Below are 115,343 nucleotides of genomic sequence, written 5' to 3'. Positions count from 1 at the left end.
TAGGATTTAGACCACAAATTCCATTATTTTATCTATTTTAACACGATAACTTGTCCTCGCGGCAGCTTTACATCATCAAACACCTCACATTAACCCCTATAATGTAAGTTTATATTCCAAACCTTCCTTAAATGCCTATGAACTAAGGCTTGCAAGTGTAAGTATCACGTTTGACTGTACAGTTCCCGATTCGGTATGATAGTTATAGAAAGCTACACGTAGGAAAGAAGGTGAATCGATGCGTAACGGATCGATAAACGCGCAACGCCTTTACCGGATAGGAGAGCTGTCCGCATTGGCCGGAATTAGCCCTCGTACCATTGATTACTACACGGGCTTGGGCTTATTGGCTCCAGCCAAGAGATCTACGGGAAATTACCGTTTATATGACGATGAAACTTTAGCGCGCATTCGCCGTATTGAACAATTGAAGGCGCAGAAATTTTCTTTGGAAGAAATTCGCGAACAATTTTCTTCATTAAATCGGGTGGTAACGGACGAAGCCGTAACCCGCAAACTCTCCGACCTGCAGACTCACCTAGCTCAGTTGGAACGAGAAGTGAAGGAATTGGCCCCGGTCCTGGAGCAATTGAAGCCGCAACAGGCTAAGCGACTCTTCAGAGCAATCACACCGCAAACCGCAGCTTGCGTAGAAGCCCTTCTTCTTCTTTTGGGGAAGAGTAACTTTATGTAACTCGGTTTAAGACATTCCACCTTAATGGAGGGAACCCCATATGTTGTTTTTTCACCCGATGGACTTTCTGATCATCATCGCGTTTATTGTATCTCTATGGGCCCAGTTTCGGGTTAAAAGCACGTTTAACCGCTGGTCCGAGGTAAAAAGCGCAAGCGGACTAACCGGTTATGATGCCGCAAGACGAATGTTGGACCGAAACGGATTACAAGACGTTCCCATTGAACCCGTTCCCGGAAGGCTTTCCGATCATTACGATCCCATTCATCGCGTCGTTCGCTTATCCGAGCCCGTGTATTACGAGAACTCGATCTCGGCGATCTCGGTTGCTTGCCATGAGGTAGGCCACGCGATTCAGCATCAGAATTCTTATCCGATGCTCGTGATTCGCCACCGGATGTTCCCGGTTGTAAGGCTCTCTTCCGGCATAGCGCCATTCCTTCTCATTGCCGGATTTTTGCTGGATTCGCTAAACCTGATCGGGTTTGGCATTATCTTCTTTGCAGCGGCCGTTGCATTCCAGCTTGTAACGCTGCCAGTCGAGTTTAACGCCAGTTCGCGCGCGCGCGACCTGATGATATCCGAAGGCTTCATCACGCGCGACGAAGAACGAGGAGTCGCCAAAGTATTAAACGCGGCCGCATTGACTTACGTAGCCGCTGCGCTGATCGCCCTGCTTGAGTTGCTGAAGTACATCATGATCTTCACAAGTAACAGGGAATAATATAGAAAATAAATAAAGGGTTGAGCTAGGTTCACAAGAACCGCTCAACCCTTTATTACGATCAGTCACAACGTCTTATAATGATTCTTGAAGAAATCGAGCAGGAACGCATGAAACATCTGCACGACCAGCGGCAACTTTTCTCCCGAACGGCGAATGAGCCCAATCGTGCGGGTCACGTGCGGCTCGCTTATTTTAACGACTGCCGGCATCATCGAGCTTGTCTCGTACATCGCCATCTCGGGAAGCAAGCTTACGCCCATGCCTGCCGCTACGAGGCCGCGTATCGTGCCTGATTCCTCCCCCTCGAATCCGATGCGCGGCGTGAAGCCTGCTTCCTTGCAAGCATCCCATACGATCGGGCGCAAAGAATAGCCGGAGCTGAACAGAACGAACGTCTCGTCCTTCAAGTCGATCAATTTGATCGAATCCTCCAAAGCAAGGCGATGCGTATCGGGCAATATTGCGAATAGCTCCTCCGTAAGCACGACTTCTCCCGTAACTTGATCGCTCTTCTCCGGATAAGGGGAGATGAAGGCAAGATCCACCTCTGCGTCCACGACATCGCGTATCAAGGAAGGGTACATCCCTTGCCGAAATTTAAATTTGACGTTGGGATGAAGCTTTCGGAATGCGGCGACAACTTGTGGAACAAGATGTATTCCTAAGCTATGCGGGAAACCAAGGCGAATCTCGCCGACCTCCGGATCAAGAAATTCATGAATTTCCATGACCGCGCGATCCAAGTCGCTCAGCAACGCTTCCGCCCGGCGCAGGAACAGTTGCCCGACAGGCGTTAATTGAACGTTGCGCCCGCGTTGCATGAACAGGCGTATCCCTAGTTCTTCCTCGAGCCTGTGGATTTGCCTGCTCACCGCGGATTGAGCCACATGGAGCTCCTCTGCGGCTTTCGTTACATGCTGTAGACGCGCGACCTGCACGAAATATTGCAATTGTCTGAGTTCCAATGTAGTGTCCCCTTCCACGCCCATCCGCTTGTGCCAAAGATTGGACAAGGGTATTCGATAACGATTATAATGATTACGGTAAACCTTATCAATGAAGGAGGAATTTTCATGTCTCAAGAACGTTCAGCTACTCTTAAAGGCAATCCCATTACACTGGTCGGTCCCGTGTTAAAAGCCGGAGATACCGCTCCTGATTTCACTCTAAACAAAAACTTGCTTGAGACTTCCTCTTTGCAGGATTTCGCAGGCAAAGTCAAACTTATCAGTGTTGTTCCTTCCATCGACACTGGCGTTTGCGACGCTCAAACTCGCCGCTTCAATGAAGAAGCTTCCAAACTAGGCGATAACGTCGTTATCATCACCGTAAGCGCGGACTTACCGTTCGCTCAAGCTCGTTGGTGTGCGGCTGCCGGAGTGGACCGCGTGTTCCTGTTGTCGGATTACAAAGAAAACAGCTTCGGCAAATCCTATGGCGTTCTGATCAAAGAAATTCAATTAGATATGAGATCTATCTTCGTCGTTGATACCAACGATAAGATCACGTACGTTGAAGTGCTCAAAGAAATGACTGAACATCCGGATTACGAAGCAGCGGTCGCGGCTGTCAAGAGCCTGTTGTAAGCCTTTGCTTACCTTAAGTAAATACAACAAAAGCGAGGTTAGGCCAACCGCCTTCCTCGCTTTTCTATTGCTTGCGGTAGTGCTATCTAAGTTTTGTATGAGGACAATTTACGATCCAGTACGCCGTAGATTTCCTGAATGATTCGATAGTTCGCGCCCAGATCGCCAAGCGATCCGCGTGAAGCGGAATAAATGTCGACAGCCGTGTTACCCGGGCTTGTACCAACCACTTGAATCGTAATATCCATGGTACGGCCTGACATCGTCTTCTTCTCCATTACGATCTCTCCGACAGTCTGAACCTCATGAAGAACCTTGTAGCCCTTCATTTTCTTGAGAATGGAACTGACCTCTTCCCAAGCACGATCCTTCGAAAGCCGATAATAATGAGACTTAAGCTTAGGATCTTTCGCTTTGTCGCTCGTATGTTCATGGCTGCGGATTAATCCAATCAGCAATCGCTTCAATGCTCTCTCTCCCTCCGGGTACCCTTGGCGCTACATTCTATCTTACCACGCCTCACCCGGGGATTAAAGTCCAAGGATAGAAAAAACCCGCCATTGCCGTCCGACGTGCATGTTTCTGAACCTGCTTTGGCAGGTGGGTGCCCGCAGCACAGCTTTTGACTTCCCTTTTCGGGGGCATGTCAGCCACTCGGCAATCTAGGGCTCCCTGGAAACAAACATTGGTTCAAAACAATAAAGCGTCGTAACGTACATGGCAGGAGTATTTTCATTATAAGCAGGTGGATAAGAAAAGTAAAATGACTAGCCTTGAGATTATTGCTTCTGTTCATCTTCGGAGTCTAATTCGGCGGATTTCTCCGTTTCGGCTTCTTCCTTTAACAGCATCATCTTCTGGATGACCATATTAAAGTTATAGAAGGTATAGACCGCAATAATGCTACCGAAGAAAAAAGGAATCAGAAACGTAAACCTCGTACTTATGAATAACACCGCTGCCGCTCCAATGGCCATAATCATAGAACGAATCGGACGACCAATTGTAAGAATAAGCGCATTCTTAAGCAATTGAATCGTTTTCATATGAAAATGCGACAAAAGAGAGAAGAAATGCAACAAGGAAATAAGCAGCAGGAACATCAATGCGATAAACAGGTACGCGATCAATTGGAATCCATCCATCTGCCTGAGATAGACCTGGAAATCAATGATTAATATCGCGAACAAGAGCGCATAGAAAAGCCCGCCAATCATCGCCTGCACGTAATTCTGCTTATAGTTACGGAAAAAAGTTTTTAGGAGGGGAACGTCGGTATCTCCTAGAACCCATTTCCGGGCGACCGAGAACATAGCCGAGGTCGCCGGAAACAAGGTAAAAGGGGCAACAATCGCAAGCGGTATAACAATCGCCTTCAATTGCTCCGTGTCTTTAGCTCCAAGAAAACTAATAACCAGTAACCAAAAAGGAAACGATGTGAGAAGCCACAATACATTCGTAACTGACAACCTCATAATCCATTCGGATAGCCGATAAAAGCCACCCATCATGCCCCGCATTTCCATGGGGATTCCTCCCTGATGACGTCCGTCAGTTAGTTACCGGTTTAGATTTTAACGAAATCTTCGTTCTGGGAACGAGTGCCGCGGAAATCGTCGCGACGTTCTGGACGCGGTCCGCGATTCGCATCGCGATAACTGCTGTCATCCCGGCTAGTGCTTGTGCGGTTGGCGCCACTGTAAGGCTTGCGTTGCCCGCCGGTATAGCTGGATCCGCCGCGAGAATCACTGCGTCCTTGGCCGCCTTGACGCCATGCGCCTTGGCCGCCGCCGCTGCTACCGCCGTAACGACGACCGCCGCTACCGCCGTAACCGCCGCCGGAGCCGCCGCGATTGCCTTCGAATTTCCGTTTCTTACCGCGAACGGGATCCTCAGGAGTCAGCTCAATGTTTACGTCCTTCTTGTCGCCGGTCAATAATTTCATCGCCGCCGCAAGCAATTGAACGGAATCATATTGCTCCAGAAGCTGCATAGCAACCCATTTGAAAGGATTTACCTCTTCTTCGGAACGAACGGTATCCATGATACGCTCGGCCATGATCTTCTGCTTGCCTTCCATCGCTTCGGACAGAGTCGGCAGGATTTTCTTGGATATCCGATGACGAGTAACTTTCTCGATGAAATGCAAATGATCGATTTCACGGGCAGTCACGAACGACCAAGATGTCCCTTCTTTACCCGCACGGCCTGTACGACCGATCCGATGAACATAGCTTTCCGGATCTTGCGGTAAATCGAAGTTGATAACATGGGTTACGCCGGAGACATCGAGACCGCGGGCCGCTACATCCGTAGCTACCAAGATGTCGATGCTGCCGTCGCGGAACTTCCGCATAACGGTGTCCCGTTGGTTCTGGGAAAGATCGCCATGCAATCCGTCGCAGGCATATCCGCGTTTCATAAGAGCTTCAGATAATTCTGCTACGCGACGCTTGGTACGACCGAAGATGATAGCCAATTCTGGCGGTTCCATGTCAAGCAGTCGGCATAGGCCGTCAAATTTCATACGCTCTTGAATTTCCACGTAATATTGCTCGATTAGCGGCGCGCTGAGCAGCTTCGACTCGACTTTGACATGCTCAGGATTGCGCAAGAACTGTTGCGCAAGCTTCTGGATGTTCGCCGGCATAGTCGCGGAGAACAACAAGGTTTGGCGCTCTTCCGGAACGAGCTTCAGTATGGATTGAATATCGTCCATAAATCCCATGTCCAGCATTTCATCCGCTTCGTCCAATACGACCGAACGAACATCGTCAAGGCGAATGGTTTTACGGTTAATGTGGTCTAACAAACGACCCGGTGTTCCGATAATGATCTGCGGCTTCCGCTTCAAGGAGCGGATCTGACGTGAGATGTCTTGACCGCCATATATAGCCAAGGAACGAAGTCCCTTGAAACGTCCAAGCTTCTCGATTTCTTCTGACACCTGAATCGCGAGTTCGCGAGTCGGGGCCATGATCAGGGCAACGATGCGATCTTCCGATGCTGCAATCTTGCTGATTAGCGGTATACCGAATGCTGCAGTTTTACCTGTACCTGTCTGGGCCTGCCCGATCATATCTCTGCCGGCAATGGCAACGGGAATGGCTTTCGCTTGGATTGGGGTCGCCTCTTCAAATCCCATCTCCGATATGGCTTGAAGAACGTCCGACTCCAAACCAAACTCTGCAAATGTGCTCAAACTTTTTCAATCTCCTTCTGTGTTGGGCCTTCAACTTACGGCTTCCAAAAAAATGATCAGTTCATTATAGCACAAACCTACACGTAAACTCCAGTGGCAGGAAAAGGGTACCAGTTTTGCATGATCGTCTTCTCCTGGGGGAACCTATATACAATTTGGTTCGTCGAGCTTACGAAGGAGTGCTATCATGAAAAGAATTGCCATAATTGGCCCCGTATTTTTGATGATCATCAGTGCCGCCGCTGTCGGTTTCGGCTTCCAATTGCTTCTTATTCCGGAAAAACTGCTGAGCAGCGGGGTTTCCGGAGTCGCCATGGTCATTGGGTACCTAAGCGGGTGGAATATCGGCTGGTTGTATTTTGCCCTGAATGTCCCGATTTTGCTCTGGGGTTATCGTATTTTAGGGAAACGATTTATTGGGCTCAGCATTTTAACCGTCATATTCACGGCATTATTCCTGCAAATCGTACCCGAGATCAAGCTTACGGACGACCGTCTCTTGGCATCTGTATTCGGCGGCGTGCTTGTAGGGCTAGGATCATCCGTTGCGCTGCGTTATGGAGGCTCATCAGGTGGCTTTGACATCATCGCTTCCATTATATCACGTTACAGAGATATACCCATCGGTCTGTTCACTGTTCTTCTTAATACTTTAGTCGTAGCCGCCTTAGGATTTCTGGAGAACGATTGGAATGCCGCCCTCTATTCTATGCTGTCGATCTACTTAACGGGAAAGGTAATTGATGCCGTCCATACCCCTCACCATAAATTAACCGCGTTTATCGTGACTAATCATACGCAAGAGCTTACTTCCAGGCTGCTCAAGCTTCCGCGAGGGGTTACGATTATTAAAACCCGCGGTGCTTTCACCAGCGAAGAACGCGATATGTTAATGACGGTAGCCACCCGTTATGAGCTAGCCGAGCTGCGCAAAATGATTACCGAGGTCGACTCCAAAGCGTTCGTAAACGTGGTGCAGACGATAGATGTTATAGGTGAATTCCGAAGACGTTAAAATATTTAAGGTTGTCCTGACTTTTTTCCACAAAATACTACAAAATACCTGTGTCTACTCCCCTCCATCTCGTTTATAATCTTGTTACAGAGCTGATGGGGAGAGAGAACAAATGAATATTTTATTAACGTTAATCCTGCTTTTAAACACGGCAGTCGGCGGGCCGCAATCCAACGAAAACTCACTGGGAAAACTATGGAACACCGTCAAGACCGCCTCGCAAGAACACCCAGAAAAACCCGGCTCAGGGAGCAATCAAACTGAAGTCGCGGGTGATCCCCAGCCCGATGCTCCGATCGTCAAAGGAATTTATGTAACAGCTTACAGCGCCGGCGGAGAAAGAATGGCCAAACTGCTGAATTTGCTGGACAAAACAGAGCTTAACGCCATGGTCATCGACGTTAAGGACGATCTTGGAAATATCACTTACAAAACGGATAACCCCACCCTCCAGAAGCTTGGAAGCCCGCAACCTTATATCAAAGACATCCATAAGCTGATGTCTACTTTGAAGGAACACGAGATCTATCCGATCGCCAGGGTTGTCGTCTTCAAGGACAGCGTCCTCGCCAAGAAGCATCCGGGATATTCCTTCGTGCAGAAGGACGGAACGATATGGCAGAACAAGAATAAGGATAAATTCGTAAATCCCTATCGCAAAGAAGTTTGGGATTATAACGTCGAAGTCGCCAAAGAGGCAGCTAAGCTTGGTTTTAAGGAAATTCAGTTCGACTACGTGAGGTTCCCCGAAGGATTCGAGAAGAAAGCGGATGGCTTAAAGTTCACTAAAAACGAGCTAAGCCGAGTAGATATCGTGGAAGGGTTCGTAGCTTACGCGAAAAAAGAATTAGAACCGCTGGGAGTAAGGGTTTCCGTTGATATTTTCGGATACGCTGCTTCCGTGCCAGCTGCGGAAGGGATTGGTCAAGATTTCGTCAAAATCTCCAACGCGGTTCACGTCATTAGTCCGATGATCTACCCAAGCCATTACAGCACGGGATGGTTCAAGCAGAAGGACCCGGACAAAGCCCCTTACGCCACGATAAAGGGTGCCATGGTCGATACGCACAAGAAGCTGGACCCTCTTGGAAAGAATAAACCGATCATCCGTCCCTGGATACAGGATTTCACGGCAAGCTGGCTCGGCAGCGGCCATTACGCGAAATACGGAGCCAAGGAAGTGCAAGCGCAGATTAAAGCATTGAACGATAGCGGAGTTCAAGAGTACTTGCTTTGGAACGCAGGCAACAAGTATACGGAAGGCGTTAAATTTTAAGCAATTATAAATTAATTCTACGAAAAAAGAGGCTTCTCAAAAGCGAAAACTTTCGAGAAGCTTTTTTCTTTTAAATCGATTGAGGTAAACCAATGAAAAAAGAGCCCCTCCCTTTGGTAAAAGGGTCGAGCAACCATCTAAAAATCACAAATAGAGGTTCTTTGTACATTCAATATATTTTGGACCAACTGTACATGAAGATTGGAAAACTGCGCAAACAAGAAGTATAGCTAACACGCCAAAACGGCACGGCGTGCCGTTAAGATCGTAGAAGCCTGCATCTACAGGAAGCATAACGGCACGCCGTGCCAAATTCTGCCGCTACGCGGTCGGTTGCCCGCCACTTGCGCGGGCTTAACGGCAGATTCTGCCGTTACGCCAACCTTTGCCCGTCACTCGCGCAGGCTTAACGGCAAAATCTGCCGCTACGCCAACCTTTGCCCGTCACTTGCGCAAGCTTAACGGCAAATTCTGCCGTTACACGATTAGTAGCCCGCCACTTGCACGGGCTTAACGGCAAAATCTGCCGTTACGCGGTCAGTTGCCCGCCACTTGCGCGGGCTTAACGGCAAAATCTGCCGTTACGCGGTCAGTTGTCCGCCACTCGCGCATGCTTAACGGCAAATTCTGGCACGCCGTGCCGTTAAGATCAGAGAAACCTGCGCCTTCTGGCCTTATAACGGCACGGCGTGCCGTTAAGATCGGTGAAACCTGCTCCTTCGGGTCGCATAATGGCACGTCGTGCCGTTAAGATCGATGAATCCTGTGCCTTCGGGTCGCATAGCGGCACGGCGTGCCACGGCGTGCCGTTATGGATTGTGTCCGTTACTGAATATCAATAAATCGGGGCTACACCTAAGGTCAAAAACACCTTTTGGCGCAGCCCCCTTTTCTTTTGAAATCCTCCAGTCTAACGTTTCCCTTGGAAATAAGGTTCCCCGAGCGCTCCCGGAGCCTTAGAGCGGCCTACTGCGCCGACAAGCACCAAGATCGTGAGCACGTAAGGCAACATGTAGATAAATTCAGATGGAACGTTAGCTGCGAATTCGAACAGCTGCAATACGTTATTGATCGACTGCGCGAAACCAAAGAACAAGGCAGCGCCTAACGCGCCGAGCGGGTTCCACTTACCGAAGATGACTGCCGCGAGCGCAATGAAGCCTTGCCCCGATATCGTATTATGCGAGAACGTTCCCGTCGTCGTCATAGCGATGGTTGCACCGCCTAGCCCGGCTAATACTCCGCTTAGAAGAACAGCCGTATAACGCATTCTAAGCACTTTAATTCCGACTGTGTCCGCTGCGCTTGGATGCTCGCCAACCGAGCGCAGACGAAGACCGAACGCCGTCTTGTACAGCCCGTAATAAATAACTCCGACCAGTATTAAAGCGAGATAAGTTGTCGGATACGCATTGAATATTCCTTCTCCGATAATAGGAATATCGGACAATATCGGAATCTTCACCTTATGGAATACCTCGTCCACGAGCGAAGTTTCTCCCGACCCTTCAAACAGCAGCTTGACCAAGTAGAGAGTCGAACCTGCCGCGATAAAGTTAATGACGATTCCGCTGACGACCTGGTCGGCCCGGAAGCTGATGGTCGCAACCGCATGGATAAGAGCAAACAGTACCCCGAACAATGCGCCCGCAAGCAATCCCACCCAAGGCGACCAGGCACCGTAACCTGCTTCTTGTGCATGGAATGCCGAGACGGCGGCGGCGAACGCTCCAGCAATCATTAGACCTTCCAGTCCAATGTTAACTACCCCGGAACGTTCGGATATAATCCCTCCGAGAGCCGCCAAGATAAGCGCCGTCGAGAATACGAAGGCGGTGTTTAGCATATTCCCCAGTGTTGCCACATCCATCTAAATCACCTCTCCCTTGCGTTTTTTCCCGAATACCCGCTTGATGGTCCAGCGAATAATGCCCGGAGCTGCAACGAAGAAAATGACGGAGCCGATCACGATGCGGATAATTTCCGGAGGAACGTCCGCTCCGAAGCTCATTCCTGCAGCCCCGTAAGATAGCGTTCCGAATAAGATCGCCCCCAGCAATACGCCAACCGGAGTGTTACCTCCGAGCAAGGCTACCGCTATTCCATCGAATCCGTGTCCCGTAGGGCTCGCCGTTACGGCTTGGTTGAGGAATACGCCCAAAACTTGGAAAACTCCGGCTAAACCCGCAAGCGTACCGGAGATGAACATCGCCTTAACCACGCCACGATTGACGTTGATCCCGGCATACTTCGCCGCATCGGGGTTATGCCCGACGACCCGAAGCTCATACCCTTGCTTCGTTTTCCATAAGAATACATAAAAGAAAATTACCGCTAGCAGCGCGAAGAACATCCCCCAATGAATCCTGGCGTCATCGAGCGTGCGGGACAACCAGCCGATCGTTACGTCGGCGGAGGGGTCAACCATGTAAGAACGACCCTTGCCCGGCTCCAGAAGATAATCATTAACGATGTAGTTGGCCAAATGAAGCGCAATCCAGTTCAACATGATCGTGGTGATAACTTCATTAACGCCTCTGGCTGCCTTGAGATATCCTGCGATCATTCCCCAGCATCCGCCGAATAACGCTCCAACGATAACAGCAAGCGGAGCATGGATATACCAAGGGAGGTGTAAGGACACGCCGATGATCGTCGCCCCGGTCATACCCATGATATACTGGCCTTCTGCGCCGATGTTGAACAGTCCCGTACGGAATGCGAATGCCACCGACAATCCCGTGAATACGAGGGGAGTAATGGCTGTCAAAGTTTCACCGAAATCATAAGGATTTCCGAATACTTTATCGAGCAAAGAACGATAAGCCAATAACGGATCATATCCTCCGATCAGCATGATGACCGCGCCGACCAACAAACCAAGCACGATAGCGATGAACGGAACAACCGCAGAATCCTTGGTGAAAGCCTTAATCAGTTTGTTCAATGTTCAGGCCTCCCTGCGGTTGTTTGTAGTCCGTCATCATCAAACCAAGCTCTTGGTCGTTCGTCTCGGAAGGCTTCACATCGCCTACGATTCTTCCTTCGTAGATAACAACGATACGATCTGAAAGCTGAAGGATTTCTTCAAGCTCATAAGAAACCAACAATACGGCTTTACCCGAATTACGCTGCTCTACGAGCCTCTTATGAATGAATTCGATAGCTCCGACATCTAATCCCCGAGTCGGCTGCGCAGCGATGAGTATATCGGGATTCTTGTCTATTTCCCTCGCGATGATCGCCTTTTGCTGGTTACCTCCAGACAATGCCCGGGCTTCCGTCATGATCGTCGGAGTTCTTACGTCGAATTCCTTCACCAGTCGTTCCGCATGTTTATCGATCGCATCGTAGTCCATAAATCCGTTCTTATTGAACTGCGGTTGGTAGTAAGTTTCTAATACCATGTTCTCACGAACGGGAAAATCAAGGACTAGCCCATGTTTATGGCGATCCTCCGGAATGAGGGAAATGCCCGCTTCGGAAATATTCCTAGCCGTCTCTCCCGCTATTTCCACTTGATTCACCTTGATCGATCCGCCCGAAACGGGACGCAATCCGGTCAAGGCCTCGATCAGCTCGCTTTGACCATTTCCTTCCACGCCCGCAATCCCCAGGATCTCGCCTCGTTTCAGCACGAAAGAAGTTTCGTTAAGCGCATTCAAGCCTTGGCGGCCTTTCACGACCAGTCGGTCGACTTCTAATACAGGTTCGCCGAGCACGGCGTCCTTTTTATTCAGCTTAAGCGATACTTCGCGACCGACCATCTTCTCCGCCAATTGATTCGGATTCGTTCCGGACACCGGCAAGCTATCGATAATCTTACCGCGGCGGATAATCGTGACCATGTCGGCTATCGCCATTATTTCCTTAAGTTTGTGTGTGATTAGGATAATCGATTTGCCTTGATTAACCAGGTTGCGCATAATAATCAACAATTCGCTTATTTCTTGCGGAGTCAATACCGCCGTCGGTTCATCGAAAATCAAGATGTCCGCTCCGCGATATAACGTTTTAAGGATTTCGACGCGTTGCTGCATGCCCACCGATATTTCATCAATCTTAGCATAGGGATCCACGTTTAAGCCGTATTGCTTGGACAGATTTCCTACCGTTTCATAAGCCGTCTTCTTGTCCACGGCAAGCCCCATCCATTTCTTGGGCTCGCTTCCAAGAATAATGTTCTCCGTTACGGTAAAAGGGTGCACCAGCTTGAAATGCTGATGCACCATCCCGATACCGAGTTTGATCGCTTTGTTAGGACCGTCGATGACGACCTGCTGCTCATTGACGAAGATTTCCCCTTCTTCCGGCTGATACAGTCCGAACAAAATGTTCATCAGCGTCGATTTGCCAGCGCCATTCTCGCCGAGAAGGGCGTGAATCTCGCCCTTGCTCAGCTTGAAGTTGGCGTTGTCATTAGCGACGATGCCGGGGAAACGCTTCGTAATATTCCGCATTTCTACGACTGTTCTCGCCTGTTCCATAAGAGCACCCTTTGTTGGTTATTAATTACTGTGCAGTAGGTACCGTGATTTCGCCGCTAATGATTTTAGCTTTGTATTCTTCCACTTTGTCCAAGATTTCTTTCGATACGTTCTTCGAGGAAGTCTCAGGCAATCCGACAGCATTGTCTTTCAAGCCAAGAGTCGTAATTACGCCTGCAGGGAATTTACCGTCGATCATATCTTTGGATACGCGGTATACCGCTTCGTCAACGCGTTTCAACATGGAAGTCAATGTTACGTCATCGCCGAACTCAAGAGATTGGTCTTTATCTACGCCGATAACCCATACTTTTTTGCCTGCTTTAAGACGTTCTTTTGCTTCGTTGAATACGCCGTTACCCGTTCCGCCAGCCGCGTGGAAAATGATGTCCGCGCCATCGTTGTAGATGGAAGCCGCAGCCGCTTTACCCAGATCTGCTTTATCGAAAGCGCCGGTGTAGTTCTTAATAACTTCTGCATTAGGGTTAACCGCTTTAACGCCCGCTTCGAATCCAAGCTCGAAACGTTTGATAACGGGGATGTCGATGCCGCCTACGAATCCGATTTTGTTCGTTTTCGTAGTCAATCCCGCCACTACGCCTACGAGGAAAGATCCTTCGTTCTCCGCGAACGTTATGGAAGCTACATTCGGAGCATCAACAACGTTGTCGATGATCGCTAGCTTAGCGTCAGGGTTTTTCGTTGCTGCATCTTTAACCGCGTCGCCCATCAAGAAGCCGATCCCCCACGTGAGGTTGTATTGGTCGCGAACGAATTGGTTGATGTTCGTCAGGTAGTTCGCGGCTTCTTTGCTTTCCAGGTACTTTATGCTCGCGCCGGTATCTTTCTCCAGCTTCTGAAGACCTTCCCATGCGCTTTGGTTAAAGGATTTATCGTTTACTCCGCCTACGTCGGTAACCATCGAGAATTTCATGTCTTTACCGCTCGTATCGCCAGTTGCAGCAGGGCTTTCGGTTGCAGTAGCCGTTGGGCTTGCAATCGGGCTAGCCGCTCCCTCGTTGTCGTTCTTGGCTCCGCAAGCCGTCAAGGCTAACGATGCGACTAGCATGAGCCCCGTGAAGATCTTCGTCGTTTTTTTCATTTCTTTTTTCTCTCCTTCTGAATGATGTTATATGGATGTCTTGCATAAAACCAATGGGTTAGGTGTCGTAACGACAAATCATTTACAACCTTGCGACGATTTCCTTAACGAGAGAGATAAACATCGGCTTGGTTCGGTTAGCTACCGCTATGACTTGCTCATGGCTTAACGGCTCCAAATGTTCGCCGATCGCCATATCCGTCACGCAAGAAATTCCGATTACTTTCATCGCCATATGACTGGCAACGATAACTTCGGGAACGGTGGACATCCCCACCGCATCGCCGCCTAGCTTGCGCAGCATCGTCAATTCCGCTGGCGTCATATACGTAGGTCCGGTAATTCCGGCGTATACGCCCTGCTGGATCTTGATGCCAAGCGTTTGAGCAACTTCCCGGACGAGTTCGAGCAATTCTGGTGTGTACGCTCTGCTCATGTCCGGAAATCTCGGCCCCAATGCAGGCTCGTTAGCCCCGATGAGCGGATTGGCTCCCGTCATGTTCAGATGATCCCGGATTATCATAAGATCGCCGGGTTTGAACTCGGGATTCATGCCTCCGCATGCATTGGTAACGATGATCTGTTCCACTCCGAGCGCCTTCATTACTCGCACCGGGAACGTGACCTCCTGCATGGAGTAGCCTTCATAATAATGAAACCGCCCTTGCATAGCGATGACTACTTTGTTATGTAGTCGGCCCGTTACGAGCTGCCCCGCATGCCCTTCGACCGTCGAAACCGGAAAATGCGGGATCGTTTCGTAAGGAATTCGGACAGCATCTTGAATGTCGTCAGCGAGTTCGCCTAAACCGGAGCCTAATATGAGTCCGATTTGCGGTTGAACGGAAATCCGTGACTGAATATAGGTTTTCGCCTCTTCCATTCGGTGAAGCAACTGGCCCATTTCAATTCACCCCCCTTAAAAAGTATACCCCGATTTTACCAATTGCCCGTCCAACGAGAATCTCTATTTTACTTCTCCAACTAGCAGCGGAGGCGGAGTTACCGATTGAGCTTGAATCCGAATGGATTCATAGATCTTGGTTATGACCTGATCAACATCTTCGCTATTGGCGTGAATCGTCGCTAGCGACTCGCCGACTAGGATCGGGTCACCGATTTTCTTATGAAGCACGATGCCGACGGCCAGATCGATCGCGGATTCCTTAGTCGCTCGTCCAGCGCCAAGCAGCATCGCAGCAAGACCCATGTTCTCAGCCGCAATCGCGGCTACGAATCCCGCAACCTTCGCGGGAACCTCGAAGTGATACCGGGCCGACGGAAGCCTCTCGGGGTGATCGACTACGGACGCATCGCCGCCTTGCGCGGCCAAAAAAGTCTTGAATTTATCCAGAGCTTGACCATTCGCGATGGCTTGTTCCAACTTTAAGCGAGCATCTTCCTTGCTCGACGCAACACCGGAAAGAACGGCCATGTGGCTTCCTAACGTCAAGCATAATTCCGTCAAATCCTCCGGTCCGACGCCGCGCAGCGTATCGATCGCTTCCTTAACCTCCAAGGCGTTGCCGATCGCATTACCTAACGGTTGGCTCATGTCGGAAAGTACGGCAACCGTACGTCGACCTACGCGATTACCGATATCTACCATGCAAGCGGCTAGTTCTTCCGCTTCCGACATTTCTTTCATGAAGGCTCCGTCGCCTGTCTTCACATCAAGCACGATCGCATCCGCTCCGGAAGCGATCTTCTTGCTCATAATGGAACTGGCTATCAGGGGAATGGAATTAACCGTTCCCGTAACGTCCCGAAGACCGTAAAGCTTCTTATCGGCCGGAGTCAGGTTGTCGCTTTGCCCGATTACCGCCAATCCGTTCAGGTTTACGAGATCTAGGAACTTCTGATTATCGATCTCGACATGGAAACCGGGAACCGATTCGAGCTTATCGATCGTGCCTCCCGTATGCCCTAATCCCCGACCCGACATCTTGGCTACCGGAACTCCGATCGAAGCTACGAGGGGCGCTAGCACGAGCGTCGTCGTATCTCCCACGCCGCCGGTGCTGTGCTTGTCCACTTTGACGCCGGAGATTTCGGACAAATCGATCGTCTCGCCGGAATGGACCATAGCCATGGTCAGATTCGCTCTCTCGGTAGACGTCATCCCCCGAAAGAAAATGGCCATCGCCATCGCCGACATCTGATAATCGGGAATCGACCCGTCCGTATACCCGGCGATGAGGCTATTGATCTCTTGCTCCGTCAACTCGCCGCCATCTCGTTTTTTCGTAATTAAATCAACCGTTCTCATCGCTTGCATTCCTCCTGGCTATCACGCTGGCCATATTACCTTGGGTTCTCTAATACCCTTGTCCGACTCCGCCCGTAACGATCGCGATAGAAGAGCTTGCTCCCAGCCTTGTTGCGCCTGCCTGGATCAATTTGAGTGCAATATCGAGATCGCGAACGCCGCCGGACGCCTTAATTCCCATGTCCGGACCTACCACGTGACGAATGAGGGCGACATCCTCGACGGTTGCCCCGCCTGTTCCGAAGCCGGTAGAGGTTTTAACGAAGTCGGCGCCCGCTTCCTTGCACAGTAGGGCAGCCTGCTTCTTCTCCTCGTCCGTCAAGTAACAGGTTTCGATGATGACTTTCACCGCCGCTTTGCCCCTGCATGCCGCAACGACCGCTTCAATGTCTCGCTTCACCGCATCCGTGTGCCCTGATTTCAATTCTCCGATGTTCAACACCATGTCGATCTCGGTAGCTCCTGCTTGAATGGCATCCGTAGCCTCTGCAGCCTTGTTCTCTGTTCTGCTCGCTCCGAGAGGAAATCCGATAACGGTCGTTAAGCCAACGCTGCTCCCCTTTAGTTCTTTGGAAGCCAGAGGAACCCAGTATGGATTTACGCATACCGTCGCGAATCCATATTGCTTCGCTTCCGAGCATATCCGAATAATTTCCGCCTCTGTGCTTACAGCGCTTAACAAAGTGTGATCGATCATTCCTGCGATTTGTTCTGCCTTCATCGTTGTCATTTCTCCCGTGAGTCCAATTTGGTTAGCAAAGCTTTGGCTGTGATCTGGTCGGTAACCAACGTATTTCCGTACTTCCCTCTTAACGCCCCGTAAATGGCATTGACCTTCGAGGGACCTCCGGCGACTAGAATAGAGTGCTCTTTGGTTCGTAAATCCGCAAGTTCGATTCCGACCGTACGCTCATCTAAGCTGGGTAAACAAATTACGCCGTTGCTATCGTAATATCTGGAGCAGATGTCTCCAACGGCTTTTGTTTTAATGATCTCAAGCTCGTCTTCGCGAAAATAATTCGAATTGATGAGCACGGAATCCGGCGTCGGAGAGCCTGCCGTGAAAACGGCGATGTTCGCGCTTTTCCCCATATCCATTACCCTGCGGATATGGCGATCGGTAAGCATCGATTGCTTCACGAGAATATGATCTACAATTGCCGGCAAATACATGAAATACGGCGTAACATTAAATGATTTACCGAACAAGTGGACGATCTCCGAGGGGGAAATCCGCACGTCCGCATCGCTCACGCCTCCGTTCAATTGCACGACGAAGGAATTGACCAAGGACTTAGCCTTCAATTGAAGGGCGACCTGATACATGGTCGAGCCCCATGAAGCACCGATCGTGTCCCCGTCCTTGGCCAGTTCGTTGAGGTAAGATGCTGCTGCCTGCCCAATATATCTCTTCACGACATTTTCTTCGTAAGTAGGCGTAAAAGCGACAACGACATTCTTGAGTTGAAATCGTTCCCTCAGCATATTTCGCAGAACTTCGACGTCTTCCGTCGGATCTTTAATCTCGATCGTAACGATCCCTTCGGCCTTGGCCTGCTGCAACAACCTTGATACCGTGGGCCTGGATACGCCTAACGCATCCGCGATCTCGTTCTGGCTATAATCCAATTGATAATACAACTTAGCCGCTTCGATCACTTTTTTAATTTTGTCGTTATCCAACAAAAGTCACACCATTCAAACTGCTTATTTTTGAAATTATGTTCAGGGAGTCTGAAATTATGTTCTATCTACCGCTATTATAATGGATAATAGGATTCCGCGCTAGGGCAAATTACATACAAAAGCTGACGTTGTTAGTTCAACGTCAGCTTTATTGACACAATTCACGCCCTGAGCTTGCCTGATAGTTCCATGAAGGTATCCAGGACTCTTTCCACCCGAGCTTTAACGGCAGTTTGCACCGGCTCACCGTTCTCGTCGAAGCGTCTTTGATCGCCGCCTGCGGAAATCCACTCCGGGCAGTTGATCCCATGAACGTTGCGAATAATGACCTGCAAATGCTGCAGCGAGCTAACGCCCACGGCCCCGCCGGCCGAGCTGATGCCTAGTACCATTTTCCCACTGAAGTGATCGCCGTCCAAATAATCCAGAGCATTCTTCAAGACGCCCGACACGCTGCCATGATATTCGGGCGTTGCGAGTACGATCGCATCCGCTTCCGCTACAAGTCCCGCGAGTTGAGTCGCCGATTCCGGCCGGGCCTCTTGATCGGGATCATAGAAGGGCAGAGGCTGCGCATAAAGATCCCAGAGTTGGACTGCATGCCCTCTGGCTTGCAATCTCGCCGACACAAAACGCGACATCTTCGTGCTCGTGGAGCCGCGGCGGTTACTTCCCGCAATAATAACGATCTTCATAGCGTTTCCCACCTCTTCCCATAACTTTATATACATATTAGTCACTTTTCGATTACGTAAGCGGAGCCTTTATTGGCTCGACGTTTCTCGATCAAGACAATCTCGCGAATAAAGGGCGGAATTATGAAATGCTTGTTTATGTGAACCTCTGCCTCGTGCATAACCTCTTCGTCGGAATCCCCCATGACGATCAAAACAACTTCTTTATCTTCTAATTGAACTTCCAGTTTGTATAAATACAATTTATTTCATCTCCCCGTTAGATCGATAATAAAGGGACTGGGCAGGCACGACCGGTCGGTCTTCCTGCACAGTCCCTTCCTTTATTGGGATAATCTTAATGCAAGATTATAAAGATCCAAATTAAATGATTTCTTGGTCGTTACCACTTTCTCGATATCGGTAGCTACGAATTCGCCCTTCATAATTCCAATGCCTTTGCCCGAATCGCCTTCTTGCAGGCGCTGTACGGCATAATCGGCTAGTTGGCTCGCCAGAATCCGGTCATTATGCGTAGGCGAACCCCCGCGCTGAATATGCCCAAGCACGGTTACGCGCGGTTCGATGCCGCTATGCTCCGTAATGTTCCTGGCCACATCTTCCCCGGAGCATACGCCCTCGGCCACGACAACGATCCCGTGCCGTTTGCCCTTTTGGAAGTTGTCCTTCATTCGATGCGAAATATCCTTGATGTCGAAAGGGACCTCCGGAACGATAATCGCTTCGGCGCCGCTTGCCAATCCCGCGTATAGAGCAATATCCCCGCAATGCCGGCCCATGACTTCCACGACGGAAGATCTCTCATGGGAGGTCATCGTATCGCGCAGCTTATTGATAGCATCTACAACGATGCTCACCGCCGTATCGAATCCGATCGTAAAGTCGGTAAACGGAATGTCGTTATCGATCGTGCCAGGCAACCCCATCGTCTTGATCCCAAGCTTGCTCAGCTTGTTGGCTCCTTGATAGGAACCATCGCCGCCGATGACGACTAGACCGTCTATGCCATGCTCGCGCAAAACGTCCGCCCCGCGCTGCTGGCCTTCGGCCGTCATGAACTCCTTGCAACGGGCAGTCTGCAGAATCGTTCCGCCGCGTTGAATAATATCGCCTACGCTGCGCAAATCCATCGGCCTGAGGTCTTGATTCAGCAAGCCTTGGTAACCGCGCTGCACGCCGTATACTTCAAGTCCGCGATATAACGCGCTTCTAACGACGGCTCGTACCGCCGCGTTCATGCCTTGCGAATCCCCACCGCTTGTCAGTACCGCTATTTTTTTTACTGCGCTCATTTCCGAATTCCTCCTATAATCAATGCTCTTACATGGCCTTCCTTATCCAATGGCTATTGAGCCAGAAAAACACCCTTGTCCATGGACTTCCCTTCATCAGAAGCTTAGCGGTCTTCCGCACTTCAATCTGATCCCGAACCTTCGGATCCGATAGATATAGCGCCACTAGACCCTCTACGATCATCCGATGAAAGTGTCCGAACGGAAGCTCGTCTGCCGATTGCCTAGCTGCTTGAACCATTAGCTCCATCCGGCCGTTCAGAATTCGCTGATCTTCGTAATAGCGGCAAAAGTTCAAATCACCGCCGATTTCATCTTCTGCTTGATCTATCAAGTAGTCGAGCAGAATATGTAATCCGCATATGGATGGAAAATAATGATTTCTTATTTCATCGGCTTGATCAGCTTCTAAAGTTGGATCGCTTGCTGCCAAGAACAACATGAACACTCCGAGCGTCGAACCCGCGGCTGCCGCGAATTCATTCCATTTCAATTGCGGATATCGTGAGGCATGCTTCCCCCACCAATTCAATAGCTCAGGTTCTCGCTGCGAATGGGAGATATGCTTGTACACCTGCAAATCTCCATATAATTGCACAAGCTCCATCACATGCTTCTGTACATGGCGATAAGCGGGCAGTTGCGCGATCGAGTCCCTGCACTGCGCCACAAGGGCGGCGAGGTAACCCCCGTCATCCTGTTCTTCTCTCAAAGCGTAATAATTTAATACCTGCGCCTCCGGTGTGACTGCGTCGAGCATGCTTTGGTGCAGCAGGCGAAAATCTCCCGGATCCAAGGAAGTGCTGCGATCGCACAGATTGTCCAAGTAATCGCTAATCGTCTGAAGAGCCACGATCAGCGGAATCAAGATATGCCGTTGCTCCAGATTGGCAGCCGCATACACCCCTCCGCCTTCGCAATGAAACTGCTTCGCGTTCATGCTGTCCAGCGCTTGCTTGCGCAGCTCCGGGTCCGGTATGCCGTTTGCCCGAATTCTCCATCGGCCCAGTTCCGCGCGGACCTCCGGTAAAATATATTTATACACTCTTCTCATCAGCGTAATCGGTCCTCGAGGGGACCGGCCCGCCAACAGCGTTCGGCTTTTCATTTCAATTGGCCTCCGGTTCGCTCTATCCGACGTGCATTTTGGAATTATCTTCCAAGTCTTGTTGGGTACGAAACCAAATATTCAGGTCGTTGATTCGGCTGGCAAGATCCGCGATATCGCCGTTTATGCGACAGGACTCGGCGAAATCGTCTTCCTCGAAAAGTTGCTGCTGTCGGATCCTGATCTTAGCTTCAAAGCGCATGATTTGATCGGGGATACTCCCACGGATCATTTCCCATTTCGCAAGTATTGCGGTCCGATGTACAAGACTCAGTTCATTCCAATCGCTATCCAGGCATGGAATTGCAATTCCGTGCCGCTCGCTATATTCGAACTGGCTATCCAGCCACCCGGATTTCACCCGCATGTTCTCCACCCTACTCGCTCCTAGAACCTTTAAGAAAGCATTATCCTCTAATTTATCATTTCGAACCGGTGAAATCCAGCATTATTGTCTGAATCGTTGTCCGAAATCGTTCCCCGAATATCGTCGATTATCTGTTATAATGATAGCTATCTGGGTGGACGGGGTAAGTTATCACGCATCTAAGGAGATCACGATGTCAAAAGAAATCGAGCCGGTCTCGCTGAGACGGCTTTTCCTATTTTTCATTCCCATGGGCATCTCCGTACTGCTCATTAATCTGTCTCACGTTATTATTAACGGTACTTTGGCAAGATCGAGCAACCCCGAGATTATTCTGGCGGGCTACGCTTTGGCGATGAGTTTGCTTGTCGTGACGGAGAGACCGTCCGTTCTGTTCAGGCAAACCTGTTCCGCGCTCGTGAGAGACAGGATTTCTTTCCGTGCCGTTAGGAAGGTCAGCTTCTTTGTGTTCGGAGCTGCCTTGGCATTCGGCGGATTGGTCGCTTACACTCCGTTCGGGCATTGGATTTTCGGAGGCGCTTACGGGGCGGATCCCATTGTCGAAAGGGAAGCGGTGCATGCCTATTATGCTCTGATGTTCTTATCCGTTTTCTCCGGAATCCGTTGCTTATATCAAGGAGTCATTATATACAAGATGAGGACGCGATGGCTGACGATCGCGATGATCTTCCGGCTGGCCGGAATGTTCTTCCTATCGCAGTATTTCCTTCGCGTGGGCGTCGATAGCGCGCTGCAAGGAACGATAATATTCGTCTTCGGGATGATCATCGAAGCCTCTATTAGCTGGTGGGAATCCAGCAGGCTGCTAAAGGAAATGCCGGAGAAGGAAGAAAATTGCGATATTACGATGCCGAAACAGGTAATGGCATTCTATAATCCGCTGCTCTATTCTTCCCTAATCGTCGTATGGCTGCTACCGATCTTGAACGCGTTGTTAGGAACCACGGAGAGAGGAACGTTAGCCGTAGCCTCGTTCGCGGTAGCCGGCAGCTTAATGAATCTCATTCTCGGCTTCTTTACTTATTTTCATCAAATTGCGTTGTTGTTCGTAAAGTCTCATCCGGCTCTCGTTCGCCAATTCACGTTAACGCTGGGATTTATTCCGCCGTTGCTGATGTTGATAATGGCATTCACTCCTATAGGCTCTTGGATGTTCTCCCACATTCTCGGAGTCAAAGACGACTTATTGGATGCCTGCATTCATGCCTTGCGGGGATTTTTTCCGTTCGTGCTCGTATTTCCTTGGCTAGATACGTTAAACGGAATCGTGATGGCAAACGGCGAGACCAAGCTTATGTTCGGATCGCAGCTGGCTAACGCCATCATAACCGCTTTGTCGATCATCGTTCTCGTATTGATTCTGCCCGGTTGGAACGGCGTACTCGGTTCCCTGGCGCAATCGGGCGGAGTAATCGCCGAATTGGTATTTCTAGCCTATCTTTTCCGTCGCGCTCATCGTTCTGCTAAATAACTGATATTTGCTTTAAGAACAGGAGATTTCACCTCATGGAAAAAACGCATTCATTGCGAGGCCAGTTAACCGTGTTGCGTACGATGCAATTCTCGAATTACGCAACCATGGTATTGCTCATCTCCTATTTCCCGCTATATTTCGAAAGCCTCGGCTATACGAAGCTTCAGATAGGAGCTATCTATTCCGTCGGTCCCTTATTATCGATCGTATCGAATTTGGCCGTAGGGATCCTAAGCGACCGCACGAAAAACCTGCGCCGGATTCTCACCCTGCTCTATACCGTCCAAATCCTTGCGCTGGCTTTATTGTTACCGCAGAAGGAATTCGGGATCATGGCGGCCATCATGGCGTTGTTCTACCTATTCCAAACGCCCATCAACTCCATGCTCGATAGCGTGTCCCTGCTCGCGGCGGATCAGATGAACCGAACCTTCCCTGCCATCCGAGTGTTCGGTTCGCTCGGATATGCGCTTAGCGCGGTTGCCTTCGGTTACTTGCTTAAAATTTACGGCTCCGACCTGACCATCATTCTCGCCCTTTCCGTGATAGGAGTATCGATGATCTTCTCCTTTTTCATTGGAGACTTCCAGGCGACATTGAAAAAATTCGAATTCGGCGGGTTATGGGGACTTCTTCGCAAGCGAGAGACCGTTGCTTTTTTCGCGCTGATCATGATCGTCTCTGTCGCGCATCGGATGAACGAGGGTTTTCTCTCCATTGCGATGAGAGATCTCGGGGCCAACGACTCCATCATCGGTTATGCCTCGCTAGCTTCGGCGGTCAGTGAGATCCCGATGTTCTTCTTCCTTGCCAAATACGGACATCGGTACCGAGAGCTGCCTCTTCTGGCTGTGGCAAGCTTCCTCTATGTCATTCGATTGAGTCTGCTTAGCTACGCGAGTGGACCCTGGATGATGGTCGCGGTGCAAACTATGCATAGCATTACCTTCGCCATCTTCTACATTACGGCGTTGCGCTGCCTACAGGCTCTGATCCCCGATGAGTACCGTTCCTCCGGTCAAGCCGTATTCGCCGTCGTATGGTCAGGCTTGGCTGGATTAATCGCGGGTACTCTCGGAGGATGGCTGTACGATGCCTTTGGGCTTGGCTATGTATTCCGGACCGGCGCAATCTTCGCTTTAATAGGCGCGATCGGATTCCTGGTAGTGCATGTGCGTCGCGGCAATGCTTAATAAACAAAAAAAAGGCTGTATAGGGTCAATTACAATCCCTATACAGCCTTTTTTTAGCCGGTCTCTGCCTGCGGCTCCCAGTTCGATTCTTCCGTCCGAGTAACGGTTACCCTGGATATTCGCAAATGATCCGTCTCTTCTATCGTGAACCTGAACCCGTCTTCGGATACGACATACTGATTTTTCTTCGGCGGATTCTCGATCTGAGAGTAAATCCATCCGCCGATCGTATCGTAATCGTCCGTCGATATATCCAATCCGAAAAAGCTGTTTACTTCTTCGATCAGCATCATCCCGTTAATCGAATACGTGTTCTCGTCGCGCTTCTCCACGTCGGGACGTTCTTCATCGAACTCATCCTGAATTTCTCCGACGATTTCTTCCATGATATCTTCCAGCGTAACCAATCCTGAAGTTCCGCCGTATTCGTCGATGAGAATCGCGATTTGCGATTTGCGTTTCTGCATGAGTTTGAGCAACGTGCTGATCGGCATGCTTTCCGGCACGGTCGTCATCGGACGCATGAGTTCCCGGATATCGTGAATCGAATTGTCCGAAGCTTTCAACAAGTCCTTGATATGAACGAAGCCAATGATATTATCCTTATCCTTCTCGCAAACCGGATATCTCGTATGCATCTCGCGGAGCGCTATGCTCTTGTTCTCCTCGAACGACATATTGCCGTAGAGGCAGCTCATCTCCGTGCGGGGAATCATGATTTCGCGCGCGTTCGTCTCCGCGAATTCGAAAATATTATCCATAAGCGTCAATTCCGTCTTATCGATTAGCCCGCTCTTATGGCTCTCTTTCACTAATATCCGTATTTCCTCCTCCGTATGGGCCGAGGAAGAGACTTCCGAAGTATCGATTCCGAATGGCTTAAGCAATAATCCTGCGATGCCGTTAAGAATCCAGATAAACGGACTCATCACTTTACGGAAAAAGATCAGCGGGGTAGCCGTCCATAGCGTCACCATTTCGGCTTTGCGAATGGCCACCGATTTCGGTGCCAATTCACCGAGAATGATATGAAGCGCCGTGATAAATGAAAAGCCAATGATGAAAGATAAAGGATGTACCAGCTTGTCGTTCAAATTCATGGCTTCGAACAGGGGCTCGAGCATCCTCGCAATCGCCGGCTCGCCTATCCATCCAAGTCCAAGCGACGTAAGCGTGATTCCAAGCTGACAGGCCGACAAAAATGCATCCAGATGCTCCATCAAATGGGAAGCAACTTTCGCTTTCTTGTGTCCTTCTTGCACCAATGTATCAATTCTTGATCCGCGCGCTTTAACCATGGCAAACTCTGCCGCAACGAAAAAACCATTAAGAAACACCAGAGCAAAAATCAAGACCAAGTCCACGCTTAATGGAAAGGGGTCACCGTCCAAATAATCCCTATCCTCACCAGTAGGAGAGGACAGGTACACCTCCTTTATATATGGAAAAATAGCAATAATAAATAAATTGATAAAGATGCATAGCTTTTCTATAGCTTAGACGGTTTGGAGCAGTCCGTCAAACGACGGGTGACCCCGTAATTCGCCGTAGTATCCATCTCTATTCCCGTGAGCCTGCCACCTATGCCGAATTTTCGAACGAAAAGGCCTTATATCCCCCATTCTAACGATATAAGTTGATTTCAAGCTGTATTTAACGAAAATTAACGCTCCCTTTTGCTCTTCCCTCTGCGTTTTTGCTGGTTCTGCCGGATTTTATCCTCCATGCCTTGCTCCGTGGCTTCATAGAACACTTTGGAGGACAGCTTGTCCGGCAAATAATTCTGTTCCACGTAGTGTCCCGGATAATCGTGCGGATATTGATAGCCGACATGTCCTAATTTCTTCGCGCCGCTATAGTGCCCATCCCTTAGATGAAGAGGCACCTCAGAGGATTTGAGGGCATCGAACGAATCCATAATCCGGCCAATCGCAATCGCTATTGCGTTGGATTTGGGACTTTCCACCGCGAACAATATCGCTTGGGATACGATATACTTGGATTCAGGCCAGCCAATTCTATGGTAGGCTTCCATAGCGCTTACGGCTTGAACCATCGCCTGGGGGTTGGCAAGCCCGATGTCCTCGCTGCATGCGACCGTCAAGCGCCGCAGGAACACCATAGGGTCCATCCCAAGCTTCTCGACCGCATAGAGGAACCAGAACAGAGCGGCATCGCTAGAGCCTCTTACGCTTTTGTGGAATGCCGACAACACGTCGTACTGCGTTGACTCGTCTGCTTGAACCGTCGGCTGTCGTATGGATTCCTCCGCGACCTCAACCGTCAAGCGAACCGTGCCGTCAAGCTCCGATGGTGTCGTAACGGCGGCCAATTCCAACGCCGTCAAGGCACGCCGGATATCGCCGTTAGCCATCGAAGCGATATGCTCCAAAGCATCCTCCTCGGCAAACAGCTTCATAAACCCGAGCCCCTTAGAGGAATCCGCTAACGCTCTACGCATCGCCAGCATGGAGTGCTCTTTCGTAAGAGGCTCAAGACGGAACAGCGTCGAACGCGATAGCAATGCTCCGTTGACGGAGTGGAAAGGGTTTTCCGTCGTCGCCCCGATAAATATAATAATCCCGCGCTCAACGGCAGGCAGAAGGGCATCTTGCCTTGCGCTATTGAAGCGGTGTACCTCGTCTAGGAACAGAATCGTCTTGCGCCCGTACATGCTCTTATTTCGTTCCGCCTGCTCGATGACCTCCCGAACGTCCTTCACCGACGCGTCTACCGCGTTTAACCGAACGAAATCGCCCTTCGTTTGCTTGGAAATAATATGCGCTAACGTCGTTTTACCGCAGCCCGGAGGACCGAATAGCAGAATCGATGAAACAACATCGCCTTCTATAGCCCTCCGAAGCAATTTTCCTTGACCGATAAGGTGATCCTGACCGATATAATCCTCCAGCGTCTCAGGACGCATCCGATCGGCGAGCAATCTCGCTTGAGGCTCCGATTGTTCGCGAAAGCTGAATAAATCCATCCTATGACCCGCCTTTCTGCTCCCCCTATCATATCAGAAAGACATATGGACAGGAAGAGAACGCGAACAGGCGTTCCTTTATAAATTTTTTATCTCCGCTTGAATAATCGCTCTTCTTTCCCTTATATATTGACGGATGACGTTCGGTTCCCCAAGAAATTCGCCGAATGACCATCTACGAGTCGGATCCTCGCGAATGTACGGGGCAATCTGATTCACCATTCGTTCCACGATGGGCATTAACCGGCTTTCGGAAAAGGGACCGTTCAATGCTTTCAGTAAAATGGTTTTATATTGCCTGCGAATGCTCGAGTACCCTAAGAGCTTGCGCGTTAGAAAGTTGTAACCGGCGACCTCTACCAAGTCGCTTTCAACTCTGCGGCCATAGCAATTGCGCCCCCAAGTTCCTTCATAATCCCAGGGTATCATTCGGAGCTTACTCGTTTTCCGGCTGCGGTATATCGCATAATTCTGCTCGAAACCATCGTAATTCCCCGTAAGTACGGCGCCGGCCAACCAACCAAGATAGTTGGTTACGTCCAGGCGGGACTTGATGAAGGCTTCCCCTTTCGTCCCCTTGAGCGAATTAAACCTTTTAATGAAGCTTTTCAGCTTCGCCTTCTCGGAAGACCCGCCGAACCGATGCTCGTATCCCGTGAAAAGGGATGATTTGAGATGATCGGTATCCGGCGACATCAGACCGAAATCGGCGCGGTTGTTAATGGCATAGAACAGGGAATAAGCCCCGATTCTTCTCCTTCGGAAAAAGAGCTTCTCAACCCCCTCGATCTCCAGATAAATTCCGAGAGGTTGACCATTCATCATAAGGAGTACGTGTTTCGTTCTCGGTGCAGGTATTCCGATCATCGGAAAAAAGGCGAACGAAAGCGCGTTGCGGAGCATGGATGGATCGTCGAATTCGGCGTTGTAGTGAAAAGCTTGGTTCTTGCTCACGACTTCGTAGGATCGTTTAGGATACCCTCTCGTATGGCCTCCCCTATAACGCACGAGCACCGACGCCGTTCTGCCATTGGTAGTCATTTTGGCCGGGACGTAATTGTCGTTCCAAAGGTTTCTTTCCAGTTCCCGGCTTGCCGATTCGCTAATAATGAGAGACCTGACCGGTAGTGGCATATCGACTCCGCCTTTCCTTTATGAAGCGTCGATTCATCAGAATCAGCGTATGTCGCCCCGGCATTCGCGGAAACGGCATTCGTCTATGAACCAAGCCAAAAAGAAAGGCTATCCCCCGCAGCTCAGCTGCAATAAGGATGCCTCCGTTTCACAATGCGTCGGGACTCTTATACACTATCTTCTACGCCCGCTGCCGCGACCGCCAGTTCGTTTGCCGCTACGCCCGCGAGTTCCGCCAGTACGTTTGCCAGTACGTCCGCCGGTTCCGCCAGTACGTTTGCCAGTACGTCCGCCAGTGCGACCGCCTGTACGTTTGCCAGTGCGACCGCCTGTACGTCCTCCAGAGTGATCGCCAGAGTGATCGCCAGTACGACCGCCTGTACGTCCGTCTGTACGGCCTCTTGTACGTCCGCCAGTGCGACCGCCTGTACGTCCGCCAGAGCGACCACCGCTTCTTCCACCGCCTACATTGTCCCCGGCGACTCCTTCGCTAGAAAAATGACCTCCCCAATTTCCCCAGGATTGGTTGTTTCCTTGCGCTCCTGTATCGTTATGCCCTTGATGACTCTGATCCTGCTCTCCTCCGGCCTTTTTCTTGCCGCCTTTAACTTGCCTCCAGCAAATGCATTTACGGTAGTAACGTTTAGGACGATTTCTTTTTCCTTCATGCAATTCAATGCTCAATGAAGCTACACCTCCAATTTAAGATTATTCAGTCTATGAGTGAATGCCTGTTGTCGATAGAGACAGGCGCAGAATACCGGATAAAAAGGGCTTTTCTCTACTATGTATATGCGGATTTTTCGATGTACTCGGACAACCAACCGTATCTCATTCACTGAGAGGCACATAGATATAGATTACAAACTCACTTCCCCCACAAGTGCAAAGGAGGGACAAAGAATAAGGATAACAAAAGCGTATATAGGCAGTCATGCAAGTGTCCCTCTTCGCGATGTGAGAAGTAAGTTTAGCGAATCTATCAATGAATGGAATTTCCCAATTATGGAAGGAGAATGAACCCATGTTATTTAGTTTTTTCCAACCGGTTCAAAAAGCACCGCAACAGCAGGCCACTCAAACGCGGCAACATAATTACGTATTGCAGGCAGGTCACCTTATTGGCCAAGAGGTTCGAGTCAATCGTGGCGGTCCCGACAGCGTAGAAGGTGTTCTTATTGCAATCCCTGGTGACTTTCTCGTCATCCTGTCTGACAATGTCATCGTCTACGTCAATGGCGCTCATGTCAAAAGCATTACGGAAGGCATTAAAAAAGGCGGAAAAAGCGATGGAAAAAGCGGAGGTCGTTCCGGCGGAAGACACAGAAGCTTCATCAGCGCCCCTAACTTCCAAACCCTTCTTGCCCGCCTGCGCCATAAGCACATCCAAATCAACCGCGGCGGACCGGAGAAGCTCGATGGTTTCCTAGCCGAGGTTGGCCCGGATAACGCTCTGCTCATCGTTGATCGCGAATTGGTGAGAATCCCTGTTTTCCACATCAAAAACGTGTCTCTCTCCGGCAAAAACCAAAACAAAAATAAAGACAACAATAAAGACAACAATAAAGACAACAATAAAGACAACAATAAAGACAACAAAAACAAAAGCGGAAACAAATCCGGCGACAACAAATCCAATAAATCCGGCGGCAACAAAACAGGAGGCAGATCCGGCGGCAAAAATCGGACCGGCGGTACTCAGGGGCGCGGAGGACGCAATCGTAACAAAGGTAGCGGTCGCCGCTAACCACGGCCATGCCCAGGTTCAACCGTAGTCGCAAAGGAGGTGCTTCCGCTGAACCCATGGAAACTTACTTGAACCAATCCGTGTCCTTAACCGTATCCGGCACCCGATTTCCCGTGAAAGGTAGGCTAATCGATCTTGGCGCCGACATTCTCGTCCTGCACAACGGCACCCAATTCCTATACGTACCTCTCGTCCACATTCAGCAATTGACCCGTTGCCCGGCTCATGAATCCAACTTCGGCACACCGTCCGAGCCACCGCTCGATCCCGCAATGGATTTGTCCTACCGCAAGGTGCTGCTTAACGCGAAAGGAATGTTCTCAGAGCTCTATATCGCCGGCAGTCAAACGGTTCATGGATACGTTACAAGCATTATGAATGATTTTTTCGTCTTCTATTCGCCTATGTTCAGATCGCTCTATGTATCTATGCGACACTTAAAAATACTCGTGCCCTACGATTCGCACACGACGCCCTATGCACTGGAGCAAGAGAAATTTCCCGTCCATCCCGCTACGGCATCGCTAGCACGAACGTTCGACCAGCAGTTAAAGAAATTCGAAAACGAATTCGTCATCCTGGATTTAGGGGAACATCCCGAGAAAATCGGCTTGCTAAAATCCGTACAGAATAATCTGCTTGAACTGGTTACCGCGGACGGCGCCAGTACCTTTATCCATCTGGACCACGTCAAGACCATTCATCGCCCTTAATCAATTAGGCAACGACAAATAAGGCTATTCCCAGCGCTCGACGCTTGGAATAGCCTTTATTCGTGTTTGCTTCATCCGTTATTTATCGGAAGGCCTTTTGAACCCTCCGGACAGCTTTTCAATCGCCTTCTCTATTCGAGAAACTCGGGTTTCCTCCCTCTTAGCCTCCACGATCCAACGTACGTATTCTTTTTTATGAGAGGGTGCAAGGTTACCGAAGAAAGCTGTCGCTTCCGCATTCGCGTCAACCGCCGCCTGCAGGTCTTGGGGAATCTCGAGAGGTTCGGTTTGCCCCGCGCTCGCTGCACTGCGCTCGGCTGGAGGCACGCGGGTTTTTCCTACCGCGCTGGCAGGGCGAAACCTTAACGCGGACCAGGTATCGTCCACGGAAACGATGGCTATGCCTTCCCAGCCCGAGGCGGATACGATGGACCAGCCGCGATCCCTGTTCAGGTCGGTCTTGATCTTCGAAGAACCCTTGGGATAGCAAATCCATAGCAATCCATCCGGCTTTACGGCACGAAGAGCTTGCGGAGCAAGCCGCTCCACATCTGCAACGCTAGTAACGAACAATTGCACGAAATCGTATGTGCCGTTCTCGTTCTCGAGCGCCTGCGTATCTTGCTCCGTTCTTCCCACGAGCTCCAGAAATCCTTGCGGCGGCTCCATAATCGCTATTTTACCGTCCGAAGATAATCTTAGCTTCTTGATCAACGCCTCATTCATATGGTTTATCCACCCTTGCCAGAAGCTCCTTGAATACGACGCTAACCATAATCAATCCCGCAACGGGGGGAACGAAAGCATTGCTGGAAGGCGGTTGCTGGGCTTTACGAATATCCTTCGGCGCCGTATCCGGGACAATCTTCTCGGTTACGTCGCCTCGCGGCTTGATCGGAAGCTCGGTAGAGAATACGACCTGCACGCCTCGCTTGATGCCCTCGTTCCGCAGTTTTTTGCGGATGACGCGCGCGATCGGATCGACGGACGTCTTGGAAATATCCGCGACTTGGAAACGGGTAGGATCCGTTTTGTTCGCCGCTCCCATGCTAGAGATAATCGGGATACCGCGCTCCAAGCATTGTTTGATGAGATGGATCTTATAGGAAATCGTATCCGAAGCATCGATGACGTAATCAAGCGGGTATTTGAATAACTCCTCGTACGTCTCCTCGGTATAGAACATCCTGAGCGAGATGACATCGCAATCCGGATTGATAAGCTTGATGCGATCTCTCATTAAATCAGCTTTAGGCTGGCCGACGGTTGTCATAAGCGCGTGTATCTGACGGTTGATATTGGTAATGTCGACGACGTCCTTGTCGATCAATACGATCCGTCCGATTCCGGAGCGGGCCAATGCCTCGGCCGCGATTCCGCCGACTCCGCCGATTCCAAGCACGGCGACCGTGCTGCCCTTAAGCAGCTCCAGACCTTCCGGCCCGATCGCCAATTCCGTTCTGGAGAACTGGTGCAACATCGGTTCGTTCTCTCCTTTGCCTTAGCCTTGGGTTTGCGCGGCAATGGCTTTAGCCGACAAGCGAACATGCAAGTCGTCCAATTGACGATCCGTTACCGGGGATGGAGCATCGCATAACAAGTCCGTTGCGCTTGCCGTTTTCGGGAACGCGATCGTTTCGCGCAGGTTAGTGCGGCCCGCAAGCAACATAATTAAACGATCCAATCCGAACGCGATTCCGCCATGAGGCGGCGTACCATACTCGAATGCGTCGAGGAAGAAACCGAACTTCTCTTGCGCTTCTTCGGTAGAGAATCCGAGAGCTTGGAACATCTTCTCTTGCACGTCGCGACTGTAAATCCGCATGGAACCGCCGCCGACTTCATAACCGTTGAGCACGATATCGTAAGCTTGCGCGCGAATGGCACCCGGATCGCTTTCGAACAAGGGAAGATCTTCGTCGCTAGGACGGGTGAACGGATGGTGCTCGGCAACGAAGCGTTTGCCTTCTTCGTCCCAGCCGAGTAATGGGAAGTCGACGACCCATAAGAATTTGTAAGCCTTGTTGTCGATCAGGCCAAGATCGCGCCCGACCTTCTGACGCAAATTGCCCATGACGTCGGCAGCCGTCTTTAGTTTATCGGCGGAGAACGTCAGCAGGTCGCCCTCTTCGACGTTCAAGCGTTCGGTCAACGCCGCGATTTCCTCCGGCTTGAAGAACTTCACGATCGGACCGCGCCATTCGCCGTCCTTGACGGTAATCCAAGCAATGCCTTTGCCGCCGTAACGGGCGGCGAACGGTTGAAGGTCGTCAAGCTCTTTGCGGCTCCAGCTCGCGCAGCCTTTGGCGTTCAAGGCTTTCACGACTCCGCCGGAAGCGGCTACGGAAGCGAATACTTTCACGTCGCTGCTCTTCACGATGTCGGTTACGTCTTCGATCTCTAACCCGAACCGCAAATCCGGCTTGTCGGATCCGTATTTGTTGATCGCATCGCTGTAAGTCAAACGTTGGAGCGGAGTCTGGATCTCGACGCCGATCGTTTCTCGGAAAAGACGAGCCATCAGTTCCTCCATCATGCTTAGTAATTGATCCTGAGAAAGGAATGAAGTCTCGATATCGATCTGAGTAAACTCCGGTTGACGGTCCGCGCGAAGGTCTTCGTCGCGGAAACAACGCGCCACTTGATAATAACGCTCAAGACCGCCTACCATGAGCAATTGCTTGAACAATTGCGGCGATTGCGGCAAGGCGAAGAATTCGCCCGGATGAACCCGGCTTGGTACCAAGTAATCGCGCGCGCCTTCCGGCGTGCTCTTGGTCAGGATCGGAGTTTCCACGTCGATGAATCCGTTATCGTCTAGGAAATCGCGGAATACCTTCGTCGCTTTCGAACGAAGCAGAAGCGTCTTTTGCATTTCCGGACGGCGAAGATCCAGGTAACGGTACTTCAGGCGAAGCGATTCATCTACTTCTACCCCGTCTTCGATTGGGAATGGCGGAGTTTTCGCCGCATTGATGATTTCTACTTCTTGCACCTGGACTTCAATCTCGCCAGTCGCCAAATTCGGATTAAACGTCTCGGCGTCGCGCTCGACGATTTTCCCTTTGACCGCCAGCACGTATTCGTTGCGCGCGCGGCTTCCAAGCTCTAACGCTTGACCGGAGAACTCAGGGTTGAAAACGATTTGCACGATTCCCGAACGGTCGCGGAGATCAATGAAAAGAATCCCTCCGAAGTCGCGCCAGCCTTGCACCCAACCGTTCAAAACGACCGTCTGGCCGACATTTTCCTTGGATAATTTACCGCAATCGATGTTTCTGAGCATCATGAGTTGTTGTTCCCCTTTTCGTCTATGGTCATGTAACTTCGAATCGTTGTACCTAGCTCGGCAAGCTTAACGGATTGCAGTTGCAGTCCGTCCGACGTCAGCCTTAGAGAGATTTCGCCGCGATCGAGCTCGTCGTCGCCCAGAACGGCCGTGAACCGGGCGCCGCTGCGCTCCGCAGCCTTGAATTGCGCTTTCGTCTTCCGCCCTTGGTAATCGCGATCCGCCGCGATTCCCTCCATACGAATCTGCTGTAGCAGCGCCGGGATTGCTTTCTCCGCGCGATCGCCGAGCGCGACGATATACACGTCCGCGACATTGCCCAGATCGGGTCTAATTCTTTGGTCTTCCAATAGGAGGAGCGTTCTCTCCAATCCGAGTCCAAGACCTACTCCCGGCTTGTCATCCCCGCCGATCTCCGCGACAAGCCCGTTGTATCTTCCGCCGCCGCCAATCGTATCGATAGCGCCGATCCCTTGGCACTTGTATTCGAATGCCGTATGCGTGTAATAATCCAATCCGCGTACAAGCCTGGAATTAAGGTTATACGGAATTCCCGTTTCGTCCAGACATTCGCGCACTCGCGCGAAATGCGTCTCGCTTTCTTCATCAAGGCTATCCAGAATGGAAGGTGCGTTGGTGAACTTGTCTTGATCGACCTTGCAGTCGAGAACCCTTAGTGGATTACGTTCCATCCGCGATTGGCAATCGTCGCACAAGTCGTCTTTCATCGGCATCAGGAAAGCTAGCAGCTTCTCCCGGAACTCGGCTCTAACCGCAGGGGTACCAACCGAGTTCAGATCCACCGTTACGCCCTTTAGCCCAAGTTCGCGATAGAAGGAGTAGCCTAAAGCGATTACTTCCGCATCCAAAGCAGGGTCCGAAGACCCGATGGCTTCGACGCCGAACTGGTGGAATTGGCGGTATCTTCCCGCTTGCGCCCGCTCATAACGGAACATGGGACCGATGTAATAAAGCTTGGATATATCCGGCTCGCCGTAAAGTTTGTTCTCCACGTATGCCCGCACGACTCCTGCCGTTCCTTCCGGGCGGAGCGTCATGCTGCGTTTGCCGCGATCCTCGAACGTGTACATTTCCTTCTCGACGATATCCGTCGTTTCGCCAACTCCGCGTTTAAACAGCTCGGTCGCTTCGAATACAGGGGTCCGGACCTCGTTAAACCGGAATTTCCGGCAGATGTCGCGCGCCGTATTCTCCACGTATTGCCATAGCTCCGAATTTCCGGGCAAAATATCCTGCGTCCCCGGCGGTTTTTGAAAACCCATAGTTTTCACTCCTTTTCAGACAATAAAAAAGCCCCCGTCCCATAACGATCCTAAGATCGTCAGGGACGAGAGCGTGTTCTGCATGCTCCCGCGGTGCCACCCGTCATTCAAGCCGATCATCCGTCCCAGAGGAACATATCGATACTAGCTTGCGCTTCATCCGGTTAACGCCCGGCTACGCCAAGAAACTACTCAACCCGCACGCATCCGGCGTTCGCGTCTTTCGCATCTGGTTCTCGAGGGTGTCGTTCGTCCAATCATCGCCGGAAAGCTTGCAGCCTAATGGCTTTCCTCTCTGGAGGCGTGGGGCCGGAGTACTGTTCCCTGTCATAGAATCGAAGGCAAATTTCAATTGTAGTTAATTGTAGTCTGTTGCCGAGGGCATGTCAAGACGACTTCGTTTAAAAGAAAATAACCTGCCAACTCACTGACAGGTCCATACGTTAAATATATTGAAAAAGGGGGTCGTCTATAGAGTAGTCTATTTACTTTAAGAAGGCATGAATAAAAGATTACAGTTTCGTTACAAAAAAGAAAACGCTAACTTGCGAAAAAGGTAATAACGTGTGAAATCTACGGTTAAGGAGAAAGGGATCGTTGCCATCCCCCCGCGTAACACAGCCGCGAAGACGCGTTGTAGTGGCAATCAGCGCCTTTACAGGGTATGCACGGAGTAGCTTAGGTGCTTTTAACGGCAATCCGTGCCGTTACGGGCAGTGTTCGGAGTAACTCGGGAGCCGTTAACGGCAATCCGTGCCGTTACGGGCTGTGTTCGGAGTAACTCGGGTGCTGTTAACGGCAATTCTTGCCGTTACCGACTGAGCTCGGAGTAACACGGGTGCTGTTAACGGCAATTCTTGCCGTTACCGACTGAGCTCGGAGTAACACGGGTGCTGTTAACGGCAATTCTTGCCGTTACCGACTGTGCTCGGAGTAACTCGGGTGCTGTTAACGGCATTTTGCCGTTACCGACTGTGCTCGGAGTAACTCGGGAACTGTTAACGGCAATTTTGCCGTTACCGACTGTGCTCGGAGTAACTCGGGAACTGTTAACGGCAATTCTTGGCAATTCTTGCCGTTACGTGGTCCCGTGCGGCAGATCTCGCGTGATAACGGCGCGCAGTGCCGTTATCACGCGAGCGGTCGAGCCGCTCGATTTAGCCTCGCCCGCCGGGGGGTTGGCGTCTTCCGTGAGCGGCTCCCGCTAGCGGACCCGCCCCCAGCTCGCTCCCGAATTCTTCGCCGATCTGACTCGCTAAGGCCATCGCTTCCCTGCGTTCCGGCATCAAGCCTTCCCGCATCATCCACTCCATATTGGCTTCCTTGCGCGATTGTCTCATCATGCCGACATCCTTTCTTTTTCAAAGAAGGGTTCGACATGTAGTGTTGCCGCAAGGACACAATTTCAACCGTTCCGGCTGTCTAAAATTAGCGTAACCGGTCCGTCATTCACGAGAGAGACATCCATCATCGCGCCGAATCGACCGGTTTCCACCCGTAATCCCCGAGAACGAAGACGCTCGTTGAATTGCTCGTAGAACGACACAGCTTGCTCCGGCCTGGCGGCGCCCATGAAATTCGGCCGCTTGCCCTTGCGGCAATCCCCGTACAACGTGAACTGGGATACCGATAGGATGGCTCCCTTGACGTCTTCGACCGACAGATTCATTTTTCCGGCTTCGTCCTCGAATATTCTTAGTCCCGCAAGCTTGTCCGCCATCCAGACCAAATCCTGCTCCGTATCCTCTTGTCCTACGCCGATTAGCAGCATCAAGCCTGCACCGATTTCTCCAACGACATGATCATCGACGGTTACTCTTGCTTCGGATACGCGCTGTAATACGACTTTCACTCCCTGTTCCCCCCGTTCTAGCTGCCTGTTGCTATTGCATCATCCGTTGCACGGAAAAAATATCTTTGACGCGTTTGATTTTATCGACGACCGACTGAAGGTGATCCTTGTTGCGAATAAGGATCGTCATATGCATAATCGCCATCTTATTCTTATCGGAACGACCCGATACGGCGGCTATGTTCGTCTTGCTCTCCGAAACCGCCTGAAGAACCTCGTTCAGCAATCCTCTGCGGTCGTGGCCGAGAATCTCGATCTCGACGCTGTAATTCGACTCGACGGCCGACTCCCAATCGACCTCGATGACGCGAGCCGCTTCTTCTCCGTCTTCTCCGGTCGGAATGTTCGGACAGTCGCTCCGATGAACGGACACGCCTCGACCGCGCGTAATATAACCGACAATGTCGTCTCCCGGCACTGGATTACAGCATCTCGCGAAACGAACAAGCAGGTTATCTACGCCCTTCACGCTGACCCCATGGGTCGGACGCCGTTTCTCCGTTGCCGACGCGGGAGCTTTCATTTCCTTGACTTCCGTCGTCAATTGGATTTGCTGCGCCTCTTCCGCTTCCTTGCGCATTTTCTCCGTCAGCTTCGTGCAGATTTGGGCAGCCGTTATGCCGCCGAATCCGATAGCCGACATCATATCTTCTATATCGTTAAAAGTAAATTTCTTAGCCGCTTCCTGGAGTTTATCCTCCGACATCCATTCATGAGGCTCCAAGCCTAGCCGTTTCAACTCCCGCTCAAGCAGGTCGCGCCCCTTATCGACGCTCTCTTCCCGCTGCTCTTTCTTGAACCATTGGCGAATCTTGCTTCTCGCATGGGAGGATTGCGCGATTTTAAGCCAATCCTGACTCGGACCGTAGGAATGCTTCGAAGTAAGAATCTCTACGATGTCGCCAGTCTTTAGTTTGTGGTCAAGCGGAACGATACGACCGTTAACTTTGGCGCCGATCGTCCGGTTGCCGACCTCGGTATGAACGCGGAATGCAAAATCGAGCGGAACGGCTCCCGCAGGCAGCTCGAATACTTCGCCTTTGGGCGTGAACACGAATACGAGATCGGAAAAGAAATCCATTTTCAACGATTCCATGAACTCCGCCGCATCGCGGGTTTCCTGCTGCAGCTCGATGATTTCGCGGAACCAATTCATTTTATCCCCGAAGCTGCCGGGCGTTACGCCAGTCGTGTTTCCATCCTTATAAGCCCAGTGGGCTGCGATTCCGATTTCGCTTGTCCTGTGCATATCCCATGTACGGATTTGTACTTCCGTCGGTTCCCCCGTCGACCCGATGATCGTCGTATGCAAGGATTGATACAAATTCGCCTTCGGCATGGCTATATAATCTTTAAAACGTCCCGGCATCGGCTTCCATAACGTATGAATGATTCCGAGCGTCGCGTAACAATCCTTCACGTTATCGACAAGAATGCGTATCGCCAGCAAATCGTAAATCTCGTTGAATTGTTTGTTGCGGTTAGACATCTTCTTATAGACGCTGTAAATATGCTTCGGACGCCCGGAAATATCTCCTTGTATGCCCATTTCCTCCAGCTTCTCGCGAATTCGTTCGATCAACTCCGCAATGTGCTGCTCCCGCTCCGTGCGTTTCATTTTCATCAGATGGGCTATGCGATAATATTGCTGGGGATTGAGAAACCGGAGCGCGATGTCCTCCATTTCCCACTTGATCGCGCTGATCCCGAGCCTGTGGGCGATCGGAACGAAAATTTCCAGCGTCTCGTGCGCGATGCGCCGCTGGCTCTCTTCCGACTGGAACTTAAGCGTGCGCATATTATGGAGCCGGTCGGCCAGCTTAATCAGAATAACCCGAATATCGTTCGCCATCGCCACGAACATCTTGCGGTAGTTCTCGTTCTGCTGCTCTTCCTTCGACTGAAATTGAATCCGCTCAAGCTTGGTTAAGCCGTCGACAAGTCCAGCGATGACTTCGCCGAAACGGTCGCGAAGATCTTCGACGGTGACGTTCGTGTCTTCGACAACGTCGTGAAGAAGTGCAGCCATTACCGTAGTGACATCCATCTGCATACCCATGCAGATTTCGGCAACGGCTACGGGATGCAGGATATAAGGTTCACCGGATTTACGAACTTGGCCGCGATGCGCCTCTTCGGCGAATTCGTAAGCTTCCCGGATTTTCTGCAAATCTTGTTCTTTCATATATGTGGTTGCTTTCTCGAGAAGCAGCTCCATGCCCATGCTGAATTCCTTTCCGCCGGCGCCGTACGCCGGGAGTTTCCCCTGAAGTTATTGCTACCATTATGCCTCTTAGCGACAGGAAACGTCAACCTTGCTTCCGAGCGTAATTGTTACAACATATGACATACCTAAATTGAGCGTAACCGCATAGGAATAGCGGCTACCAAAAAAGACATCCCCCGTCGTTAAACTAAGGAATGTCCTTCCTATTTCGCTCTTATTAGTAAGTAACCAGGGAAACGACATCGAGTCCCGACAATTTGTCTCTTCCGCTTAAATAACTAAGCTCGATCAAGAACGCGGCCCCCACGATCTCTCCCCCAAGCTTAGTGATCAGATCGATCGAAGTCGCGATTGTTCCCCCGGTAGCAAGCAGGTCGTCCGCGATCAGTATTTTCTGTCCCGGCTGAATGGAGTCGCTATGAATGGCGAGACGGTCTTTGCCGTATTCCAAGTCGTAAGCCGCTTCCACCGTATTGCCCGGCAGCTTGCCGCTCTTGCGGATCGGAACGAAGCCTACTCCCAACGCGATCGCGAGAGGCGCTCCAACGACGAATCCGCGAGCTTCCGGGCCCGCGATCAGGTCGATTTCCTTTTCCTTTACCATTTCTTTTAACGAATCGATGGCTGCGCGATAGGCAGGACCGTCTTTAAGCAATGTCGTAATATCTTTAAACCGAATGCCCGGTTGCGGAAAATCCGGGATAACCCGGATGTAGTCTTTGAAATTCACGAATATCAAACTCTCCTTTAGGGAATGAAACGTATACTTATTTATCACGAACTGCATTATACACTTTTTCCCCGCCATTTGGCTAGAGAACATGGCAAGAAGACATCCAACCATGAAGTTCTTCCGTCGTCATTTCCGTTAGTCTCAATCCTTGGGCGTGGTCTCGGGCCTTGCGGTACCGCGAAGATTCCTCTAATTCCCTGCGCGGGGGCTCGGAGACGATCTTCCGCGAAGCTCCTTCTGCCGAAATAAAACCAAGCTCGATAAATATTTCATGCATCATTCTAACGGTGGATAACGGCCATTCCGTCTTCTCGGCAGTTTCCTGGATAAACCCATCGGGACTGTCAATCCATTGGCCGCGCTGGCGGCACATCGCATATACCTCAGCAAAGTGCTTCCGCTCGGGGAAACTCGCTCCGCCCGGTTCCAGGGTATGGCTTCCTTTATCTTGCCCAGAGAATACCGTTACGCTCTCCAATCCCCTCTTCGGAGCAAGCCATTCCTTTAACACTCTAACTTCTTGGTCGCTAGAAGGTAGACCGATCAATATCAGATGCCGCCATTCTCCGCGACGATCAACATACCGCTCGGAGGTTGCCGCCGTTTGAATGGCCGTATTCCCGTTATTGTCGATCCCTGCAACAGTATACGCGCTGATCGGAATTCCCGCAGGCCCAAATCTGGAAACCGCCTCATTGAAAATCGCAAGAGGCGAGCAACCAACCGCTAAGCCGCTCTGCTGATTAACGATAAGCTTTTCAACCGCTCCCCAAACATTTCGTTCCTTCCGCCTATCGTTCAGATGCAGATGCTGCGACCGGAAGTCTTGGAACATGGCTTGCACCTTACGATTACCGTTCCATTCATTAACCGATAACTCGCCAAGAAGATCTATTTTTAGTCCCGGCGCCAGACGTTCACGCTGATCTCCCATACCGAATGCGACAACTTCGACCGTGCTGCCCGCTTGTTCTACGGTCATACGCAAATGCTTGTCCTCTTTCCCCATCGTGCGACTTTCCCGAATCAACACGTCACGGATTAGAATTCGCGGCGTAGGATTCCCGTTCCCGAACGGCTCCAATCGAGCCATCTGGTCAATCGCCTTAAGCGTAATCTCGGATAGCGGAATGCTAAGATCGATTCTGCGTTTCGGCTGCCAGTCTTCCGCGTTAAGCCATTGTTCCGCTAACGTATGTAGACGTCCCGCGAGCTCGGCAATGTTTGCATGGGTAATGGTCATGCCGGCCGCTGCTTGATGGCCCCCGTAATGCTCCATTAGGTCCGCGCATTCCGTAAGAGCCGCGTAGAGATCGAATCCGTCAATGGAACGCGCCGAACCTTTGCATTTCCCCGAATCCGCATCCATGGCCAGAACGATGGTCGGACGGTAGTATCGTTCCACTAGCTTAGAAGCGACCAGTCCGGCGATGCCCGCGTTCCAACCTTCTTTGGCGAGAACGATAACATTGCTTAGCTTACCTGGCTCGGACGCGCATTGATTCTGCCACATCTCCTCCGCTTCGATTACCGTTTGCTCGACCAACGCTTGGCGCTCGACATTCAACTTATCAAGCTCGTGAGCCAGCAGCTCGGCCTCCTCGTCTCCGGCCGCAGCGAGCAGCTTAACCGCTCTGTCCGCATGCTCAAGCCTTCCCCCCGCATTCAGCCGCGGCGCCAGGGAGAACCCGATTCTCCCGCTGGTCAAGTCTTCCGGCTTCACCGCGCATACCTTGCAGAGCGCACGAATGCCGGGATTCGGCCCGCGGCGCATCTGCTCAAGCCCGAGGCGCGCGATTATGCGATTCTCGCCGGTTAGCGGCATCAAGTCCGCTATCGTTCCGATTGCCGCCAAATCCGCATACTCGATCTTCGGATGCCCGAACATGGCATGCGCAAGCTTGAAAACGACTCCCGCCCCGCAAAGTCCCTTGAAGGGATAAGGGCAGTCCTTCTGTTTCGGATTAACGAGAGCGACCGCATCCGGCACGATCTCCGGCGGTTCGTGATGATCGGTCACGACTACGTCAATGCCTAACTTCCCGGCATAGGCGATTTGGTCAACCGCGCTAATTCCATTGTCCACCGTAATAAGCAACCGGACGCCGGCTTCCGAGGCTAGATCGATGGCACCGAGATTAAGCCCATACCCCTCCCGGCTTCTATGGGGAATATAAGTGTCGAAGGTTGCCCCTAATTCGCTCAGCAAACGTATCATAAGCGTCGTAGAAGTCACGCCATCCGCGTCATAGTCTCCATAAACGCGTATTCGTTCTCCTTCCCGTACCGCACGGGATATTCTCTCGACGGCTTCGGTCATCCCCTTCATTAAAAAAGGGTTCACCAAATCTCCAGTATCCGCTTGGAGGAATGGCAAAGCCTGCTCAGCGGATTTCCAGCCCCTATTGACCAGCACTCCTGCCACTAACCGGCTAACGTTCAAGTCATGGGCAAGCCGAGTTACGAGCTCTTCGTCCTGAACGGGGATATCCCATCTGTATTTGGATTTAATCATGATAGGTTACTCCCTCCCTATAGCGCTGACAAGAATAAATCCGCCGGCAGGTTGACGGCGGATTGAATTTTGATGCAACCGATAAACACTATTGCAGAAGCGATGTAATTTCTTCTTCATGATGATTAGACTTATAAGGATATCCCGGGTCATAGGGCTGCACTTTGACATTGGCATCCATAACGTGCAGGAATCGTTTGGTTAATTGGCGGCGTACGCGATGAGCGATATCCTGACCCTCGAACACGCTGATTCTCGGGTTAACCCGAATCACGACGTCCAATATAACGTAATGCCCATGCTCTCTGGCTTTCACTTCGTCAACGGCGACAACGCCGTCAATTCTCTGAACGGCTTCAAGCAAGGATTGCGCGTCCGCTTCATCCAACGCGTAACGATCGGAAGTGCGCAAGACGCTTGCCGTCATGCGGTAACCCATCCGGACGACGAACACCGATATGACGATTCCAGCGGCTGGATCAAGGACATATAGGTATGGCATATCGTAAAGCTCGCCAACGAACGCGCCCGAAGTTCCGACAAGAGCGGTTAACGAGGCGAAGATATCCGAACGATTATCGCCGCCTCGATCTCCGCGAATGCCGCTGCGGCTATCTCGGCTGCGTCGATAGCGGATAAGTCCTTCTCTTACGCCGATTCCTGCCACGATGATAACTACGGCTCCGATACCGGGAGCTTCGTCGACGCCGTTCGCAACCGATCGCGCCGAGGAAATCCCGATCTCGATTCCCGCTACGAGCAGCATCGCCGATAACACGATGGCCGCTATCGTCTCGGGTTGATGCCGCACAGTACTAGCCGCATTCGGGTTAACGCGCGCTTTGCGTATTCCCAGATAAGAAGTGAATGTGCCCGCGCAATCGGCTGCCGACTGGCAAGCATCGGCCATTAAGGCTTTGCTCCCCGTTAACCAACCGACGGAACCTTTAACGATACACAAGCCGAGTAGCCCCCACAGAGAAACCAGTGAGCCGCGTTCAGCAGTTACGGAGCGTTGTTCCATAGCCAATAGAGCCACTCCTTTCCTGTTGCTTAAGGCGTGCTTTGCGGTTTAACCGCTACTTTCTTGATAGGCTGTCTCTTCTTCAGGTACAACCAGAGCTGGCTGGCAATGAAGATAGAAGAATAGGCTCCGGCCACCAAACCGAAAATCATCGCAAGCGAGAATAACTTAATCGATTCGCTGCCGAAAATGAACAAGCAAACGGATGCGATAAGTACCGTAATTACCGTATTAATCGAACGCGACAACGTCTGCCAAACGCTCTTGTTTACTAGCGCGTCCAGATCGGCCGCCGTCTTGATTTTAGCAAAACGCAGGTTCTCCCTGATTCGGTCGAAGATAACGACCGTATCGTTGATCGCGTAACCGATAATCGTCAGAACGGCAAGGATGAAAGGCAGATTCACTTCCAGCCGGAAAATGGAAAACATCGTAATAACGAAGAACGCGCTATAGATCAGAGATACTACGGCCGAGATCGCGAAGCGCCATTCAAAACGAATGCTAACGTAGATGACGATACCTAAGCAGGCAATGGCCATGCCTATTAGAGCGCTTTGCTGTTGTTCGCGCGCGATGTCGACGTCGACGATGTTAATCTCATAAGATGCATCCGGATCGATTTGTGCGCTGAAAGCGGCCTTGAAGTCTTTTTCCTGGTTTTCGTTTAGCGCCTCTTTAAAACGGATGGAATCACGGTTCTCCGCAGTAGTTAACGTATATTCACCTATCTTCTGTTCATCAAGAAAGGCTCTCAATTTCTCTTCGGTAACGGGTTTCTTGGTAGAGATATCCATTGATGTTCCGGAACTGAAATCAATGCCGTAGTTCAATCCGGAAATGCTTACGATCACGATACCGAGGAGCGTGATAATCGCGGAAATGATTAAAAACCGACGGCTGGTCTTCACGAAGTCGAAGGTACGTTTAGAGCGCATCGATTTCACCCTCTTTCACGCTGTAATAGGACGGTTTGTTGAAATATCCGCTCTTGACGAGCAGGTTAAGGAAATAACGCGGCAAGAACACGTTAGTAAGGATGTTCACGAGTATACTCGCGATGAGTACGACGGCAAAGCTCTTCACGATACCGTGTCCCATAAAATACAGCACCGATCCCGCGATTAGCGTCGTGATATGCGCATCGATAATCGTCCGGAAGCTGTTCTTAGCCCCTGCGCGAAGCGAGGAGGTAATCGTTTTGCCTGTACGAAGCTCGTCCTTGATGCGTTCGGCCGTAATGATGTTCGAATCGACCGCAATCCCGATACCGAGTACGAACGCCGCGATTCCAGGCAGAGTCAAGGTTGCTCCCATCAAGTAGAACACTCCTAGCAGCACCCACACGAACACGAGAAGACAGATACTCGCCACAAGCCCCGGTAAGCGATACAAAACCAACATGAAGATAAGAATAAGCACGGAAGCTAGAACGCCCGCGAATAGCGTGTCGTTCAATGATTGTTTACCAAGCGTAGCGCCGACGCTTTGCGTGTACTTCTCGGTAAGCTTAAGAGGCAACGCTCCAAGATTGATGATATCCGCTAGGTTTTGCGCTTCTTCCCGGTTTTCTTGTCCGCTAATGACCGCTGTACCATCGGTTAATGGTTGTTGGACGACCGGATCGGAAATCAGATCTTCATCCAAATAGATGGCCAGGTTTTTATTGACCAGCTTGGTAGATACATCTGCAAGCTTTTTCTTATCATTCACTTCTATGCGAACCAAGGGACGACTTAAGTTGTCGAACTCGACCTTAGCGGCGCCCTCCTTAAAGTCGCTTCCCAGAAGCTCTAATTTACAATAGGACCCATCCGCGCAACCTTCCGCGCTTCGGAATTGCAATTCGGCGGGACGCTTCATCAGATCGCGGATTTTCTCTACCGCATCATCCCGTTCTTTGTCCGTGGATCCGGTAGATACCGCGATTTTCAGACGGATCCGGTTTTTGCCTTCCGTCGTGACTTCGGGCTCGGCCACATTGGTTTTGTTGGCCCGCTTCTCCAAGCTCTTGGCGGTTTGGATTAGAGCTTCTTTCGTTACGACGCCGCCCTCCGTTAACGGAAACGCCTCGTACAGAATTTCCACTCCGCCTTTCAGGTCGAGCCCAAGCTTCGTTCCGTTCAATAGTCCGGGCGTGAATGCTCCCATGATCCCGAAACTAACGAGTACAACGAGCACGAAAGCCACTATTCGTTTCATCTCTATTGCGATCCCCTTTCGATTCTCAATGTTCCTATTATACCTACGCGATCAAATGGAAGTCAAAAAGAAAGCCTTCCCCTGCTAGGAGAAGACTCTCATCGTTCGATTATCTTTTACGAATTTCTCCTCTGTACATGCTTAAGGTAATAAAGTTCATGAACTGCGTCACCTTAAGGGACAAAATGTCGTTGACTACCTCATATAATGGCGGCGTGCCTTTCTTGTGGTATTTATCGCTCACGCATTCCCACACGTCTGCTCCCGTCACCTGATCATATCCAATGAGATGGAATTCCTCCGCTTTGCTCAGACAAAGCAACTCGATCGTCTCGTTCATCTCTACATCGCTCATTTCGGACTCTGAGCCCGCGTCGATATCCTTAAGATTCGGTAACCCTTCGTCATGCTCTTCCACCTGTGAATTTCCTCCCGCCCTTGGTGAATGTGAGTCGCTCCCTATGATGCTCTATATGGTTTCGATACTCAAGTTCAAATTCCTGCCAATGGCATGAAGAAGGACAACCATCGCATACATATGGACTAACCTACCTGAGGGAAGAGGGATTCCATTGAGCTTGCGGAAACAATCGTTTATACAGGGGGCCATGATTCTACTGGCCGCCGGTCTCTTGAACCGAATTCTCGGGTTCGTCCCCCGCATCGCTTTGCCGCGGATGATCGGCGCGGAGGGGGTCGGACTCATTCAGCTCGTGTATCCGTTCACGATCGTCTTGCTGACCTTGATTGCGGGCGGTATCCCTCTCGCCGTGGCAAAGCTTGTCGCGGAGGCGGATTCCAAGCATGACCAACGGGCCGTTAGCCGAATATTAAAGATAGCCGTTTGGCTGTCTTTGTCCATAAGTCTGGTTGCGGCGGTAATTTGTTATGGGCTATCGGAATTCATTGCCACGAAAATCATGACGGATTCGCGGGTTCACGCAGCGTTTATCGTCATGATCCCCGTTCTCCCCCTCGTCGCTTTGTCTTCCGTATGGCGAGGTTACTTCCAGGGGAAACAGAATATGATTCCTACCGCGTTGTCTCAGACGGCCGAAACCGTATTTCGAATCATTCTAACTTTGCTTTTCGCATGGATGTTCCTTCCTTACGGCCTGGCGATGGCCGCGGCCGGCGGAGTATTAGGGATGGTTGCGGGGGAATGTGCGGGATTAATCGTGCTATGGATCCAATTCGCGCGGGATCGGAAGAAGCCTTCGGAAACCTTGCCAGAGCATGCAAATCTTATGACAAAAGCAGCTTTCGGACGCGGCAAAAGTTATTTACGGGAGCTGTTGAATACAGCCGTTCCCGTAACCGGAAGCAAAATGATCGGATCGCTCTCTTATTTACTAGAATCCATTCTTACCGTAAGAAGCTTAACGATTGCGGGAATCGCGGCAGCCGGCGCTACTGCGCAGTATGGAGCCTTGCAGGGAATGGTTATCCCGTTGTTGTTGCTTCCGGGCGCATTAACGTACTCGCTAGCCGTTTCCCTTGTTCCTTCTCTATCGGAGGCCGCGTCGCGGGGTGATTGGGCGACGATCCACATCCGGTTGCATCAATCCATGAGATTGGCGGTCGTAACGGGAGCTCCTTTCGTCGTGCTGATGGGTCTGCTTGCCGGCCCCATTTGCACCTTGCTGTACGGGAACGATTCCATGGCGGACATGCTCCGGTGGATGGCGCCGCTGGCCATATTCCTCTATATGCAAGCGCCATTGCAAGCCGCTTTGCAGGCTCTGAATCGACCGGGCACCGCATTATTTAATACTTTCGCCGGAGCCGCCATCAAGCTCATCTTAATCGCCCAATTAGCAACCAATCCCCATTTCGGAATTCTGGGTGCCGTCATCGCCATAAGCGTCAACATGGTTCTGGTGACTCTGCTGCATTGGATTAGCGTGGCGCGGTTTACCGGCTTTCGGATGTATCCGCTCGATTTTCTCAAGATAACCGTAGCCATGATCATCATGAGCGCAGTTGCGCTATGGATTTGGAATATCGATCCGCTCGGACAAAGCAGCTTAAACTTGGTCATCGCAAGCTTCGTCGCTATCGTAATCTATTTGCTCTTGCTTATATTGCTAAAACTGATTGACCGTCACGATGCGGCTCGGGTTCCCATTTTAGGACGCTTGTTTCTCCCGAGAAAACCGTCGTAACGTTCATCCGTTGTTATTTTTTGTCCACGTAAAGCTTGCCTTTATGATCGATGCTGCAAAAAAATACTTGCTTAAAATGTTCCACCTCATAATTCCGCAGCTCGCTCTTCAGCCAAAACCGGGTTTTGCCCAGCTTTTCCAAATTGTCGTCCTGCACTTGTCCATCCAAAATTAAAGCAACAGGCAGGAGCTCGTACCGAATTTTCACGCCGCTATCATGGTTTACCTTGTCATATTCGCTGCCAGTCGTGCTTTCGTTGTGCCCGCTTCTTATGGATCCTTCTCCATTCCGGCTTTGATGATCCTTCATAATAACGGAGAGTTTCCCTGTGGATTCCAATACAGCCAGCTCGACATCTCCGATATCGGATACTTGGTTTTCGCGGAGCTGAAGCATAAGATCATCCAAGTTATACCTTTGCTTATACATTTCTTTGCGGTTTATAAGACCGTCGCGAATAAAGACGCTTGGTTTGCCATCGAAAAGCAACCGCAGCTTCCTGTTCTTCATCGTAAAGAAAGCAACTCCGATTTGAGTCAAGACGAGGAGCAGAATCGGTCCAATGGCCAGCAACATGTTTTTCTCCGTCGACTCAATGACGATGACAGCGATTTCCGCGATCATGATGGAAATAACTAAGTCGAACACCGAGAGCTTGCCGATCTCGCGCTTGCCCATCAATCTCAATATCAGGAATATGAAGACATACATTAACATTGTCCTAAGCAATATCACTGTCAGTTCCATGATCTCCCCTCCGAGTTTGCGAGTGCCATGCGACCGGTTGAGTAGCTTGGACTTCTAGTGTCACCGTGTACTCAGGCGCTCATTCCCACTATCCATGCGGAAAATTTGGTAATCCCGTCCTTCGAGTCATTCCTCCATGCGGTTTCGAGTTAGCCTGTACTAGGTTGCGAGCTGTCGCCATAAGCTGATACAAACGAGTTATTCCTAAAGGAGTGATTTTCTTTGAATTCACTTTCCCGCGTATTCGGATTACGTAATGCTTCACCCGTTGCTTCAGGTTTATATTGGTCGGGAATATGGCTAGCTATCGGCGCCATTGTACTCTCCGTTATGCTTATGGGCTCTTCGCTCAGCGAACATAACATGCTTCCATGGGTCTTCGGGGTACATGGCTGCGCTTCGCTCGCCGGCGGCTTCGTTTCGGCCAAGCGGTCGGGAAGGAGAGGGTGGTATTTCGGAATGGCGAACGGTTTGCTTTACACGTTGCTATTGCTGATGATCAGCTTTCTCGCCACCGATGCCAACTGGACTTCGACCGTGCCTATTCTGCTGTTAATTACATGTTTAACGGGGGCGTTCGGCGGCATGCTCGGCGTGAATGCGGGAACCAGTTCCCGGTAAAAAGATTAGCATTTCGGATAATGTGCTATAATAAGTCGGAATTCATGATCAGATGCCATACAGGAGGAGCGTCATGATTTTGTTCCAAAATATGTCGACCGTATCGATCTCCACGGTAATCGCCGTCGGCCTCCTTATCGCTTTCGGCACGGGTAGACAGCCTTTCGCGGCGACATGGGCATTCCTGAAGTCATTGATTATCTCCCGTAAATACCTGCTTTTCTTCATTGCGGTTATGGCCATTATTCTGCTCAACAAAAACGAGCTCCGATTGGAAAACTGGCTCAAAGTTCCGTATGATCTTACTCCCGTTCTAAGCGGGTGGGAAGGTGCTTGGCCTGTATGGCTTCAAACGAATTTTCAATCGGATATCCTGACAGCCTTCTGCGCGATTTTTTATTTGGTCCTTTTTCAAGCCGCGATGATCGCATCGGTCGGAATTTACACCCACAACAAGAACATGAAGCTTTATTACGCCTTATGTATCGCCGTCTTGATGAACTACTTCTTAGCCGTTCCGTTTTACTTATTCGTTCCCGTGAACGAGGTATGGTTCGTCCATCCGCAAGTCAAATTTCTTATGCTCGACGCATTTCCAACCTTCGAGCAGGAATATCGCTCGCTTTCGGGATTGAATAATTGCTTCCCTAGCCTACATACATCAATTTCAGTAACTGTGGCTCTGTTGGCTACCAAATCCGGAATTCGCCGGTGGGCGATCTTCACTTGGGTGAATGCGGCGGTCATCATTTTCTCGATATTCTATATGGGCATACATTGGTTTACCGATATGGCAGCGGGGGTTTCCCTTGCGGTCTTATCCACGACGATCGGACTTAAGATAGGGGCATGGGCAGAGAATTCAGCTCTGGACAGGGTAACCGATCACGCCAAAGCCAAGCTCAAAGCCTCGCGTCCGATTGGTTCTTAAAATGTTGATCCGAACGAAAAAAAGCCTTCCTGCTGCGGACGAAATCCGAGGCGGGAAGGCTTTTTTCATGAACGTTACGTTATTCTCCAGCTTCGCTCTTCTCGTTAGAGCGCGCCGTTACGTTGTTAATGGAAGACCTATCGAACGTTAGCTTTGTCACGTCATTGACCTTGAGCACGATGGTATCGTCCGTAATCTCGGCAATCGTTCCGTGCATGCCTCCTACAGTCGTTACCTTATCGCCTTTCTTCAAGGCGTTCAGCATGGAGCCGCGCTGCTTTTGCTTCTTTTGCTGAGGACGAATCAGCAGGAAATAAAAAATGGCAAACATCAGAATAAAAGGTGCCAGCGTATACAGTAGATTTCCGCCGCCGTTAGCCGTTTCTGCTAACCACATCTGTTTTCCCCCCTCTCTTAAAAACCGCTATCGTTGTGAGCCATTCCGTATTTCTCGAAAAACTGGTCGCGGAAAGTCCCCAGCCTGTCTTCCCGAATCGCATCCCGCACCTGAGCCATGAGATTAACAAGGAAATGCAAGTTATGTATGGTCGTCAAGCGGAGTCCGAACATCTCGTCCGCTTTAATCAGGTGGCGGATATAGGCTCGGGAATAATTCCGGCATGCATAACAGGTACATTCCGGGTCCAGAGGACCGAAATCGCTGGTGTACTTGGCGTTGCGGACGACCATTCGCCCTTGACTAGTCATTAAAGTTCCGTTGCGGGCAATCCGTGTCGGAAGCACGCAATCGAACATGTCCACCCCGCGAATGCTTCCGTCAAGAAGCGCATCCGGTGAGCCGACTCCCATTAAGTATCTGGGCTTGTCGCTAGGCAGCAAATGGATGGTCTCTTCCAACATTTCGTACATGAGATGCTTAGGCTCGCCTACGCTCAGTCCACCCATAGCATACCCCGGAAAATCAAGGGAAGTCAAATCCAAAGCGCTTTGCTTGCGCAAATCCTTGTGCATGCCGCCTTGGACGATACCGAACAGCGCCTGGTCATGCGGACGTCCATGCGCTTGCAGGCATCTTTCGGCCCAACGGCTTGTCCTCTCGGTCGATTGCTTCACGTATTCATATTCCGCGGGGTAAGGCGGGCATTCGTCGAATGCCATGATAATATCGGCTCCGAGCGCATTTTGTACTTGGGTTGCGCTCTCCGGCGTCAGCGAAAGCTTGTCGCCGTTGATGTGCGAACGGAATTCCACTCCCTGCTCGGTGATCTTGCGCATCTCGCTTAACGAGAATACTTGGAATCCGCCGCTATCCGTCAGGATCGGACGATCCCAGTTCATGAACTTGTGCAATCCGCCCGCTTCTTTAACCAGCTCGTGCCCCGGTCGCAGGAACAGGTGATAAGTATTGCTTAGGATGATTTGCGCGTTTAAGGATTTCAGTTCCTCGGGGCTCATCCCCTTGACGGAAGCTTGCGTGCCAACGGGCATGAAGGTAGGCGTATCGATAACGCCGTGCGGCGTGTGAAGCCTGCCGAGCCTTGCGCCTGTTTGGGCGCAGGTTTTGAGTAGTTCGTATTTGACTGCCATTGTCGTGGTCCTCTCAGGTTAACAATCGGAGATCGTCATTCGGAAAAGGGTTGGTACTCCGCCGCTGGTTAAAATCGAGTTGTTTTGAATTTATTGAGCGGTCACAACTCGATTTTAAAGGCGGACGTAAACTCTCCGTACCCACCCTTTTCCTCCTTCCTCCACGATTGTTGAAGTGATTATTTTAAGTAATAAACATCGCATCTCCGAAGCTGAAGAAGCGGTATTGATGGGCGATGGCTTCTTGGTAGGCGTTCAGGACGTTATCGCGTCCGGCGAGGGCGCTTACTAGCATGACTAAAGTGGATTTCGGGAGATGAAAGTTGGTCAACAACGCATTCGCCATAGTGAACTCGTAACCTGGATAGATGAAGATGTTCGTCCATCCGCTGCAGGCTTCGATCGATTGGTCTTGAAATCTCTGCCCAACGGTTTCGAGCGTTCTGGCCGACGTCGTGCCGACGGCGACGATCCTACCGCCGCTTGCCCTGGCTTCGTTAAGCAGCTTTGCGCTTTCCTCGCTGACGGAGTACCACTCCGAATGCATCTCGTGTTCTTCGATCTTGTTGACGGAGACGGGACGGAAAGTGCCCAGTCCTACATGAAGGGTGATAGGACAAAGCTTTACTCCGTTCGCCTGAAGGCGTTCTAAGAACGAATCCGTGAAATGCAACCCGGCCGTAGGAGCGGCTGCCGATCCTTCGTTACGGGAATAGACGGTTTGATATCGCTCCCGGTCGGATAAGCTTTCTTTAATATAAGGAGGAAGCGGCATTTGTCCGAGGCGATCCAGCAACTCATTAAAGATGCCCTTATACTCGAATCGTATCGTCCGCGCTCCCATTTCGCCCTCGTCCTCGACAATAGCGGATAGCAACGGGGAGGCATCCTCCGAGGACCCGAAGTTGAGCCTTGCGCCCGTGTGGACCCTTTTTCCGGGCTTCACTAGCGCTTCCCAACGATCCCCTTCTATTCTTTTCAGAAGCAATAGCTCTACCTTAGCCCCCGTATCCGCCTTAACGCCGAACAGACGCGCCGGGAGTACCCTCGTGTCATTCAACACGAGTGTATCTCCCGGGTTCAGGTAATCGGCCAAATCCGTAAAAGCGCGATGCTCGATTTTCCCATTTCTTCGATCCAACACGAGCAGCCGGGAAGATGTTCTTTCCAGAAGTGGAGTCTGGGCAATCAGAGACTCCGGTAAATCAAAATCATAATCGCTAACGTTCATATTTAGGCATCCTTTTCGATCAGCACGTTCTTGTAATAGTATTTCAGGATGTATTGGTAGTCATACCCCTGCTCGGCAAGCGCTTTGGCACCCCATTGCGACATTCCGACCCCATGCCCGAAGCCTTTGCCCGAGATCACGAATTTCGGCGTGGAGGTAGCCGCGCGCAATTGGCCGTTGCCGTCCATGATATAAAGATTCGGACCCGAAATAGCTTCCGCCTGGCCGTCTCCGCCGATGACATGCAGGGATCCTGTCTGACCGTGAATCTCTCTCTGTTCTTCGCTGCCATTCAAGATCGTGAAGCGGCCCGTTTCCTCGATGTTGATCAAAGTACTTTTTAATCCGTTCAGCGCTCCGCGCAAATTATCTGGAACTCCTACGTTGACGGCGATTCCGTTTGCCTTGATTTCCGTCGCCCGACCGGATGGGCCCGTTTTGGACACCTCTAACGTCAGCAAAGGTCCGGTGATGTCATTTTTCGCGCGTTTATTTATTGAAGCGAGCAGTTGCTCGGGAGTCATCGGTGCCTCGATCCAACTATAATCGGAATACTCGGCTACTTTTCCAAGCTCGACTACCAGCGTTCCGCTGCCGATCCTGGCAATCGGTTCGACCGTCGAGACCACGCGCGGGCTTGAACGGACGGCCGTTCCATCTCCGGTTACCCGAAGAAGCTTCGCCCCGTTCGCATGATCCTGACCGCTGTCTGCCAGCAGATCGGAACGGATATAGCCTGCTTGACCCGAAGGAAGCGCTACGTGATACCAATCCAGACGTCCATTCTGAGGACCTTCGTCTGGACTTGGCACGGCCGAAGCCAGATAAGAATTATCTCCGCCCCAAATTTCGATTTTACTGTCTGCCGTGATGCCTCCGGAATTCGAGCTGAAAACCGCCTTTACGGCTTTGCCGCCCATCGTCAATACTTCTCCGGCGGTCTGGTTTACGCCAGCCGTGGCGTTTGCGTTCTCGTACCCGATTCCGTAATAAGCCTGGCTCAGCGTCGTATCCACGACATGAGCGATTTGATATCCCATCCCTGATGAGAGCGCATAGGATCGAGCCGCGACGGCTTGTGCTTTCTGGGCTTCAATCGGCCATTTCGAGCCGATTTCCGCACCGACGACGGAGTACAGATACTGTTCGAAGTCAACTTCGTTAACGACGGCAAGCGATTGATTCAGCACGCTCATTTCCATGTTGCCGCGGTACGTCCTTTTGCTGCGCTCGATGAGCTGTATGCCTCCCGCTCCTGCAGGCTCCGCCCTTAAAACCGCGCCAGCGCCCGATGGGATAGCATAAAGTGGAACTGGTTTATTAGCGCTTCCGTTATAAGTCATGTCGTTGCGAATCGCAGCGTAGGGCTCGCCCGCGGCAGGAACGCGAACGTTCAATGCACCAGCTGCTGAAGCCGCTTGCTGCACCGCGGCAAGCACGGAAGAATCGGTTTCCTGACCGATCCGGACGACGTAATTCAATGTGCCGTCGATAGGTTTAAGAGCTGGGAAGGCATCTAACCCAGAAGAGTTCCCGATCTGGTCCGCAGTAGCTTTGGCTTCGGCTACGCTAGCATAAGGTCCCGCTTCCACGGCCCACGGTCCCGCGATTCGTGGACTGAGCAAGGTCTGAATTCCCGAAGCGACCCCGGCGTTCGTCCATTTCGTCAATGCGGAGTTCGCTCCGGCGGCGCTCGAATAATTTCCCTCCGTTACTTGATAGACCGTTTTTCCGTTCTTGGACAGCTGCGTGACGAATGCGGCCGAGGAAGAAGCCTGTACCTTCTTGAGCACGGAAATGGCGGCGTTAAGCTCCGCGGTTTCCAGAATGAGCACGCGATAACCATCCATCGCGAATCTAACGCTTTGACCTGCGGGTATGCTTCCGGCCGGCAGGCTGACCTTAGGATCGCGCCACACCAGATTCAAACCTCCCGCTGATTGCAATGTCGCGGCCGAAGTCAGTAATTGATACTTGTTCGCGCCTAAGTTAATAAAAAAAGCGACTCTTATCGTATCCGGCACCTTAACCGCTGCATGGACTATGATTCGGGATGAGCTGGAGACGATTGCGGCAATGAGTACAATAAACAGAAATAGTCGGGAATAAGCGCGCTTAGCATGTGGGGTCATCGAATTCTCCTCCATCAGGTCGGGTAGCTTGATTATCCGTTCAACTCTGGAACGGGAAGCCCTAAATGTCGATAAGCGGCAGCCGTAACAATCCTACCTCTCGGCGTCCTCTGTAAGAACCCGATTTGCATCAGGTACGGCTCGTAGACGTCTTCGATCGTCTGACTCTCTTCTCCGATGGAAGCCGCGATCGTATCTAACCCGACCGGCCTTCCGCCATAATTCTGAATCATGGAGCGAAGCATTTTATGGTCGATGCTATCCAGCCCCATCGGATCCACTTGAATTCTCTCTAACGCATCGTGGGCGACGGCATCCGTAATAATTCCGTCCCCTCTGACTTGCGCGTGATCGCGTACCCGCTTCAATAGCCGGTTCGCGATTCGCGGCGTTCCCCGGGCTCGCCTGGCGATCTCCCTGGAAGCTTCCCCGACCATGCCGACTCCGAAGATCTCCGCGGTACGCGTCACGATGTAGGACAGCTCGTCCTCCGTATAGAACTCCAACCGGCTAACGACTCCGAATCGATCCCTTAGCGGCGCGGACAGTAATCCCGCCCGCGTGGTGGCGCCGATTAACGTGAACTTAGGCAAGTCAAGGCGCACGGAACGGGCGCTCGGTCCTTTGCCGATGATAAAGTCCAAAGCGAAATCTTCCATTGCCGGGTAGAGAACTTCTTCGACGGTCCGATGCAGCCGGTGGATCTCGTCGATGAACAGGACATCGTTCTCTTGCAGGTTCGTAAGAATCGCGGCAAGATCTCCCGGCCGCTCGATAGCCGGACCGCTCGTCGTCCGAATACTAACGCCAAGCTCGTTCGCGATAATATTGGATAACGTCGTTTTCCCCAGTCCGGGAGGGCCGTATAGGAGTACATGATCTAACGGTTCGCGCCGCATCTTGGCTGCTTCTATGTAAATCTTCAGATTATCCTTTACTTGCGCTTGGCCGATATATTCTGCCAAATAACGAGGGCGCAGGCTGTATTCCACCGCTTGGTCTTCCATCATCAAGTGCGCGGTGACGATACGGTCTTCATCCATTATTCCGGCCTCCTTCCCGCTTACCTCTTATCCTTGAAACAATTGCTGCAACGCCTTCTTGATGAGTACATCCGGGGATTCCTCTCCGGTTACGTTATCCTTTAACGCATGCCATGCTTTATCCAGTTCGGCATCCCGATAACCTAGGCCTGTTAATGCTTCGCGCGCCGCTGCCCAAGCCGAGCTGCTATCCGCAATCGCCGGAACCTCATGTTCTACCAGCGATGCGGCTGCCCACCGGCTGTCAATGGCTCCTAACTTGTCCTTCAGGTCTAGTATCATTCGTTGAGCCGTCTTCCTGCCGATTCCCGGCAATTTCGTCAAGTAAGTAATATTTTCTTGCTGAATCGCCGCCACGACCGCTTCAGGCCGTCCGCCCGCAAGCACTCCTAACGCGACTTTGGGGCCGATCCCCGAAACCTCCAGCAATCTGCGAAACAAAGCTTGCTCGTCCCTAGTTGTAAAACCGAACAGGTGAATGGCATCCTCGCGAACATGATGATAGATATACAATTGCACAGGATCTTCGGTACGTGCCAACCCATAAGGATTCGGCGTGAATACCCGGTACCCCACATCGCGAACGTCAAGCACTACGTATTCGCTCTCCAAATGAGCGACTTTTCCCCGCAAATAATCGATCATTAGCGCAACACTCCGTTCATTCGGTCGTTAAGGACAATGGAATGGGCGTGGCAGATCGCCACGGCGAGCGCATCGGCTACATCGTCCGGCTTCGGTATGGCAGACAGCTTAAGCAACATTTTGACCATTTCCTGGACTTGTCTTTTCTCTGCCGCTCCATAACCTACCACGGCTTGCTTAACCTGCATCGGAGTGTATTCCGCGATGGGCAATCCCCGCTGAGCCGCAGCCAACATAAATACTCCGCGGGCCTGTCCGACGCTGAACGCGTTCGTTACGTTCTTGTTGAAGAAAAGCTTCTCGACCGCGACGGTATCGGGCTTATACTGGTCTAGCAAGCTGCAAACGGATTCGTAGATTTGTTTCAACCTCACTTCCTGAGGCGTTCCGGCAGCCGTCTCGATGCAACCGTATTGGACGGGCGTCAATTTATGCCCGTTCTTGTCGATAAAACCGAATCCCATAATCGCTATACCAGGGTCGATTCCTAGCACTCTCATGAAAACGAACCCCCGCTCTACTCTATTACAATACAATTCTTTTAATTATACCAAATGTTACCCCCCATGAGAACAGAAGGAGAACAAATAGGAAATCACAAGCATAAACGGCTGTCGCCGTCCTTGGGATGGCGGCATAGGTTTATGTCGGAGACGATTCAGAAATGAATAGCGTAATTTTATACATTCTGAATCGTCAAATAAGGACGTCCATCCGGACGCCCTTCCTCGCGGATTTATTTTATTTTACTCCCGCACGATTGCTTGAGATCTCATGCTGGCAAATTCGTTGAACGTGGACAATACGCTATTATACTCATCCTTGTCCGACACGCGGATACCCTTCGATAGCTCTCGAACGCGTTCCTCGGTCAAACGGGATTCGAGCATATCCACGTCCAGTTGAAAGAAGGTCCTAATCACCTTCTCCTCCCATGGCGGACCGTCGTACAAGGATAAGTTTCCATCCTTATCCATTCCCATATAAGCGGTTTTACGGCATTGGGGCGATAAGTCGTCGATTGATTCCTCCATCAACAATCTCCCCGCAGAGTCGATACTCGCCCCCCACTCCCGATGGGATCGAAGAAGATCTTCAGCTTCAGACGCCTTGTGAGTACCTAAATGCCGCGTCTCTTCCCCGCACAGATAAGTACGGTGAAGCACAACCTCCATCTGACCCTTACGCTCCTTTAAGATATGGAGCGTTCTATCCCGCGATGACGCTCCTGTCGCCGAGGATGGGTTGTCCCGCCATACGGCGGAGGAATCCATAGGCAAGAAGACCTGCGAAGGATTGGAAGAGACAACCCTATGGGCAAGCCAGGTGCCGACCAACGCGGCTAGAATAAAGAACGCGACGCCCGCGCCAAGCGACCAGACATGTCGGCGTTTTCTCTTTAACGATTTCTTGATTTCCTTAAGGATGCGAAAGCGAGACACCGGAATCCCCTTCTCTGCTTTTTTCTCTATTGTTGCCTGGGAATTCCGGTGATATGCGCTTATTTTACCATTTCATCCATGGAAGGCTTTCCTTGCGCTTCGGCTTGCTTACTCTGACCGACGCGAGTTTAGGCTTCGGCTTTGCTTGCCGCTTCTTCGGGGAGGCGGATTTAATCGTGAGTTCTTCCTCTCCGCTATCCGAACGTTGCTCGTCATTTTCTCTCAACGGTCCAAGCGGCGGCAACGGAGGCAACGGAGGCATCGTCGGAATTGGCGGGATTGCTCCTAACCCTCCATAATAATGATCGGGATGATAACCAACGCCCGCTCCCGGGAAACCCTCGGCTACTGATTTAAAGTCTAAAGGGATATCCCCCATGGGCATGCCATAATAAGGCTTTGCTTGCGTGCCTGGATAACCTCCATAGGCGCTGACCGCTTGTGGAGAGATCGCATAGGGACCTGCGGGATAAGGTCCGGCAGCGTAAGGAGAAACGCCATAGGGAAATCTGTCGGAGGAATAACTCATCTCCGGATAGGTCTCTCCATAATGAGCTGCATTTGCGTTTGCTTCATACGAAGCCGGCCATACCTGCTGTCCTCCGCAAGTTTTGCAGCCTGAAGCAGGCTTGCCGCTGGGCATTAATCCCGGTAAGTTCTCCTGGCCGTTAGGAGGGCTATAGGAATAATCATGATGCCCGTACAAACCGCCCAAGTCACCTCCGATAGTACCGCCTAATGGCGATATGACCGGTTGATGTCCGTAACCGTGGCCATATCCATGGTCATGACCGTGGCCGTATCCATGGTCATGACCGTGGCCGTATCCGTAAGCAGCATTGGACGTTTCTGGACTGACCGTTGGCTGTTGAGAGCCATAACCGTACCCATAACTACTATACGCCGGATCGATTCCGGGCATAGGCTGCTGATGTTGCATTCCGTATTCGTAAGGCATTTCCTTATTTGCCGCAGCCTGAACAGCAGGCATCGGGTATGGCTTGAATAAGTCAGCATGCTCAAGCTTCTCGATGCCGTGGATCGGTTTCTCGGGTATCGGCATGACGAGAGCCGGTGGAACTGGCGGAGCCGGTGGCGGAGGTGCCGGAGTCGGAGCTGGTAGCACGATAGGCGCAACAGGGGGTGGAACTGGCGTTGCCAACGGTTGCACTCCGGTATCTGCCTTAATGCCCGTTCCCGGCTTAATACCCGTGTTGGCTTTGCCGTGCATACCTATACCCTGTACGGAATCCCCTTGCATGTTCCCGACCGGATTCGTCCCGCTCTCCGTTTTCGGAATATTGACCACTTCGCCCGTTAGCAGGGCGTTCGGGTTCTTGAGCTGAGGATTTGCCTTGATCATATCGGCTAGCTGAATTCCCCAAGCCTTGGACAACTTCCACAGAGTATCGCCTTGTTGCACGATATGGTGATGGATGACCTCTAGCGTCGATTTCGTTTGAGACGGGATTTTCACCTTCATGCCCACTTCGATCGCGTCTGGATTGCCGATATCCGGATTTGCCTTAATGATCTCCTCCAGCGGTACATTGTATTTCTTGGCGATCAAATACAGCGTATCCCCTTGCTTAACCATATGGATCTTCACGCCGTTCCCTCCTGATGGATTGACATAGCTCACGAGCGGGCGAATGCCCCCGCGCAATCTTTACATCCTATGCAGGGAATGGGCATTTGACATCCCATAATGATAAAAATCCGGCAGCCCTTGGGCATGCCGGATTTCCGATTCGCTATATGCTTAGAAATGTTAGTTCATTTCGATTCGTAAGGTATGCTTGGGTAAGACCCCAACAAGCGAACCTGGCATCCGATCGCCTCGATTTCGGCAAGGGCAGCGGGCAGAAGAACGGTATCTAACGAAAGCTCGATATCGATATAAAAATAGTAGCTCCCAAGCTTCTTCTTGGTTGGACGCGACTCGATTTTCGAGAGATTAATGCGACGCCAAGCGAATGCGGACAGCACTTGATGAAGCGCTCCCGGGTAGTCCTCCGGAAGCGTGATGAGAATGCTTGTCTTCCGGAGCGGAGCATCCGCTTTCTCGTAGTGCGTGTTCCCCACGAGAAGAAACCGCGTGAAGTTATTGTCATGATCGGTAACGCCCGACTCCAGAACATCCAATTCCATATCGGAAGCGGCTAATCGCGTGCCGAATGCCGCCCAACCTTTGCCTGGATTGTTCTTGACCATCTGAACGGCTTCAGCCGTGCTGCCAAGAGTCTCCAACTCCGCATGCGGAAGCTTGGATCGGACGAATTGCAAGCATTGCGCCATTGCCACGGGGTGGCTCATGACCTTTACGATCTTGCTCGGATCCCAACTGCCGTCATCACCCGCCAGTTCGCTTGCCGAACCGATCAGATTCTGGATCGACGGGAATACCCACTCCGCCCGGATGGGCAAGTCCACTTCATGGACAAGCCAATCGATATGCAGGCTAACGGAGCCGTCTATCGTATTCTCGATCGGAATCACGCTCCAATCCGTACGGCCCTTAGCCGTCGATTGGAAAACGTCGGCGATCATCTTGCAATAGACGAATTCCACGTCTTCGTTGCGAAAAAAATAGCGTATCGCTTCGTCGGAAACCGTACCTTGAGGCAACAGAGCTACGGATTTGCGTTTAGTCATGCGCCTACCTCCACTTTCGCATTGCTCAGGATTTGATGAGGTTCCAAGTTAAACTCGGGATCGTTCTCCCCCACCAGCTGAACCTGCGGTCCTTGCAAGCATGGCGTAAGCCATCGGGTCGTAACGGCGACCCCTTCGCTGGCCATAACCTCCTCTACGAAAGCGACCAATTTTTCGTTGTTAGAATCCCCGGACCTAGCAAGCAGCAATATGGTTGGTCCCGCGCCGGAGAGCACCGCTCCAAGAGCTCCATGCTCAGTCGCTTCCAGCAGAATCTTCTCCATGCCCGGAATCAGCGCGGCACGGTAAGGCTGGTGAAGGCGGTCCCTCATCGCATGAGCCAATAAATCCAGTCGTCCGGAAGCTAGCGCCGCGGTTAGCAAGGAGCTATGCGTGACGTTGAATACCGCGTCTTCCATCGAGATGCGGTCCGGAAGTACGTTCCGGGCCTTCTTCGTGGACAGCTCGAACTCCGGAATAGCAACCAATACGTCCATCCCGGATGGCGGCTCTATACGAACGTATTCCGCCCTAGCGCCATCCCAAGCTGCCGCGATAATTCCTCCGTATAAAGACGCTCCAACATTATCCGGATGCTTCTCCAATGCCGTTGCCATTTGGAACAGCTCATCCTCGGTTAGTGCGTTACCAATCATGGAATTAGCCGCTACGAGCGCTCCTACGATTGCCGAAGCGCTGCTCCCCAATCCCCTCGTAAGCGGGATATCGCTTCTAATGCCGATCTCAAGCTCGGGAATCCGGACTCCCGCTTTTTCGAATACGGCCTGAGCTACGACATATACCAAGTTGGTTTTATCTTGGGAAATGCCTTCCAGATTGTCGCCAACGAGAATAATCCGGGTCGATTCCGCGGGCGTCATGCTGATCCAGGAATACAGCGACAAAGCCATACCTAGAGAATCGAAACCCGGACCGAGATTTGCCGTGCTTGCGGGTACCTTAACGACTACGCGTCCGGTCGCTTCCTTAGCCTCTTTTCCAAAATGCATAACAAAGCTCCTTTAATCCGTTAATCAATATTCACAAATGAAGAAGGATAAATTCAGCCTTCTACGCGGTACACGCTTTTGATTTTACGAACGGCGGATAAGCTTTCGAAGTCGTTCAGAACGTTGTTCATCGCCGCTTTGCTGGCATCGTGCGTGATAATGATGATTTCCGTGCTTGACATATTCGGCGTAGAAGGCTGCATAACGGACTCGATGCTGACATCGCGATTGGAGAACACTTGGGCGATTTGCGCCAGTACGCCCGCACGATCTTCCACGTGCAGCAACAGAAAGAACTTCGAAGCGATTTGCTCGTCCGTCTTCAACTTTACGACATTGTAAGATAGCTGGGCTTGGCGGCCGTTCACCCCAAGCTTCATATTCTTGACTACCGCAACCAGATCCGCGACGACGGAAGTCGCCGTTGGCATCTCGCCTGCGCCCGCTCCGTAGAACATCGTTTCTCCAACGGCTTCGCCATGCACGTATACCGCGTTGAACACGCCGTTTACGGATGCAATCGGATGGCTTTGCTTGATCATAGTCGGCTGAACGCTTACGCTGATGTAGTCATCTTGTCGCTCGGCGATACCCAGAAGCTTCACGGCATAACCAAGATGTTTGGCATACTGAATATCTTCTTGAGTGACGCTGCTGATCCCCTTAGTGCTCACGTTGTCCAGGGAGACGTTACTCCTGAATCCCAGCGTAGATAGAATCGTCATTTTACGAGCCGCGTCAAGCCCTTCCACGTCCGATGTCGGATCGGCTTCCGCATAACCGAGCTCTTGCGCTTCCTTTAGGACGTCCGAGTAAGCCGCTCCTTCTTGGCTCATTTTGGTCAAGATATAGTTGGTGGTCCCGTTGACGATCCCCATGATCTTCGTGATCCGATCGGAAGAGAAACCTTCGATAAGCGTACGAATGATCGGAATTCCTCCTGCCACGCTCGCTTCGTATAACACGTCGCAACCTTTGGCGCGGGCTTTTTCGAGAATCTCCGGTCCGTGCAGTGCCATTAGATCCTTATTGGCCGTTACGACATGTTTGCCCCGCTCCAGCGCCTCCAGAATGTATTCCTTCGTTTGTGCGATGCCGCCCATTACTTCAACGATGACGTCGATATCCGGGTTGCGCACGACTTCCCATGGATCTTCCGTAAGCTTGGAACCCTCAACCGGTATATTACGCCCTTTGGCGCGATCTTTAACTAATATTTGGGAAATCATAATGGGAGAACCCACTTGATTGGACAAATCCTCTTGATGGCCTTCAACGATTCTTACGACGCCCGTACCGACTGTACCTAATCCTAGCAATCCTACTTTTATTGGCTTCATCATTATTCCTCCGCTTCCAGCTGTCCTGTCCCAATGCTTTCAAAATGGATTTCAACTGCGCCCGACTACGGTTGTGCGTTTAACGCCATCCAATGAACGAAGCTTCTCCAGAAGCTCCGGTAGAGCCCCGTTAATGACCGACGTATCGATGGAAACGACGACGTTTGCCATTCCTTGAAGCGGTATGGACTGAGAGATCGTCAGTACATTTCCCTCGCTTGCCGCCAGCAAACCAAGCACCTTCGACAATACGCCCGAGCGGTGCTCCAAGTCCATCGATAACGTGGCGATGGATTCCCGCGAAGCTTGCTCAAGGGAATAGACGCCGTCTTTATATTTATAATACGCGCTCCGGCTTAGGCCCACTCGTTCTGCGGCTTCATGAATCGTTCCCGCTTCGCCCCTCCGCAATAGCTCCTTCGCTTGCTCCGTCTTAAGTATGCCTTCCGGCAGCAAATCCTCGCGGACGACATAATAACGCTCCGTCATTTTGCGTCCTCCCAGGAAAGACGAGTGTTTGTGTATAGTGGACATTATATCGAATTGGAAGTCAAGCGGCAATAGGTAAATGTTAATATCGAAAAAACCAGTCCCTTGGTAAAAGGAGACTGGTTTTTGTCGGGCCGATTATTTGTCGTCGTACAAGTAATCGTCGGAGCCGCCTTCGAAAAACTCGAATTCGAATTTACCGATGCGGATAGGGCTCCCGTCCTTTGCCCCGCGCTTACGAAGCGCTTCGTCGATTCCTGCCCCGCGCAATATCCGTCCGAACCGAACTACCGCTTCGTAGGAATTGAATTGAGTCTTCCTCATTAATCTTTCGATATTTTCACTCTCGATAACGAAGGTCTCGTTGTCCCTTGTGATCGTGAAATCCAAATCGCCCTTGGATTCGTAACGATAGACGACGCCTTCCTCCGCCTTGGCTTGCTTCTCGATCTCTTCGATCTCCGAGGGCTCGGGAAGCGAGTCGAGCAGGTCTGCCACCCGATAAAGCAGTTCCTTGATGCCCTCTCTCGTTAGCGAGGATATCGGCATGATCAGGATGTCCGGAGCGATTTCGCCGACGTTCTTACGGAATTCCGCAAGATTCTCTTCCGAATCCGGCATATCCATTTTATTGGCCGCTACAATCTGCGGACGATCGGCCAGCTTGATGTTATATAGTTTGAGCTCGTCGTTGATTTTCACCCAGTCCTCGAAAGGATCGCGTCCTTCCATGCCCGACATGTCTACGACGTGAACGATAATCCGCGTGCGTTCTACATGCCTGAGAAACTCGTGTCCAAGACCGACGCCCGTATGGGCGCCTTCGATCAAACCCGGTAAATCGGCCATGACGAAGCTTCGCTCGTCACCCAAGTCCACGACGCCTAAGTTAGGCGTGATCGTCGTGAAGTGATACGCGCCGATCTTCGGTTGGGCACCGGATACGACCGACAGCAAGGTTGATTTCCCGACGCTCGGGAATCCGACCAAGCCAACATCGGCCATAACTTTAAGCTCTAGGGTTACCCAACGAGCCTGACCCTCTTCGCCGTTCTCGGCAATGGCGGGCGCGGTATTCACGGAGCTCTTGAATCGAATGTTGCCTCTACCGCCTCGGCCGCCCTTGGCAATGACGACCTGTTGGTCGTGACGGGTCAAATCGGCGATCTTCTCGCCCGTATCGTCATCCACGACGACCGTTCCGGGCGGTACGCGAACGATCATATGCTCCGCATTGGCGCCATGTTGGGACTTATTGCGTCCCTTCTCGCCCCTATCCGCTTTGAAATGCTTCTGATACCGGAAATCCATCAGCGTACGCAAGCCTTCGTCCACGCGAAAGATTACGTTACCGCCGTTACCGCCGTCTCCGCCGGCAGGCCCGCCCTCCGGTACGTATAACTCCCTGCGGAAGGAAACGAGTCCGTCTCCGCCATCTCCGCCTTTAACATAAATCTTCGCTTTATCCACAAACATGATGAAATCACTCCGTTATGCCGGCAGAGGGAAATGGATGACCATTGTCCGCGCATGATGCGATTTCTCTTCCGGCTCTTCTCCCTGATCTACTTGCCCAATTCCATGTATACACTGTTCTAATTCCGCGATCACGCTGTCGGCAGCGGCCAGCTCGCCTTCATATGACATGATGATCTTAAGAGATCCGTCGTTATGAAATAAGCTAAGCCTTAATACATTCTCTCCGGACAGCGGACTTACCGCCCGAAACCGGATCACGTTCACCAATCCGATGACAGCCTTAGACAGAGCCTCGGTCTCGTAGGGGAGCCGATCTAGATGAAGGCCGTCCTGAATTTCTACGTCCAAACGTATCGTGTCGCATACGGCGCGAAACGACAACAGGAATGTGGCAAGCTCCGGTATACCGATCTGCGACACCTTGCTATCGTGCTCCATGCGCGCTCTTATTCTATCCACAACATCGACTGCTTTATCAATCTTCTTGAGCCGTAGATATCCGTAGAGGATTTGCAAATCGTTCATCCAGTCGTGCCGGTGATGGCTTAACGTTCGAATGGCCGATACTTGTGCGTGCGTAAGTAATCTTCCGCTATGTTCCCTGTGCTTGCGCCTCTCCAGCAGGACGATCGTTGCTCCGACCGTGAACGTCCAAAGGACGAAAACGATTAACGGCCACCACGATTCGCGCCATATCAATACCGCGGCAGCAGGCAGGGTTAACGATAACAAAGCTACAAGTCCCCACAGTGTCCATTTCCTCAACATCATGTGACTTCCCCGTCCCGTTTTCGTTGTTCCATACTTTCCCAAGCGGAAACCGCCTGTCCACTATATAGTATAACATGGCGACGGCAGCTTAACCATGAACGGCTTCGATCAAGTAAAAACGACTTCGCCGTCCTTTGGACAGAGAATGTCGTTTTTATCGAGGTGATTCAGAAAAGTATAGCAAATTTTATACTTTCTGAATCACCATGCAAAAACCCCGACCAACTTTCATTGGCCGGGGTTCTGGATGCCGTATTAAACTTCAAGAGCGGCAGCTACAGGAGCTTTCGCTACTGGATAAACGCTTACTTTCTTGCGATCGCGTCCCCAACGTTCGAACTTAACTACGCCTGGCACTAATGCGAAGAGCGTATCGTCTTTGCCGATTCCAACGTTGGTGCCTGGATGAATCTTAGTGCCGCGTTGGCGGAACAAGATGCTGCCAGCTGTTACGACTTGGCCGTCAGCTCTCTTAGCGCCTAGACGCTTGGAGTGGCTGTCCCGTCCGTTCCTCGTCGATCCAACCCCTTTTTTCGAGGCGAATAACTGAAGATCTAACTTCAACATGGTGTCAACCTCCTTTTTTTTCAAAGGTTTCTTTTATTTTCACGTACTTGCCGTAAGATTCCACAATGGACTCGAGTGCGGCGATCATTCCCTCCAGCAAGAGCTGGACTTGATCGTTCCGCATGGGATCCGTGCTTTGCGGTGTTTCCGCCTGGAGCAAGCCAGATTCCGATATCGCCCGAGGCGCAAGCCCCGTCAATTTCTCGATCGCGTTAACCGCTCCTATCGTTACCGCCGATACGCCGGCGCAGACGATGTCTTTGCCAGGATCGTTGTAAAACGCATGTCCCGTTACGGTAAAACTTATAATAGCCTTCTCAACGTTGCGCACGATCGTTATTGTGATCATCTCGGCGGCCTCGCTTATGCCAAAATGTTCTCGATCGTCACTTTCGTGTACGGTTGACGATGGCCTTGCTTGCGCTTGTAGTTTTTCTTTGGCTTGTACTTGAAGACGATAATTTTCTCGCCTTTCACGTGTTGCTCAACTTTGCCCGTTACTGACGCGCCGGACAAGATTGGGGATCCTGTCGTCAAGCTGCCGTCCTTGGAAACGGCCAATACGCGGTCAAACGTAATGTTTTCTCCTGCGTTAGCGGCAAGCTTTTCAATGAAAATCACGTCGCCTGCTTGAACTTTGTACTGTTTACCGCCGGTTTCAATAATCGCGTACATCTGGTGCACCTCCTCATGTCTAAGACTCGCCTCATAGGGTGCCGGTTGTCGCAGCGTAAATCAGCCAGGACAGCGCCGGTCTTGTCGACCCGGTGGAGAGCGGTTGTAGCCTGCAAAATCTTCAGATTGCACGCACTATGGGATTATATCATATTCGGATCGGGAATACAATATTTTTTTAAGAAAAAAGCCTATCTTATATAGATCTTGCCCTTGCCTTTACAGGAGGCGCATGTTTCGTAGAAGTAATTCATCGCGTTCTCGCGCGCCTTCTTGCGGGTCATCTCCATCAAGCCCAATCGGGTCCAGCCCACGACTTGGCATTTGGTGCGATCCCGTTTGATCCTCGTCTCCAAGAGCTGAACGATTTGATGTCGATGCTCATCCGTCTCCATATCGATAAAATCAACGATGATAATTCCTCCGACATCGCGCAGCCTGAGCAGCCGGGCGACTTCATCCGCGGCTTCCTTATTGGTCTGGAATACCGTCTCCTCCAAGTCGATGGAACCGGTAAACTTCCCGGTGTTGACGTCTATGACCGTCAATGCTTCCGTCTGCTCCCAGACGAGGTAACCGCCGCTAGGCAGCCATATTCTCGAGTGAAATGCCTTGTCCAGCTGCTCCTTGATACCGTAATGATCGAATAAGGGCTTGGTCTCGGTGTACAGCCGAACCTTCTCCTCCAACGCGGGCGCCGTCTGCCGCAAATAGGTTTTAGCTTCTTGAAAGCTAATATCGTCATCGATAATCAATTGCTCCGTATCGGGAGTAATGACATCTCGTACCATTCGCTCCACTAGGCCGGAATCCCGATGCAGTTCCGATGGCGCAACCGAAAGTTCGCTTCTTCCGAGGATATTCTGCCATGCCAGACGCAACGTATTGAAATCCTCTTCAAGCGCCTCCCGGCTTTCCCCTTCGGCGTTCGTTCGAAGAATGACGCCTTCCCCTTCCATGCGCATCGCTTCCGCCAAGGTCTTCAACCGAATTCGCTCCAACTCCGATTCGATTTTCTTGGATATTCCGATATAATCCGCATGGGGCATGTAAACGAGCCACCTGCCGGGTATGGAGTAATGGGTGGTCACCCTGGCCCCTTTTCCTCCGAGCGCCTCCTTCATGATCTGCACAAGCAGCTCGTCTCCCGGTTTCAACAGGTCGGTTATCGCAGGCTTCACCTTAGGCTGTTTGTCCAGATGGGGGTGCAAGGCATCGTCCACGTACAGAAACGCATTCTTTGACAGTCCGATATCGACAAAGGCGGCTTGCATGCCCGGTAGAACGTTCACGACTTGCCCCTTGTAGAGATTGCCGATCAGCGATGTTCCTTCCGTCCGTTCGACGCTGAACTCCGTTAGCCTCCCGTCTTCCATAAGTGCCGACTGGGTAACATTTTGCGAACAATGGATAAACAGCTGCTTCATGCAAACCTCCCGCAAGGTGCTATTTTCTCCATTTTACATGAAAAACCGAATGTCCGCATTCCCCGATGTCAATCTGCCAAGAAATCCGTCGATTATCGCCTGTTCCGGGACAACCTTCGTGATCTTGCCTCGCTTCATGACATAGACCAAATGATACTGCTCCTTCATGAATAACTTAATGATGTGCGATAATGGCCGGTCCACCGCGATGACGATGGGCTGGGACAGCTTGCCACGATCTATATGCTTCTCCGATCGCTCGCTTCGATGAACTAGAAATCGCAAGAATACGAACGGAACGTTGCGAAAATACGTCCAGTTCGAAACGCACAAAAAAACGCCGACCGTCAGGAGATTCAAATGAAGCAAACCGCCATGCGATAGAGGATATAAAGATGCCGCCGCGATCAATCCGCTGAAGGCCAAGCTGATCTTCGCGCTCCACATCAGCGTCCGATGAAAAGGAATCTGAAGGCTTATCCAGGCTTGGAGCATTCGGCCGCCGTCGAGCGGAAGAACGGGCAATAAATTAAAAAGGCCGATCAGCACGTTGGCACGTACGAAATCGTCCGACCATCCCTTATCGATCCAGCCGAGATATCCTAAGAAATAACCGATCGCGGCCAGAATCGCGTTCTGGGCCGGCCCGGCAATCGCTACCCATACTTCCTCTCTCACGGGCAGCGTTCCTGCCTCCTCCACCTCAAGGACTCCTCCGAAAGGCAGGAGCTTAACCTCTTTTACCGACCATCCGAAACGAAGCGCGGTTGCCAGATGGCCAAGTTCATGCCATAACACGATGACGAATAAAGTAACGATATCCGTGAACCGGCCTGTCGCGATCGACGCTATCATTACAAGCACGAATAACGGATGCAAACGAAACTCGATTCCTTGCCATCTAATCAAAAGCGACCACATCCGCGGGATTCAGCGATTTTCCGTTCTGTTGGACGGCAAAATAAAGTACTCCGTCGCTCTGTCCGTCTACCGTTGCGCCGAGCTGACCGATTTGCTGCCCCGTCTCTACCCAGTCATTGGGTTTTACAGATGATTTCTCCAAATGACCGTATACGGTTAGGATATGGTTCTGATGCTGGACCAAAATTGTAATTCCGCCATCTTGATCTTTAGTTACCTGCTGTACCAGTCCCGTATAAATCGCGTAAACGTCGCTTCCGCCGGAAGCAGCCACCTTAACGCCAGCTCCATTCTCGGCATAATTTTGGACTAGCGTTCCTTGGACCGGTATCGCGGTATCCGAGGGATTTAGCAAGGCGGACACTTCCCGGGTATCCGGCTCATCTTTATAAAAAGGAAAAAAAGAGGGTGATCCCCCGAAGGTTTCGCCATACCAAGCTTCGATCGCTTGGAAATCCATATCGCGCGTAACCGAAGATACCATCCAACTGCGGGCTTCCGTACTCCCTGGCATTTCCAGCTTGAACCAGCCCCATATTCCCGCGAAAGCTATCGCGGATATCGCGAGCCGTAACGTAAAGCCTTGAAACAGCTTGTTCCAATCAAAACCAGGTCTATAGCTATCCAATCGCGCAGTCGAAGAAGGAGGGATTCCTTTCAACCCCTGCCAACCCGCGACTTGTCCGGACTTCAACCGCTTCTCGCGCTCTCTCCACCAAAGCTCTGGATCCAAGCCGCCGGCATATGCTTCCACTGCAGGGTATTGAGTAGTCGTGTCGAAGCGCGCCGCCTCCCCGGTCACTTGCCCCTTTCGAGGTGTCGTTTCAGCGGTTGTTTCCATTAGTTTGTTTTGTCCTAAAGTCGGCTCCGGATTCATATTCTTAGCCTCTTCCATCGCGTGCTGTCCGATCAGCTGCTCGATGCGCTCACGCCTGCGCTCACGAACGTTATCCCGTATTTGCATCGCAAGCCCTCCTTGTCCGCTTTCTCTATTACCTTATGGCGGACAAGCGGCGATTAGACCTTTGGTAAGAACCACAGCCGGGTTTGACCCCAACAAAAAAGAACAGGCAATTGAACCTGTTCTTCTCGCCTTTCCTACTCCCCTACCAAAACACTTATTCGCGAATATTGAAGGAGGCTAGGGTAAAAAGGTACCTCCTGTAAGAGTTTACGTCCGCCTCTTGGAGCCCATTGCCACCCTTAAATCTCATCAAGGCAATGGGCGGAGAGCAAGCGGCTGGAAGGAGGTACCTTTGTCCCAAGTCCCATATATTCGCAATCAAGCGTCCATTTGGTACTTCTCCTGATGCCCCCGAATACTAAAAATCAATCCGATCGACATCATGTTAAGCAACAATGAAGTACCTCCATAGCTAATGAACGGCAGGGTAATACCCGTAATCGGCATAATTCCGATCATCATCCCGATATTCTGGAAGATCTGGAACACCATCATGGACGCGATCCCGATAATGATAAACGAGCCTCGCAGGTCATAACATTGATAAGCGATCAAGATCATTCGGTAAATAAATAGGAAATACAGAAGCAGCAGCACGGCCGCGCCCTGAAAACCGAACTCCTCGCCGATAACGACGAAGATGGAATCCGAATAGGTGTACGGAATGAATCTACGATTTTTGGAATCGCCTTGCAAGTAGCCGTCTCCTGCAAGCCCGCCCGAGCCGATGGCGATCATAGCGTTCTCGGATTGCCTGCGGTCATCCGCCGACGCTTCCTCCGGATGAATGTACGTGTTAATCCGCTCGTACCAGTGAACCTTATCGTGTTTATCCAAATAATCTTGGATTTCCGTGTTGTACGTATTGAACAACGTAACGAAAAGCATCAGCCCGCCCACGACGACAGCAAGACCGATCAGGACATACGTATAGCGAACGTTTCCAATCCAGAGCATTCCAAGGACGATAAAAATATATATGATCGCATTCCCCAGATCGGGCTGGATCATAACCAATACAAAGGGCACGAAAGCAATAAAGGCAACGATCATCACGTCGCTGCGCATTCGGAGCGGGTCGCCTTGCCTTCTTCCCAGCAACGCCGCTATCGCAATGATCAGAAAAAGCTTTATCATCTCCGCCGGTTGGAAGGAAAATAAACCCAGATTAAACCAGCCTCGCGCTCCGTTCGTTTCTCCCGCCAGGAAATAAACCAACACGAGCAAGATCAAACCAATGGCATACCATACATACCAGACTTTTAATATCAGACGGTAATCCACGATCGTTCCCAGAATGACGACGAAGAATCCGAGTCCATAGAAGATCAGCGTCTTTATGTCGTTATCCGGATACAAGGGATTATTATACGTCGCGCTGCGTACCAGAATCGTGCTTATCCCCATAAACATCACGAGGATAATCATCATCATCCAATCCATTTTCTTCAATCGGTTTAGCAAGCTCCGATCATCCCATTCCCAGAAACTTCTTTACTTTGCGAAACATTCCAGCTTTCTCTTCCAATTGCGACAGAGGTACCGTCTCTCCCAAGATGCGCCTAGCAATGTTGCGGTAGGCTATAGCCGCCCGAGAATTCACGTTCATTACCGTCGGCTCGCCTGAATTCGCCGCTTTGATCACAAACTCGTCGTCCGGAACGATTCCGATCAAATCTATGGCAAGCACTTGGCAGATGTCTTCGATCTCAAGCATGTCTCCGCTTCTCATCATGTTCGGACGAATACGGTTAATGATCAGCTTGGGAGAGGGGAAATTGCTCTTCTCGAGCAACCCGATTACGCGATCCGCGTCACGAACCGCGGCATTCTCCGGCGTGGTGACTACGATAGCTTGAGAAGCGCCGGCAATCGCATTGCGGAATCCTTGCTCGATCCCGGCAGGACAATCGATAATGATATAATCGAAGTCCGGCTTTAAGCTTTCGATAATCTGACGTACCTGATCCGGAGAAATATCGTTCTTATCCTTCGTCTGGGCGGCCGGAAGCATATACAGCTCGTCGAAGCGTTTATCCTTTATGAGTGCTTGGTTAACCCTGCAGCGTCCTTCGGCAACGTCGATAAGATCATAGACGATCCGATTCTCCAGCCCCATTACGACATCGAGGTTACGCAAGCCGATGTCGGTATCTACCATGCATACTTTTTTCCCCATAATCGCCAAAGCCGTTCCTAAATTAGCCGACGTCGTCGTTTTACCGACTCCGCCCTTACCCGAGGTGACAACGATCGCTTCTCCCATGCTTCTACACTCCTTTGAACTGCATGACTTCCTTGCGTTGACGGCTTAGGCTCGTCATTTTGTCGATAGCCATCGTACCTTCTCGTAGAAACGCATACTCCATCCACGGCTCCGCGGATGTCCATTCATCGGGCGGACGGCTAATGACATCCGCGATGCGAAGCTGGGTCGGTTTCATTAAGGAAGCCGCGATAATCGCCTGTTCGTCGCCCTCCACCCCAGCATGAACGGTCCCTCTCAGCGCGCCTAATACATACACGTCTCCCGTGCACTTAATCGTGCCTCCGGGATTGACGTCCCCGAGCAGCAGCAGGTGGCCGCTATATTCCACCGTCTGGCCTGATCGGATAATGCCGGACATCGTATGTAAACTAGGAATAATCTTAAGATTCGGATCAACTTCGAGCGGATCGCTTTCAATAGATTGAATAAGCAAGTTGCCTTGTCTGCGAAGGATGGAACGAATTCGTTCCTTGTCCTCTTCTTCCAATTGCCTGGAGCCTAGCTTAATGAAAATATGAACGATGGGGCCGGTGAACTGTTGAACGTGCTTGTCCAGCTTCGCATTCAGTTCGTCTAAGAGAGCGACGAAGTCGCATTGGTCGTCGAGAAGAAAAACAAGGCCTTCCTTGATTCCTTTGATCGTAACGTTTGATTTGCCGGTCACTGTTGTCCGCTCCTCCCTACGGTATTTGAAATTCGGCTTGGGGAAGCCGAATTCCTGCCTGTCGAGCATAAACGGTGCCATCCTTTAACGGCAATCGACATTTATGCCGGGTTAAACCCGAATCATTCCGGACTGTCATCTCCGGAGGAATGCGAAGGCTTAACCAGGAAGCGGCGAACTGGAACATACAAAAGGAGTGCGATAAAAAGCTGAAGTATTGCCGTCGGAGCCACCTGCCAGTAGAACACCTGAGCGAATTGCAAATCGGTTAGCCGGAATAACTTGTAGATGAAGTAGATGATAGAATCTAGCATTAATCCGCCGATGAGCACGATCCATACGAAGAAGCCGATCGTGAAGCTTTTACGCTCCGCCGTTAATCCGGCCAAATATCCGATGAGTCCCATTCCGAATCCGTATGGACCGATTAAGTGCCCGTATGCCAATAAGTCCTGCAGCAATCCTAGACCGAGACCAATAAGAAAAGCGGTATGACGTCCGGCAAACCCGGCAACGAATAAAGTCATGATAAAGCATAAGTGCGGGAGTAACCGATCGCTCCATCCGGGAGGCACAAGCCAAGGAATAACCGAATTCTCAATGACCAGAAGCGTTAGCGCACACAGGATCACCCAGTTGATACGCATTTTCACGGCTCTTCCACCTCTGGAACGACAACGATGAACACTTCTCTCAGATGGTCGAACTTGGCCGCAGGTTCAATAATAGCCGTATAAGTCAATCCGAAATCGCCAACTTGGCTGCTCTTTACGGTGCCGACTATGATTCCTTTGGGGAACAAGCTCCCCAAACCGGACGTAATTACCTTGTCACCGACATCGGGCTTGTCGCGCTCATCGATTTTGGTCATTTGCAGGGTACCGGTCTCATCGTCATATTCTATGATTCCGAAAGAATCGGGCTTCCCCAAGAAAGTTGCCGAAACGGGAGTCCCCCTGGAAGAGTTAGGATCCAAGTCCGTAACCAAGGTAACGGTAGATGTAAAGTTCTTCACCTTGCTGACGAGCCCGACCAATCCGTCCACGGACCTGACTGCCATCTGGGGCTTAACGCCGTCTCGGGATCCAAGGTTGATCGTAATGGTTTTCTCATAAGGATTAGAAGTGCTTCCGACGACTTGAGCGATCAGGTAACGATAATTGTCCATGTTCTTCTGATGCTCGGTAAAATTCAGTTCCTCTTGAAGCCGCTTATTATCGGCTTCCAGTAAATTAAACTTGATCTGATCCTGCGTGTATTGGGCAACGGTTTGACGAAGCTGTTCATTTTCCTTATACACGTCGGAAAGCCGGTCGAGGTCGCGGAAAAAATCCGCGACCGCTCCGACCGGCCGGTACAAAGCTCCTTGCACAGTCCCAAAGGCATCGTTAATGAATTTCTCGGGCCAAGTCAAGCGAGTCCGGCCTAAGGTGAATCCCATGAGGGCTATGAATAAAATAAGCCCGATCATGAGAATGAACAACCGTTTGTTGCGCATTAATCGAAAAATCCCGCTCACCTGCTTTCCCGCCCTGTAATCATTGATTCAGATTAGGATCGACAAATCTAATCCTTGCTGAATCGTTATAAAATTAGCGGCTGGATCGGGAAGCTCCGCCTTTGGACTTAAAGAGGTGAATGTTCTCGAGCGCCCTCCCCGTCCCGATCGCAACGCAATCCAGCGGGTTCTCGGCAACCAGTACGGGCATTCCCGTCTCTCGAGTAAGCATCTTGTCCAGATTGCGAAGCAGCGCGCCTCCGCCCGTTAATACGATACCGCGATCCATAATATCCGCCGATAGCTCGGGAGGACATTTCTCCAACGTCACCTTGACGGCATCGATAATCGAATTAACGGTATCGGACAGCGCTTCGGTAATTTCATCGGAAGTAATCGCCAGCGTTTTAGGCAGACCCGAGACGAGGTCGCGGCCGCGAATCTCGATGGATTCCACTTTATCAAGCGGCGTGGCCGAGCCGATCTCCATCTTGAGCTGTTCGGAAGTTCTCTCGCCGATCATCAGGTTGTACAAGCGTTTTATGTACGCGATGATCGCGTCATCCATCTCATCTCCCGCTATGCGGATCGATTTGCTCGTCACGATTCCTCCGAGCGAGATGACCGCTACTTCCGTCGTTCCGCCACCAATGTCGACGACCATGCTTCCGGTCGGCTCCCATACCGGCAAGTCAGCTCCAATAGCGGCTGCGAATGGCTCTTCTATAATATAAGCCTCGCGAGCTCCTGCTTGCTTCGTCGCATCCTCGACCGCGCGCTTTTCTACCGCCGTGATACCGGAAGGGACGCACACCATCACATTCGGATGACGAGGAAACATCGTCCGAGGCTTCTGGGCTTGACGGATGAAATACTTGATCATCGTGGCCGTCGTCTCGAAGTCCGCGATAACGCCGTCTTTCATGGGACGAATAGCAATGATATTTCCCGGCGTACGGCCTATCATTTTTTTCGCATCAGAGCCAACGGCCTCGATTTTCTTTGTATCGGTACGAAGGGCAACCACCGACGGCTCCCTAACGACGATTCCTCTTCCTTTGACATATACCAACGTGTTAGCCGTTCCTAGATCGATGCCTAAATCTCTTGTAAATCCTCCTAGCATTCCGCTACCTCCTGCTTCGACCGCGACTGTTTTGTTGACGCCGTAAACGACGTACCAATCGTCGGGACAATCCATATTATTATATTACAAGCAACCCATCTCCTTCAAACTAATAAAGCGATTGTCACCTATTACCAAATGATCCAACAGCTCGATTCCGATCAATTGTCCGGCCTCTCCAAGTCTCTTGGTCAGCTGGATATCTTCCGGACTGGGCGTCGGATCGCCGCTGGGGTGATTGTGCGCGCACAAAATAGATGCGCTGCTCCGCCTTATTGCCGCTTTGAACACTTCCCTGGGATGCACGATAGAAGCGTTTAAGCTGCCGATAGACAATGTTTGACGACCGATAACCTGATTCTTGGTATTGAGGAATAAGCAAACGAAGTGCTCCTCCCGATGATGCCTGAGCTCTTCCATCAGAAGATCCGCCGCGTCCTGCGGGCAAGTAATTTTCACCGTCTCGGGCAATTTAGAACGGGCAACCCTGCGCCCGAGTTCAATGGAAGCTTGCAACTGCAGCGCCTTCGCGGGACCGATCCCATGAATGTGCGTCAATTCCTCCCACTTGCTCTCGGCCAGTCTGCTTAGGCCTCCGCATTCATTGAGAATACGTTGCGCAAGGTGGATGGCAGACTCGTTCGTTGAACCTGTTCGCAGCAGGATAGCCAGCAGTTCCGCATGGCTTAGCGCCTCGGCTCCGTGCTGCTGCATGCGCTCCCGCGGACGTTCCTGGGAAGGGATTTCGCGTAATCGGAAGGATCGTTGCTCCAATGATAGAACCTGCCTTCAAATGCCGCGTCGGCCGCGGGAATGGCTTGATCGTTCAGGGTATCTTAATATCGAATTGCTCCAGCTGGACTGCAAGCAGAGAAACCGGCAAACCGACGACATTGAAGTAACAGCCTTCGATAGACTCGATCAGCAATGAACCGATTTCCTGAATACCGTAAGCGCCGGCCTTGTCCATCGGCTCGCCGGTATCGACGTAACGGGAGATCTGCTCCGCCGATAGACTTCTCATCCTCACCTTAGTTACCCGATGGGAGGTAACCGTCTTCGCGTCCGATATCCGCACGCAGGTGACTCCGGTAAATACCTCGTGAGTGTTGCCGGATAACTGTTCCAGCATCAGCCGGGCTTCATGCTCATCTCTAGGCTTTCCCATCACTTTTCCATTCAACACGACAATGGTATCGCTGCCTACGATAATAGACGATACATCCGCCGGATTAGTTAGCTTTTCCTTAACGGCGAGCGCCTTGCGCAAGGACAGCCCCTCCACGATTTGCGAGGGAGTCCAATCTTCCGGCGTGTCTTCCTCGACGTGGCTCGGCAATATTCGGATGGGAAGGCCCAACAGGGCGATGAGTTCTTGCCTGCGGGGCGAAGCGGATGCGAGAACGAGTTGCGTTGCAGCGGAAGGCATGTTGCCAATCTTCCTTTCGAATTACATTTTGCGGTATAACCAGATCGCCAAGACGGCACCGATAATGCTCAACAGGCTGAAGTTTACGCTTAAGTTCAAGCTGTACTTAAGGACCGACAAATCCGCGGCCGGAGACCAATTCACCTTAATTGCGCGGGTCAGGAACGTAAGGCCCGGAATCTCCTTCAGCCAGATTGCGACCAGCGCCCCGGCAAGCAGTCCAAGAAAGATGAACAAGATCAGAATCCATGCGTTTTTCTTCATATTTCCCCGTCTCCCACCATTTTTTGACACCCATCTACTTATTATACGTTTCCCGGACAAGTCGCACAACGTATAAAACAAAGACAGCCCCATGGATGCAGGCTGTCCCGTTCTAAAGTCCCGTTAGGCGTATTCGATTGAACTATCCTTCCGCTGCTTGCTGTAAAACAAGGCGTACATGACGGTCTGCTAACAAGGCCTGCATGACTCCCGATTGTACGCTCCACAAGTGGTAGCGAGAAGGCTTGCGATTGAATTCCGTCATGGAGGCGATCGCGGAATTTAAGGCCTTTACGATAGAATTCCCGTCCTTAGCAGCCTCTCCATTCCATTTATCTGCCGTGGTTAGCGTTTTGAGCCACCGCTGATGAGTTTCCTGAAGCTCGGACAATTCCTGAGTCCCAAGCTTTCGCGGATGCTTATCCTGTAACCCGACACCGGAATATTGAGCTAACATTCGGGTTAATTTCGCGCTCTCGTTCAAAAATTCGATTCCCTCTTCGGAAAGCGCATCCGATGAAACGGTCAATGGATCCCCGCCCACAGGTTTAATATACACCTCGGTGTCCGGCATCTGGGCTGCTAATAATTCCGCTTCATCCCTTGATCTCGCAGCTCCCGCGAATACCCGATACCCGTCAGTAGTATCGGATGCATATGCAAGCCCCAAATCTTCGAGCTGCTTAACGGCTGCCTGCATGCTATCCTCGTTCTGGAATACTCCATATTGAAGCATGAAATAGACATCGGAAGATACTTGTCCGGTTGTTGATGCCGGAGGCTCGTTACCCGTTTGATCCGTAGATCCCGATCCGGATGTTGACGACTTCTCCGGCAATTTTGTTGAACCTGCCGAAGTCGGAGGGCTTGCCGATTGCTCGTGCGTAGATAGGACCGGTATTTGCTCTCCTGAATCAACATCCGATTTCCCCGGAAATAAGGGTTCCCCGGTAAACAAGCTTAACACCATATATCCGAACAAAGCACCGGTAGCAACCGCGGCTGCAACGGAAAGAAACACCCTGCTCCATGAAGGGCCTTCCTCCGAAAGGTTTGAAGCTTCATGTTGCCGCTGGTACCATTTCGCGCTTGGCTCCTCTTCAATCTCTATCTCGGGAACGGTTCTGCTCCAGCGTTCTTCGGTCAACTCGTCGTAAACGATATCCTTTAGAACGGGCAAGGGCACGGGTATGGGTTGCGGCTTCCGAACCGTTTTCTCGGCATTCCTCGCGGTATCCGATCGGCGAATGATTTCCTCTAGCGCATGGATGTCGTCTTGGTAGGGACTATTCCATGTCGTGAAGCTCGGCTCTATCGCCGTTTCCGAATTATCGATGGCGAGTTTTTCCTTCGATTCGCCAGGCTGTACGATTGGCACGGTCGTAAGCTTCGGCTTGGCGGGCGACTCGAAACGAATGGTCATCCTAGCTTTCGATTGCATGCTGCGTCTCCCCTTGTCCCTCAATCTAGTAATTAGAATATGAGAGGAGAGAGAGAAATATGTTCATTGTTCAATACAACCCCGATCGGCTCATCTTTTTAAATCTAGTTGCAGAATAGACACTAAGAAACTCAATATACTCCTTATTAAATTAAGCAATTGCAAATGTACACTAAGTTTCCGTAAATACTACGCTATTGGACGTATTATGATCAACTAATTGCAGGTTCTGCAACTAGATTAATAACTGTTGCTTTTCACATAAAACTAACTGACTTTATTTCACTTAGGTTTGTCGGATTCGACTGCGCAAGGGGGGGCCGAATGAACGGAAAAGAATATAAAAAAAGGGCCAATCCCTCGTCATTGACTTGGGATAGCCCTTTAATTGTTCCTTATACCCGTTCGCGCAATATACGCGCCAGTTCATCGGCCGTTTTCCAGATATCCCCTGCCCCCATCGTGAGGACAAGATCTCCAGGAGCGACGCGCCCGACTAACAAATCCCGAACTTCTTCCTTCGTCGGAACATAAGTCACGTTGCTATTGCTATTCTGGGAGATCAGCTCCACGAGCTTCCGGGAGTTGACTCCTTCGATCTTCTGTTCTCCGGCGGGGGAGTAGATGTCCGTAATGATGACCTCGTCCGCATCCGCGAAAGCCCGGCTGAACGCATCCAGAAGGAAAAACGTTCTCGTATAGCGCTGGGGCTGGAAAACCGCGATGATACGTTTGCCGGTCGCCTTAGCGGCTTGAATCGTGGCCTGAATCTCCGTCGGGTGGTGGGCATAGTCGTCGATAACCAGCATGTCCTTCACTTCCCCAAGCACCTGAAACCGGCGTTTGGCGCCGCGGAATTCGCGAATGGCTTCCGCGATCGATGCAAACGGAGCTCCCGCCTCAAGGCATACGATCACCGTTGCCAGCGCGTTGTACACGTTATGCCGGCCCGGCACGGATAACGTCACCTTGCCAAGAACATCCGCCTTGTGGCTCACCGTGAAGGTAGCGCAACGATCGCCGAGTTCAATATCCGTAGCTCTATATTCCGCATTTTCCGATTCCATGCCATACGTAATGACTCTTTGTCCCGCGACCTGCGGAAGCAGCTGCTTCACGTTCTCGTCATCCGCGCAGACGACCGCGCAGCCATCCGGCCTAATATTGCGAAGGAAAGATACGTAAGCCTCTTTCAGCTTGTTGAAGTCCCCGTCGTAGTTTTCCAGATGATCGGCTTCGATGTTCGTTACGACCCCGACCGCGGATTCATACTGCAGGAACGATCCATCGCTCTCGTCCGCCTCCGCGACGACGAATTTTCCTTTGCCCGCTTTCGCGTTGGTGCCGACGTTAACGATCTCCCCGCCAATAATATAAGTCGGATCCAATCCGCAGATTTCCATGACCAGCGCGATCATCGAGGAGGTCGTAGTCTTGCCATGCGCTCCCGCGACCGCGATGCCCGTACGGGCATTAAGAAGGCGAGCCAGCATTTGCGCCCGGTGCAGGATGGGAATGTTCAAGTGTTCCGCTTCCTGACGTTCGACGTTATCCCTGGATAACGCCGTTGAATAAACAACGAGATCAGCACCCCTAACATGCTCGGGTTCATGACCGATATAAATTTGTGCTCCTTTGGCAGCCAGCTTGTCGGTCAATTCCTGGCGTACCACATCGGAACCGGATACTTGATACCCCATCTCCAGCATAACCCGGGCGATGGCGCTCATCCCATATCCTCCGATACCGATAAAATGCACGTGCTCAGCGGTCCGCAACAACGCTTCACCAGCCTTTTTCAGATTTCGTTCCATGGAGCAGCCACGAACGGACGTCGGCAATCAGATACAGAGTGCCGGTAATCACGTTTAACGTGTTCACTTCTTGGGAGTCCCCCGACGAAGCTTCTTGCAGAAGCTCCAGGGCACGTCGCCAATTCGGCTCCACGATAACGTTCCGCGGCCGTCCGAGCTCCGTACGCAGTCTGCTCGCGACGGCGGCCAGATCGGCGGCATTCATTCTTTTATGAAAATCAGGTTCCGTGATCACAAGCGTATCCACCATTGGTAGTATATGCCGCAATGATTGCTCATGATTCTTATTAGGCATCATTGCCATCATCACATTTAATCTATCGAACTTATAGACGTCGCGAAGCGCATGGCTTAAAGCTTCCATGCCCTCCGGGTTATGGGCGCCGTCTATTAGAATTCTAGGAGCTTGCGACACCATCTCCAGCCTGCCCGGCCAAGACGTATTTTTCAGCCCGCTCGCCAAGTCTTCGTCGTCAACGATTAAAGCGTAATATTGGCGCAAGATTTCCAAGGTCATAACCGCCGTCGCGGCATTCGTGATCTGATGTGCCCCGTTCATGCTTACCGTTAACGATTGTAAAGCACGGAACGGCCCTTGAAAAGAAAACTTTTGCTCATTTTCCGCGATCTCTAACGGCTGGTACGTAAAATCGTCACCAAGTAGATACAGCGCCGATTGACGAGCTTGCGCCGTTTCACGGACGATTTTCACGGCTTCAGGCTGATTAACGGCCGATATAACGGGAAACCCGGCTTTGATAATTCCGGCCTTCTCGCGGGTGATTTCCTGGATCGTCGAGCCGAGAACGTCCATATGGTCGTGACCGACATTCGTAATGACGCTTACGATCGGCGTAACTATATTCGTTACGTCGAGGCGACCGCCAAGACCCGTTTCCCACACTACGTAATCCGGGTAAGCAACCGTCCCGTAATAGAGCAGCGCCAATGCTGTCGTCACCTCGAACATCGTCGGAGAGCCCCACTCGCCTTGCCCCAATTCCTCTGCCGCCGGCTTTAGGAGATTGACAAGCCGGACAAGAACGTCGTCTTCGATATCATTCCCATTGTATTGGAGACGATTGGAATAGGAAGTCAGATAGGGTGAAGTAAACGTCCCGACGTCATATCCGCATTGCCGAAGCACGCTCGTTAAATATGCGCAGACCGATCCTTTGCCGTTCGTTCCCGCCACGTGGATGAACTTCAATCTCCTCTGAGGGTTGTTGAACCGATCCATGAGCCTATTTATCCGGTCCAAGCCGGGGCGGATGCCGAAGGAGGTTAGCCCGGTAATCCAAGCCATCGCTTCTTCGGCCGTACGAAAAGATGCCTCTTGGGAGGATTGGTTTTCTATCATACCGCGTTTCATCCTCCCATCACCCTTGAAGCTCTGCGATTCTTGCCAGAACTTTGTCCCGTTTGTCTTTGTAATCTTGGCCTTTGATCCGTTCCTGTTCCACAACATGAGCAGGCGCTTTGGCGGTATAACCTTCGTTGGACAGCTTCTTCTCCACGCGTTCGACTTCGGCGTTCAGGTTATCGACTTCCTTGTTTAGACGCGCTATTTCCTGACCGATATCAATTAATCCCGCAAGCGGAAAATATAGCTCTGCTCCCGTGATGATCGCGGTCATCGCCTTGTCCGGAGCAGTCAATGCGCGGTCGAGCGTATAAGCCGAAGTGTTGCAGAAGCGCTGAATGTAGATTTCGTTCCGGAGGAAGATTCCCTCCTCGGCCTCCCCTGTCGGTTTGAGCAACAGTTCGATTTTCTTGCCTGGAGATACGTTCACTTCCGCCCGAACGTTACGTACCGCCCGTATGGCTTCCATGAGGAGCTCCATTTCCTTCAGCGAGCCGGCTGCTTCGAAATCCGCGCTATATTCCGGCCATGCGGACAATGTGATCGTCTCGCCTGGCTCGTGAGGCAGATGCTGCCATATTTCTTCCGACAAGTATGGCATGAACGGATGCAATAGGCGCAACGTACGATCCAGCACGTAGGCTAACACGGATTGAGTACTCCGCTTGGCCGCGGGATTCTCTCCGTAAAGCGTGAGCTTAGAGAATTCGATATACCAATCGCAAAGGTCATCCCAGATGAAATTGTACAGCAGTCGTCCGGTTTCCCCGAATTCATAGCTTTCCATCAAACGGGTAATATCACGGGCGGTTTCGTTAAACCGGTGAAGAATCCAGCGGTCTGCGGTCGAAAGCTCGCCGCTCAGATCGATATCATCGTATTTGAAACCTTCAAGGTTCATCAAAGCGAACCGGGAAGCGTTCCAGATCTTATTCGCGAAGTTGCGGGCTTGCTCGACCTTCTCGAACCGGAAACGCAAATCTTGCCCAGGCGTGCTGCTTGTCGAGATCATGAAGCGCATCGCGTCCGCGCCGTATTGCTCGATGACGTCGAGCGGGTCAACCCCGTTGCCTAGCGACTTGGACATCTTCCGTCCTTCCGCGTCGCGGACGAGACCGTGAATGAGAACGTCTTTAAACGGGATCTGTTCCGTGAATTCAAGCGCCGTGAAAATCATGCGGGCAACCCAGAAATAGATGATGTCGTAACCCGTCACCAGCACTCCGGTCGGGTAATAATTTCTCAGGTCCTCGCTTTCATCAGGCCATCCCAGAGTGGAGAAAGGCCAAAGAGCAGAGCTGAACCATGTATCTAATACGTCATTGTCCTGATTCCATGGGGAATCCGGTTGGTCCGCGCCTTCGGGAGCTTCCAAGCCCACATAAATCTCGCCCGTCGTTTCATGATGCCACGCCGGAATCCGATGGCCCCACCATAACTGACGGGATATGCACCAATCTCGAACGTTCTCGATCCATTGCAGATATATTTTCTCGAAGCGGTCCGGAACGAAGTTGACGCCTTGGCCGGATTTCTGCGAATCGATCGCTTTCTCCGCGAGCGGCTTCATGTCGACGAACCATTGCGTGGACAAATACGGCTCGACAACGGCGCCGGAGCGTTCGCTATGGCCTACCTGGTGAACATGGTCCTCGATCTGAATGCAGATTCCTTGATCTTGCATGTCTTTAACAATCGCTTTACGGCATTCCGTACGATCCATTCCTTGGTAAGGACCGGCAAACTCGTTCATGCGGCCGCCCTCGTCCATGACCGTGATTTGCTGGAGGCCGTGCCTCGCGCCGACTTCGAAGTCGTTCGGATCGTGAGCCGGCGTTATTTTGACCGCACCGCTTCCGAAATCCTTCTCGACGTATTCGTCGCCAATAATCGGAATCTCCCTGTTGACAATGGGGAGCAGGATCATTTTGCCGATAAGATGCTTATATCGGTCATCCTCCGGATGGACGGCAACGGCGGTATCGCCTAGCATAGTCTCCGGCCGGGTCGTAGCCACGGTAATATACCCGCCTCCGTCGGCTAGAGGGTAACGAAGATGGTACAAGTGCCCGTTTACCTCTTTATATTCCACTTCGATATCCGACAGGGCCGTACGCGCAGCCGGATCCCAGTTAATGATTCTTTTGCCGCGGTAGATCAGGCCCTTATTATAGAGACGTACGAACACTTCGCGAACGGCTTTGGACAGCCCTTCGTCCAAAGTGAACCGCTCGCGCGAATAGTCGAGGCTAAGACCCATCTTGGACCATTGCTCGTGGATCGTTCCCGCATAGTGATCCTTCCATTCCCATACCTTCTCCAGAAAAGCTTCCCGTCCGAGATCGTAACGGCTTAAGCCTTCTTCCCGGAGCTTCTGCTCTACTTTGGTCTGGGTCGCGATTCCGGCATGGTCGGTGCCCGGAAGCCATAACGCGTCGAAACCCTGCATCCGCTTGAAGCGAATAAGGATATCCTGCAAAGTGAAATCTAGAGCATGACCGATATGGAGCATACCGGTTACGTTAGGAGGTGGAATGACAATGGTGTATTTGAGAGCATCGGGACGGCGTCCCGCTTGAAAGTACCCATTACTTATCCAATATTCATACCATTTGCGTTCTGCGCTAGATGGATCGTAAGTCGTCGACATTTCGACGTTTAGCCGTTCTTGGGATTCGGACATGAGTGACAACCTCCATGACATCAATTCGCCCACCGTTACAGGCAATTTCTCTTCCTGTAGAGTGCATAAAAACACAAAAACCTCCCGTCGCAAAGGACGAAAGGTAAACTTCCGTGGTACCACCTTCGTTCCGCTGGGCATCGTACGCCTAAGCGGCACTCTCCGCAAAATAACGGTTGCTACCGTCCTGTTCTACGAATCGCCCCGAAATGGACGAACTTCAAGCAGGAAACTCCAGGGCGACTCGCAGCAGCTCAATGATCCCGCGAAACCTCTCAGCTCTGCCTTGGCAGCGGTTCCGCTCTCTGATGGATGGACGGCATGCTCTTCCCTATCCTTGTTATTGTTATTATTTTACCCTCCACCTGTAAGAGAGTCAATATGCCCCTTCCATACGCAAAAAACCCGTTCCTCGCCCCAAGGGGAGAAACGGGTTAGCCTTAATCATTAGGGAATGTAGAGTACCTGACCTTCGGACAAGTAAGGCTCGTGCAGGCGATTGTAGAGCTGTAGCTCCCTCGGCTGAACATTGTACCTATTCGCGATCACATCGAGCGTCTCTTCCCGTTGGACGATGCACATCTTCACCTTGCGGAAGGATTGGGCTTGGTTCCCTTGGTTCAAGAAAAGCCGGGTCCATTCCAATTCATCCCCGCTGCTTTGAGCGGCATTACTGGCCAACAACGCCTTCTCCTCGGCTTCGGCGGCTTCTTGCAGCCGAAGTTCCGCCTCGCGTTTCGCGCCTTTCTCGCCTAACTGGGAGAGCAGCCCGACGCCGAATTGATAGGTTGCTACTGGCTCGAGGGGTTTCCCGCCTAAGGCGACCCGTAGATCCTGTTGATCTTCGATTGCTTCTGGAGGCGATAGCGATGAATACAGTTCCGGATTCGGATTCGGTTCGGGTTCCGGTTCCACGAGTCGCTCAATCGTTACGTCCCCCCACTGGGAAGTCGCATAGAGATTGTTTTCCGCCGTCTGGGGAGCAGCGAACGACTCATCTCTCCTCGCTTCCTCCAAATTCTGAAACATGGACAGCCAGCTGCTCTCCTTGGAGGCTTCGTTGGCTAGTGCATCGGTCTCGGATTGCAAGCCCCATGCATCGTCTCTTTCTTCCTCGGTTAAACCCTCTTCGTAGGATGATGAATATTCTTCGGCGGACGGAGCTGCAGAATCGGCATCTACGGACTCGTCTTGGGCTGATTGATCGGGTCTTTGAGGTTGTTCCGGTTGATCCGTCTCGGCCTGATGCACGACGGTGAAGCTGTCGTCTCGCCAGATCGGACTTTGCGAGCCTTGCACCTGCAAGCCCCTCAACGCCAATACACCCGTTACGTTCAACGAGCGGGACGTAAGCAAGTCGACGTCGAAATTATCGATTTCCACCGCCAGCTCTTCCACGCTCTGAATCCGGTTTAAAGGCAACGAAATCTCCACCGGAATCCAATGCTCCAACTGGGAAACGCCCGAGGAATCCTGCGAGCGGTAAATCCCCGACAACAGCAGGTGGCCTCTCAGCAAAACTTGATCGTCCTGAGGCAGCGCCTGCATATGAGGCACCAACTCGATCTCTTCCAACTCTTCGATTGCGGCTACATCGTCAGGCAGATGCACACGTTCGTAGATATCGAATCGCAACCCGTTCAACTGGTCCGTCACGACGAAGTCCTCCTTTCGGCATAAGCCCCCGACTACATCGGCCGGGGTCTTTACAATTCACTAATTATCTATATGCCGCGGATAGTCGGGCATGACTGAAAAAAACAAACAACCCCCTCGGCTTTATGGGCCGGGGGGCGGGTGAATGAGAGCTATTATTGATTGGGTAGCAACTTCCCAATGGAATCTCGTTCCGTTAATACGACTAAGCGAGTCCCAAACAGAATACCCGCGCCAGGAACGCTTATTCAGCCGAAAGTGCCTCATTGAGATTAGAGCAGCTTAACCAATTAACTGCCCGATTAGCGAAGCTAGAACCTGATAACGGAACCTCGTTCCGCTATCAGCACCGCTGGCGGCTCTTTCCACGAAATAACGGAACCTCGTTCCGCTATCAGCACCGCTGACGACGGCTTCCACGAAATAACGGAACCTCGTTCCGCTATCAGCACCACTGGCGGCTCTTTCCACGAAATAACGGAACCTCTTTCCGCTATTGGCACCACTGGCGACTCTTTCCACGAAATAACGGAACCTCTTTCCGCTATTGGCACCACTGGCGGTACTTTCCACGAAATAACGGAACCTCGTTCCGCTATCAGCACCGCTGACGACGGCTTCCACGAAATAACGGAGACTGATGAACATGATTCCGCTAACAGCCCTATATGGCGGAATTTTCGGGAAGCGCTAGACTAGACCTTCAGCAAAGCCGCCCTGTGCCCCTCGATGGTCTGGTCGATATCGTCGTCGGAGTGGGCGATCGAGACGAACCATCCTTCGAACGGAGAAGGCGCAATGTTTACGCCGTTATCCAGCAATCTACGGAACACGGTACGGAAGCGTTCCGTATTAGCGGTTTTGGCGATATCGTAATTGATGACATGCCTATCCGTGAAGAACGGGCATACCATCGAGCCAACGCGATTAATCGTCATCGGAATCCCCGTCTCCGCCGCATTGCGCTCGAGTCCGGCATGAAGCCGGACCGATAATCTTTCCAAGAGCCGGTAGGACTCCTCGGTCATCAGTTTCAATGTCGTGTACCCCGCGGCCATAGCTAGCGGATTACCCGATAGAGTTCCGGCTTGATAGATCGGCCCGACTGGCGCCATCTGCTCCATGATCTCTCTTTTTCCGCCATACGCGCCAACAGGCAAGCCGCCGCCGATGACTTTACCTAAGCAGGTCAAATCCGGAGTTACCCCGTACAAGCCTTGGGCACAGTTCATGTGTACCCTGAATCCGGTCATGACTTCGTCGAAAATAAGCAAGCTGCCGTAGCTGGTCGTTATCTCGCGCAAGCCGGAAAGGAAGCCCGGCAACGGAGGTACGACGCCCATGTTGCCCGCTATCGGTTCGACGATAATCGCCGCGATCTCTTCTCCGTAACGTTCGAACGCAAGCTTCACCGATTCCAAATCGTTATAGGGTACGGTCAGCGTATGCGCCGCCACGCTATCGGGTACGCCCGGACTATCCGGAAGCCCTAGTGTCGCAACTCCCGAACCCGCTTTAATGAGCAAGCTGTCCGCATGCCCATGATAAGAGCCCTCGAATTTCAGGATTTTACTCCGTTTCGTATAACCGCGGGCTAATCTCAATGCGCTCATCGTCGCTTCCGTTCCGGAATTGACCATTCGCACGATCTCGACGGAAGGAACCCTCTCGCAGACGAGCTCGGCCATTAGGGTTTCGAGCTCCGTCGGAGCCCCGAAGCTTGTCCCTTTCTCCGCGGTCCGCTTGATTGCCTCCACGACTTCCGGATGAGCATGCCCGGCGATAAGAGGTCCCCATGATAACACGTAGTCGATATAGGTTTGTCCGTCGATGTCCGTAATTCGGCTACCCTCTCCGCGCTCGATAACAAGAGGAGTCAATTCTACCGATTTGAAAGCCCGTACGGGACTGTTCACCCCGCCCGGTATGACACGTTTCGCGCGTTCGAATGCAGCTTTAGAACGGGAGTCCGTGCGAGTTCGATGATTTTCGCTCATATTCGTCACATCCTACTATCAGAATTGGAAATGGCTGTGGTAAACTTATACAGGAATAAACAGTCATGCATACCGCACCTCATTGGAGCAGGAGAGATATTATGATCGAATGGCTAAAAAGAGTTTCGCTGTTTGACAACCTAAACGACGATCAACTAGAGCGCATCCTGAGAATTTCCCATAGGCGAAACCTTGCGTCCGGTACGATTCTCTTTCATGAGAAAGAAATGGGATCGACCTTCTACGTCGTACTGTCGGGCTCCATTAAACTTTTCACGAAAAGCAATTCCGGCGAAGAGAAGGTCCTTTCCCTGGTCAATAGCGGCGAAAGTTTCGGAGAACTATCGTTGCTTGATGGACGTCCCCGTTCGGCTTCGTCCCAAACGTTGGAACCGACGACCGTACTTGAATTGTCATCCGAGCAATTCATGGATTTATTGCAAGCTCATTTCGATATTACGCGAGGAATATTAGCCGAGCTTTGCCGTAGATTGCGCACGACCAACGAGCACGTAAACGACCTTACCTTCCTTGATGGGCGTACCCGGGTACTCAAAAACCTAATCGCGCTAGCCAACAAAAATGGCAAACGAGACGGAAATATCATATCCATCCATATGTCACTCAACTATGACGAGCTTGCCCAGATGGCCGGCGTTACCAAATCCGTTTTGTCCGAAGTCATTCGGGAATTGGAGACGCGCGGCGTCCTTCAGTTCGGCATCAATGAATACAAGCTTAATTTGTTAAAGCTTCGCGGCTAATTAGCCTCATTCTCCTTTAACCAGCGTGCGGCATCTTTGGCGTGATACGTAATGATCAAATCCGCTCCCGCGCGTTTCATGCCGGTTAACGTCTCCAGCACGATCGCCCTCTCGTCGATCCACCCTTGCATGGCCGCCGCTTTAACCATGGAATACTCCGCGCTAACGTTATAGATGACGATAGGCAAGGAATAACGGTCCCTCAGCATTCTGACAATGTCCAAATAGGCCAATCCCGGCTTCACCATCAAGAAATCCGCGCCTTCATCCACGTCCGACTGGGCTTCTCTTAACGCTTCGCGAGCGTTGGCGGGGTCCATCTGATAGGTTTTGCGATCCCCGAATTGCGGCGTCGAGTGGGCAGCTTCCCGGAACGGCCCGTAATATGCGGAGGAATACTTAACCGCGTAGGACATAATCGGCGTATTCGCGAATCCCGCATCGTCTAACGCTTGCCTGATCGCGGTTACGAACCCGTCCATCATATTGGATGGAGCGATAATATCCGCGCCCGCCTTCGCTTGGGAAACGGCTGCCTTCGCAAGCAGCTCCAGCGATTCGTCGTTGCCGATTTCCGCGCCGCAATCCGACGTATGAACGACTCCGCAATGACCATGATCGGTAAATTGGCACAAGCAGGTGTCCGCTACGATGACTAGCTCGGGGTACAGTGCCTTTATTTTGCGGGCAGCCCTCTGAACGATTCCGTTGTCGTCGAATGCCGACGTTCCCGTCGCATCCTTATGGTCGGGAACTCCGAATAGAAGAATCGACTGGATTCCGAGCCCGACGATTTCCGAAAGCTCTTGTTCCAACGTGTCGAGCGACCAATGATATACGCCGGGCATGGATGCAATCTCGTCTTTTATTCCCGTGCCCTCCGTCACGAATATCGGGGCGATAAAGTCGTTCACGCTGATCATTGTTTCTCTTACTAGATTTCGTAGTCCGGCCGTGCTTCTCAATCTCCGATGTCTAACTAAAGGGTATGCCATAAGCCTTTATTCTCCTTTCGTAACGCGCCGTCTTTCCACCAATGCTTCAACTAAGCCGTCAATCGTATATTTTTCCGGAACGATCGATACGCGAAGTCCGTTTTCCTCCGCCGTCTTGGCGGTAACCGGACCGATGCAAGCAATCTCGATATGATTCAGCGTTTCCGCGGGATTGTTAACCCCAAGTCCGCGCAAGGCTTCCAATAAATTAATAACCGTAGACGAGCTGGTAAAAGTAATGACGTGAATTTCCCCGTTTGCCAGCATCTCCGGCAGCCATAAATCCCGCGGTGCGGACATCGCCGTCTCGTACACGTCGATCTCGACCGTTCGGACGCCTCGTTCCTTCAGTTCTTTCGGCAGGGTTTCCCTTGCCAAATCGCCTCTCGGCAGCAATGCCGACTGGCCGGCCGTGATCTGGCTGTCCAAGCTGTCCAGCAAGCCTTCCGCGCGGAAGCTTTCCGGCAACAGATCGGCTCGGATCCCTCGGGATGCGAGCGCTTCGGCAGTCTTCGGTCCGACAGCCGCGAATTTCGCGCGATGAAACCGCCGGATGTCGATCCCGCAACGGTCGAGCCAATTGAAGAAATACTCCACGCCGTTGACGCTCGTGAGCATGACCCAATCATAGGCATCAGCTTGTCCCAATGCGTCCTCAATCGCCCGAATGGATTCATCCGACGTCGGCAGCCTCGTTTCGATCACCGGGAACTCGTACGTTTCGCCGCCCAGGTCATCTATCTTGGCCAATAGCTCGCTCGCTTGCGAACGGGCGCGGGTAACGAGCACCCGTTGACCGAACAAAGGCTTTTTCTCGATCCAGGATAAGGTATCGCGCTGGCGTACAACATCTCCGACGATGATAACGGCAGGCGGTTTGAGGTTGGCCGCTTTTACTTTATCGTCAATATCGCTGAGCGTGCCGACAACGGTTCTTTGCTCCGCCCTTGTCCCCCACTGCACGAGCGCAACCGGGGTTTCCGGCGATCTTCCGTGCTTGATCAGCTGCTCGCTAATATACCCGATCTTGGCAACGCCCATCAGAAACACGAGGGTACCGGTCGCATTCGTTACTTTATCCCAATAAATCGAATGATCAAGCTTATCGGGGCTTTCATGACCCGTTATCACGGAAAAGGAAGAGGCCAAATCACGGTGCGTGACGGGAATTCCTGCGTATGCCGGAACGGCTATCGCAGATGTTATACCGGGAATAATCTCGTAGATTATGCCATTCTTTTGCAATAAGTCGGCTTCTTCTCCCACGCGTCCGAATACGGTTGGATCTCCGCCTTTGAGGCGGATGACGGTTTTACCTTGAAGCGCTAAGTCGACAAGCAGCCGATTGATATCCTCTTGCTTCATCGTATGACGATCCGGAAGCTTGCCCACATAGATCCGCTCGGCATCCGGCCTGGCATGGTTAAGCAGCTGCGGACCCGCCAACCGATCGAACACGATAACATCTGATCGCTTCAACGCCTCCAGCCCCCGTACCGTGATCAGCTTAGGGTCGCCTGGACCCGCGCCGACCAAATAGACTTTCCCTTTGTCCATTCGGCTATTCCCTCGCTTCCGCCAGTAAATTGTCCGCGCCTCGGCTCAACAGCGCTTGCGCGACTGCCGATCCGACTTCTTTAGGATCGGAGCCTGCCGCGGTTTCCCTTAACAACCGGGTTCCGTCGGGAGAGGACACCATTCCGTTCAACACAACTGTCCCATCCGAGTCATCGGTTTTCAGTTGAGCATAAGCTCCGATCGGCACTTGACAGCCGCCATTCAACAGTCCAAGCAGGCGACGTTCCGCCGCGACGGTCCGTTCGGTATCCGGATCGTTCAGAAGCCTCAGCAATGCGAACACGTCCGAATCATTGCCTCGACATTCAATGGCCAATGCGCCTTGACCCACAGCGGGCAAACAGATTTCCGGGGAGAGATACTCCGTTATGCGATCCTTCCATCCCATCCGGTGCAGACCGGCAGCCGCTAGAAGTATGGCGTCAAAGCCCTCTTCCTCCAATTTTCGAAGCCGGGTATCGATATTGCCGCGTATGGATTCGATCTGCAGGTCTGGGCGATAAGCATGTAACTGCGCCGCCCTACGAAGGCTGCTAGTTCCGATTCTCGCGCCTTGCGGCAGTTCCGACAAGCTTCTTCCTTCCCTGCTAATGAGGCAATCCCGAGGATCCTCGCGTTGCGGCACCGCTCCGATGATCAACCCTTCCGGAAGCTCGAATGGCATATCCTTCATGCTATGTATAGCTAGGTCGATCGCGCTATTCAATAAGGCTTCTTCGATTTCTTTCACGAAAAGTCCCTTACCGCCAACCTTTGACAACGTCACATCAAGAATGCGATCTCCCCGAGTGACGATCGGCTTTACTTCGAACGTATAGGCAAGCTTTTCCCTGGCGCATAGATCTCTTAGCAATTGTATGGTCTGGTTCGTTTGAGTTAGCGCGAGCGAGCTTTGCCTGGAGCCAACGATGATGTTACGCATAACTTATCTATCCCTTCCGGTCATTTACTCGTTTGCTTAGTTCCCGTAGTCGAGAGATCAGCTTAACCTTGTCCTGCGGCCAAGCTAGCGAACGCCATTCCTCCAGCGCTTCGTCGGTAACGGCGGCTTGGAGAAGCTCGCGCCGCTCCGAAGGATCCGAGACCTCCGCTTTCACGATCAGGCGAATGGCTCTCAAGGCCTGGACGTTCTCATTGTATTCCGGGCCGTATCGTTCGGCAAGCTCTTGAATAATCCGGGCGGCCAACGCGGGACCGGCTCCGGAGGCGCTAGCCGTCAGGACCAGCTCATCTCGCCTTAGCACCGCCGGAACGATAAAGTCTCCGCTTTCCCCATCGTCCGCTATATTCACGGGAACCGCTCTTTTCCCGGCTTCCTCGGAGATCCAGCTATTGATAATCGGTCTATCCGTTGCCGCGAATACGAGCGAGGCTCCGTCGAGATCCGTTTCCACCGCTTCTCGCCTCTCCCAATGCAGGAGCCCGGCTTCCGCCCATTCCAACATGGCGGGCGTGAGCTTGGGACTGATTACGAAGACGCTTGCCTTCGCTTTTAAGAGCCCTTCCGACTTCCGCTGCGCAACGGATCCGCCGCCGATGACGACGCATTTGCGTCCCTCGACCTTTAATAGGATAGGATACCAATCTGGCAAAATGCGAACGCTCCTCTCGGTTGCGTTTATATTTTCAACCGGTCGCTATAGAAGCTGATGAAACGAAGAAAGAGAGCTTGCGAAAAAACCCGTAACTAATAGAGCATAACCCAATAGATTCCACATCGCCAGCTTCGTGCCGTTGTCAGGCGAAGCCATTCTGCGGATCAAATATACGACGTAAAGCGCGCCCGCGGCAAAAGACAGCAATACCTTCTCGTCCAATAGCTTAGCCGGAGAGGCGTCAAGCAGTAAGGCCACCGTTCCCGTCGATAAGGACAGCAATAATAGCGGAACTCCAATTAACCCGGCTCTGTAAGCATACTGATCGATCCACTCCAAGCTGGGCATCCGACTCATCACGTGCGTCCATTTCTTGGCTTTGAGCCTTTGGTGCAGGAAGAGATACATCACGCCCAATATGGCCGCGATCGTTAATACCGCGAACGCGATAGTGATTAAGCTCACATGGACGATTAGAAGTCGCCTGGCAACCTCCCAAGGCTCCAGCCTCGCGTTTTGTTTCGGAAGCTCGATGAGGTTAAGCGCCAAAACCGCGAATCCGACAACGTTAACGAGCAGCACGAGGAGCTCGGCGCGTAATAGGCGGTTGAGGATGAACGACGCGGAAACGAGCAGCCACGATACGAAAAATAAATAATCCTTTAACGTCAGCGAAGGGACCGATAAGCGATCGAATAATAACGCCAACAGGAATACCCCTTGCAAAATCCAAACAAAAACAAGCAGCCCTGTTCCCACCTTCTTGGCGCTCCGGTTGCCGGATGCGGCGTCGGACACGAAAAAAAGCAGGCTCAGGGCATAAATATAAAGTACGGCGTCTGTTAACCAATCTTGTGTTATCATGAGGGCAGCGCCTCCAGTATCGCTCGCGTTATCGAAGCGCGCCCGCAAGCTGCGACAGCAATTTCTCGACATCCAGCATGGAACCCGTCGCCGTCGCTTCCAAGCCCTTGGCGGCAGGGGCCGTCTCCTTGCGGGATTTCTCGCTGGCTATTTCTTCCGCCTTAAGGACGGCGACCTCGTCTTCCAGAGCGAACAATTGCACGAACAGCTTCATCGCTTCGTCGCTGCGCTTCTCGGCGGCTAGCTCTTTAATTCGCAATATAGGATCATGTATAACTTGATTAACAATGCTTTTGGTTAATTTGCGGATGACCTTGACTTGCCGATCGTCCAGCTCGGGGAGCTTGCGCAGCAAACTGTCCAACGTATTCTCCTGGATGGCTGCCGCTTTCTCTTGAAGCGCCCGGATGAGAGGACTAACTCCCAAGGTGGCAAACCATTGACGATAAGCCTCTTGTTCGTCCACGATCATCTCTTCGATAATAGTGGCTTCTTTGCGACGTTTCGCCATGTTCGTTTCCACGATGCCTTCGAGATCGTCGATATCGTACAGGAACACGTTAGGGATGTCTCCGCAAGCAGGTTCGATGTCACGCGGTACGGCGATATCGATGAGAAACAGCGGTTTTTTCTTGCGTGCGGCCATAGCCGCTTCCAAGTGCTCGCGGGTAATGACGAATCTCTCCGCCCCGGTGCTGCTTATGACGATATCCGTATCCTTCAATCGTTTGATTGCCTCGTCCATATTCATGGCCGTGCCTTGGAACTTGACTGCCAGCTCTTCCGCCTTTTCGATCGTTCTATTGGCGACGAACACTTCCTTTGCGCCGTTGGCATGCAGATGCTGAGCCGTTAACTCGCTCATCTTGCCTGCCCCTACGATCATGATCTTCTTGTCGTCGAACCTTCCGAAGATCCTCTTGCCAAGCTCAACCGCCGCGTAACTGACGGAAACGGCGTTCTCTCCTACCGATGTCTCGGAGTGCGCGCGTTTGGCGAGGGTAATCGCTTGTTTGAATAAACGGTTGAACAGCGTCCCCGTTGCTTGTTGCTCTTGCGCCAGCAGGAACGCATCTCGTACCTGTCCCAAAATTTGAGTCTCGCCGATGATCATGGAATCCAGGCCGCTTGCGACCCTGAACAAGTGCTCGACCGCGCGATCGTCTTCGTACATATAGAGATGCGTGTTGAATTCCTTGCGCGGAATCTTGAACCACTGCTCCATGAATGCGCGGATGTAATGCCCGCATAAGTGCAGTCTGTCCACGACCGCGTATATTTCCGTCCGGTTGCAGGTCGCCACGACGACTCCCTCGAGAATGCCGGTCGTTTGCTTTAACGCTTGCAGCGCAAGCGGCATCTCTTGTTCCGACAACGCAAAGCGTTCCCGCATTTCGACGGGGGCCGTTCGATAATTCAATCCGACGGAGATTAGATGCATGTGCAATCACCTGACTTTCTGCTGGGAGTAGGGGTCAGCCTGTATGTCAACGATTATTATAGCATAGCTGGACTACCTCAAATACGCTTAATTATGAAAACTTTATGAAAACCGCTCCGGCGCTTTTTTCCTATTGTCGACGATTAGTTCCATTCGTATTCCTTATACATATGAAAAAGCCATGAGGTTAGTCCCCCCATGGCTTCGTTGCCGATCTTATTTAACGAGTTCGACCTGCTTCATCATCGGTTCTACGACTTCCATTTCACCGAGTCCACGGATCAATTTCTTCGCATAAGTTTTTTCCGGTTTAAGGACATTGACGAGGTAGTCAATTGCCAATTGCGGATCCACCGTCTCGCCACAAGTATAACAATCGATTGCGGCAAAACCTCTTTCAGGATACGTGTGAATGGAGATGTGACTCTCCGATAGCAATACCAATACGGTAGCGCCTTGTGGTTCGAATTGTTTCGCTTGAACCGAGAGTACGGTCGCGCCACATGCTTCAGCCGCTTCCACCATGTGCGATTGGAGAAGTTCCGCACTGTTCAGTAAGTCAATGTTTCCTCCCCATGTATCAACCGCAACGTGCCGTCCGAAAGTCGAGTATTCCATCTTTCGGTTCCCCCTTCCTAGGAATAAAATGTGAAACTGATTTCATCCGCTAGGACCTACGTCATTCACTTGGAGGGAATTTGCTCTCACCGCATTCCTTGAGTGAATCCTGGTTCCTATTGTATTGTGTTGTCAACGAATCTAAAAATAACATCTATCCGGGGTAAATGCAATAGTTTTTTTTGCGTCATGCATAATCCGGTTTCCCCGCGCCCCGTCAAGGATTTTGTACAAAAGAAAAGAGCCAATCGAATGGCTCTTTCGCTTGGTCGGTTATAGACTCGCTCAGGCCTCTAAAGCGAATAAAAGGCGACTATGGTATTTCAATCTTTGGTCGATTTCAACGATAAGTTCCGGTTCCTTCGTTTGATTGCGAATATCGAGCAATTCGTTTACGGATCCGCGCAGTCGGTTAATTTCTTCTTCGACCGAACAAAGATTAAACTGGGATTCCAGTCTTCCTAATGTATCGCTTTGCTCAAATACGGTCCTCAAAAGAGTACCCTTACTCTCAACGATGCGTACCACGTTACCGCGGATGTAATGATAAACCATCGTATAACCAGGATAAATCCGGTTTACAACGGCATCGCCTTTGAATGAAGAAACGAGCTTGCGTAAAGTGTTAGTTAGTTTGGGCTGGACGACCCGACATGTCAGCGCACATCGATACTGTCCGTTGCTGCGTTCGAACGTCAAGCGAATGGATTCTCCGCCGGCATCCTCTTCAAGCACGACCTCCTGATTGCCGTTATCCAATACAAATACTTGCAGACGCAGCTGCTGGACTTCGCACAAAGAGATCAATCTCGGCATTTCGGCTTCCGTCAGTGTCAGACTGGCATTGACATACTCCGTGGCTACCCGTTGAGCCATAAAATCTCCTCAATTCCCATTGTCTTGCGATTGTGTTACCCGATAACTAACTTTATTATACGCTAATTCGCAAGCCGTTTCCTCTCGCCAAAACGTGATATTCCCGGAAAAAACGCGTAAAAATCGATTCCTCCCGCGATTCCTCCAACCTTTTACCCGTTATCCTCTGTTTCCTGCACGATGTTAGGGGGTTCAGAGGGGGGATTAAGCGGTATTCCTGCCGATTGCATGATGATGCTCCATAATTCGTCCCTTCCTTGTCCCGTTTCCGAGGAGAACAGAACAAGAGGCACGTGTCCGGGCATACCCAAGGTTTGGCGGACGATTTTCACGTGTTTAGGCCATTGCGAACGGGATACTTTGTCCGCTTTGGTCGCGACGACCGCCATCGGAATCTCGTAATGGGATAGCCATTCGTACATGCGTTGGTCTTCCGCGGAAGGAGGATGTCTCAAGTCGACCAGCTGCAGCACTAATTTAAGCGGCTCGCGCCCCCTTAAATAACGTTCGATCATCTTGCCCCATGCTTCGCGCTCGGACTTTGACACCCTAGCATACCCGTAACCGGGAAAATCAACGAAGTAAAGCTCTCCGTTGATCTTGTAATAGTTGAGCGTCTGCGTTTTGCCCGGTTGCTGGCTTGTGCGGGCCAAATTCCGGCGGAGCAGCATTTTATTGATAAGGGATGATTTCCCTACGTTGGAGCGGCCGGCCAGAGACACCTCCGGAAGTCCATCTTCCGGATACTGGCTCGGACCGACCGCGCTGATGACGAATTCGGATTGCTTGATTTTCATAATGCTTAAGGTCTCCCATCAATGTGTGCCGAGCGGCCTCGTTTCATCGGGCTCGTCGTTAACGGCAGCCGGAATAACCGAGCTCTCCGCCTTCAATTCGTCCTCTTCCTGTCCCTTCGCGCTCGGGTTCGGGATGAGGGGATCGGATAAGGCATGCTGAAGCACCTCATCCATGTGCGAGACAGGCACGAACGTCATGTTCGATCGAACGCTCTCCGGGATGTCGCGCAAGTCTCGTTCGTTGTCTTTAGGCAATAATACCTTCGTAATTCCGGCACGGTGAGCGGCTAAAGACTTCTCCTTCAGCCCCCCGATCGGAAGCACGCGTCCCCGCAGCGTAATCTCCCCGGTCATGGCAACCTCGCGAGATACTTTCCGGCTCGTCAATGCCGAGATAAGGGCCGTCGCAAGCGTAATGCCCGCGGAAGGACCGTCTTTGGGGATAGCCCCCTCCGGAATATGAATGTGGATATCGTTCTTCTCATGGAACTGAGGGTCGATCCCCAGCTCGTTCACGCGGCTGCGCGTATAGCTGAATGCCGCTTGCGCCGATTCCTTCATCACGTCGCCCAATTGGCCGGTTAAGGTCAGTTTTCCGCTTCCCGGCATAATCGTGACTTCGATGACTAGCGTGTCCCCGCCTACCTCGGTCCAAGCAAGTCCCGTAACCGCGCCGATCTGATCTTCTTGCTCCGCCATTCCGTAGCGGAACTTCGGCGGTCCGAGCAGCTCCTTGAGCTTCTCCACGTCGACGACGAACGGGGCGGCTTCCGGATTCGCCACAATAGCTTTAGCCGCTTTACGGCATAGGGAAGCGAGCTGCTGCTCCATGTTACGCACGCCGGATTCCCTGGTGTAGTGACGGATGAGGGACATGAGCGCTTCGCTTTCTATCACGAGTTGCTCATCTTCCAAGCCATGATTGCGCTTCTGTTTCGGCAGAAGATGGCGCTCGGCGATTTGAAATTTCTCGATTTCCGTATACCCCGGAACCTGCAATAGCTCCATGCGATCCAATAAAGGCCTAGGAATATTATGAACGACGTTGGCCGTCGTCACGAACATCACGTTCGAAAGGTCGAAAGGCATCTCGATGTAGTGGTCGCTGAAGGTCGTGTTTTGCTCGGGATCAAGCACTTCAAGCAAAGCGGAAGACGGATCTCCACGGAAATCCATGGCCATCTTATCGATCTCGTCCAATAGGAACACCGGATTCGCGGAACCGGCATTACGCATGCCTTGCAAGATGCGGCCTGGCATTGCTCCGACGTAAGTCCTGCGGTGACCGCGGATTTCCGCTTCGTCCCGCACGCCCCCAAGCGAAATTCGTACGAATTCTCTCCCGAGGGATTTCGCGATGGATTTCGCTAAAGAGGTTTTCCCGACGCCCGGCGGACCGACTAAGCATAGGATCGGACCCTTCAGCTTCTTGACCAGCTTCTGGACGGCCAAATACTCCAAGACGCGTTCCTTCGCCTTATCCAAGCCATAGTGTTCATCATTCAAGATCTGCTCGGCATTGGCGATGTCCAAATCGTCTTCCGTCATTTTACTCCACGGCAGAGCTAGCAGCCACTCCACGTAAGTACGGATAACGCCGCCCTCCGCCGAAGACGCGGGCATCTTCTCCAGACGATCGATTTCCTTCTCGACCTTTGCCGCGATTTTCTCGGGGAGCTCGGCTTCGGCTAACTGCGCCCTAAGCTCTTCGACTTCTCCAGCGCGGCCTTCCTTCTCTCCGAGCTCCTTCTGGATCGCCTTCATCTGCTCGCGAAGATAGTATTCCTTCTGCGTCTTCTCCATCTGTTTCTTAACGCGTTGGCTGATCTTGCGCTCAAGCTCCAGCACCTCGCGCTCGTTGTTGAGAAAATCGAGCAGCTTCTCCAAGCGGGGGCGAACTTCGACGGTTTCCAGGATTTCTTGCTTATCTTTTATTTTCAACGACAAATGACTCGTAATAACGTCGGCCAATCGACCTGGCTGATCAATGTCAGACACGGCGGCGAGCGTCTCCGGAGTTACTTTCTTGGATAGGTTGATGTAATGCTCGAACTGGCTGAGAACCGCACGCATAAGCGCATCTAGTTCCGAGTCGTTGGTCTGCCCTTCAATCAGTTCATGGGCAAGCACCTCATAGAATTCATCGTTAGGCAAATATTGTTCGATTTCCGCCCTGCTGACGCCCTCCACCAGAACACGGATCGTTCCGTTAGGCAGCTTCAGCATTTGACGTACCTTGGCAATCGTTCCGACTTGATAAATATCTTCTTGCGTCGGTTCTTCGATGTTGACCTCGGATTGCGAGCAGAGCAAGATCATATGATCTTCGATCATGCATTGCTCCAGCGCTTTCACGGATTTCTCCCGGCCCACGTCTAAATGCAGGACCATGCTGGGATAAACGAGCAACCCTCTTAAGGGCAGCAAGGGGATAGAACGGCTTTTCTGTTTGCTCGAACCCATAATTGACGCACCTCGCAGTTCTGGAACGATTTCAAACACTCCAGTCATTGTATCAAATGTATTCGCTCGCCGCAAAAAAAGAGCCGCCGAAACGGCAGCTCTAGAACTACTTCTTGTTCCTACCCGTCGATACGATGAGCTACTCCATCTATAGTTTGCGGCTTGGAAGGTACGTTGCCTGCCTGAAAAACCGCCCCCGCCGGTGCCGCCGCGAAGGCATCCGCGGCTACCGGCAACTCGCTGACCTGCCATTCCGGTTCCATCCAAGTCACATTTTCCCCGAACACGTGGCGGAATACGTCCTCCATTCGGTCCACGGGAATGACTTTTACGCCTTCAAGGCCTTCGAAGATCGCCTGCCAGTTTTCCTTAGGGATAATCACGGTTTCCGCTCCGGCTTGGAAAGCGGCTTCGACTTTGGCGACAACGCCGCCAACCGGTTTGACTCCTCCATGAATGCTCACCTCTCCGGTCATGGCGATTTTATTGTCCACGGGCTGTTTGGTCATTGCCGAAGCAATCGCAACCGCCATGGCAACGCCTGCCGACGGACCATCGACGGGCGTTCCGCCGGGAAAGTTGACATGCAAATCGAAGTTCTCCGGCTGGAAGCCGTTTCGTCTCAGCACGGTTAGAACGTTATCGAGAGAGCCCTTGGCCATGCTCTTACGCCTTAATGTCCGTTGTCCGCCTCCAAGCTCCTCTTCCTCCACGACGCCGGTGATATTAAATTGACCTTTGCCTCTAAGAGCAGGAATGGCAGTAACTTCGATTTCCAGTAACGCGCCCATGCTCGGACCATAAACAGCCAAGCCGTTAACGAGCCCGATCTGCGGTTTGGAAGGAATCTTCCGGTCGGGACGAGGCGGAAGCTGGCTGCTATTGACGACCCACTCCACGTCCGCCGCCCCGAGTTCATCGCGATTCTCCGATAAGGCGAGCCCGGCCGCCAGTTGGATAATATTTACCGCTTCCCTGCCGTTAGTCGCATACCGCTTTACTACTTCTAGAGCGTCCGGCCGCGGAACGAATCCGATCTTGTGGATGGCGTTCTCCGCGATCCGTCCGATCTCTTCCGGAAGCAACGGCCGGAAATAGACTTCCATGCATCGGCTTCTAAGCGCTGGAGGAAGATCGTTAGGAGACCGCGTCGTCGCGCCCACCAACCTAAAATCCGCTGGGAGCCCATTCTGGAAAATATCGTGAATATACATCGGAATGTTGGAATCCTCGGCATGGTAATACGCGCTTTCTAGATAAACCTTGCGGTCTTCCAACACCTTCAGCAGCTTATTCAACTGAATCGGATGGAGCTCGCCGATCTCGTCAATGAACAGAATGCCTCCATGAGCTTTCGTAACCGCCCCGGGCTTCGGCTGCGGAATACCCGCTACCCCCATCGCTCCGGCTCCTTGATAGATCGGATCGTGCACCGATCCGATCAACGGGTCGGCAATCCCCCGTTCGTCGAACCTGGCCGTCGTGGCGTCGATCTCCGTGAACTTCGCTTCCATACGGAACGGCGACAGCTTGTTCTTCTTCGCTTCTTCCAGAATGACCCTCGCCGCCGCGGTCTTACCGACTCCGGGCGGTCCATAGACGATCACGTGCTGCGGGTTGCTGCTGCACAGAGCCGCTTTAAGCGCGCGAAGCCCTTCCTTCTGTCCGACGATATCCGTAATCGTAGCCGGTCTGGTCTTCTCCGAGAGCGGCTTAGTTAGAGAGATGGAGCGAAGCTTGCGAAGCTTATCCATCTCCTTCCGGGATTCCCTGTCTACCGCGCTTCGGTTATTCTTCTGATTGCGCAGCAAATTCCAAAAATAAATGCCGATAACGACGGCAAAAAAAACTTGGACTAGCATTAAAACCATACTTAAAGTCATTAGAATCCCTCCCCGATCACGCCCTCAGGCAGGCACAGCTTTGTTCGGCTAAAGGCAAAAAAACCGGCACCCGGGCTATACCTGGTAGTATTGCCCGAATGCCGGTAGATATAGTCACTTAAATTTGCAACAACTCGCGAATATCTTCCTCGGACAACGTCGATAACGCCGTTTCGCCCGGTTGAATGACCTCGTCTATTAAATCTTTCTTGCGCTGCTGCAGCTCCAGCATCTTTTCCTCGATCGTGCCTTGGGCCACTAGCTTGATGACTTGCACGACCTTCTTCTGCCCGATGCGGTGCGCACGGTCGGCCGCTTGCTGCTCTACGGCAGGATTCCACCAGAGGTCGTATAAAACGACGGTGTCCGCTCCGGTCAAGTTAAGTCCGGTTCCCCCGGCTTTCAAGGAAATGAGGAAAATATCCCGAGCGCCGCCGTTGAATTCATCGCACATCTCCAGTCTTTGCGCAGAAGGCGTAGACCCATCCAAATAAAAATAAGGTAAGTCACGCCCGTTCAGCTCTTGCCTGATGATGTCCAGCATAGAAGTGAACTGCGAGAAGATGAGCATTCGTTTGCTGCCGCCTTGGCATTCCTCGATTATCTCGAGAAGCTGCTCGAGTTTCCCGGAGGTTCCCTCGTAGCCTTCGAGAAATAGCGCCGGATGACAGCAAAGCTGGCGCAGACGAGTTAAGCCCGCTAATATTTTCATGCGGTTCCTTTGGAAGCCGCCGTCCACGGAAAGATCCCGCACGATATCGGATTGCAGCTTCTCCAGGTAAGCGAGGTAGAGCTGCTTCTGCTCCGTGGATAATTCGGAAGGCTGCACGCTCTCGATTTTATCTGGTAGTTCTTTGAGAACTTCGCTTTTCAGCCTCCGGAGAATAAAAGGACGCACGATACGCGCCACCTTGTCTCTCGGCAGATCCGAGAAAGACTTCTTCCCGCTGAACAACCCGGGGAAGACTGCGTCGAATATCGACCACAATTCGTCTAGCGAGTTCTCGATCGGCGTACCCGTAAGGGCGAAGCGTTGCCCTGCCTTCAATCTTCTAACCGCGTGCGAGGTTAGGGAAGCATGATTCTTGATTGCTTGCGCCTCGTCAAGGAACAAGGCGCGGAAATTCTGCTTCTCGTACCATTCGATATCTCTTCGGAGAAGCGGGTAGGAGGTAATCCAGACGTCGACGTCTTTCATCTCCGACATCAGCTCGCTTCGCTCCTGACGATCTCCTGCCGCAACGACCGTTCTGAGACCCGGCGCGAACTTCTTGCACTCTCGCTCCCAATTATAGATCAGAGACGCAGGAGAGACGATAAGCACGGGGGAAGACGACACGCCTTCTACTTCCGCAGCGGCCGTTTCAGATACGATATAGGCGATGCTCTGAATGGTTTTGCCTAATCCCATATCGTCCGCGAGAATGCCCCCGAGGCGATAATTCGATAACGTCTTGAGCCATTGGAAACCGTATTTCTGATAATCTCGCAGAACCGGATCCAGTCCTTCGGGAATTTCGAAATCCAGATTGTCCGGATTGCGAAGATTATCCCATAACTTTCGAAGCGACTTCCCTAATTGTATGCCATGCGACGACTTTCCGAACTGATCCATGAGCTGGAAACCGCGTACGGCAGGCATGCGGATGCGATTCCCGTCCATGTCCGGCTTTCTCAGGTCAAGCTCCTCGAACAACCTGTTGATTTCCTTGAAGCTCTCTTGCTCGAGCGAGAGAAATTCTCCTCCGGGCAAGCGGAAATATTTTTTCTTCTCCACGAGATTGCGAAGAAGATTCTGAATGTCTTGCTCATCCATGCCTTCCATGTCGAAAGATACTTCCAGCCAGTTCGTTCCGATATCTACGTCGAGACGGGCTTTAGGCTGGTATTCGACCGTACGCATAACTGTTTTAACCGAATCAGTAGCATAAATCTCTACGTCGTCGCCTAATTGAGGCAAAATATCGTACAGGAAATCGTAAATATCTTCTTCCTGATCCAAGTAAACGTCTTTGCCGTTGAACTTGAAGGAGGATCTCTCGATCAGTGCCATGATCCGATTCTCCCTGTCGAGATCCCTCATCAGGATGACATCCGCCCTGGCGTTAGCCATCGCTTTCTGCGGCAACGGAGAAATGACGATGTCGTCGTAGACGTATTCCAGACGGGCAAGCAATCTATCCTCTTCGAAATCCAGATGCAAACGGGCATTAAGCGGAGGGTTCACGATACGATCGGCGATCTGAGGCGAAATTTCCACGTTCACGAATTGATTTAAACCGCGAACGACGCGATCGATGAAAGACTCGATTTGATCCGGTCCGATCAGAAGCCTTGTGTTCTTCTCGTAATGGAACATTTTCTTTAGATCCGAGATTCGCTTTAATTGGTGGGGGTCGGATTTGAAAAGCAACCCGTTCACGATGGCTACCCCATAATTGTCCATGAAGGTTGAATTTTTTAAACCTTCGATTTCAAGCTGGTAGCCCCCTCCCCCGGCCTTGTTTAATTGCACCGATATGGGGAGAGCCCCTTCCATTAGCTCCATGCGATGATTGCCCACGTTCTTATCCTCGAAGCTGATATTCACGTGCTCCAATAGAGGAAGCATTCTTTCCCAGATGGCAGGAGGAATCATCAGTATCCGCTCTTCCCGATGAGAGTAAGACGAGAAAGAATGGAACAGATCCTTATAGATTTCCTCGACATGCATGGCTTCGATCAACAATCGAATAAAACGGGCATCGAATTCGCTGAACGCATGCTCGGTAGGGTCGTAAGTAAAATGCTTCGCGAACATCATCGGCGTCGCTTCGTCGACATGCTTCAAGAAGTCTTTGATTCTCTGAACGATATATAGCCTAGAAAGTCCGAGTTTCATCGAGACCGCGAACATCGGCTTGTTGGAAAAGCTCTTGACGATTCTGCAAGCATATTCAATCTCGAGCGTCTGAGAGTCGAAGCCATCGTCCTCCGCGGCATCAAGCCGCGTTTCCGTCTGTCGGCTTAATACGCGGTCAAACAAAAAGATAACCTGCTTCGTCAGATGGGAATCCTTCTCGGAAATCACCTCATCGTCGGCAGGCGGCTCTTCCGTTACCTCATCTGCTAGCTTCAGCAAAACGGCAGCGATATGTTTGCAATACGCAAGAGGGGTGTACGCCGAGCATTCGCAAGAAGCCCCGACTTCGCCGTCCTCGTCGATCGCAAGCTCGACCTCGTAACGGTTGCGATTAGAGCCCTTCACGATTGCCCGGTAGCCTGCACCCCCGGCTTCTCTCTTCACGGAGAGAACTTGACCCGATCGAAAGTAAGCTTCCCCCCGCATGTAAGACGCGGGTCCGCATAGTTCCTGGATCGTTTGTTTATTGAGAGCGAATTCCGCCACATCCTTTGTATAAACCATCATTCATCATCCCGTTTTTCGTTCTATTCAGCCTTGGGGCATTGGAGTGTCGGTTGCAGCGGCAAACCCTTTACTATACTTACCGTCGACGTACTCGCGAATTTCCAGGTTCGTCTTGCCTTGCTGCTTCATTTGCACGGAGACCATGGCGATCTGCAAGCAAACCCCGCATCTCGTTCCATGATCGTCCCATTCGACCGAACCGTCCTCGCGCACCTCGTTAATAAAGCAATTCAAATTACTCTTGTGCCCGGCGCTATCGCCGCAGCCGCAATAACAAGGGATCCATTGCAGCGTGTCCCCTAGCTTTCCCGCCGCTTGATAGGCGACCTGAACGGCATTCGGTTGTTCCTTCAGGAAGGAAGGCATCTTCCCGGCCGAAGCCGTGACCTCCCTTAAGTCTCCGTTCGGCGCATGTCCGATATGGGAAGCATCGTTTTTGACCGCGCAGGCCGTCAGGGCGAAAGCCCCCAACCCTAGGACCACGAACGTTAACTTCTTCAGCTTATCCATGTTTGCGTCCCGGAATAACGCCCGTTTCCGTATAGGAAGCTACGATCTGATCGATTTCCTTCTTCAGTTCGCTCACGAGGTCCGCCTCGGGCACCTTGCGGATCATTTCGCCGTATCGGAAAAGCATGCCTTCTCCGCGAGCTCCGGCGATGCCGATATCGGCCTCCCGGGCTTCACCCGGTCCATTCACCGCGCAACCGAGAACGGATACCTTAATCGGAACTTTAAGCTTGGACAAGTACTCTTCGACTTCATTCGCAACGGCGAATAAGTCGATATCCAATCTGCCGCAGGTTGGACAGGAAATGAGCGTAGGCGCATCCGTAATTAGTCCGAATACCTTCAGCAGCTCTCTGGCCGCTTTGATTTCCTCCACGGGATCCGCGCTTAAGGAAATCCGCATCGTATTGCCGATCCCATGGTTCAACAACACGCCTAGACCCGCCGAGCTCTTCACCGTGCCCGAGAATAGAGTACCGGCTTCCGTGATACCCAAGTGCAACGGGTAACGGATGACTTCCGCCGCTTTCGTATAGGCTTCGATAGCCATTGGGACGTCCGAAGCCTTAAGAGAGACGATGATATCGTGGAAATCAAGCTCCTCCAGAATGCCGATGTGGAACAATGCGCTCTCTACCATCGCATCGGCCGTAGGGTACCCGTATTTCTCCAGCAGATGATTTTCCAGCGAGCCGGCGTTAACGCCGATTCGAATCGGAATGCCGCGTTCCTTGCAGGCTTTGACGACGGCTTCTACTTTCTCGCGGCGACCGATGTTGCCCGGGTTGATCCGAACCTTGTCTATACCGTTTTCGATGGACAGCAACGCCAGACGATAATCGAAATGAATATCCGCCACAAGCGGGATACTGATCTGCTTTTTAATTTCCTTAATGGCTTCGGCCGCTTCTTTATTGTTAACGGTAACGCGAACGAGCTGGCATCCCGCTTCCTCAAGCCGCTTAATCTCGGCAACGGTGGCTGTTACGTCAGCTGTTTTCGTCGTACACATGCTCTGGAGGATGACTTGATTATTGCCGCCAATCGTAAGATTTCCGACCTGAACCGCTACCGTGTCTGTACGTTTGAACATTATGGTTTCTCCCCTGTATACGCCAAAGTCCACCCCGCATCTAGGCAGGGTGGAACCGGCAATTCTAGGCGAACTCCGCATCGGCCGAAAGGCCATAATGGCGGCTTTCGTCCTGCTCCCGTTACGCGCTCTCTTCTTTTTTCTTGCCTTTTTTCGTCGTTAACTCCGGTGTAATCTTGTCTTTGATAACCTTCTCGGTCACAAGGCAAGTTACGACGTCGTCGCGGGACGGCACTTCATACATCACGTCGAGCATGATGCCCTCGATGATCGCGCGAAGTCCGCGAGCTCCCGTATTCCGCTTGATCGCTTCGCGAGCGATTTCCTCAAGCGCGCCGTTATCGAATTCGAGCTTCACATTGTCCATTTCAAGCAGCTTCTGATACTGCTTCACCAATGCGTTCTTCGGCTCCGACAGGATGCGCACGAGAGCAGGCTCGTCGAGCGGCTCAAGCGTAGAGATAACGGGAAGACGTCCTACAAACTCGGGGATTAGTCCGAATTTGAGCAAATCTTCCGGTTGGGCAAGCGACAGGTACTCGCCTGGCTTCATGTCCTTCTGACCTTCAAGGACGGAGCTGAAGCCGATGACTTTTTTGCCGATGCGGCGCTTGATTAACTGCTCCAGGCCGTCGAATGCGCCACCGCAGATGAACAGGATGTTCGTCGTGTCGATCTGGATGAATTCTTGATGCGGATGCTTGCGTCCGCCCTGTGGCGGAACGGAAGCGACAGTGCCTTCGAGAATCTTCAGCAACGCTTGCTGAACGCCTTCGCCGGAAACGTCCCGGGTAATGGAAGGGTTCTCGGATTTACGGGCTACTTTATCGATTTCATCGATATAGATGATGCCGCGTTCGGCCTTTTCCACATCGTAATCGGCTGCTTGAATGAGCTTGAGCAGGATATTCTCGACGTCCTCGCCGACGTAACCGGCTTCCGTCAAGGAAGTAGCGTCCGCAATCGCGAACGGAACGTTCAGGATTTTGGCCATCGTCTGAGCAAGCAAGGTTTTACCCGAACCTGTCGGACCTACCAGCATAATATTACTCTTCTGAAGCTCGACATCCTCGATCTTCGCTTGGGAGTTTATCCGCTTGTAGTGATTGTATACGGCAACCGACAGGGACTTCTTCGCTTGCTCCTGTCCAATCACGTATTGATCAAGAATGTTGCGAATGTCCTTCGGCTTCGGAATATCTTTCAGATCCAGCTCTTCTTCGTGTCCGAGCTCCTCTTCCACGATTTCCGTGCAGAGCTCGATGCATTCATCGCATATATATACGCCGGGACCGGCAACCAGCTTTCGGACCTGATCCTGCGACTTTCCGCAGAACGAGCACTTTAACTGACCTTTTTCATCGCTGAATTTAAACATGTAAACCCTCCTTAGTAAACCGCATCAGCGTCCGTAGGACGAAAAATCCAGATGGGATTAGCTTTCTTAAGCTTTGATATTGTCGGTTGCGATAGGCGCCGAAATAACCCTATCCACTAAACCGTATTGCAAGGCATCTTCCGCGCTCATGAAATTATCGCGATCGGTGTCCCGTTCGATTTTCTCATAAGGTTGACCTGTGCGTTCGACGTAAATTTGATTCAGCTTCTGCTTGGTTTTGACGATCCAATCCGCATGAATCTTAATATCCGACGCTTGACCTCTTACCCCGCCGAGCGGCTGGTGAATCATGATCTCGCTGTTCGGCAATGCGAAGCGCTTGCCGGGCGCGCCTGCGGTGAGAAGCAACGAGCCCATGCTAGCGGCCATCCCGACGCAAATCGTGGAGACATCGGGCTTAATGAATTGCATCGTATCGAAGATTCCCATACCGGCCGTGACGGAACCGCCTGGGGAGTTAATGTAAAGGCTAATATCCTTTTCCGGATCTTCCGCTGCCAAGAAAAGCAGTTGGGCGATAATGAGATTGGCGACATCGTCGTCAATCGCACTTCCGAGAAAAATAATACGGTCCTTCAAAAGCCTAGAATAGATGTCGTACGACCGCTCTCCGCGATTCGTTTGCTCGACGACCATTGGTATCAACATGTTACCAACCCCTTTTCTCATTGGACTTCAAATCTCGGTAATAGTTTAACACGTTCAAAACGGAATGTCATGTTGACGAGTATTTTTCGGGCAAACGTAGGTTGAGGCTTGTCTTACGATTATGTATTCGGGGTGAAAAATAAGGCACGCGGGTTACACGTGCCTTTTCTTTGACTTTTTAGATTATGCGGATTTGCTGTTGTCGACCAAGAATTTCACGGCTTTGCGGACTTTCAGATCCGAACCCATGTCTTGCAGGTAACCGTTAGCCGCGAAGATGTTGCGAAGTTCTTCGGCAGGACGATTGTATAGCTTGGACAGGTTCTCCAGCTCTACCTCGATGTCCGCATCGGAAACTTCAAGATTTTCCGCTTTCGCGATTTCCTCGAGCACAAGGTTGTTGCGAACGCGTTTCTCGGCATCCGCTTGCATTTGCGCCTTCAATGCAGCTTCGTCTTGGCCGCTGAATTGGTAATACAACTCAAGGTTCATCCCTTGTTGGCTTAGACGGTTCTCGAAATCCTTCAACATGTGAGTGATCTCGGAATCGACCATGACTTGAGGAACTTCCAGTTCCGCCGCTTCGGTCGCTTTATCCACGATAGCCGTTTCGCGAGCTACTTCGGCATCCTTGGCTTTGCGTTCCTTCAGCTTGTTTGCCAGATCGGCTTTGTATTCCTCCAAAGTGTCGAACTCGCTGACGTCTTTGGCGAATTCATCGTCAAGAGCAGGCAGGTTTTTACGCTTGAGTTCATTTAACTTCACCTTAAAAACAACCGCTTTGCCGGCTAGGTTCTCCGCTTGGTAGTTTTCGGGGAAAGTAACGTTAATGTCTTTTTCCTCGGCGATGTTTAGTCCAGCTACTTGCTCTTCGAAGCCGGGAATGAAAGAACCTGAGCCGAGCTCCAACGAATAGTTCTCGCCCTTGCCTCCGTCGAACGGCACGCCGTCCAAGAAGCCTTCAAAGTCGATCGAAGTATGGTCGCCCATTTGCGCAGGACCTTCATCCAGCGTAACCAGTTCAGCGTGACGTTGTTGCAAACGCTCAAGCTCCGCGTTCACTTCGTCATCGGACACTTCCGCGTCTGCGGCAGGTACTACCAAGCCTTTGTAATCGCCAAGTTTCACTTCGGGTTTAACCGTTACTTTAGCTTTGAATTTGAATGGTTGGCCTTTGCCGAATTGTTCAACGTCCACTTCCGGACGATCGATCGGATCGATGCCTGCTTCGTCGATTGCTTTGGTGTAAGCATCGGGAAGCAGAATGTCGATCGCGTCTTGATAGAGGCTTTCGATTCCGAAACGAGCTTCGAAAATGCCGCGCGGCACTTTACCTTTACGGAAACCCGGTACGTTTACTTTTTGAACGACTTTGCGAAATGCCTTGTCCAATGCCAGAGCAACTTGCTCCGCATCCACTTCTACCTCTAGAACCCCTACGTTCTTCTCTATCTTTTCCCAGTTTGCTGTCATTTTATGCTTTCCCCTCCGTAACATCTTGCCGCTTCAATGCGGCCATTCACATAAACCACTCTATTATAGAACAACATTGATCTGCGTTCAAGGCTTAACTGACTCACGGATGAGTCGGACGAGGTTCAATGGAATATTGCCTCAACCAACGAAGAGCTTGCTCATATCGAAAACGCAACTCGCCCGTAATCCCATACAACTCCCTTATCCACTCATCACCGTGTTTTGCATGCAGCTTCTCCATGAGCAATTGATGAAGGGCCGCCGCCCAGAGATCGGAGGAACTGTCGTCATCCTCAATCATGCCCTTGTAAATCGAGGATCCATACGCCACCTCGACGCATTCCTTCCACATTTCCTCCGCGAAATAGGATAACGTGGGATCGGATACCTCGGCCGATTGGCGAACCCTATCCAGCACTTGGTGGATCCCTTGCGGGAACTCGGAGAACGTCGCGGGAGTATCTCCGGCTTCGACGGTAAGGCTTTCGCCATCCCTCCAGAAAGAAACCGGCCCGGTGGCTCCCTGCTTCCGCAATGCCTGCAACGCGCGGAACTGTACCTGCGGTATGTACTCCTCCCGCGCTAACCATTGCCTTAACGATAAATCGATATCCGGATGGGAGATATGCATGAGCTGTCCCAGCACCAGCATATGCTGTCCCGGATCCTCCCTGTTATATAGAGAGGCTAATAATTGCGGGATGTATTCCGTATCGGATTGATAGCGCTCCGCGACCTTGCGCTTGAGCAGCTCATCTTCATCCGCATCGTCTTCGTCGTCCTCATAGGGAAAAGCGCCGGATTCCGATCCGCTAACGGCTTCGGGGAATGCCGCGTCCAGCCACCCTAACAACGCTTGCCATTCCGTATGATGCCGATCCGCTTCCCCGTGGCATTGCAGCAAGAAGGAAAGCAGCGATTTCGCATCGCCATAGCGTTCCGATTCCAACATCTTCGTTAATTGTATCTGATAAAAATCCAATGTTTTCGGAAATAATACCAGGTTATCTTTCGTTCGGTCTGTCATTGGGGTAATCCCCCCTCCAAATTTACCGGCTAAATCGCTGGCAATTCCATCCCGTAGCATCAGACCAGCTCAAGCAGCAAGTTCAGTTCTCCCGCATTATATCATGAACCGTAGTCTAAATGGAAAACGCGGGAGGAGCATTTTAAACGTGGTTCCGTGCACATTCAATAAAGGCTCAGCGGTTGTTGGCAGCCTCGCAGGAGGCACATAACGTGCTTACGCAGAGTGGAGATAATTTGTTAACTCACCGGTATACGTCCACAATGGGTTGAGTTAACAAACTTTCTTTGCTAACTCGGCGGTATACGTCCACATGGGGCGGAGTTAACGAGCTTTCTTTGCTAACTCGGCGGTATACGTCCAATGTGACTGGAGATAGTAAGTTTTCGTTACTATCTCGGCTCCATTTGCCTTCGGAGGGCGGAGATAGTAAGTTTTCGTTACTATCTCGGCTCCATTTGCCTTCGGAGGACGGAGATAGTAAGCTTTTGTTACTATCTCTGCTCCATTCCCCCTGTAATCTAACTTTACTGTCCAGGGACAGCATGCTATAATATTTCTTGCTTTACCTATCATGCGGGTGTAGTTCAATGGCAGAACGCCAGCTTCCCAAGCTTGAGGCGAGGGTTCGATTCCCTTCACCCGCTCCAACTATAATCAACTCCAAGAGCCGGCCAAGAAACCGGCTCTTTTTCGTTCCGGCCACGCCATTCATGCTGAAAGGTACATTTATCGTTGTATTTTGTAACCTAGGTTACAATAACGACACTTCCTGGATGGCAGCGTAGTCCTAAGCTATTGAGAGAATGCTTTTGGAGGAATTTTAACCTTGCGGATCGATATTGATTGTGGTAAAATACTTTTTGCGTGTCTCAGTAGCTCAGCTGGATAGAGCAACGCCCTTCTAAGGCGTCGGTCGGGGGTTCGAATCCCTCCTGGGACGCCATAATTATTCGAAACTCAGCCCGTCAATGCGGCATTACTTGCTGCTTGACGGGTTTTTGATTTACCCGAATTCGGGAATTCTATCCCATATCTCTCGTATATAGGATATTGAGCTTTATCAAGCCGTATAGCACACAAATTGAAAGATTGCATCCTGGAGGGAAAAGGAATGGGAGTTTGGTTAATTTACGCTTTGCTATCGGCAGCGACGGCGGCGCTCGTGGCCATCTTCGGGAAGATCGGCCTCAAGGATATCGACGCCAATTCCGCGACCGCGATTCGCGCAGTTATCATGGCCCTTTTTTTGCTCGGAGTCGTTGTCGTGCAAGGGAAATTCAGTCAACTCGGAGAGATCGTCGCCCAGAAAAAAGCGATGTCCTTCATCGTGCTGAGCGGCGTGTCGGGAGCGCTGTCGTGGTTGTTTTATTTTCTCGCGTTGAAAGGCGGCAAGGTGTCGCAGGTCGCTCCGATCGACAAGCTCAGCGTCGTCCTTGCGGTCGTGCTCGCCTTCTTCTTCCTCGGGGAAAAAATTTCGTGGATCAACGCGCTCGGAGTGGCGATGATTGCGGGCGGAGCTGTTCTGGTTGCGTTGAAATAAGATACATATGTACTACTTCAGACATTAATCGGCTGCAATTGAGGAGTCGATTATCGCCCCGTAATCTTCGATGGACAATTTCACTTCCAATTTAACCGTTGCCTCGCGAAAAGTTTTATCCCAATCCCTTTTTACTTTTTCCCACGTATTGGGGTGCTCGATACGCAGTCTGTTTCCGAATCCCAGAACGTCAACGCCCATATCCTTTTGCGTTTTTTTCAAAACTTCATCTATCATTTGTTCTACTTCCTGTTCGAACGCTTTTTCCGCCCTTCGCAGGAATTTATTTTTAGACGGCGCTCCTTTAGCCGTCCAATTTTCAATCAACCGTCCTTCCGACTTGATGACTGCGCGAAATGAAATGTCGTTTCCATCGACATAAGCGTGGATTGTGCTTTTCATGGATTTGATCTCGTACGTAATCAACCGTCCCATCATTTCATCAAAGCTTTTTACCAATCCCCCTTTCCCCTTGCCCGTTAACCATATAACTCCATTTAGCTGTTGTTCGTCCAGAAAACCAAGCAGCTTTTTCGTTTTGCCTTGAATGACCGCGGCCCCGGCAAATTTCATCTCTCCATTCGCAGAGATCACATTTTGCAGCAGAAAGCTTGAGCCCGATTGCATCTCGCCCTTTAATTTGCCAAGCGACATAGGAGGCAATATTTTTGAAATACGATATTGATTATCGGCGATACCAGCTATTTTAAACGCGGGAACATCATCGGGGGACTTCGACTTCAGCGTTTCAATGGCTCTACCGCTGCTCATAAACACAAGGCAACTAGGCCTGATATCATTATCCCGAAAAAAAAAGTCGAGCAAATGCTCAATATTATTATTGCGTGCCAGGTCATCTCCGATTACGACGACTTTCAGGTGATGGCCGATTAGCGGTTTATCCGTTCTCAAGGAAACTTCACGAATCATTTCAAAGAGGGAATCTCCGGTTTCAGAAATGTTCGCGTATGGTTTTTGCTTGGATTGTCCGCCTTTATTCGCCGCTCCCGCAGCTTGGGGGGTTAAAATCTGGATGGTTGACGTCATCAAATCTTTTTTGGGATATCTCCCTCCCTGTTCCTCCAATTTATTCTCTATATCCGTCACCTTGCCCGTATCCAACGCTACACCGACATAAACGCTAAGTTTATCGATTTCATTACTGCTCCAGCAACCCGTTAAGAACAGAATGCCGAGAAAAATCAATGAAATCAGGAGACTCCTGGAGTAAGAAGTGCAATTCATGCTTTTCTCTCCTTTAAACCAGAAATAATCAGAAATAGAAGCGGCAACCCCCCGAACAAGTAAATGGCAGAATTACCGATGAAATCTCCGAATTTAAATAGATCGTTCACGTTTTTCGGAATCATGGAAACGATGAAAATAATCGGCAGCAGCCCATAGAGGAACGGGTGGATGTTCTTATTGAATAGTTGAGCCAACCCCAAAGCCGCCCC

The 115,343-nt window shown here is 51.4% G+C and carries 107 protein-coding genes, 2 tRNA genes and 1 other RNA gene (1 of these 110 only partly in view); 16 read left to right on the top strand and 94 right to left on the bottom strand.

Features of this window, described 5'->3' with window-relative positions:
• Positions 1 to 238: 238 nt before the first annotated feature.
• Positions 239 to 694, top strand: coding sequence for a MerR family transcriptional regulator (locus E2980_RS03040; RefSeq protein ID WP_135150648.1), 456 nt, complete (start codon positions 239 to 241; stop codon positions 692 to 694).
• Between the two features lie 40 nt (positions 695 to 734).
• Entirely contained in the window at positions 735 to 1,418 is a 684-nt protein-coding gene (locus E2980_RS03035; protein WP_135150647.1) for a zinc metallopeptidase, read from the top strand.
• 65 nt (positions 1,419 to 1,483) lie between these two features.
• Here the strand turns inward: E2980_RS03035 and gltC are convergent, their stop codons facing one another.
• Positions 1,484 to 2,386 carry a glutamate biosynthesis transcriptional regulator GltC gene (gltC, locus tag E2980_RS03030; protein ID WP_135150768.1) on the bottom strand — a complete coding sequence of 301 codons (903 nt, stop codon included), beginning with the start codon at positions 2,384 to 2,386 and terminating at the stop codon, positions 1,484 to 1,486.
• A gap of 108 nt (positions 2,387 to 2,494) precedes the next feature.
• On the opposite strand from gltC, the gene tpx reads away from it, so the two are divergent.
• The gene (tpx, locus tag E2980_RS03025; protein WP_135150646.1) at positions 2,495 to 3,007 is read left to right on the top strand and encodes a thiol peroxidase; all 513 of its coding nucleotides are present in this window, start codon (positions 2,495 to 2,497) and stop codon (positions 3,005 to 3,007) included.
• A gap of 86 nt (positions 3,008 to 3,093) precedes the next feature.
• Here the strand turns inward: tpx and E2980_RS03020 are convergent, their stop codons facing one another.
• From E2980_RS03020 to cshA, 4 genes are all read right to left on the bottom strand, one after another.
• Positions 3,094 to 3,474, bottom strand: coding sequence for a DUF1499 domain-containing protein (locus E2980_RS03020; protein WP_135150645.1), 381 nt, complete (start codon positions 3,472 to 3,474; stop codon positions 3,094 to 3,096).
• A gap of 80 nt (positions 3,475 to 3,554) precedes the next feature.
• Positions 3,555 to 3,737: non-coding RNA, 6S RNA (ssrS, locus tag E2980_RS03015), on the bottom strand.
• Between the two features lie 49 nt (positions 3,738 to 3,786).
• Complete coding sequence (locus tag E2980_RS03010) at positions 3,787 to 4,533, bottom strand: YesL family protein (RefSeq protein WP_135150644.1); 747 nt, start codon at positions 4,531 to 4,533, stop codon at positions 3,787 to 3,789.
• Between the two features lie 41 nt (positions 4,534 to 4,574).
• A complete protein-coding gene (gene cshA, locus E2980_RS03005) occupies positions 4,575 to 6,209 on the bottom strand; it encodes a degradosome RNA helicase CshA (RefSeq protein ID WP_135150643.1) in 1,635 nt (544 codons plus the stop codon).
• Between the two features lie 187 nt (positions 6,210 to 6,396).
• On the opposite strand from cshA, the gene E2980_RS03000 reads away from it, so the two are divergent.
• Positions 6,397 to 7,224: a YitT family protein gene (locus E2980_RS03000; protein ID WP_135150642.1), complete on the top strand. Its 828-nt coding sequence runs from the start codon at positions 6,397 to 6,399 to the stop codon at positions 7,222 to 7,224.
• Positions 7,225 to 7,336: 112 nt separating this feature from the next.
• On the top strand, positions 7,337 to 8,500 hold the full coding sequence (locus E2980_RS02995) for a putative glycoside hydrolase (RefSeq protein ID WP_135150641.1): 1,164 nt from the start codon (positions 7,337 to 7,339) through the stop codon (positions 8,498 to 8,500).
• A 910-nt stretch (positions 8,501 to 9,410) separates the two neighbouring features.
• On the opposite strand, the gene E2980_RS02985 is transcribed toward E2980_RS02995, so the two are convergent.
• The 13 genes from E2980_RS02985 to E2980_RS02925 form a co-directional block, all read right to left on the bottom strand.
• Complete coding sequence (locus E2980_RS02985; protein WP_135150639.1) at positions 9,411 to 10,370, bottom strand: ABC transporter permease; 960 nt, start codon at positions 10,368 to 10,370, stop codon at positions 9,411 to 9,413.
• Positions 10,371 to 11,447: an ABC transporter permease gene (locus E2980_RS02980; RefSeq protein ID WP_135150638.1), complete on the bottom strand. Its 1,077-nt coding sequence runs from the start codon at positions 11,445 to 11,447 to the stop codon at positions 10,371 to 10,373.
• Positions 11,431 to 12,987, bottom strand: coding sequence for an ABC transporter ATP-binding protein (locus E2980_RS02975; protein WP_135150637.1), 1,557 nt, complete (start codon positions 12,985 to 12,987; stop codon positions 11,431 to 11,433). Before E2980_RS02975 ends, E2980_RS02980 begins: the two co-directional genes overlap by 17 nt.
• A gap of 25 nt (positions 12,988 to 13,012) precedes the next feature.
• A complete protein-coding gene (locus E2980_RS02970) occupies positions 13,013 to 14,089 on the bottom strand; it encodes a BMP family lipoprotein (RefSeq protein WP_135150636.1) in 1,077 nt (358 codons plus the stop codon).
• 82 nt (positions 14,090 to 14,171) lie between these two features.
• On the bottom strand, positions 14,172 to 14,993 hold the full coding sequence (locus E2980_RS02965; protein WP_135150635.1) for a purine-nucleoside phosphorylase: 822 nt from the start codon (positions 14,991 to 14,993) through the stop codon (positions 14,172 to 14,174).
• Positions 14,994 to 15,056: 63 nt separating this feature from the next.
• Positions 15,057 to 16,358, bottom strand: coding sequence for a pyrimidine-nucleoside phosphorylase (locus E2980_RS02960; protein ID WP_135150634.1), 1,302 nt, complete (start codon positions 16,356 to 16,358; stop codon positions 15,057 to 15,059).
• Positions 16,359 to 16,407: 49 nt separating this feature from the next.
• Positions 16,408 to 17,079 carry a deoxyribose-phosphate aldolase gene (gene deoC, locus E2980_RS02955; RefSeq protein ID WP_135150633.1) on the bottom strand — a complete coding sequence of 224 codons (672 nt, stop codon included), beginning with the start codon at positions 17,077 to 17,079 and terminating at the stop codon, positions 16,408 to 16,410.
• Positions 17,080 to 17,084: 5 nt separating this feature from the next.
• The gene (locus E2980_RS02950; RefSeq protein WP_135150632.1) at positions 17,085 to 18,041 is read right to left on the bottom strand and encodes a sugar-binding transcriptional regulator; all 957 of its coding nucleotides are present in this window, start codon (positions 18,039 to 18,041) and stop codon (positions 17,085 to 17,087) included.
• Positions 18,042 to 18,205: 164 nt separating this feature from the next.
• Positions 18,206 to 18,739, bottom strand: a complete 534-nt coding sequence (locus tag E2980_RS02945; protein WP_135150631.1) for an NADPH-dependent FMN reductase — start codon at positions 18,737 to 18,739, stop codon at positions 18,206 to 18,208.
• Positions 18,740 to 18,780: 41 nt separating this feature from the next.
• Complete coding sequence (locus tag E2980_RS02940; protein ID WP_135150630.1) at positions 18,781 to 18,981, bottom strand: DUF3906 family protein; 201 nt, start codon at positions 18,979 to 18,981, stop codon at positions 18,781 to 18,783.
• 81 nt (positions 18,982 to 19,062) lie between these two features.
• A complete protein-coding gene (pfkA, locus tag E2980_RS02935; protein WP_135150629.1) occupies positions 19,063 to 20,031 on the bottom strand; it encodes a 6-phosphofructokinase in 969 nt (322 codons plus the stop codon).
• 28 nt (positions 20,032 to 20,059) lie between these two features.
• Positions 20,060 to 21,139, bottom strand: a complete 1,080-nt coding sequence (locus E2980_RS02930) for a tetraprenyl-beta-curcumene synthase family protein (RefSeq protein ID WP_135150628.1) — start codon at positions 21,137 to 21,139, stop codon at positions 20,060 to 20,062.
• A 22-nt stretch (positions 21,140 to 21,161) separates the two neighbouring features.
• Positions 21,162 to 21,506 (bottom strand): hypothetical protein, encoded by a 345-nt coding sequence (locus tag E2980_RS02925; protein ID WP_205699915.1) that lies wholly within the window; start codon positions 21,504 to 21,506, stop codon positions 21,162 to 21,164.
• Between the two features lie 193 nt (positions 21,507 to 21,699).
• Here E2980_RS02925 and E2980_RS02920 point away from each other — a divergent pair, with 193 nt between their 5' ends.
• Positions 21,700 to 22,998: a multi antimicrobial extrusion protein MatE gene (locus E2980_RS02920; protein WP_135150627.1), complete on the top strand. Its 1,299-nt coding sequence runs from the start codon at positions 21,700 to 21,702 to the stop codon at positions 22,996 to 22,998.
• Between the two features lie 35 nt (positions 22,999 to 23,033).
• Positions 23,034 to 24,194: an MFS transporter gene (locus E2980_RS02915; protein WP_135150626.1), complete on the top strand. Its 1,161-nt coding sequence runs from the start codon at positions 23,034 to 23,036 to the stop codon at positions 24,192 to 24,194.
• A gap of 53 nt (positions 24,195 to 24,247) precedes the next feature.
• Here E2980_RS02915 and E2980_RS02910 read toward each other — a convergent pair whose 3' ends face one another.
• From E2980_RS02910 to E2980_RS02890, 5 genes are all read right to left on the bottom strand, one after another.
• Entirely contained in the window at positions 24,248 to 25,585 is a 1,338-nt protein-coding gene (locus tag E2980_RS02910; protein ID WP_135150625.1) for a hemolysin family protein, read from the bottom strand.
• 272 nt (positions 25,586 to 25,857) lie between these two features.
• Positions 25,858 to 27,180, bottom strand: a complete 1,323-nt coding sequence (locus E2980_RS02905) for a replication-associated recombination protein A (RefSeq protein WP_135150624.1) — start codon at positions 27,178 to 27,180, stop codon at positions 25,858 to 25,860.
• Positions 27,181 to 27,258: 78 nt separating this feature from the next.
• Positions 27,259 to 28,314 (bottom strand): CotH kinase family protein, encoded by a 1,056-nt coding sequence (locus E2980_RS02900; RefSeq protein WP_135150623.1) that lies wholly within the window; start codon positions 28,312 to 28,314, stop codon positions 27,259 to 27,261.
• Between the two features lie 167 nt (positions 28,315 to 28,481).
• Positions 28,482 to 28,775, bottom strand: a complete 294-nt coding sequence (locus E2980_RS24020) for a hypothetical protein (protein ID WP_167746950.1) — start codon at positions 28,773 to 28,775, stop codon at positions 28,482 to 28,484.
• Between the two features lie 3 nt (positions 28,776 to 28,778).
• Entirely contained in the window at positions 28,779 to 28,982 is a 204-nt protein-coding gene (locus tag E2980_RS02890; protein ID WP_135150622.1) for a hypothetical protein, read from the bottom strand.
• 356 nt (positions 28,983 to 29,338) lie between these two features.
• On the opposite strand from E2980_RS02890, the gene E2980_RS02885 reads away from it, so the two are divergent.
• Both E2980_RS02885 and E2980_RS02880 read left to right on the top strand, forming a co-directional pair.
• On the top strand, positions 29,339 to 30,061 hold the full coding sequence (locus E2980_RS02885; RefSeq protein ID WP_135150621.1) for a hypothetical protein: 723 nt from the start codon (positions 29,339 to 29,341) through the stop codon (positions 30,059 to 30,061).
• A 56-nt stretch (positions 30,062 to 30,117) separates the two neighbouring features.
• Complete coding sequence (locus E2980_RS02880; protein WP_135150620.1) at positions 30,118 to 30,774, top strand: DUF2642 domain-containing protein; 657 nt, start codon at positions 30,118 to 30,120, stop codon at positions 30,772 to 30,774.
• Between the two features lie 78 nt (positions 30,775 to 30,852).
• Here the strand turns inward: E2980_RS02880 and E2980_RS02875 are convergent, their stop codons facing one another.
• The 13 genes from E2980_RS02875 to E2980_RS02815 all read right to left on the bottom strand — a co-directional run bounded on the left by E2980_RS02875 (position 30,853) and on the right by E2980_RS02815 (position 46,317).
• On the bottom strand, positions 30,853 to 31,500 hold the full coding sequence (locus E2980_RS02875) for a YdeI/OmpD-associated family protein (protein ID WP_135150619.1): 648 nt from the start codon (positions 31,498 to 31,500) through the stop codon (positions 30,853 to 30,855).
• Positions 31,493 to 32,254 carry a tRNA threonylcarbamoyladenosine dehydratase gene (locus tag E2980_RS02870; RefSeq protein ID WP_135150618.1) on the bottom strand — a complete coding sequence of 254 codons (762 nt, stop codon included), beginning with the start codon at positions 32,252 to 32,254 and terminating at the stop codon, positions 31,493 to 31,495. Before E2980_RS02870 ends, E2980_RS02875 begins: the two co-directional genes overlap by 8 nt.
• Before the next feature lie 21 nt (positions 32,255 to 32,275).
• Positions 32,276 to 34,063 (bottom strand): aspartate--tRNA ligase, encoded by a 1,788-nt coding sequence (gene aspS / locus E2980_RS02865; protein ID WP_135150617.1) that lies wholly within the window; start codon positions 34,061 to 34,063, stop codon positions 32,276 to 32,278.
• Positions 34,060 to 35,346, bottom strand: coding sequence for a histidine--tRNA ligase (hisS, locus tag E2980_RS02860; RefSeq protein ID WP_135150616.1), 1,287 nt, complete (start codon positions 35,344 to 35,346; stop codon positions 34,060 to 34,062). Before hisS ends, aspS begins: the two co-directional genes overlap by 4 nt.
• A 1,157-nt stretch (positions 35,347 to 36,503) precedes the next feature.
• Positions 36,504 to 36,689: a hypothetical protein gene (locus tag E2980_RS02855; RefSeq protein WP_167746949.1), complete on the bottom strand. Its 186-nt coding sequence runs from the start codon at positions 36,687 to 36,689 to the stop codon at positions 36,504 to 36,506.
• Positions 36,690 to 36,751: 62 nt separating this feature from the next.
• The gene (dtd, locus tag E2980_RS02850) at positions 36,752 to 37,198 is read right to left on the bottom strand and encodes a D-aminoacyl-tRNA deacylase (RefSeq protein ID WP_135150614.1); all 447 of its coding nucleotides are present in this window, start codon (positions 37,196 to 37,198) and stop codon (positions 36,752 to 36,754) included.
• Between the two features lie 31 nt (positions 37,199 to 37,229).
• Complete coding sequence (locus tag E2980_RS02845; RefSeq protein ID WP_135150613.1) at positions 37,230 to 39,422, bottom strand: RelA/SpoT family protein; 2,193 nt, start codon at positions 39,420 to 39,422, stop codon at positions 37,230 to 37,232.
• A 220-nt stretch (positions 39,423 to 39,642) separates the two neighbouring features.
• Positions 39,643 to 40,155, bottom strand: a complete 513-nt coding sequence (locus tag E2980_RS02840) for an adenine phosphoribosyltransferase (protein WP_135150612.1) — start codon at positions 40,153 to 40,155, stop codon at positions 39,643 to 39,645.
• A gap of 82 nt (positions 40,156 to 40,237) precedes the next feature.
• Positions 40,238 to 42,673 carry a single-stranded-DNA-specific exonuclease RecJ gene (gene recJ, locus E2980_RS02835; protein WP_135150611.1) on the bottom strand — a complete coding sequence of 812 codons (2,436 nt, stop codon included), beginning with the start codon at positions 42,671 to 42,673 and terminating at the stop codon, positions 40,238 to 40,240.
• Positions 42,674 to 42,761: 88 nt separating this feature from the next.
• Complete coding sequence (locus E2980_RS02830) at positions 42,762 to 43,697, bottom strand: cation diffusion facilitator family transporter (protein WP_240702849.1); 936 nt, start codon at positions 43,695 to 43,697, stop codon at positions 42,762 to 42,764.
• 29 nt (positions 43,698 to 43,726) lie between these two features.
• The gene (gene secF, locus E2980_RS24550; RefSeq protein WP_135150609.1) at positions 43,727 to 44,635 is read right to left on the bottom strand and encodes a protein translocase subunit SecF; all 909 of its coding nucleotides are present in this window, start codon (positions 44,633 to 44,635) and stop codon (positions 43,727 to 43,729) included.
• Positions 44,625 to 45,899 (bottom strand): protein translocase subunit SecD, encoded by a 1,275-nt coding sequence (gene secD / locus E2980_RS24545; RefSeq protein WP_135150608.1) that lies wholly within the window; start codon positions 45,897 to 45,899, stop codon positions 44,625 to 44,627. The genes secF and secD overlap by 11 nt, the downstream gene beginning before the upstream one ends.
• A gap of 109 nt (positions 45,900 to 46,008) precedes the next feature.
• The gene (locus tag E2980_RS02815) at positions 46,009 to 46,317 is read right to left on the bottom strand and encodes a post-transcriptional regulator (protein WP_338080600.1); all 309 of its coding nucleotides are present in this window, start codon (positions 46,315 to 46,317) and stop codon (positions 46,009 to 46,011) included.
• A 154-nt stretch (positions 46,318 to 46,471) separates the two neighbouring features.
• Here E2980_RS02815 and spoVB point away from each other — a divergent pair, with 154 nt between their 5' ends.
• Positions 46,472 to 48,064 (top strand): stage V sporulation protein B, encoded by a 1,593-nt coding sequence (gene spoVB / locus E2980_RS02810; protein ID WP_338080598.1) that lies wholly within the window; start codon positions 46,472 to 46,474, stop codon positions 48,062 to 48,064.
• Positions 48,065 to 48,077: 13 nt separating this feature from the next.
• Here the strand turns inward: spoVB and E2980_RS02805 are convergent, their stop codons facing one another.
• A complete protein-coding gene (locus tag E2980_RS02805) occupies positions 48,078 to 48,812 on the bottom strand; it encodes a YetF domain-containing protein (RefSeq protein ID WP_135150607.1) in 735 nt (244 codons plus the stop codon).
• A gap of 222 nt (positions 48,813 to 49,034) precedes the next feature.
• Between E2980_RS02805 and E2980_RS02800 the strand changes: the two genes are divergently transcribed.
• Positions 49,035 to 49,433, top strand: coding sequence for a TIGR04086 family membrane protein (locus E2980_RS02800; protein WP_135150606.1), 399 nt, complete (start codon positions 49,035 to 49,037; stop codon positions 49,431 to 49,433).
• A gap of 73 nt (positions 49,434 to 49,506) precedes the next feature.
• Entirely contained in the window at positions 49,507 to 50,364 is an 858-nt protein-coding gene (locus E2980_RS02795; protein ID WP_135150605.1) for a phosphatase PAP2 family protein, read from the top strand.
• Between the two features lie 79 nt (positions 50,365 to 50,443).
• Here the strand turns inward: E2980_RS02795 and yajC are convergent, their stop codons facing one another.
• From yajC to hemL, 37 genes are all read right to left on the bottom strand, one after another.
• Entirely contained in the window at positions 50,444 to 50,761 is a 318-nt protein-coding gene (yajC, locus tag E2980_RS02790) for a preprotein translocase subunit YajC (RefSeq protein ID WP_135150604.1), read from the bottom strand.
• 17 nt (positions 50,762 to 50,778) lie between these two features.
• Positions 50,779 to 51,912, bottom strand: coding sequence for a tRNA guanosine(34) transglycosylase Tgt (tgt, locus tag E2980_RS02785; RefSeq protein ID WP_135150603.1), 1,134 nt, complete (start codon positions 51,910 to 51,912; stop codon positions 50,779 to 50,781).
• Between the two features lie 184 nt (positions 51,913 to 52,096).
• The gene (gene queA, locus E2980_RS02780; protein ID WP_135150602.1) at positions 52,097 to 53,143 is read right to left on the bottom strand and encodes a tRNA preQ1(34) S-adenosylmethionine ribosyltransferase-isomerase QueA; all 1,047 of its coding nucleotides are present in this window, start codon (positions 53,141 to 53,143) and stop codon (positions 52,097 to 52,099) included.
• A gap of 2 nt (positions 53,144 to 53,145) precedes the next feature.
• Positions 53,146 to 55,275 (bottom strand): SpoIID/LytB domain-containing protein, encoded by a 2,130-nt coding sequence (locus E2980_RS02775; protein WP_167746948.1) that lies wholly within the window; start codon positions 55,273 to 55,275, stop codon positions 53,146 to 53,148.
• Positions 55,276 to 55,307: 32 nt separating this feature from the next.
• Positions 55,308 to 56,318, bottom strand: a complete 1,011-nt coding sequence (gene ruvB, locus E2980_RS02770) for a Holliday junction branch migration DNA helicase RuvB (protein ID WP_135150600.1) — start codon at positions 56,316 to 56,318, stop codon at positions 55,308 to 55,310.
• A gap of 27 nt (positions 56,319 to 56,345) precedes the next feature.
• On the bottom strand, positions 56,346 to 56,963 hold the full coding sequence (gene ruvA, locus E2980_RS02765) for a Holliday junction branch migration protein RuvA (protein WP_135150599.1): 618 nt from the start codon (positions 56,961 to 56,963) through the stop codon (positions 56,346 to 56,348).
• Positions 56,963 to 57,463: a crossover junction endodeoxyribonuclease RuvC gene (ruvC, locus tag E2980_RS02760; RefSeq protein WP_135150598.1), complete on the bottom strand. Its 501-nt coding sequence runs from the start codon at positions 57,461 to 57,463 to the stop codon at positions 56,963 to 56,965. Before ruvC ends, ruvA begins: the two co-directional genes overlap by 1 nt.
• A 246-nt stretch (positions 57,464 to 57,709) precedes the next feature.
• On the bottom strand, positions 57,710 to 58,405 hold the full coding sequence (locus E2980_RS02755; RefSeq protein ID WP_135150597.1) for a BofC C-terminal domain-containing protein: 696 nt from the start codon (positions 58,403 to 58,405) through the stop codon (positions 57,710 to 57,712).
• 64 nt (positions 58,406 to 58,469) lie between these two features.
• On the bottom strand, positions 58,470 to 60,014 hold the full coding sequence (locus E2980_RS02750; RefSeq protein WP_135150596.1) for a LysM peptidoglycan-binding domain-containing protein: 1,545 nt from the start codon (positions 60,012 to 60,014) through the stop codon (positions 58,470 to 58,472).
• 167 nt (positions 60,015 to 60,181) lie between these two features.
• The gene (gene pheA, locus E2980_RS02745; protein ID WP_135150595.1) at positions 60,182 to 61,060 is read right to left on the bottom strand and encodes a prephenate dehydratase; all 879 of its coding nucleotides are present in this window, start codon (positions 61,058 to 61,060) and stop codon (positions 60,182 to 60,184) included.
• The gene (gene thrB, locus E2980_RS02740) at positions 61,057 to 62,070 is read right to left on the bottom strand and encodes a homoserine kinase (protein WP_135150594.1); all 1,014 of its coding nucleotides are present in this window, start codon (positions 62,068 to 62,070) and stop codon (positions 61,057 to 61,059) included. Before thrB ends, pheA begins: the two co-directional genes overlap by 4 nt.
• A gap of 53 nt (positions 62,071 to 62,123) precedes the next feature.
• Complete coding sequence (locus E2980_RS02735; protein WP_135150593.1) at positions 62,124 to 63,410, bottom strand: homoserine dehydrogenase; 1,287 nt, start codon at positions 63,408 to 63,410, stop codon at positions 62,124 to 62,126.
• Positions 63,411 to 63,461: 51 nt separating this feature from the next.
• On the bottom strand, positions 63,462 to 63,899 hold the full coding sequence (locus E2980_RS02730; RefSeq protein WP_135150592.1) for an ACT domain-containing protein: 438 nt from the start codon (positions 63,897 to 63,899) through the stop codon (positions 63,462 to 63,464).
• 138 nt (positions 63,900 to 64,037) lie between these two features.
• Positions 64,038 to 65,375: a GTPase ObgE gene (obgE, locus tag E2980_RS02725; protein ID WP_135150591.1), complete on the bottom strand. Its 1,338-nt coding sequence runs from the start codon at positions 65,373 to 65,375 to the stop codon at positions 64,038 to 64,040.
• Positions 65,376 to 65,390: 15 nt separating this feature from the next.
• On the bottom strand, positions 65,391 to 66,149 hold the full coding sequence (locus E2980_RS02720; RefSeq protein WP_135150590.1) for a Spo0B domain-containing protein: 759 nt from the start codon (positions 66,147 to 66,149) through the stop codon (positions 65,391 to 65,393).
• 255 nt (positions 66,150 to 66,404) lie between these two features.
• Positions 66,405 to 66,716, bottom strand: coding sequence for a 50S ribosomal protein L27 (gene rpmA / locus E2980_RS02715; RefSeq protein WP_135150589.1), 312 nt, complete (start codon positions 66,714 to 66,716; stop codon positions 66,405 to 66,407).
• Positions 66,717 to 66,720: 4 nt separating this feature from the next.
• Positions 66,721 to 67,065 carry a ribosomal-processing cysteine protease Prp gene (locus E2980_RS02710; RefSeq protein WP_135150588.1) on the bottom strand — a complete coding sequence of 115 codons (345 nt, stop codon included), beginning with the start codon at positions 67,063 to 67,065 and terminating at the stop codon, positions 66,721 to 66,723.
• A gap of 14 nt (positions 67,066 to 67,079) precedes the next feature.
• Positions 67,080 to 67,391: a 50S ribosomal protein L21 gene (gene rplU, locus E2980_RS02705; RefSeq protein ID WP_135150587.1), complete on the bottom strand. Its 312-nt coding sequence runs from the start codon at positions 67,389 to 67,391 to the stop codon at positions 67,080 to 67,082.
• 191 nt (positions 67,392 to 67,582) lie between these two features.
• Positions 67,583 to 68,818 (bottom strand): Rne/Rng family ribonuclease, encoded by a 1,236-nt coding sequence (locus E2980_RS02700; protein WP_135150586.1) that lies wholly within the window; start codon positions 68,816 to 68,818, stop codon positions 67,583 to 67,585.
• 33 nt (positions 68,819 to 68,851) lie between these two features.
• Complete coding sequence (locus E2980_RS02695; protein WP_135150585.1) at positions 68,852 to 69,727, bottom strand: M50 family metallopeptidase; 876 nt, start codon at positions 69,725 to 69,727, stop codon at positions 68,852 to 68,854.
• The gene (locus E2980_RS02690) at positions 69,720 to 70,703 is read right to left on the bottom strand and encodes a M23 family metallopeptidase (RefSeq protein WP_135150584.1); all 984 of its coding nucleotides are present in this window, start codon (positions 70,701 to 70,703) and stop codon (positions 69,720 to 69,722) included. The genes E2980_RS02695 and E2980_RS02690 overlap by 8 nt, the downstream gene beginning before the upstream one ends.
• Positions 70,704 to 71,021: 318 nt before the next feature.
• Positions 71,022 to 72,167 carry an FtsW/RodA/SpoVE family cell cycle protein gene (locus E2980_RS02685; protein ID WP_135150583.1) on the bottom strand — a complete coding sequence of 382 codons (1,146 nt, stop codon included), beginning with the start codon at positions 72,165 to 72,167 and terminating at the stop codon, positions 71,022 to 71,024.
• Positions 72,168 to 72,174: 7 nt separating this feature from the next.
• Positions 72,175 to 72,969, bottom strand: a complete 795-nt coding sequence (minD, locus tag E2980_RS02680) for a septum site-determining protein MinD (RefSeq protein WP_135150582.1) — start codon at positions 72,967 to 72,969, stop codon at positions 72,175 to 72,177.
• Positions 72,970 to 72,973: 4 nt separating this feature from the next.
• Positions 72,974 to 73,636 carry a septum site-determining protein MinC gene (locus E2980_RS02675; protein WP_135150764.1) on the bottom strand — a complete coding sequence of 221 codons (663 nt, stop codon included), beginning with the start codon at positions 73,634 to 73,636 and terminating at the stop codon, positions 72,974 to 72,976.
• A gap of 122 nt (positions 73,637 to 73,758) precedes the next feature.
• The gene (mreD, locus tag E2980_RS02670) at positions 73,759 to 74,283 is read right to left on the bottom strand and encodes a rod shape-determining protein MreD (RefSeq protein WP_240702847.1); all 525 of its coding nucleotides are present in this window, start codon (positions 74,281 to 74,283) and stop codon (positions 73,759 to 73,761) included.
• Between the two features lie 2 nt (positions 74,284 to 74,285).
• Positions 74,286 to 75,155, bottom strand: coding sequence for a rod shape-determining protein MreC (gene mreC, locus E2980_RS02665; RefSeq protein ID WP_240702823.1), 870 nt, complete (start codon positions 75,153 to 75,155; stop codon positions 74,286 to 74,288).
• Between the two features lie 73 nt (positions 75,156 to 75,228).
• On the bottom strand, positions 75,229 to 76,260 hold the full coding sequence (locus E2980_RS02660) for a rod shape-determining protein (RefSeq protein WP_135150580.1): 1,032 nt from the start codon (positions 76,258 to 76,260) through the stop codon (positions 75,229 to 75,231).
• An 84-nt stretch (positions 76,261 to 76,344) separates the two neighbouring features.
• On the bottom strand, positions 76,345 to 77,034 hold the full coding sequence (radC, locus tag E2980_RS02655; protein WP_135150579.1) for a RadC family protein: 690 nt from the start codon (positions 77,032 to 77,034) through the stop codon (positions 76,345 to 76,347).
• Between the two features lie 52 nt (positions 77,035 to 77,086).
• Entirely contained in the window at positions 77,087 to 77,689 is a 603-nt protein-coding gene (locus tag E2980_RS02650) for a Maf family protein (protein ID WP_135150578.1), read from the bottom strand.
• 21 nt (positions 77,690 to 77,710) lie between these two features.
• The gene (locus E2980_RS02645) at positions 77,711 to 77,953 is read right to left on the bottom strand and encodes a DUF4321 domain-containing protein (protein WP_135150577.1); all 243 of its coding nucleotides are present in this window, start codon (positions 77,951 to 77,953) and stop codon (positions 77,711 to 77,713) included.
• Between the two features lie 142 nt (positions 77,954 to 78,095).
• The gene (locus E2980_RS02640) at positions 78,096 to 79,394 is read right to left on the bottom strand and encodes an SPOR domain-containing protein (protein ID WP_135150576.1); all 1,299 of its coding nucleotides are present in this window, start codon (positions 79,392 to 79,394) and stop codon (positions 78,096 to 78,098) included.
• A gap of 395 nt (positions 79,395 to 79,789) precedes the next feature.
• Positions 79,790 to 81,172 (bottom strand): UDP-N-acetylmuramate--L-alanine ligase, encoded by a 1,383-nt coding sequence (gene murC / locus E2980_RS02635; protein ID WP_205699913.1) that lies wholly within the window; start codon positions 81,170 to 81,172, stop codon positions 79,790 to 79,792.
• A 7-nt stretch (positions 81,173 to 81,179) separates the two neighbouring features.
• A complete protein-coding gene (locus tag E2980_RS02630; protein ID WP_135150762.1) occupies positions 81,180 to 82,568 on the bottom strand; it encodes a bifunctional folylpolyglutamate synthase/dihydrofolate synthase in 1,389 nt (462 codons plus the stop codon).
• Positions 82,569 to 82,587: 19 nt separating this feature from the next.
• Complete coding sequence (locus tag E2980_RS02625; RefSeq protein ID WP_135150575.1) at positions 82,588 to 85,254, bottom strand: valine--tRNA ligase; 2,667 nt, start codon at positions 85,252 to 85,254, stop codon at positions 82,588 to 82,590.
• 447 nt (positions 85,255 to 85,701) lie between these two features.
• Complete coding sequence (locus tag E2980_RS02620) at positions 85,702 to 86,910, bottom strand: LysM peptidoglycan-binding domain-containing protein (RefSeq protein ID WP_135150574.1); 1,209 nt, start codon at positions 86,908 to 86,910, stop codon at positions 85,702 to 85,704.
• Between the two features lie 282 nt (positions 86,911 to 87,192).
• Positions 87,193 to 87,558, bottom strand: coding sequence for a hypothetical protein (locus E2980_RS02615; RefSeq protein ID WP_135150573.1), 366 nt, complete (start codon positions 87,556 to 87,558; stop codon positions 87,193 to 87,195).
• 47 nt (positions 87,559 to 87,605) lie between these two features.
• Positions 87,606 to 88,907, bottom strand: coding sequence for a glutamate-1-semialdehyde 2,1-aminomutase (gene hemL, locus E2980_RS02610; protein ID WP_135150572.1), 1,302 nt, complete (start codon positions 88,905 to 88,907; stop codon positions 87,606 to 87,608).
• Positions 88,908 to 89,008: 101 nt separating this feature from the next.
• On the opposite strand from hemL, the gene E2980_RS02605 reads away from it, so the two are divergent.
• Complete coding sequence (locus tag E2980_RS02605; RefSeq protein ID WP_167746947.1) at positions 89,009 to 89,671, top strand: Crp/Fnr family transcriptional regulator; 663 nt, start codon at positions 89,009 to 89,011, stop codon at positions 89,669 to 89,671.
• Here E2980_RS02605 and hemB read toward each other — a convergent pair.
• From hemB to E2980_RS02515, 18 genes are all read right to left on the bottom strand, one after another.
• Positions 89,668 to 90,666 carry a porphobilinogen synthase gene (hemB, locus tag E2980_RS02600; protein ID WP_135150570.1) on the bottom strand — a complete coding sequence of 333 codons (999 nt, stop codon included), beginning with the start codon at positions 90,664 to 90,666 and terminating at the stop codon, positions 89,668 to 89,670. The genes E2980_RS02605 and hemB overlap by 4 nt on opposite strands.
• A gap of 6 nt (positions 90,667 to 90,672) precedes the next feature.
• Positions 90,673 to 92,223: a uroporphyrinogen-III C-methyltransferase gene (gene cobA, locus E2980_RS02595; RefSeq protein ID WP_135150569.1), complete on the bottom strand. Its 1,551-nt coding sequence runs from the start codon at positions 92,221 to 92,223 to the stop codon at positions 90,673 to 90,675.
• Positions 92,224 to 92,227: 4 nt separating this feature from the next.
• Positions 92,228 to 93,166 carry a hydroxymethylbilane synthase gene (gene hemC, locus E2980_RS02590; protein ID WP_135150568.1) on the bottom strand — a complete coding sequence of 313 codons (939 nt, stop codon included), beginning with the start codon at positions 93,164 to 93,166 and terminating at the stop codon, positions 92,228 to 92,230.
• Positions 93,167 to 93,173: 7 nt separating this feature from the next.
• A complete protein-coding gene (locus tag E2980_RS02585; RefSeq protein ID WP_167746946.1) occupies positions 93,174 to 93,836 on the bottom strand; it encodes a precorrin-2 dehydrogenase/sirohydrochlorin ferrochelatase family protein in 663 nt (220 codons plus the stop codon).
• A 45-nt stretch (positions 93,837 to 93,881) separates the two neighbouring features.
• Positions 93,882 to 94,703: a cytochrome c biogenesis protein CcsA gene (gene ccsA / locus E2980_RS02580; RefSeq protein WP_167746945.1), complete on the bottom strand. Its 822-nt coding sequence runs from the start codon at positions 94,701 to 94,703 to the stop codon at positions 93,882 to 93,884.
• A 28-nt stretch (positions 94,704 to 94,731) separates the two neighbouring features.
• Positions 94,732 to 96,144, bottom strand: coding sequence for a glutamyl-tRNA reductase (hemA, locus tag E2980_RS02575; protein WP_135150565.1), 1,413 nt, complete (start codon positions 96,142 to 96,144; stop codon positions 94,732 to 94,734).
• A gap of 216 nt (positions 96,145 to 96,360) precedes the next feature.
• A complete protein-coding gene (gene speD / locus E2980_RS02570) occupies positions 96,361 to 96,762 on the bottom strand; it encodes an adenosylmethionine decarboxylase (RefSeq protein ID WP_135150564.1) in 402 nt (133 codons plus the stop codon).
• Positions 96,763 to 97,047: 285 nt separating this feature from the next.
• The gene (locus E2980_RS02565) at positions 97,048 to 97,638 is read right to left on the bottom strand and encodes a non-ribosomal peptide synthetase module (protein WP_135150563.1); all 591 of its coding nucleotides are present in this window, start codon (positions 97,636 to 97,638) and stop codon (positions 97,048 to 97,050) included.
• A 152-nt stretch (positions 97,639 to 97,790) separates the two neighbouring features.
• Positions 97,791 to 98,435, bottom strand: coding sequence for a ribosome biogenesis GTP-binding protein YihA/YsxC (gene yihA, locus E2980_RS02560; protein WP_135150562.1), 645 nt, complete (start codon positions 98,433 to 98,435; stop codon positions 97,791 to 97,793).
• 18 nt (positions 98,436 to 98,453) lie between these two features.
• Positions 98,454 to 100,898 carry an endopeptidase La gene (gene lon / locus E2980_RS02555; protein ID WP_135150561.1) on the bottom strand — a complete coding sequence of 815 codons (2,445 nt, stop codon included), beginning with the start codon at positions 100,896 to 100,898 and terminating at the stop codon, positions 98,454 to 98,456.
• Positions 100,899 to 101,017: 119 nt separating this feature from the next.
• The gene (lonB, locus tag E2980_RS02550) at positions 101,018 to 102,781 is read right to left on the bottom strand and encodes an ATP-dependent protease LonB (protein ID WP_135150560.1); all 1,764 of its coding nucleotides are present in this window, start codon (positions 102,779 to 102,781) and stop codon (positions 101,018 to 101,020) included.
• 118 nt (positions 102,782 to 102,899) lie between these two features.
• On the bottom strand, positions 102,900 to 106,187 hold the full coding sequence (locus E2980_RS02545; RefSeq protein WP_135150559.1) for a DEAD/DEAH box helicase: 3,288 nt from the start codon (positions 106,185 to 106,187) through the stop codon (positions 102,900 to 102,902).
• A gap of 27 nt (positions 106,188 to 106,214) precedes the next feature.
• Positions 106,215 to 106,691, bottom strand: a complete 477-nt coding sequence (locus E2980_RS02540; protein ID WP_420808600.1) for a PCYCGC motif-containing (lipo)protein — start codon at positions 106,689 to 106,691, stop codon at positions 106,215 to 106,217.
• A gap of 1 nt (position 106,692) precedes the next feature.
• Positions 106,693 to 107,793 carry a flavodoxin-dependent (E)-4-hydroxy-3-methylbut-2-enyl-diphosphate synthase gene (gene ispG, locus E2980_RS02535; RefSeq protein WP_135150557.1) on the bottom strand — a complete coding sequence of 367 codons (1,101 nt, stop codon included), beginning with the start codon at positions 107,791 to 107,793 and terminating at the stop codon, positions 106,693 to 106,695.
• 121 nt (positions 107,794 to 107,914) lie between these two features.
• Positions 107,915 to 109,171 (bottom strand): ATP-dependent protease ATP-binding subunit ClpX, encoded by a 1,257-nt coding sequence (clpX, locus tag E2980_RS02530; protein WP_135150556.1) that lies wholly within the window; start codon positions 109,169 to 109,171, stop codon positions 107,915 to 107,917.
• A 66-nt stretch (positions 109,172 to 109,237) separates the two neighbouring features.
• A complete protein-coding gene (gene clpP, locus E2980_RS02525; RefSeq protein WP_135150555.1) occupies positions 109,238 to 109,840 on the bottom strand; it encodes an ATP-dependent Clp endopeptidase proteolytic subunit ClpP in 603 nt (200 codons plus the stop codon).
• 183 nt (positions 109,841 to 110,023) lie between these two features.
• A complete protein-coding gene (tig, locus tag E2980_RS02520; protein WP_135150554.1) occupies positions 110,024 to 111,313 on the bottom strand; it encodes a trigger factor in 1,290 nt (429 codons plus the stop codon).
• Positions 111,314 to 111,416: 103 nt separating this feature from the next.
• The gene (locus E2980_RS02515) at positions 111,417 to 112,343 is read right to left on the bottom strand and encodes a hypothetical protein (protein ID WP_135150553.1); all 927 of its coding nucleotides are present in this window, start codon (positions 112,341 to 112,343) and stop codon (positions 111,417 to 111,419) included.
• A 576-nt stretch (positions 112,344 to 112,919) separates the two neighbouring features.
• Between E2980_RS02515 and E2980_RS02510 the strand changes: the two genes are divergently transcribed.
• From E2980_RS02510 to E2980_RS02500, 3 genes are all read left to right on the top strand, one after another.
• Positions 112,920 to 112,993 (top strand) — tRNA-Gly (locus tag E2980_RS02510).
• Positions 112,994 to 113,212: 219 nt separating this feature from the next.
• Positions 113,213 to 113,289 (top strand) — tRNA-Arg (locus E2980_RS02505).
• Positions 113,290 to 113,457: 168 nt separating this feature from the next.
• Entirely contained in the window at positions 113,458 to 113,886 is a 429-nt protein-coding gene (locus tag E2980_RS02500; protein ID WP_135150552.1) for an EamA family transporter, read from the top strand.
• Between the two features lie 24 nt (positions 113,887 to 113,910).
• On the opposite strand, the gene E2980_RS02495 is transcribed toward E2980_RS02500, so the two are convergent.
• Together E2980_RS02495 and E2980_RS02490 are read right to left on the bottom strand one after the other, a co-directional pair.
• Positions 113,911 to 115,131, bottom strand: a complete 1,221-nt coding sequence (locus tag E2980_RS02495; RefSeq protein WP_135150551.1) for a Ger(x)C family spore germination protein — start codon at positions 115,129 to 115,131, stop codon at positions 113,911 to 113,913.
• On the bottom strand, positions 115,128 to 115,343 hold the 3' portion of the coding sequence (locus E2980_RS02490) for a GerAB/ArcD/ProY family transporter (protein WP_135150550.1). The gene runs 876 nt beyond the window's last position; only the last 216 of its 1,092 coding nucleotides appear in the window; its start codon lies off the right edge, out of view; the stop codon is at positions 115,128 to 115,130. Before E2980_RS02490 ends, E2980_RS02495 begins: the two co-directional genes overlap by 4 nt.

Source organism: Cohnella luojiensis, from assembly GCF_004564235.1.
Classification (GTDB): Bacteria; Bacillota; Bacilli; order Paenibacillales; family Paenibacillaceae; genus Cohnella; species Cohnella luojiensis.
This window is presented reverse-complemented; position numbering and strand designations above follow the sequence as displayed.

Coding starts and splice junctions, on each gene's coding strand:
- E2980_RS03040 (WP_135150648.1), top strand. CDS start 239: ATGCGTAACGGATCGATAAACGCGCAACGCCTTTACCGGATAGGAGAG.
- E2980_RS03035 (WP_135150647.1), top strand. CDS start 735: ATGTTGTTTTTTCACCCGATGGACTTTCTGATCATCATCGCGTTTATT.
- tpx (WP_135150646.1), top strand. CDS start 2,495: ATGTCTCAAGAACGTTCAGCTACTCTTAAAGGCAATCCCATTACACTG.
- E2980_RS03010 (WP_135150644.1), bottom strand. CDS start 4,533: ATGGAAATGCGGGGCATGATGGGTGGCTTTTATCGGCTATCCGAATGG.
- E2980_RS03000 (WP_135150642.1), top strand. CDS start 6,397: ATGAAAAGAATTGCCATAATTGGCCCCGTATTTTTGATGATCATCAGT.
- E2980_RS02995 (WP_135150641.1), top strand. CDS start 7,337: ATGAATATTTTATTAACGTTAATCCTGCTTTTAAACACGGCAGTCGGC.
- E2980_RS02985 (WP_135150639.1), bottom strand. CDS start 10,370: ATGGATGTGGCAACACTGGGGAATATGCTAAACACCGCCTTCGTATTC.
- E2980_RS02975 (WP_135150637.1), bottom strand. CDS start 12,987: ATGGAACAGGCGAGAACAGTCGTAGAAATGCGGAATATTACGAAGCGT.
- E2980_RS02970 (WP_135150636.1), bottom strand. CDS start 14,089: ATGAAAAAAACGACGAAGATCTTCACGGGGCTCATGCTAGTCGCATCG.
- E2980_RS02965 (WP_135150635.1), bottom strand. CDS start 14,993: ATGGGCCAGTTGCTTCACCGAATGGAAGAGGCGAAAACCTATATTCAG.
- E2980_RS02960 (WP_135150634.1), bottom strand. CDS start 16,358: ATGAGAACGGTTGATTTAATTACGAAAAAACGAGATGGCGGCGAGTTG.
- deoC (WP_135150633.1), bottom strand. CDS start 17,079: ATGAAGGCAGAACAAATCGCAGGAATGATCGATCACACTTTGTTAAGC.
- E2980_RS02945 (WP_135150631.1), bottom strand. CDS start 18,739: ATGAAGATCGTTATTATTGCGGGAAGTAACCGCCGCGGCTCCACGAGC.
- pfkA (WP_135150629.1), bottom strand. CDS start 20,031: ATGAGCGCAGTAAAAAAAATAGCGGTACTGACAAGCGGTGGGGATTCG.
- E2980_RS02930 (WP_135150628.1), bottom strand. CDS start 21,139: ATGAAAAGCCGAACGCTGTTGGCGGGCCGGTCCCCTCGAGGACCGATT.
- E2980_RS02925 (WP_205699915.1), bottom strand. CDS start 21,506: ATGCGGGTGAAATCCGGGTGGCTGGATAGCCAGTTCGAATATAGCGAG.
- E2980_RS02920 (WP_135150627.1), top strand. CDS start 21,700: ATGTCAAAAGAAATCGAGCCGGTCTCGCTGAGACGGCTTTTCCTATTT.
- E2980_RS02915 (WP_135150626.1), top strand. CDS start 23,034: ATGGAAAAAACGCATTCATTGCGAGGCCAGTTAACCGTGTTGCGTACG.
- E2980_RS02905 (WP_135150624.1), bottom strand. CDS start 27,180: ATGGATTTATTCAGCTTTCGCGAACAATCGGAGCCTCAAGCGAGATTG.
- E2980_RS02900 (WP_135150623.1), bottom strand. CDS start 28,314: ATGCCACTACCGGTCAGGTCTCTCATTATTAGCGAATCGGCAAGCCGG.
- E2980_RS02890 (WP_135150622.1), bottom strand. CDS start 28,982: ATGAAGGAAAAAGAAATCGTCCTAAACGTTACTACCGTAAATGCATTT.
- E2980_RS02885 (WP_135150621.1), top strand. CDS start 29,339: ATGTTATTTAGTTTTTTCCAACCGGTTCAAAAAGCACCGCAACAGCAG.
- E2980_RS02880 (WP_135150620.1), top strand. CDS start 30,118: ATGGAAACTTACTTGAACCAATCCGTGTCCTTAACCGTATCCGGCACC.
- E2980_RS02875 (WP_135150619.1), bottom strand. CDS start 31,500: ATGAATGAGGCGTTGATCAAGAAGCTAAGATTATCTTCGGACGGTAAA.
- E2980_RS02870 (WP_135150618.1), bottom strand. CDS start 32,254: ATGTTGCACCAGTTCTCCAGAACGGAATTGGCGATCGGGCCGGAAGGT.
- aspS (WP_135150617.1), bottom strand. CDS start 34,063: ATGATGCTCAGAAACATCGATTGCGGTAAATTATCCAAGGAAAATGTC.
- hisS (WP_135150616.1), bottom strand. CDS start 35,346: ATGGGTTTTCAAAAACCGCCGGGGACGCAGGATATTTTGCCCGGAAAT.
- E2980_RS02855 (WP_167746949.1), bottom strand. CDS start 36,689: ATGATGAGACAATCGCGCAAGGAAGCCAATATGGAGTGGATGATGCGG.
- E2980_RS02845 (WP_135150613.1), bottom strand. CDS start 39,422: ATGGGCATGGAGCTGCTTCTCGAGAAAGCAACCACATATATGAAAGAA.
- recJ (WP_135150611.1), bottom strand. CDS start 42,673: ATGATTAAATCCAAATACAGATGGGATATCCCCGTTCAGGACGAAGAG.
- E2980_RS02830 (WP_240702849.1), bottom strand. CDS start 43,697: ATGGAACAACGCTCCGTAACTGCTGAACGCGGCTCACTGGTTTCTCTG.
- secF (WP_135150609.1), bottom strand. CDS start 44,635: ATGCGCTCTAAACGTACCTTCGACTTCGTGAAGACCAGCCGTCGGTTT.
- secD (WP_135150608.1), bottom strand. CDS start 45,899: ATGAAACGAATAGTGGCTTTCGTGCTCGTTGTACTCGTTAGTTTCGGG.
- E2980_RS02805 (WP_135150607.1), bottom strand. CDS start 48,812: ATGGAACTGACAGTGATATTGCTTAGGACAATGTTAATGTATGTCTTC.
- E2980_RS02795 (WP_135150605.1), top strand. CDS start 49,507: ATGATTTTGTTCCAAAATATGTCGACCGTATCGATCTCCACGGTAATC.
- yajC (WP_135150604.1), bottom strand. CDS start 50,761: ATGTGGTTAGCAGAAACGGCTAACGGCGGCGGAAATCTACTGTATACG.
- tgt (WP_135150603.1), bottom strand. CDS start 51,912: ATGGCAGTCAAATACGAACTACTCAAAACCTGCGCCCAAACAGGCGCA.
- queA (WP_135150602.1), bottom strand. CDS start 53,143: ATGAACGTTAGCGATTATGATTTTGATTTACCGGAGTCTCTGATTGCC.
- E2980_RS02775 (WP_167746948.1), bottom strand. CDS start 55,275: ATGACCCCACATGCTAAGCGCGCTTATTCCCGACTATTTCTGTTTATT.
- ruvB (WP_135150600.1), bottom strand. CDS start 56,318: ATGGATGAAGACCGTATCGTCACCGCGCACTTGATGATGGAAGACCAA.
- ruvA (WP_135150599.1), bottom strand. CDS start 56,963: ATGATCGATTATTTGCGGGGAAAAGTCGCTCATTTGGAGAGCGAATAC.
- ruvC (WP_135150598.1), bottom strand. CDS start 57,463: ATGAGAGTGCTAGGAATCGACCCTGGTATAGCGATTATGGGATTCGGT.
- pheA (WP_135150595.1), bottom strand. CDS start 61,060: ATGACTAAACGCAAATCCGTAGCTCTGTTGCCTCAAGGTACGGTTTCC.
- thrB (WP_135150594.1), bottom strand. CDS start 62,070: ATGCATTTTGGAAAAGAGGCTAAGGAAGCGACCGGACGCGTAGTCGTT.
- E2980_RS02735 (WP_135150593.1), bottom strand. CDS start 63,410: ATGAAGCCAATAAAAGTAGGATTGCTAGGATTAGGTACAGTCGGTACG.
- E2980_RS02730 (WP_135150592.1), bottom strand. CDS start 63,899: ATGACGGAGCGTTATTATGTCGTCCGCGAGGATTTGCTGCCGGAAGGC.
- obgE (WP_135150591.1), bottom strand. CDS start 65,375: ATGTTTGTGGATAAAGCGAAGATTTATGTTAAAGGCGGAGATGGCGGA.
- E2980_RS02720 (WP_135150590.1), bottom strand. CDS start 66,149: ATGATGTTGAGGAAATGGACACTGTGGGGACTTGTAGCTTTGTTATCG.
- rpmA (WP_135150589.1), bottom strand. CDS start 66,716: ATGTTGAAGTTAGATCTTCAGTTATTCGCCTCGAAAAAAGGGGTTGGA.
- E2980_RS02710 (WP_135150588.1), bottom strand. CDS start 67,065: ATGATCACAATAACGATCGTGCGCAACGTTGAGAAGGCTATTATAAGT.
- rplU (WP_135150587.1), bottom strand. CDS start 67,391: ATGTACGCGATTATTGAAACCGGCGGTAAACAGTACAAAGTTCAAGCA.
- E2980_RS02700 (WP_135150586.1), bottom strand. CDS start 68,818: ATGAAGCAGCTGTTTATCCATTGTTCGCAAAATGTTACCCAGTCGGCA.
- E2980_RS02690 (WP_135150584.1), bottom strand. CDS start 70,703: ATGCAAATACGGGATAACGTTCGTGAGCGCAGGCGTGAGCGCATCGAG.
- minD (WP_135150582.1), bottom strand. CDS start 72,969: ATGGGAGAAGCGATCGTTGTCACCTCGGGTAAGGGCGGAGTCGGTAAA.
- mreD (WP_240702847.1), bottom strand. CDS start 74,283: ATGCGTATCAACTGGGTGATCCTGTGTGCGCTAACGCTTCTGGTCATT.
- E2980_RS02660 (WP_135150580.1), bottom strand. CDS start 76,260: ATGCTAGGAGGATTTACAAGAGATTTAGGCATCGATCTAGGAACGGCT.
- E2980_RS02650 (WP_135150578.1), bottom strand. CDS start 77,689: ATGCCTTCCGCTGCAACGCAACTCGTTCTCGCATCCGCTTCGCCCCGC.
- E2980_RS02645 (WP_135150577.1), bottom strand. CDS start 77,953: ATGAAGAAAAACGCATGGATTCTGATCTTGTTCATCTTTCTTGGACTG.
- E2980_RS02640 (WP_135150576.1), bottom strand. CDS start 79,394: ATGCAATCGAAAGCTAGGATGACCATTCGTTTCGAGTCGCCCGCCAAG.
- E2980_RS02630 (WP_135150762.1), bottom strand. CDS start 82,568: ATGATAGAAAACCAATCCTCCCAAGAGGCATCTTTTCGTACGGCCGAA.
- E2980_RS02625 (WP_135150575.1), bottom strand. CDS start 85,254: ATGTCCGAATCCCAAGAACGGCTAAACGTCGAAATGTCGACGACTTAC.
- E2980_RS02615 (WP_135150573.1), bottom strand. CDS start 87,558: ATGTTCATCAGTCTCCGTTATTTCGTGGAAGCCGTCGTCAGCGGTGCT.
- hemL (WP_135150572.1), bottom strand. CDS start 88,907: ATGAGCGAAAATCATCGAACTCGCACGGACTCCCGTTCTAAAGCTGCA.
- E2980_RS02605 (WP_167746947.1), top strand. CDS start 89,009: ATGATCGAATGGCTAAAAAGAGTTTCGCTGTTTGACAACCTAAACGAC.
- hemB (WP_135150570.1), bottom strand. CDS start 90,666: ATGGCATACCCTTTAGTTAGACATCGGAGATTGAGAAGCACGGCCGGA.
- cobA (WP_135150569.1), bottom strand. CDS start 92,223: ATGGACAAAGGGAAAGTCTATTTGGTCGGCGCGGGTCCAGGCGACCCT.
- hemC (WP_135150568.1), bottom strand. CDS start 93,166: ATGCGTAACATCATCGTTGGCTCCAGGCAAAGCTCGCTCGCGCTAACT.
- ccsA (WP_167746945.1), bottom strand. CDS start 94,703: ATGATAACACAAGATTGGTTAACAGACGCCGTACTTTATATTTATGCC.
- hemA (WP_135150565.1), bottom strand. CDS start 96,144: ATGCATCTAATCTCCGTCGGATTGAATTATCGAACGGCCCCCGTCGAA.
- speD (WP_135150564.1), bottom strand. CDS start 96,762: ATGGAATACTCGACTTTCGGACGGCACGTTGCGGTTGATACATGGGGA.
- E2980_RS02565 (WP_135150563.1), bottom strand. CDS start 97,638: ATGGCTCAACGGGTAGCCACGGAGTATGTCAATGCCAGTCTGACACTG.
- yihA (WP_135150562.1), bottom strand. CDS start 98,435: ATGAAAATCAAGCAATCCGAATTCGTCATCAGCGCGGTCGGTCCGAGC.
- lon (WP_135150561.1), bottom strand. CDS start 100,898: ATGGGTTCGAGCAAACAGAAAAGCCGTTCTATCCCCTTGCTGCCCTTA.
- lonB (WP_135150560.1), bottom strand. CDS start 102,781: ATGACTTTAAGTATGGTTTTAATGCTAGTCCAAGTTTTTTTTGCCGTC.
- E2980_RS02545 (WP_135150559.1), bottom strand. CDS start 106,187: ATGGTTTATACAAAGGATGTGGCGGAATTCGCTCTCAATAAACAAACG.
- ispG (WP_135150557.1), bottom strand. CDS start 107,793: ATGTTCAAACGTACAGACACGGTAGCGGTTCAGGTCGGAAATCTTACG.
- clpX (WP_135150556.1), bottom strand. CDS start 109,171: ATGTTTAAATTCAGCGATGAAAAAGGTCAGTTAAAGTGCTCGTTCTGC.
- clpP (WP_135150555.1), bottom strand. CDS start 109,840: ATGTTGATACCAATGGTCGTCGAGCAAACGAATCGCGGAGAGCGGTCG.
- tig (WP_135150554.1), bottom strand. CDS start 111,313: ATGACAGCAAACTGGGAAAAGATAGAGAAGAACGTAGGGGTTCTAGAG.
- E2980_RS02515 (WP_135150553.1), bottom strand. CDS start 112,343: ATGACAGACCGAACGAAAGATAACCTGGTATTATTTCCGAAAACATTG.
- E2980_RS02500 (WP_135150552.1), top strand. CDS start 113,458: ATGGGAGTTTGGTTAATTTACGCTTTGCTATCGGCAGCGACGGCGGCG.
- E2980_RS02495 (WP_135150551.1), bottom strand. CDS start 115,131: ATGAATTGCACTTCTTACTCCAGGAGTCTCCTGATTTCATTGATTTTT.